The sequence below is a fragment of the Rothia gullae genome, assembly GCF_024294905.1.
GTDB lineage: Bacteria > Actinomycetota > Actinomycetes > Actinomycetales > Micrococcaceae > Rothia.
In genome coordinates, this window is sequence record NZ_JANCOC010000005.1 from 1 (window position 1) to 115,343 (window position 115,343).

At 59.7% G+C, this 115,343-nt stretch carries 82 protein-coding genes, 4 tRNA genes and 1 pseudogene (1 of these 87 running past the window's edge); 16 read left to right on the top strand and 71 right to left on the bottom strand.

Annotated elements, in window-relative coordinates; genetic code table 11:
• Positions 1-440: 440 nt before the first annotated feature.
• The 5 genes from NML54_RS04300 to NML54_RS04320 all read right to left on the bottom strand — a co-directional run bounded on the left by NML54_RS04300 (position 441) and on the right by NML54_RS04320 (position 7,138).
• Entirely contained in the window at positions 441-2,228 is a 1,788-nt protein-coding gene (locus NML54_RS04300; protein WP_254756071.1) for a DEAD/DEAH box helicase, read from the bottom strand.
• 332 nt (positions 2,229-2,560) lie between these two features.
• The gene (locus NML54_RS04305) at positions 2,561-2,860 is read right to left on the bottom strand and encodes a DUF3039 domain-containing protein (protein ID WP_005506434.1); all 300 of its coding nucleotides are present in this window, start codon (positions 2,858-2,860) and stop codon (positions 2,561-2,563) included.
• A gap of 310 nt (positions 2,861-3,170) precedes the next feature.
• Entirely contained in the window at positions 3,171-4,847 is a 1,677-nt protein-coding gene (locus NML54_RS04310) for a transporter (RefSeq protein WP_254756072.1), read from the bottom strand.
• Positions 4,823-5,821 (bottom strand): ABC transporter ATP-binding protein, encoded by a 999-nt coding sequence (locus NML54_RS04315; RefSeq protein WP_254756073.1) that lies wholly within the window; start codon positions 5,819-5,821, stop codon positions 4,823-4,825. Before NML54_RS04315 ends, NML54_RS04310 begins: the two co-directional genes overlap by 25 nt.
• A 318-nt stretch (positions 5,822-6,139) precedes the next feature.
• Complete coding sequence (locus NML54_RS04320) at positions 6,140-7,138, bottom strand: co-chaperone YbbN (protein WP_254756074.1); 999 nt, start codon at positions 7,136-7,138, stop codon at positions 6,140-6,142.
• Positions 7,139-7,430: 292 nt separating this feature from the next.
• Between NML54_RS04320 and NML54_RS04325 the strand changes: the two genes are divergently transcribed.
• A complete protein-coding gene (locus NML54_RS04325; RefSeq protein WP_254756075.1) occupies positions 7,431-8,717 on the top strand; it encodes an AI-2E family transporter in 1,287 nt (428 codons plus the stop codon).
• A 152-nt stretch (positions 8,718-8,869) separates the two neighbouring features.
• Here the strand turns inward: NML54_RS04325 and NML54_RS04330 are convergent, their stop codons facing one another.
• Positions 8,870-9,688, bottom strand: coding sequence for an alpha/beta hydrolase (locus tag NML54_RS04330; RefSeq protein WP_254756076.1), 819 nt, complete (start codon positions 9,686-9,688; stop codon positions 8,870-8,872).
• Between the two features lie 66 nt (positions 9,689-9,754).
• Positions 9,755-10,081 (bottom strand): ATP/GTP-binding protein, encoded by a 327-nt coding sequence (locus tag NML54_RS04335; protein ID WP_254756077.1) that lies wholly within the window; start codon positions 10,079-10,081, stop codon positions 9,755-9,757.
• 230 nt (positions 10,082-10,311) lie between these two features.
• On the opposite strand from NML54_RS04335, the gene nucS reads away from it, so the two are divergent.
• Positions 10,312-11,025, top strand: coding sequence for an endonuclease NucS (gene nucS / locus NML54_RS04340; RefSeq protein ID WP_254756078.1), 714 nt, complete (start codon positions 10,312-10,314; stop codon positions 11,023-11,025).
• A gap of 244 nt (positions 11,026-11,269) precedes the next feature.
• On the opposite strand, the gene NML54_RS04345 is transcribed toward nucS, so the two are convergent.
• The 13 genes from NML54_RS04345 to NML54_RS04405 form a co-directional block, all read right to left on the bottom strand.
• Positions 11,270-11,527 carry a hypothetical protein gene (locus NML54_RS04345; protein ID WP_005506452.1) on the bottom strand — a complete coding sequence of 86 codons (258 nt, stop codon included), beginning with the start codon at positions 11,525-11,527 and terminating at the stop codon, positions 11,270-11,272.
• A 2-nt stretch (positions 11,528-11,529) separates the two neighbouring features.
• Positions 11,530-12,993: a F0F1 ATP synthase subunit beta gene (gene atpD / locus NML54_RS04350; protein ID WP_254756079.1), complete on the bottom strand. Its 1,464-nt coding sequence runs from the start codon at positions 12,991-12,993 to the stop codon at positions 11,530-11,532.
• 56 nt (positions 12,994-13,049) lie between these two features.
• Positions 13,050-13,991: a F0F1 ATP synthase subunit gamma gene (locus NML54_RS04355; protein WP_254756080.1), complete on the bottom strand. Its 942-nt coding sequence runs from the start codon at positions 13,989-13,991 to the stop codon at positions 13,050-13,052.
• 75 nt (positions 13,992-14,066) lie between these two features.
• Complete coding sequence (atpA, locus tag NML54_RS04360; protein ID WP_254756081.1) at positions 14,067-15,692, bottom strand: F0F1 ATP synthase subunit alpha; 1,626 nt, start codon at positions 15,690-15,692, stop codon at positions 14,067-14,069.
• A gap of 187 nt (positions 15,693-15,879) precedes the next feature.
• Positions 15,880-16,692: a F0F1 ATP synthase subunit delta gene (locus tag NML54_RS04365; protein ID WP_254756082.1), complete on the bottom strand. Its 813-nt coding sequence runs from the start codon at positions 16,690-16,692 to the stop codon at positions 15,880-15,882.
• A complete protein-coding gene (locus tag NML54_RS04370; protein WP_005506460.1) occupies positions 16,692-17,249 on the bottom strand; it encodes a F0F1 ATP synthase subunit B in 558 nt (185 codons plus the stop codon). The genes NML54_RS04365 and NML54_RS04370 overlap by 1 nt, the downstream gene beginning before the upstream one ends.
• Before the next feature lie 51 nt (positions 17,250-17,300).
• Positions 17,301-17,504: an ATP synthase F0 subunit C gene (gene atpE / locus NML54_RS04375; RefSeq protein ID WP_005506461.1), complete on the bottom strand. Its 204-nt coding sequence runs from the start codon at positions 17,502-17,504 to the stop codon at positions 17,301-17,303.
• Between the two features lie 143 nt (positions 17,505-17,647).
• On the bottom strand, positions 17,648-18,439 hold the full coding sequence (gene atpB / locus NML54_RS04380) for a F0F1 ATP synthase subunit A (protein ID WP_005507804.1): 792 nt from the start codon (positions 18,437-18,439) through the stop codon (positions 17,648-17,650).
• Positions 18,440-18,551: 112 nt separating this feature from the next.
• On the bottom strand, positions 18,552-18,812 hold the full coding sequence (locus NML54_RS04385; RefSeq protein WP_254756083.1) for a hypothetical protein: 261 nt from the start codon (positions 18,810-18,812) through the stop codon (positions 18,552-18,554).
• A gap of 29 nt (positions 18,813-18,841) precedes the next feature.
• Positions 18,842-19,354: a hypothetical protein gene (locus tag NML54_RS04390; protein ID WP_254756084.1), complete on the bottom strand. Its 513-nt coding sequence runs from the start codon at positions 19,352-19,354 to the stop codon at positions 18,842-18,844.
• 59 nt (positions 19,355-19,413) lie between these two features.
• Positions 19,414-20,700 (bottom strand): MraY family glycosyltransferase, encoded by a 1,287-nt coding sequence (locus tag NML54_RS04395; protein ID WP_254756085.1) that lies wholly within the window; start codon positions 20,698-20,700, stop codon positions 19,414-19,416.
• A gap of 232 nt (positions 20,701-20,932) precedes the next feature.
• Positions 20,933-22,891 carry a polysaccharide biosynthesis protein gene (locus tag NML54_RS04400; RefSeq protein ID WP_254756086.1) on the bottom strand — a complete coding sequence of 653 codons (1,959 nt, stop codon included), beginning with the start codon at positions 22,889-22,891 and terminating at the stop codon, positions 20,933-20,935.
• Positions 22,891-24,858 (bottom strand): glycosyltransferase family 2 protein, encoded by a 1,968-nt coding sequence (locus NML54_RS04405; RefSeq protein ID WP_254756087.1) that lies wholly within the window; start codon positions 24,856-24,858, stop codon positions 22,891-22,893. The genes NML54_RS04400 and NML54_RS04405 overlap by 1 nt, the downstream gene beginning before the upstream one ends.
• A 429-nt stretch (positions 24,859-25,287) precedes the next feature.
• Here NML54_RS04405 and NML54_RS04410 point away from each other — a divergent pair, with 429 nt between their 5' ends.
• Positions 25,288-26,289: an NAD-dependent epimerase/dehydratase family protein gene (locus NML54_RS04410; protein WP_254756088.1), complete on the top strand. Its 1,002-nt coding sequence runs from the start codon at positions 25,288-25,290 to the stop codon at positions 26,287-26,289.
• A gap of 189 nt (positions 26,290-26,478) precedes the next feature.
• Here the strand turns inward: NML54_RS04410 and NML54_RS04415 are convergent, their stop codons facing one another.
• The 9 genes from NML54_RS04415 to argS form a co-directional block, all read right to left on the bottom strand.
• Positions 26,479-27,681 (bottom strand): L-threonylcarbamoyladenylate synthase, encoded by a 1,203-nt coding sequence (locus NML54_RS04415; protein WP_254756089.1) that lies wholly within the window; start codon positions 27,679-27,681, stop codon positions 26,479-26,481.
• A gap of 169 nt (positions 27,682-27,850) precedes the next feature.
• Positions 27,851-28,759, bottom strand: a complete 909-nt coding sequence (prmC, locus tag NML54_RS04420) for a peptide chain release factor N(5)-glutamine methyltransferase (RefSeq protein ID WP_254756090.1) — start codon at positions 28,757-28,759, stop codon at positions 27,851-27,853.
• A 199-nt stretch (positions 28,760-28,958) separates the two neighbouring features.
• Complete coding sequence (gene prfA, locus NML54_RS04425; protein WP_049337341.1) at positions 28,959-30,041, bottom strand: peptide chain release factor 1; 1,083 nt, start codon at positions 30,039-30,041, stop codon at positions 28,959-28,961.
• A 142-nt stretch (positions 30,042-30,183) separates the two neighbouring features.
• On the bottom strand, positions 30,184-32,340 hold the full coding sequence (rho, locus tag NML54_RS04430) for a transcription termination factor Rho (protein WP_254756091.1): 2,157 nt from the start codon (positions 32,338-32,340) through the stop codon (positions 30,184-30,186).
• Positions 32,341-32,851: 511 nt separating this feature from the next.
• A complete protein-coding gene (gene thrB, locus NML54_RS04435; protein ID WP_254756092.1) occupies positions 32,852-33,820 on the bottom strand; it encodes a homoserine kinase in 969 nt (322 codons plus the stop codon).
• A gap of 123 nt (positions 33,821-33,943) precedes the next feature.
• Complete coding sequence (gene thrC / locus NML54_RS04440; protein ID WP_254756093.1) at positions 33,944-35,044, bottom strand: threonine synthase; 1,101 nt, start codon at positions 35,042-35,044, stop codon at positions 33,944-33,946.
• Positions 35,045-35,211: 167 nt separating this feature from the next.
• On the bottom strand, positions 35,212-36,501 hold the full coding sequence (locus NML54_RS04445) for a homoserine dehydrogenase (RefSeq protein ID WP_254756094.1): 1,290 nt from the start codon (positions 36,499-36,501) through the stop codon (positions 35,212-35,214).
• Between the two features lie 302 nt (positions 36,502-36,803).
• Positions 36,804-38,324: a diaminopimelate decarboxylase family protein gene (locus NML54_RS04450; protein ID WP_254756095.1), complete on the bottom strand. Its 1,521-nt coding sequence runs from the start codon at positions 38,322-38,324 to the stop codon at positions 36,804-36,806.
• Positions 38,325-38,407: 83 nt separating this feature from the next.
• The gene (gene argS / locus NML54_RS04455) at positions 38,408-40,072 is read right to left on the bottom strand and encodes an arginine--tRNA ligase (RefSeq protein WP_254756096.1); all 1,665 of its coding nucleotides are present in this window, start codon (positions 40,070-40,072) and stop codon (positions 38,408-38,410) included.
• A 74-nt stretch (positions 40,073-40,146) separates the two neighbouring features.
• Here argS and NML54_RS04460 point away from each other — a divergent pair.
• The 3 genes from NML54_RS04460 to NML54_RS04470 all read left to right on the top strand — a co-directional run bounded on the left by NML54_RS04460 (position 40,147) and on the right by NML54_RS04470 (position 42,701).
• Positions 40,147-40,220 (top strand) — tRNA-Arg (locus tag NML54_RS04460).
• 277 nt (positions 40,221-40,497) lie between these two features.
• On the top strand, positions 40,498-41,445 hold the full coding sequence (locus tag NML54_RS04465; RefSeq protein WP_254756097.1) for an NADP-dependent oxidoreductase: 948 nt from the start codon (positions 40,498-40,500) through the stop codon (positions 41,443-41,445).
• A 14-nt stretch (positions 41,446-41,459) separates the two neighbouring features.
• Entirely contained in the window at positions 41,460-42,701 is a 1,242-nt protein-coding gene (locus tag NML54_RS04470) for an alpha/beta hydrolase (protein ID WP_254756098.1), read from the top strand.
• Between the two features lie 18 nt (positions 42,702-42,719).
• On the opposite strand, the gene NML54_RS04475 is transcribed toward NML54_RS04470, so the two are convergent.
• Positions 42,720-43,181: a helix-turn-helix domain-containing protein gene (locus NML54_RS04475; RefSeq protein ID WP_254756099.1), complete on the bottom strand. Its 462-nt coding sequence runs from the start codon at positions 43,179-43,181 to the stop codon at positions 42,720-42,722.
• Positions 43,182-43,466: 285 nt separating this feature from the next.
• Between NML54_RS04475 and hrpA the strand changes: the two genes are divergently transcribed.
• Positions 43,467-47,969, top strand: coding sequence for an ATP-dependent RNA helicase HrpA (hrpA, locus tag NML54_RS04480; RefSeq protein WP_254756100.1), 4,503 nt, complete (start codon positions 43,467-43,469; stop codon positions 47,967-47,969).
• A 393-nt stretch (positions 47,970-48,362) separates the two neighbouring features.
• Here hrpA and NML54_RS04485 read toward each other — a convergent pair.
• The 5 genes from NML54_RS04485 to NML54_RS04505 all read right to left on the bottom strand — a co-directional run bounded on the left by NML54_RS04485 (position 48,363) and on the right by NML54_RS04505 (position 53,995).
• A tRNA-Val gene (locus NML54_RS04485) sits at positions 48,363-48,434 on the bottom strand.
• 24 nt (positions 48,435-48,458) lie between these two features.
• Positions 48,459-48,529, bottom strand: a tRNA-Cys gene (locus NML54_RS04490).
• Positions 48,530-48,576: 47 nt separating this feature from the next.
• Positions 48,577-48,649: transfer RNA gene (locus NML54_RS04495), tRNA-Gly, on the bottom strand.
• Between the two features lie 414 nt (positions 48,650-49,063).
• Entirely contained in the window at positions 49,064-52,408 is a 3,345-nt protein-coding gene (locus NML54_RS04500) for a bifunctional [glutamine synthetase] adenylyltransferase/[glutamine synthetase]-adenylyl-L-tyrosine phosphorylase (protein WP_254756101.1), read from the bottom strand.
• Between the two features lie 246 nt (positions 52,409-52,654).
• Positions 52,655-53,995, bottom strand: coding sequence for a glutamine synthetase family protein (locus NML54_RS04505; protein ID WP_254756102.1), 1,341 nt, complete (start codon positions 53,993-53,995; stop codon positions 52,655-52,657).
• Between the two features lie 415 nt (positions 53,996-54,410).
• Here NML54_RS04505 and NML54_RS04510 point away from each other — a divergent pair, with 415 nt between their 5' ends.
• A complete protein-coding gene (locus NML54_RS04510; RefSeq protein WP_254756103.1) occupies positions 54,411-56,252 on the top strand; it encodes a geranylgeranyl pyrophosphate synthase in 1,842 nt (613 codons plus the stop codon).
• 72 nt (positions 56,253-56,324) lie between these two features.
• On the top strand, positions 56,325-57,239 hold the full coding sequence (gene panB, locus NML54_RS04515) for a 3-methyl-2-oxobutanoate hydroxymethyltransferase (protein WP_254756104.1): 915 nt from the start codon (positions 56,325-56,327) through the stop codon (positions 57,237-57,239).
• 166 nt (positions 57,240-57,405) lie between these two features.
• Here panB and NML54_RS04520 read toward each other — a convergent pair whose 3' ends face one another.
• Positions 57,406-57,663 carry a hypothetical protein gene (locus tag NML54_RS04520; protein WP_254756123.1) on the bottom strand — a complete coding sequence of 86 codons (258 nt, stop codon included), beginning with the start codon at positions 57,661-57,663 and terminating at the stop codon, positions 57,406-57,408.
• A gap of 255 nt (positions 57,664-57,918) precedes the next feature.
• Between NML54_RS04520 and map the strand changes: the two genes are divergently transcribed.
• Both map and ppgK read left to right on the top strand, forming a co-directional pair.
• Positions 57,919-58,830 (top strand): type I methionyl aminopeptidase, encoded by a 912-nt coding sequence (gene map, locus NML54_RS04525; protein ID WP_254756125.1) that lies wholly within the window; start codon positions 57,919-57,921, stop codon positions 58,828-58,830.
• A 143-nt stretch (positions 58,831-58,973) separates the two neighbouring features.
• Positions 58,974-59,825, top strand: a complete 852-nt coding sequence (gene ppgK / locus NML54_RS04530) for a polyphosphate--glucose phosphotransferase (protein WP_254756127.1) — start codon at positions 58,974-58,976, stop codon at positions 59,823-59,825.
• 118 nt (positions 59,826-59,943) lie between these two features.
• Here ppgK and nrdR read toward each other — a convergent pair whose 3' ends face one another.
• From nrdR to dinB, 24 genes and pseudogenes are all read right to left on the bottom strand, one after another.
• Positions 59,944-60,399 carry a transcriptional regulator NrdR gene (gene nrdR, locus NML54_RS04535; RefSeq protein WP_254756129.1) on the bottom strand — a complete coding sequence of 152 codons (456 nt, stop codon included), beginning with the start codon at positions 60,397-60,399 and terminating at the stop codon, positions 59,944-59,946.
• Between the two features lie 188 nt (positions 60,400-60,587).
• Positions 60,588-64,130 carry a DNA polymerase III subunit alpha gene (gene dnaE, locus NML54_RS04540; RefSeq protein WP_254756131.1) on the bottom strand — a complete coding sequence of 1,181 codons (3,543 nt, stop codon included), beginning with the start codon at positions 64,128-64,130 and terminating at the stop codon, positions 60,588-60,590.
• 90 nt (positions 64,131-64,220) lie between these two features.
• Complete coding sequence (locus NML54_RS04545; protein ID WP_254756133.1) at positions 64,221-65,207, bottom strand: RluA family pseudouridine synthase; 987 nt, start codon at positions 65,205-65,207, stop codon at positions 64,221-64,223.
• A gap of 120 nt (positions 65,208-65,327) precedes the next feature.
• A complete protein-coding gene (gene lspA, locus NML54_RS04550) occupies positions 65,328-65,993 on the bottom strand; it encodes a signal peptidase II (protein ID WP_254756135.1) in 666 nt (221 codons plus the stop codon).
• A 304-nt stretch (positions 65,994-66,297) separates the two neighbouring features.
• Positions 66,298-66,837, bottom strand: coding sequence for a DivIVA domain-containing protein (locus NML54_RS04555; RefSeq protein ID WP_254756137.1), 540 nt, complete (start codon positions 66,835-66,837; stop codon positions 66,298-66,300).
• Between the two features lie 449 nt (positions 66,838-67,286).
• Positions 67,287-67,586, bottom strand: coding sequence for a YggT family protein (locus tag NML54_RS04560; protein ID WP_254756139.1), 300 nt, complete (start codon positions 67,584-67,586; stop codon positions 67,287-67,289).
• Between the two features lie 10 nt (positions 67,587-67,596).
• Positions 67,597-67,908, bottom strand: a pseudogene (locus NML54_RS04565) (cell division protein SepF); the annotation flags it as partial.
• A gap of 787 nt (positions 67,909-68,695) precedes the next feature.
• Positions 68,696-69,532, bottom strand: a complete 837-nt coding sequence (locus NML54_RS04570; protein WP_254756141.1) for a YggS family pyridoxal phosphate-dependent enzyme — start codon at positions 69,530-69,532, stop codon at positions 68,696-68,698.
• A 49-nt stretch (positions 69,533-69,581) separates the two neighbouring features.
• Positions 69,582-70,430, bottom strand: coding sequence for a purine nucleoside phosphorylase YfiH/LACC1 family protein (locus NML54_RS04575; RefSeq protein WP_254756143.1), 849 nt, complete (start codon positions 70,428-70,430; stop codon positions 69,582-69,584).
• 150 nt (positions 70,431-70,580) lie between these two features.
• Complete coding sequence (ftsZ, locus tag NML54_RS04580; protein WP_254756145.1) at positions 70,581-71,762, bottom strand: cell division protein FtsZ; 1,182 nt, start codon at positions 71,760-71,762, stop codon at positions 70,581-70,583.
• Between the two features lie 196 nt (positions 71,763-71,958).
• Positions 71,959-73,623, bottom strand: a complete 1,665-nt coding sequence (locus NML54_RS04585) for a cell division protein FtsQ/DivIB (RefSeq protein WP_254756147.1) — start codon at positions 73,621-73,623, stop codon at positions 71,959-71,961.
• 9 nt (positions 73,624-73,632) lie between these two features.
• Positions 73,633-75,132, bottom strand: a complete 1,500-nt coding sequence (murC, locus tag NML54_RS04590) for a UDP-N-acetylmuramate--L-alanine ligase (RefSeq protein WP_254756149.1) — start codon at positions 75,130-75,132, stop codon at positions 73,633-73,635.
• Positions 75,132-76,232: an undecaprenyldiphospho-muramoylpentapeptide beta-N-acetylglucosaminyltransferase gene (gene murG / locus NML54_RS04595; RefSeq protein ID WP_254756151.1), complete on the bottom strand. Its 1,101-nt coding sequence runs from the start codon at positions 76,230-76,232 to the stop codon at positions 75,132-75,134. The genes murC and murG overlap by 1 nt, the downstream gene beginning before the upstream one ends.
• A 307-nt stretch (positions 76,233-76,539) precedes the next feature.
• On the bottom strand, positions 76,540-78,594 hold the full coding sequence (locus NML54_RS04600) for an FtsW/RodA/SpoVE family cell cycle protein (protein ID WP_254756153.1): 2,055 nt from the start codon (positions 78,592-78,594) through the stop codon (positions 76,540-76,542).
• A gap of 149 nt (positions 78,595-78,743) precedes the next feature.
• On the bottom strand, positions 78,744-80,330 hold the full coding sequence (murD, locus tag NML54_RS04605) for a UDP-N-acetylmuramoyl-L-alanine--D-glutamate ligase (RefSeq protein ID WP_254756155.1): 1,587 nt from the start codon (positions 80,328-80,330) through the stop codon (positions 78,744-78,746).
• Complete coding sequence (gene mraY / locus NML54_RS04610; protein ID WP_254756157.1) at positions 80,330-81,535, bottom strand: phospho-N-acetylmuramoyl-pentapeptide-transferase; 1,206 nt, start codon at positions 81,533-81,535, stop codon at positions 80,330-80,332. Before mraY ends, murD begins: the two co-directional genes overlap by 1 nt.
• Before the next feature lie 6 nt (positions 81,536-81,541).
• Positions 81,542-83,161 (bottom strand): UDP-N-acetylmuramoyl-tripeptide--D-alanyl-D-alanine ligase, encoded by a 1,620-nt coding sequence (locus NML54_RS04615; RefSeq protein WP_254756159.1) that lies wholly within the window; start codon positions 83,159-83,161, stop codon positions 81,542-81,544.
• The gene (locus NML54_RS04620) at positions 83,154-84,899 is read right to left on the bottom strand and encodes a Mur ligase family protein (RefSeq protein WP_254756161.1); all 1,746 of its coding nucleotides are present in this window, start codon (positions 84,897-84,899) and stop codon (positions 83,154-83,156) included. Before NML54_RS04620 ends, NML54_RS04615 begins: the two co-directional genes overlap by 8 nt.
• Before the next feature lie 168 nt (positions 84,900-85,067).
• Positions 85,068-86,933, bottom strand: coding sequence for a peptidoglycan D,D-transpeptidase FtsI family protein (locus NML54_RS04625; RefSeq protein ID WP_049345236.1), 1,866 nt, complete (start codon positions 86,931-86,933; stop codon positions 85,068-85,070).
• Between the two features lie 62 nt (positions 86,934-86,995).
• Positions 86,996-87,970: a cell division protein FtsL gene (ftsL, locus tag NML54_RS04630; RefSeq protein ID WP_254756163.1), complete on the bottom strand. Its 975-nt coding sequence runs from the start codon at positions 87,968-87,970 to the stop codon at positions 86,996-86,998.
• 20 nt (positions 87,971-87,990) lie between these two features.
• Positions 87,991-89,055: a 16S rRNA (cytosine(1402)-N(4))-methyltransferase RsmH gene (gene rsmH / locus NML54_RS04635; protein WP_254756165.1), complete on the bottom strand. Its 1,065-nt coding sequence runs from the start codon at positions 89,053-89,055 to the stop codon at positions 87,991-87,993.
• Positions 89,056-89,156: 101 nt separating this feature from the next.
• Positions 89,157-89,588 (bottom strand): division/cell wall cluster transcriptional repressor MraZ, encoded by a 432-nt coding sequence (gene mraZ / locus NML54_RS04640; RefSeq protein WP_254756167.1) that lies wholly within the window; start codon positions 89,586-89,588, stop codon positions 89,157-89,159.
• 505 nt (positions 89,589-90,093) lie between these two features.
• Positions 90,094-90,495, bottom strand: a complete 402-nt coding sequence (locus NML54_RS04645; RefSeq protein ID WP_254756169.1) for a DUF3040 domain-containing protein — start codon at positions 90,493-90,495, stop codon at positions 90,094-90,096.
• Positions 90,496-90,689: 194 nt separating this feature from the next.
• Positions 90,690-92,084, bottom strand: a complete 1,395-nt coding sequence (dinB, locus tag NML54_RS04650; RefSeq protein ID WP_254756171.1) for a DNA polymerase IV — start codon at positions 92,082-92,084, stop codon at positions 90,690-90,692.
• A 185-nt stretch (positions 92,085-92,269) separates the two neighbouring features.
• Here dinB and NML54_RS04655 point away from each other — a divergent pair, with 185 nt between their 5' ends.
• Positions 92,270-93,496, top strand: coding sequence for a polyprenyl synthetase family protein (locus tag NML54_RS04655; RefSeq protein ID WP_254756173.1), 1,227 nt, complete (start codon positions 92,270-92,272; stop codon positions 93,494-93,496).
• Between the two features lie 127 nt (positions 93,497-93,623).
• Here NML54_RS04655 and NML54_RS04660 read toward each other — a convergent pair whose 3' ends face one another.
• Positions 93,624-93,992: an Rv2175c family DNA-binding protein gene (locus NML54_RS04660; protein WP_005506572.1), complete on the bottom strand. Its 369-nt coding sequence runs from the start codon at positions 93,990-93,992 to the stop codon at positions 93,624-93,626.
• A gap of 248 nt (positions 93,993-94,240) precedes the next feature.
• On the opposite strand from NML54_RS04660, the gene NML54_RS04665 reads away from it, so the two are divergent.
• Positions 94,241-95,923 carry a serine/threonine protein kinase gene (locus tag NML54_RS04665; protein ID WP_254756175.1) on the top strand — a complete coding sequence of 561 codons (1,683 nt, stop codon included), beginning with the start codon at positions 94,241-94,243 and terminating at the stop codon, positions 95,921-95,923.
• A 135-nt stretch (positions 95,924-96,058) separates the two neighbouring features.
• Here NML54_RS04665 and NML54_RS04670 read toward each other — a convergent pair whose 3' ends face one another.
• Together NML54_RS04670 and NML54_RS04675 are read right to left on the bottom strand one after the other, a co-directional pair.
• The gene (locus NML54_RS04670) at positions 96,059-97,423 is read right to left on the bottom strand and encodes a class II 3-deoxy-7-phosphoheptulonate synthase (protein ID WP_254756177.1); all 1,365 of its coding nucleotides are present in this window, start codon (positions 97,421-97,423) and stop codon (positions 96,059-96,061) included.
• Positions 97,424-97,787: 364 nt separating this feature from the next.
• Positions 97,788-98,537 (bottom strand): lysophospholipid acyltransferase family protein, encoded by a 750-nt coding sequence (locus NML54_RS04675; RefSeq protein WP_254756179.1) that lies wholly within the window; start codon positions 98,535-98,537, stop codon positions 97,788-97,790.
• 214 nt (positions 98,538-98,751) lie between these two features.
• Here NML54_RS04675 and NML54_RS04680 point away from each other — a divergent pair, with 214 nt between their 5' ends.
• Positions 98,752-99,618: an alpha/beta hydrolase gene (locus tag NML54_RS04680; RefSeq protein WP_254756181.1), complete on the top strand. Its 867-nt coding sequence runs from the start codon at positions 98,752-98,754 to the stop codon at positions 99,616-99,618.
• A gap of 147 nt (positions 99,619-99,765) precedes the next feature.
• Entirely contained in the window at positions 99,766-101,934 is a 2,169-nt protein-coding gene (locus NML54_RS04685) for an AMP-binding protein (protein ID WP_254756183.1), read from the top strand.
• A 111-nt stretch (positions 101,935-102,045) separates the two neighbouring features.
• Here NML54_RS04685 and NML54_RS04690 read toward each other — a convergent pair whose 3' ends face one another.
• The 6 genes from NML54_RS04690 to NML54_RS04715 form a co-directional block, all read right to left on the bottom strand.
• A complete protein-coding gene (locus NML54_RS04690) occupies positions 102,046-103,503 on the bottom strand; it encodes a mycothione reductase (protein ID WP_254756185.1) in 1,458 nt (485 codons plus the stop codon).
• A 287-nt stretch (positions 103,504-103,790) separates the two neighbouring features.
• Positions 103,791-104,603 (bottom strand): ParA family protein, encoded by an 813-nt coding sequence (locus tag NML54_RS04695; RefSeq protein WP_254756187.1) that lies wholly within the window; start codon positions 104,601-104,603, stop codon positions 103,791-103,793.
• 205 nt (positions 104,604-104,808) lie between these two features.
• On the bottom strand, positions 104,809-105,453 hold the full coding sequence (locus NML54_RS04700; protein WP_254756189.1) for a MerR family transcriptional regulator: 645 nt from the start codon (positions 105,451-105,453) through the stop codon (positions 104,809-104,811).
• Positions 105,454-106,183: 730 nt separating this feature from the next.
• Positions 106,184-106,957, bottom strand: a complete 774-nt coding sequence (gene ftsR, locus NML54_RS04705) for a transcriptional regulator FtsR (protein WP_254756192.1) — start codon at positions 106,955-106,957, stop codon at positions 106,184-106,186.
• Positions 106,958-107,552: 595 nt separating this feature from the next.
• Entirely contained in the window at positions 107,553-107,945 is a 393-nt protein-coding gene (gene gcvH / locus NML54_RS04710; protein WP_254756194.1) for a glycine cleavage system protein GcvH, read from the bottom strand.
• 334 nt (positions 107,946-108,279) lie between these two features.
• Entirely contained in the window at positions 108,280-111,771 is a 3,492-nt protein-coding gene (locus NML54_RS04715) for a bifunctional proline dehydrogenase/L-glutamate gamma-semialdehyde dehydrogenase (protein ID WP_254756196.1), read from the bottom strand.
• A gap of 510 nt (positions 111,772-112,281) precedes the next feature.
• Between NML54_RS04715 and NML54_RS04720 the strand changes: the two genes are divergently transcribed.
• Positions 112,282-113,208, top strand: a complete 927-nt coding sequence (locus NML54_RS04720) for a LysR family transcriptional regulator (RefSeq protein WP_254756198.1) — start codon at positions 112,282-112,284, stop codon at positions 113,206-113,208.
• A gap of 180 nt (positions 113,209-113,388) precedes the next feature.
• Here NML54_RS04720 and NML54_RS04725 read toward each other — a convergent pair whose 3' ends face one another.
• Positions 113,389-114,192: a transcriptional initiation protein Tat gene (locus NML54_RS04725; protein WP_254756200.1), complete on the bottom strand. Its 804-nt coding sequence runs from the start codon at positions 114,190-114,192 to the stop codon at positions 113,389-113,391.
• Between the two features lie 11 nt (positions 114,193-114,203).
• Positions 114,204-115,343 carry the 3' portion of a 6-pyruvoyl tetrahydrobiopterin synthase gene (locus NML54_RS04730; RefSeq protein ID WP_254756202.1) on the bottom strand. 237 nt of this gene lie beyond the right edge of the window, so 1,140 of the gene's 1,377 nt are visible here — the last part of the coding sequence; its start codon lies off the right edge, out of view; its stop codon occupies positions 114,204-114,206.

Sequence of the window (115,343 nt, forward strand, 5' to 3'; positions counted from 1 at the left end):
CCCCCCCCCCCCCCCCCCCGGGGCGGCCGCCCCCCCCCCCCCCCCCCCCCCCCCCCCGCCTCTAGCATGCCCCCCCGTATTAAATTTTCAAGCGAAAAACGCACACACTCTTCCATAAACTCACTTTGACATGCAGTGTTCAACCAGTATTTGAACTTTTATTCGCACACATTTCTCCCCTAAATTCCCCTGATACATCTTCCATCAACAACCTTCAGACGATATTTTTCTCAAATTAGGGAGAAAAAACCAACATTAAGTTTTTAAGAACCACCAATTCCCACTATCTAACCAACGTATTTCTCCACGTACGTGCCTTTAAACACCTAAGAAAACCTTCAGGTAAAAATCACTCAAAGAGGTACAGCTTTCCTCCACACGCCAAAAGCCCCGCAAGCGCATACACACCCGCGGGGCTTTTTCTACATTCTATCCACGTTCTAGCGTCGGCCCACGAACCAATCCGATAGCTTATCGATACGCGCCTGAATCTGCTCAGCAGAAGCCTGCGCAACCGCCGGGCCGCCACAAATCTTACGCAGCTCATTGTGAATTACGCCGTGCGGCTGACCCGAACGAATCGACCACGCCGCCACGTTCTTCGCCAGCTTATTGCGAAGCTCCTTCAATCGGCGGTGATCCACCACCGAAGGTGCCGCAGTCGCTGGGCGGCGCGCCGCATGCTCACGCTGATGCGCTCGCAACAGCGTACCGACCTGTTCAGCATCCAGCAGGCCCGGAATACCCAGGAAGTCCTGCTCCTCCTCACTACCCACGGCAAGGTTGCCGGAGGCGAACTCCGCACCATCAAAAAGCACACCGTGGAAGGACGCTTCGGAGCCGAGTGCCTCGAATTTTCCGCGTGCCAGCTGCTCGGAGGCGCGTTCCTCGCGGTTTGCTTCTTCGAGCAGGTGGTCGTCCAGGCCTTCAACCATGGGGTCGATTTCTACGGGTGCGCCGCGGTCGAGAGCGTGGTCGCGTTCTACTTCCATATCATTGGCGAGCATCATCAGCTGCGGCACCGACGGTAGGAACACGGAGGCGGTTTCGCCGCGCTTGCGGGCACGCACGAAACGGCCAATCGCCTGGGCGAAGAATAGCGGGGTACTGGTGCTGGTGGCGTACACGCCCACGGCGAGACGGGGCACGTCCACACCTTCGGACACCATGCGCACGGCGACCATCCAGCGCTGCATGCCTTCACGGAATTCGTCGATTTTTGCGGAGGCTTCACGGTCGTCAGAGAGGATCACGGCGGGGTATTCGCCAGTGATTTTCTGAAGCTGCTCTGCGTAGGCTTTAGCATCCGCGTGGTCAGTGGCGATGACGAGCGCACCGGCGTCGGGTACGGTGCGGCGCACCTCGGTCAGGCGCTTATCGGCCGCCGCGAGCACGGTCGGGATCCATTCGCCGTTGGGGTCGAGGGCGGTTCGCCACGCCTGGGAGGTGATGTCCTTGGTGAAGCCTTCGCCGAGGTTTGCCGCCATTTCCTCACCGGCGGAGGTGCGCCAACGCATCTGGCCCGAGTACGCCATGAAGATGACCGGGCGCACCACGTGGTCCTTCAGCGCGGGGCCGTAACCGTAGGAGTAGTCTGCTTTGGAACGGCGGATACCGTCGTTGTCGACCTCGTAGGTGACGAACGGAATTGGGGAGGTGTCCGAACGGAACGGGGTACCCGTGAGCGCCACGCGGCGGGTCGCGTCGTCGAACGCTTCACGCAGGCCGTCACCCCAGGAAAGGGAATCACCGGCGTGGTGAATCTCGTCAAAGATTACGAGGGTTTTCGTTTCCTCGGTGTTGCGGGCGTGTAGCTGCGGCTTATTCGCCACCTGCGCGTAGGTCAGCGCCACACCCTTGTAGTGGCGGCTGATGGTCACATCCGCGTTCTTGAAGTTCGGGTCAATGGGAATACCGACTTTCGCGGCGGCGTCAGCCCACTGCTTTTTCAGGTGGTCGGTGGGCGCCACAACGATGAGCTGGCGGACCGTGCCGCGGTTGAATAGTTCCTTGGCGAGGGTCAGCGCAAACGTGGTTTTACCCGCGCCGGGGGTTGCCACAGCCATGAAGTCGCGGGGGTTGGTTTCGAAGTACTTCTGCATAGCTTCTGCCTGCCAGGCACGCAGGCTAACGGAAGTACCCCAGGGGGCCCGGTCGGGATATGCCGGGGAGAGCTTCGGCTTCACCATACTGTCGAATAGTGTGGGTTCCTCTGCGGGTGCGCTCATTCTCTCCTTCTTCCTCGTCTACCTCTACTGATTCCTCTCGCCGACTCAGCGCAGGGGCGCTTCTCCCCCGTGTGGAGGTGGTGGGCGCTCTGGTGTTCCTAGTGCTCCGGTGTTCTTAGCGCTCTGACGGCCTGGGCACAGCGAGGTTAAATTCTAGCACCACATCCGCGGGTTGGGCCGGGCTGTGGTGCAAGAATTTGGTGCTCGTCAGCATAGTCTCATGAGCGGTGTTGGGCCGTTGACTCTTGCTGCTGCGGCGTGTTATTTATTCTCGTATTTATTCAGGCGTATTGTCTGAGATGTGTTGTCTGAGGTGTGTCGCCTGGCGCGTATTATTCGCCGGAGCCGTTGTCGCCGTCGTTGCCGGGTGCGAGGCCTTCGTAGATTTCCTTGCACTGGGGGCAGACGGGGAACTTCTGCGGGTCGCGGCCGGGTACCCACATTTTGCCGCAGAGGGCGCGCACGGGTTCACCGGTCAGCGCCGACTCAAGAATCTTTTCCTTGCGTACGTAGTGGGAGAAGCGCTCGTGGTCGCCGGGCTCAGAAAGCTGGGTTTCTTCGCGTTCGAGCAGTGCGGTGCCGCCTGCGGTTCCGGGGCCAAAGGGGTCTTCGATGCCTTCAATCGAGCTCATGTTTCTCCTTGATGATGAGGTGGGATACATAGGGTGAGGGGTGCCGCTGCATGGTTGGGTGATTGGCGCCTTCTCTATTTTAGTAGCAGTTGGAAGGTACTGAGCCCACGGGCGGTCAATATGGAGGCAGGCCACAGCTCAGCCATAGATTCTTAGGTATTGCGGTGAGCTTCTTTCCGCTAGAAGTTCGGGGCTAGAAAGTTCAGGGCTAGAAATTCGTGCGGCACAGAAAAGGGGTTCCGTGCCAGGCTTAGTACCTAACACGGAACCCTTCTCTTTTATTCCTGATGTGCTGGAGCTTCGACTCTTGTTAGTTCGCCTGGAAGCGTGCCACACGCTCCAGCATCTTGGAGCTGACTTTGTCGTAGCGGTGGCCGCCCCACACCACGCCGCCCACGAGCACTGCGGCACCAATCAGCAGCTGAATCAAGCCACCGTAGACGAGGGTCAGCATATCCTGCGTGCCAAAAATGTACACGACAACAGAGATACCGCCGGGCAGCGCGCTGAGCATCACCAAAACTATAGAGAGCATCAGCAGCAGTTGCTTAGCGAAGCCGTCAGTGTTCTTCGGGTTCTTGAACGGGTTAGCCCCGGGAGGCGCCACGGGCGGACTGATGAAGGTATCCATCACGCATCCCATGCCAGCCGCCGCGGCGAACACGCCCAGCTGGTGCATCAGCACGATGGGGGCGAGTTCCAGGTGTCCGTTTGCTACGCAGGCGACGAACACCATCACCACCACAACCGGAACCGTCAAGATGCTGTAGCCCCAGAGCCTGCCGATGCGGTCGTCAATACCGCGCAGCGGGGAGAGCACGTGCAGGCTGAACGCGGTGTTGTCGTAGGAGACGAGGTAGCACATGTAGTAGCCGGTGAAGATGGTGCAGAAGTACATCCAGAATCCGAAAAGCTGCATGACGCCGCTATTGATAATCTGGTTGGCTTCAGCCGCGTTACCGCCGTTGAAATTGACCCGACTTTCGAAGGAGCCTACAGAGCTCAGGAACAGCGGCATGGCCACTGTCAGAATCAGGTAAAGCATTGCGGTGCTGACGGTCAGCATCTGCAGACGGTTGTCTTTCAGGATTGAGTGCAGGGTTCGTGCCGCTACGGCGCCTCGCGGGGTCGCGGGGAAGCGAGCGAACAGGCCCAAATCACCTGCGGCGACTTCAGCTGCGCTCGCGTGGTGGGCGCTACCGCCCACATTCGCCATGGAGCGTGCGAGGTTCTTACCCCACAGCCACCAGCCGCCAACCAGGTAGACGAGGGTCAGAGCCAGGCAGCCAAGGGCGGCACCCATATTGCCGGTCGCTATAAAGTAGGGCACGGCGAACGCGGACCCGAAGGGGGTCACGCCCAGCCACGGCAGGTAGGGTAGCACTTCTTCCCAATGATTGGTCAGGTAAATCATTGTTCCACCGAAGATGAAGCCTGCGCTCATCATCAGTAGCGCGGCAACGATCATCAGGGTGTTGGCGATGCGCGGGTTATCGTTCAGAACCATGCCCAGGCGGTTGGCGAGACGCGCCCACACCATGAGGTTCGCGAGGCCGAGCACGCAGCAGATGAGGTACACGACCAGCGCGAGCGGCTGCGATATAAACGCGATAGCACCCAGCAGCACGGCAATGATGCTGGCGATGCCGGGAATACCCACGAACCCGCCGAGGAACTGCCCCTTCTGCAGGGTGGAGGGCTTGATGGGGAAGAGCACGAATCGGCTCTCATCCAGGGTGCCGTCCAGTCCGCTGAAGAAGATAGGGACGATAGCCCAGGCGAGCGCCACAACGGTGCCCACAAGAAGGGTTCCGAGCTGACCGTATTCAGGGACCTTCGAATTAGCAATCACGTATGTGGAGCCGAGGCCGAAGAGCATACCGCCCGCGTAGAGCGCCGCAAAAATCAGGCCGATGAGCGCCCAGATACTACGGCGAAAGGAGGCGAGCACATACTGCCACTTTAGTGAGACGAGGTGCCCAACCATGACAATCCTTCCGAGGAGGTGCGGCCGCCGACCAGCTGCACGAATCGTTCTTCAAGGCTCATACCGGCGCGGACTTCGTCGACGGTTCCGGCGGCAAGAATACGGCCGGAGTCCATGACGGCTACGTGGTCGCACAGGCGCTGGACAAGGTCCATCACGTGCGAGGAGATAATGACAGTTCCGCCGGAAGCAACGAAGCCGCGCAGAATGTCCTGAATATTAGCGGCAGAAACCGGGTCGACCGCCTCGAAGGGCTCATCCAGAATCAGCACGGAGGGTGCGTGGACGAGCGCGGCGGCGAGCGCAATCTTCTTGGTCATACCGGCGGAGTAGTCGGCGACGGCACGACCCGCAGCCTCGGTCAGGTCCATTGCGGTGAGCAGGTCCTTGACGCGGGATGCGACGGTTTCCTTATCGATTCCGTGCAGGTAGCCGGAGTAGGTGATGAGCTGCTCGCCGGTGAGCTTGTCGAAGAGGTGCACGCCGTCAGGCAGCACGCCCAAGTGTGCCTTCGCTTTGAGCGGGTCGGTCCACATGTCGATGCCGCGCACGTATGCGGTGCCTTCGCTGGGCATGAGCATGCCGGTGACCATGGAGATGGTGGTGGTTTTACCGGCGCCGTTGCGACCGACCAGTCCGTAGAACGATCCGGAGGGGATATCCAGGTTGATGCGGTCGACGGCGACCTTCTGACCGAATGCCTTAGTGAGGCCGCGGATTTCGATAGCGGGGCGAGCGCCAGCGGTCGGTGCGGCCTGCGGGGTGACGGGTAGCTGCGGTGCTACCGACGCGGGAACTACCGCTTCGGGAGCTGCAGGCTCAGGGTTTACAGCTTCCGGCGCCGCAGATTCGGGGACTATAGCTTGAGGTACTGCCGCGGCGGGTGCTTCCTCTACTGCGGTCTCTTGTACCGGGTTCTGCTCTGAATCTGGCCCATGCGAATCGGGGGTCTGAGAAAAATGACTAGTGTTCATATTTTCACCCTACCACCCCCCCATGAGGTCTAGCAGGTTTGGTGATGAAACCTGCATTATTAAGTACTCACAACGCATATTATGGACATTCCGGAGTGCTATAGATACCATCCAGCCGCACTATCAGACAGGTTGAGTCGATAAGCCCCCCCACCCTCAAAACCGCCAAAGACCGCAAATGCAGAACGGGCTACCGCCTAGCCCACAGCCCGAGTGCAGGGGTAGACGATAGCCCGTCCGTATTCAACGTTTCAGCCGCCTAGATTAGCCAGAGCAAGCTAGACCGGCTCATGACGTTTCCCGGGTGACAGCTATTTTTTAGAACAGCGCCATGGTCAGCGCCGCACGCGCCTTGATGGTGCGCGGGTCAGATGCACCCACCACGTCGAAGAGCTGCACGAGGCGCTCACGCACCCGCACCTTATCGTCGGGACCTACCGCGCTGAACAGGCGCAGCAGACGGTTGTACGCGTCCTCCACGTGGCCGCCCACCAGGTCCAGGTCGGCTACGTTGAACGCAGCGTCAATGTTCATGGGATCTGCCGCAGCCGCCGCACGTTCGGTTGCCAGGTCCAGGTCCTTCACGCGGGCGAGCAGATCAACCTGTTCCAGGCCGAGCTTCGCTTCCTTATCGCCGGGGTTCTCGGTGATTGCCTTGCGGTATGCGGCGCGGGCACCCTCCAGGTCGCCGCGGTCGAGGGCGGCGACGGCTTCTGCGTGCAGGGGCGGCAGGGGCTTTTCGTCGTCGGGAACGACCGGGTCGAAGCCGCCGGGTAGCTGGTACTGTGCCGCGAGCTGCAGAACCTGGGAGAGCACATCGCCGAGGTCTTCTGCGCTGACCGGGCCGGTGTAAATCGGCGCGGGGCGGCCCGCCAGAACGGCAACGCCCGCGGGCACGCCGCTCACGCCGAATGCCTGGGCAGCTTCGGGAAGTTTGGTGACGTCCACGGCGGCGCAAATCATGCTACCTGCAGCGGAGTCGACGAGCTTCTGCACGCCTTCGAGCATCTGCAGGGAGGAGGGCGAGTGCGGCGCGTAGAGCGCAAAAATCACGGCACCCTGACTGGAGAGCTGCACGAACTTCTGGAACTCTTCGGGGGTATTGACCTCGTAGCGCCAGGTGGGAGCGGAGGGGGTCTGTTCGCCACCCTGTTCGCCAGCAGACTGTGCCGCGTTGGGGTTCAGTTCCATGGCGTTGCGTACGGAGGCGGGAATCTCCTGCGCTGCATCGTTCTGCGCTGCCCCACCCTGCGCGACGTTACCCTGTGCCGCGTTCTGGGATGCGCCGCGGTCTGCCGGATCAAAAATAATGCTCATCCTGGGCTCCTTTACGTTCTGTATCTATTGTTGCGTGCGGGCTAGATCCTTCACGCGTTCCTTCCTCTATTATCTCCACAACGCGCCGTTGCGAGCGCCCGTTCTCTGTTGCCTACGCTCTGAGCTCATGCCGGGGTAGCGTTTGGGCTATTGCCCGAAACCACCCCGCAGATGCCTCTCCCACATGAGCTCCCCTGCCCTGAGATTCACCGTTGATGCCGTAACACAGTAAACCAGCCGGTAGAATGGCACAGTAAAGAAAAATACCCGGAATGATCCGGAAAGGAAGAGCATGAGCGAGAAGAAAGCCTCAGCAGCTCCCGCAGAGACGACATCGTCCCCCGAGACGCGCAAGAAGGAATCCCTCACTGACCAGATAACGGAGACTTTCAGCGAGCTGACCGAAAGCATTAGCCAGGTGCGTTCTAACCGCCGCCGCGCTTCCATGCCTCCTACGGATACTATTCCGGTAGCCCCCGCCGCTTCTGAGGATGCGCCTCCCGCGCCGAAGGTGGTCGGTAACGGCAAGACCTCCATGATGCACAACCCGGTTGCTTTTGGTTTCCTCATGACCGTTGGCGTGGGTTTGGCGCTCTTCGCCTACTACATTTTCAATAATGTGGGTGCCCTGGTGGGTTGGGTGACCGGCGCTATTTTCATTGCGCTGGGTTTGGATCCGATTGTGCGTCGTCTGGAATCGTGGGGCATTAAGCGCGGTATCGGTGTGATTGCTGTGCTTGCTGGTTTTGCTGTCGCCGTGACCGGTCTGGTCATGACCATTGGCCCGATTATTAGCGAGCAGGCTTCTAAGTTTGTTCAGTACGCGCCGGGTATTTATCAGAACACGATTAATTCTGATTGGTACCACGAGCTTGATCAGCGCTTTAATATCAGCACCTGGGCGAATGAGAACATCCCGAAGTTCTTGGAGTCTACTTTCTCCTCTTCGCAGGTCAATGGCTTCATGTCGAGCCTGGTTTCTGCGGGTTCTACCCTGGCGCAGAGCGTGACCGGCGTGATTATTGTGCTGTTTTTGTCCCTGTATTTCCTCACTTCGATGGACACTATCAAGGCGTGGGGTGTGCGTCTGGCGCCGGCGTCTAAGCGTGTGCGCGTCAAGTACATTACCGACAAGATTACCGAGTCGGTGGGTAACTACGTGATGGGTCAGGCTCTGGTTGCTGTGCTGAACGCGTTTGTGGCGTTCTTGATTATGGCTTTTGTGGGCTTTAGCTTCCCGCAGTTGATGGCTTTGGTCGTCATGATTCTGGCGTTCATTCCCCTGGTTGGTGGCGTGATTGCGCTGATTTTGACCTCGCTGATTCTGCTGACCCAGGGCTGGAGCCTGGCGCTGTGGTTTGCGGTGGCGTACTTCCTGTACTTGCAGGTGGAGGCGTACCTGGTTTCTCCGCGTATTATGGCTCGTGCGGTGTCGGTCCCTGCCGGTGTTGCGATTATTTCGGTGGCTGCCGGTGGCGCGCTCTGGGGCGTGCTGGGCGCACTGATTGCTATTCCGGTGGCGGCTTCCATGCTGATTCTGGTGCGTGAGGTGTTCATTCCTCGCCAGGACCAACTGTAGTCACCTCCAGCTGTAAACAGTTGTAAGTTCTCTACGCTCTCGCTACTCTTCCCGAGGGGTACGCATCGCGTATAGATACGAAGGCGGCGGCTTTGGATGTTCTATCCAAAGCCGCCGCCTTTATGTTTTATGCTGTGTTTTGTGCCGAGCCTTTAGAGCTCAGTAATTTCTTCTGCCACCGGGCCGCTGTACTCGGTGGGCAGTTCGGTGGGTGCGCCGGTTACGATGCTGACCACGGTGTTGAGGACCTGCTGCACGGACTTCTCGCCCACCCACAGGTGCTTGCACCCCTCAAAGGGAATCACCCGAGTACGCGGTACAGCCGCGAAACGCTCACGCGCTGCCGGAGGCTGCAGGTAGTCGTCGTGCTCGGGCACCAGCGCGTACAGCGGGTTCGAGATCTTGTTCCACTCGTCCAGCTCAGCCGGGTGCACGCGGTGCAGCGGCGGGGAGAGCAGAATAGCGCCGGTGAACTCGTTCGCGTATTCGGGCGCGTACTTGAGCACCAGCTCGGTGCCGAAGGACCAGCCGACCAGCCAGGGGTTCGGCAGGGCGCGCTCGCGTACAAACTTCAGGATTGCGTCGAAGTCCTTCTTCTCGGCAAAGCCGCCGTCAAAGACGCCTTCGCTGGTGCCTCGAATCGAGGAGGTGCCGCGAGTGTTGAAACGTAGCACCGCGATGTTCGACAGCGCCGGCAGGCGGAAGGACGCTTTCTTGTACACGTGCGAGTCCATATAGCCACCGTGGGTGGGCAGCGGGTGGAAGGTCACCAGGGTTGCCTTGACTTCACCTTCGGGCAGGGCAAGTTCACCGACGAGGCGCTTGCCGTCCGCGGTGGTGACGGTGAAGTTCTCGCGGCGTGCCGGAAGCACAGTACGTGCCTTAATGGGGGTGGGCTCAGCGGCGGTGCTGAAGACGTAGCGGGCGGGATCGAATTCCTGCTCGCGCGTGATATCGGCGGTGTTGCTCATTGCGTTCCTTCAAGAAATGGATTCGAGAATATGGTCTTGGGCTGCACCTCAAATGCAGTGTTCAGCCTACTTGCGGCGGGTGCGCCAGCAGTGCTGATGCCAATGCCTGCGCTCGTCAATGGCGCGGCTACGGCCCATCGTGTGGCTTTCTTGCCACACCACCAGGTGTGCTGTTCGGGGCGGAATCGGGCGGTAGCATTCGGGGCAGGTGTAGGTTTTTTGGGCGTTGACGGCGGGAATGTATTGCACCAGCCAGTCACCGTATCGGTCACGTTCCAATCGGGGGGCAGGGTCGAGGATCCTGCTGATATCACGCCCTGCGTGTGCTTGACGGTACCACTTATCGCTGGTGGTACCGGATGCTCGCCTGCCGGGATGATTCTTACGTGCCATGAGCCCTATTCTACCGCGCCGCTCAGCTATCTCTATCTACCAGCCCTGCCGCTGTTCGCTCTGCGCTCTTCCTCATACTGGCGTGGTACTCCCCCCGCTCTGTGCCGTACTTCCCTGCTGTGCAGCACCTCCTTACTGTGCCCCGTACCGTGACCTGTACCAGGCTCAGGTTCCCTAGCTCATACCCTCACCTGCTAGAGCCAAACACTCGTACCTGCTAGAGTGGACGGATGCGTATTGTCATTGCTGAATGCTCCGTAGATTATGAGGGCCGCCTCCGCGCCCACCTGCCCCGCGCTACCCGCCTGCTGATGGTCAAGAATGACGGCTCCGTCCTCATTCACTCCGACGGCGGTTCCTACAAGCCTCTGAACTGGATGAGCCCTCCCTGCTCCCTGCTGGTGGCTGAGCGTGAGGACGTTCCGCAGAGCATCCGTGAGGACCTGGAGTCTGATGTTCAGCAGCTGTGGACCGTTCAGGCAGCCAAGAGCGATGACCGCCTGATGATTCGCATCTACAAGATTGAGCACGAGCACGCCACCGACCTGGGTGTTGATCCCGGCCTCATCAAGGACGGTGTGGAGGCTGACCTGCAGCGTCTGCTCGCCGAGCAGATCCACACTCTCGGTGAGGGCTATTCGCTGGTACGCCGCGAGTACCCGACCGCTATCGGTCCGGTCGACATCATGGCGAAGGATGCGCACGGCGTCTCCGTGGCGATTGAGCTCAAACGTGTGGGCGATATTGACGGTGTGGAGCAGCTGACCCGTTACCTGGAGCTGCTCAACCGTGACCCGCTGCTGGCACCGGTGCGCGGCGTGTTTGCGGCGCAGACGATTAAGCCGCAGGCTCGTACCCTGGCTGAGGACCGCGGTATCCGCTGCGTGAGCCTGGACTACGACGCGATGCGCGGCGTGGACGATTCGGCTGACCGCCTGTTCTAAACGGCTCTAGGCTAAGCAGCTCTAGATTAGGCGGCTACACATAGCTTGAGGGGCGCCTCCCAACCATGGGAGGCGCCCCTTTTCTGCGCATCATCTTTCTATGCACGCTGTCGTTCTGCACGTGCGCTCTTTCTGCGCACACGACCTACCCTCGGATAAACCAATCGCCGGTGCCCCTCCCCTTTCAGGGTGGAACACCGGCGAGGTGTACACAGTGGTCAAATCCCTCTGTAGAGAACCGACTTTAGATCTGTGCGTGCTTTGCAGCGATGGTCACGTGATCGTTCGAGACGGTCAAGAAACCGGAGTTCAGGGTGGTCTTAATGACCTCACCCTCAACAGGTTCAATGAGCAGCTCGCCGTCCTGTGCCAGCAGCGTGCAGGTGGGGATCATACCCGGCAGGATGCCGAGGTCACCGCTGACGGAGCGTGCACGAACGTACTTCGCTTCACCAGTCCACACGACGCGTTCGCGGGAAACAACTTCAACTTTCAGAGCCATGATTACTTAGCTCCAGTCTGTGCCTTGATTTCCTCGTAGCGGCGCATAACGTCGTCCATACCACCAATGTTGTAGAACGCCTGCTCGGGGATGTGGTCGACATCGCCGTTGCAGATCATCTGGAAGGACTCGATGGTGTCCTTCAGCGGAACGGTCGAACCCTCGACACCGGTGAACTGCTTTGCAGTGTAGGTGTTCTGGGAGAGGAACTGCTCGATACGACGTGCACGTGCCACGACGATCTTCTGCTCCTCGGAGAGCTCGTCCACACCCAGAATCGCGATGATGTCCTGCAGTTCCTTGTTTTCCTGCAGAATAGCCTTCACGCGAATTGCGGTGTCGTAGTGCTCCTGACCGATGTACTGTGCGTCCAGAATTCGGGAGGTGGAGGACAGCGGGTCAATTGCCGGGTACAGACCGCGCGACGCAATTTCACGAGAGAGCTCGGTGGTCGCATCCAGGTGCGCGAAGGTGGTTGCCGGCGCCGGGTCGGTGTAGTCATCCGCAGGCACGTAAATTGCCTGCATGGAGGTGATGGAGTGACCGCGGGTGGAGGTAATACGCTCCTGCAGCAGACCCATTTCGTCCGCCAGGTTCGGCTGGTAACCCACTGCGGAGGGCATGCGGCCCAGCAGGGTGGAAACCTCAGAACCTGCCTGAGTGAAACGGAAGATGTTGTCGATGAACAGCAGCACGTCCTGGTTCTGAACATCGCGGAAGTACTCCGCCATGGTCAGACCGGTCAGTGCCACGCGCAGACGGGTTCCCGGGGGCTCATCCATCTGGCCGAACACAAGAGCGGTGTCCTTCAGAACGCCTGCTTCTTCCATTTCGACCCACAGGTCGTTACCCTCACGGGTACGCTCGCCAACACCGGTGAACACGGAGGTACCACCGAAGTTACGAGCCACACGGGTAATCATTTCCTGGATTAGCACGGTCTTACCCACGCCTGCACCACCGAACAGACCGATCTTACCGCCCTTGATGTAGGGGGTCAGAAGGTCGATGGACTTAATACCGGTCTCCAGCATTTCGGTGGAGCCTTCCAGCTCTGCGAAGCCGGGAGCGGCACGGTGGATCGGCCAGTAGGTTTCAGCCTTAATCTCGGAGTTCGGCACGTCGAGTGCGTCACCGAGAACGTTGAAGATGTGGCCCTTCACGCCGTCACCAACGGGGACGGAGATCGGTGCGCCGGTGTCGACTACAGCCTGACCGCGGACCAGGCCGTCAGTCTGCTGCAGGGAGATAGCGCGAACGATCGAGTCGCCCAGGTGCTGTGCGGTCTCGAAGGTGATGGTGCGGGTGCGACCGTCGAGGGTCAGCTCGGTGGTCAGAGCGTTGTAAATCTCGGGGACCTGACCGGCGGGGAACTCGACGTCGACCACGGGGCCGATGACGCGGGCAATACGACCCGTTGCGCCCTGAGTCGGTGCGGAGACCGATTCGTTGTAGGTGGCAGTCATATTTCTCACTTACTTAGAAAGTTTGGACAGTTGATGGCTTCGTTGGCGTACAAGTACTAGGAGCCGAGGGCGTCTGCGCCGCCCACGATTTCGGAGAGCTCCTGAGTAATTTCCGCCTGACGTGCGTTGTTCATCAAACGGGTGTACTTGGTAATCAGCGTCTCAGCGTTGTCACCTGCGGTCTTCATTGCGCGCTGGCGGGATGCCAGCTCACTTGCTGCTGCCTGCAGGAGGCAGGAGAAGATACGGGATGCAACGTAGCGCGGCAGCAGCTCGTTGAGCACTTCCTCAGCGGAGGGCTCGAACTCGAAGGATGCCGCCTGCTCGTACTCAGCCTTGGTCAGTTCCTGGTCGGGAACGATTTCCTCGCCCATAGCCTTTGCCTCACCCACGTGGATGGGCAGCAGGCGCAGGATCTTGGGTTCCTGCACAACCATCGACTTGAACTCGGTGTACACGATGTGCAGTTCGTCTACGCCGCCCTCTTCGAAGGGCAGGTCGTAGGCTTCGAGCAGTGCGTCACGAATTTCGACGGCGGTTTCGACGCGAGGTGCATCGGTGTGGCCCTCCCACGCACGGGCGTAGGGGCGCTCACGGAACTCGAAGTAAGCCTTTGCCTTACGGCCAACCAGGTACAGCTGTACCTCCTGGCCGTTAGAGCGCAGCCTCTCAATCAGAGATTCGGTACGACGCAGGATAGCGGAGGAGTACGAACCTGCCAGACCGCGGTCACTGGTAACAACCAGGATTGCGGAGCGGCGGTGTTCGTAGGTTCCGAACTCGTGCGGCTTGTGAATCAGCGGGTGCTTGATGCCCTGCTGGGTCGCAACCGCAGTCACCACGCGGGTCAGAGCGTTTGCGTAAGGGCCGGCTGCCTGAGCAGCGTTACGAGCCTTGTTAATGCGGGAGGTCGCGATCATCTCCATCGCCTTGAAGATCTTCTTCATAGACGACGTCGAAGCAATCTTCTGTCGGTAAACCCTAATCTGGGCTCCCATAGAGCTTCCTTTCTCCTTGCTTTCTGCCCCGCCCCAGCCTCATAGCTGAGGCGGGGAGAAGGCGAGGACTAATCGCTAACCGATGGTTTCCTGAGTGATGTCGCTATCGCGAGCTGCCTTGTGCTCCTCGTGACCTGCGTCGACGAGGTGGCTGCTGCCCTCAGACTTAAAACCCTGCTTGAAGTCAGCAACTGCGGACTTCAGAGCTGCAACGGTGTCATCCTCAAGCTTGCCGGAGGAAGCGATATCGGTCAGTACCGAGGTCTTGTGACGCAGGTACTCGATGAAGCCTTCCTCGAAGCGCAGCACATCGGAAATCTCGATGTCGTCGAGGTGGCCGGAGGTACCAGCCCAAATGGAGACAACCTGCTCTTCAACTGCGTACGGGGTGTACTGCGGCTGACGTAGCAGCTCGGTCAGGCGAGAACCGCGGGTCAGCTGTGCCTTGGTAGCGTCGTCCAGGTCGGATGCGAACATTGCGAACGCTTCCATCGAACGGTACTGTGCCAGCTCCAGCTTCAGGGTGCCGGAGACCTTCTTCATAGCCTTGGTCTGTGCGGCACCACCAACACGGGAGACGGAGATACCGACGTCGACTGCCGGACGCTGGTTAGCGTTGAACAGGTCGGACTGCAGGAAGATCTGGCCGTCAGTAATGGAGATGACGTTGGTCGGAATGAAGGCGGAAACGTCGTTTGCCTTGGTCTCAATGATCGGGAAGCCGGTCATCGAGCCTGCACCCAGGTCGTCAGAGAGCTTAGCGCAACGCTCCAGCAGGCGGGAGTGCAGGTAGAAGACGTCACCGGGGTATGCTTCACGTCCCGGCGGGCGGCGCAGCAGCAGGGACACAGCGCGGTATGCTTCTGCTTGCTTCGACAGGTCATCGAAGATGATGAGGACGTGCTTGCCACCGTACATCCAGTGCTGGCCGATAGCCGAACCGGTGTAGGGTGCCAGGTACTTGAAGCCTGCTGCGTCGGATGCGGGAGATGCCACGATGGTGGTGTACTCCAGCGCGCCGCGAGTCTCAAGGGTGTGGCGGACAGCTGCGATGGTGGATGCCTTCTGGCCAACAGCCACGTAGATGCATCGAACCTGCTTGTCCGGGTCACCGGAAGCCCAGTTGTCCTTCTGGTTCAGAATGGTGTCAATCGCGATAGCGGTCTTACCAGTCTGGCGGTCACCAATGATCAGCTGACGCTGACCGCGGCCAATCGGAATCATCGAGTCGATTGCCTTCAGACCGGTCTGCAGCGGCTCATGAACCGACTTACGCTGGGTCACGCCGGGAGCCTGCAGCTCCAGTGCGCGGCGACCTTCGGACTCAATGGGGCCCAAATCATCGATCGGGTTACCGAGGGGGTCAACAACGCGACCGAGGTACGCGTCGCCAACGGGCACCGAGAGGACCTCACCGGTGCGGTGTACGACCTGGCCCTCTTCAATACCGGTGAAGTCACCCAGGACAATCACACCAATATTGCGGGTATCCAGGTTCTGTGCGAGGCCGAGGGTGCCGTCTTCGAAACGAAGCAGCTCATTCGCCATAACCGAGGGAAGGCCCTCGACACGAGCGATACCGTCGGAGGCCGATACAACTCGACCCACCTCAACACGTTCTGCATTGCCGGGTTCGTAAGACGCTGCAAACTCGTTCAGCGCATTACGGACATCGTCGGCATTGATGGTCAGTTCGGCCATCTTGTGTCCCTGCTCTCTCATTGTGGTTGCGTTCCGTCAACGGAACCAACCGAAACTTGCAATTCGGGTTGAACGGGCGGGCAATGCCGCCGCTTCTGCGAAGGAGGCATCAGCCACGCACCCGCTACCCGAGGTATCTTCTAAATCACCGTTGCGACGAACGGTTCAGCGTCGCTAGCTTGAGCCGCTAGCCGATGGAACGAGTCAAGTCGGACATGCGGGTCTCGACGGTACCGTCGATCACCTCGTCGCCCACCTGAACACGCAGACCGCCCAGAACGGCGGGGTCCACCGAAACGTCGAGCTTCAGCTCACGGCCGTACACGGCGTTGAGCGCGCGACCGAGACGTTCAAGCTGTGCCTGCGACAGTGCAATCGCGCTAGTTACTCGCGCAATGTAACGGTTCTGTCGCGTGACGATGATTTCTGCGAACTCATCGGCTACCCGTGCAGCGTGACGGCCGCGGGGGTTGGAGCCAACTCGTTCGAGCAGAAGCACACCTTCGGCGGTGGTGGCGGGGCCACCGAGCGCCACGGCGAGCTTCTTCTTTGCTTCTTTGCTTGCCTGATGGTCGGACAGCGCTTCCTGCGCCTGAGCATTGGAATCAACGGTACGCACAAAGGTGAGTAGTTCGTTGAGCACCTCGTCCAGGGCGTCCACGCCACCGCGAGACTGAGCCGATGCGGTCACGGCGAGCACTGCTGCACGCTCCAGGGCATTCGCCAGATCAACATCATCGGACCAGCGCTGAGCCACCGCATTGGTGAGCACAGCCATAGCCTGCGAAGAGATCTTGCCGCCGAAGACGGTGTTAGCGATACCCTGACGTGCTGCTACATCACGCGAAGAATCGGTGACAGCACGGCGCAGGGTGCCGTTGTGGTCGAGAACATCAACCACAGCGAAAAGCTCGCTCGCCAGGTTCAGAGGCTGCAGGGAAGCGTGAGCTTCCAGCACCTCTTCCACTTTGCTCAGTGATTCAGTAGATACTCCTGCCATTACCGAGCCGCACCTGCGTTCTGCTTCTCGGTTTCAAGGTCAGCAAGAAAACGATCTACCACACGGGCCGATCGCTCATCATCGTTGAGGGCTTCGCCCACAATCTTGCCGGCAAGGGTCGTAGCAAGAGTGCCAACCTCGGAACGGAGGGACACTGCTGCTGCCGCACGCTCTGCCTCGATAGCCTTTGCTGCATTATCGCTAATGCGCTGAGCCTCAGCGGTTGCACGCTCACGAGCATCAGCAATGATTGCCTCGCCCTCTGCGCGTGCCTCTTCACGAATCTTCTGAGCCTCCAGTCGAGCGCTTTCGAGCTGCTGGGTGTACTCATCGCGAGCCGCTGCAGCCTCTGCCTGTGCCTTCTCGGCCTTGGCAAGGCCACCTTCGATTGCTTCCTTACGGTCCTGGTAGATCTTCTCGAACGCCGGGACAACGTACTTAGCAACGATGTAGTAGAGGATCAGGAATCCGATGAGGGTAATGACAATTTCCCCGACGTCGGGAATCAGGGGGTTCGAAGTTGCCTCCGCTCCCCCGTCGCTTGCCAGATAAATCATGGAGGGAATCCTGTTCTATGGGATGGGTCGTTTAGGATGTGGCAGAGCCGGTTACTTGATGAAGACGAGAACCAGGCCCAGAATTGCCAGTGCCTCGACCAGTGCGAAGCCCAGGAACAGCATGGGCTGCAGGGTCTTCTGAGACTCGGGCTGACGAGCAACGCTGGTCATGTATGCCGCGAAGATCAGACCCACGCCGATGCCGCCGCCAATAGCTGCCAGACCGTAGCCAACCGCAGTGATGGAACCAACCATTATTTTTCCTTTCAACAGTGTTCGAGTGGGAACATACCCGGACCGAACAGAGTTTGATTTGAGTTAATAGCCCGCACGGTGAACGTGTGGGTTGCTTTATTCACGCCCAATGACGAACGCGAAAACCTAAAAAACTAGAGAGTTTAGTGTCCCTCGGAAACCGAGCCCTGCAGGTACACAGCCAGCAGCAGAGCGAACACATAAGCCTGGATGCACTGAATCATGAATTCCAGGAAGTACAGGAACATGCCCAGAGCACCGGGAGCAATAGCAGCCAGGTAGCCGATGCCGCCCAGAGTCTCAACCATGTAGGTCACCATGCTGGATGCAACCATCAGCGCCAGGTGACCACCGAACATGGTTGCGAAGAGACGCAGTGCGTGAGTTGCGGGACGAATCAGCAGGTTCGAGAAGAACTCGATCGGGATCAGGATGGGGTAAATCCACACCGGCAGACCCGAAGGCATGGTGATGTCCTTGAAGAAGCCGCCCAGACCCTTGCGCTTGATACCAACACCAACCCAGGTCAGGTATGCCACGCCAGCCAGTGCGTAGGCGCTACCGGGGTGGGAGAAGGAGGGCAGCTGAACAAACGGAATCGAACCGAAGAGGTTGTTCACCAGAACGAAGAAGAAGGAGGCGAATAGAATCGGCACGAAAGGCTTGTAGTGCTGAACGCCCAGGGTTTCCTTGCCGAGGGAGTTACGAGCAAACATGTAGCCGGATTCAGCAATGAACTGAGTCTTGCCGGGAACCATGGCACGCTTACGTGCTGCGGTGAGGAAGAAGACCGCAATAATCACCACGGACAGCAGAATCAGTACGTTCTGCTTACCGAAAGCGAAATCACCAATGGTGAAGAAGGGGGGCAGATGCATGTCTTCAGGGGTCGGCGGCACATAGGCTTCCGCGAGGATCAACCCGTTCTCGATCAAAGCAAGTCCTTTCTTGCTACTAGTGGCTATCAAGAGCCCATGTCTGCCTATAAACGACTGACATGCTAACTACATGGATGAATGTGTGACCTAGCGGTCCGCGTTCAATGACCTAACGGTCTTTATTCTGCCTGGTCATGTGGGTAAAGACGAGGGTCAAACCTCCAACAGCGCCAATCAAGACGCCAACCCACACCAGCCAGGTGGTGGAGAAGATCAGGTCACCGAGGTAACCGATGCCTCCCCACACCGCTACACCGATGATCAGATAGAGAATCGACATGACTGCGCCGGAGAGACCTCCGTCAGATACCAATTCTCCGGTGGTACGGAGCTTTTTATCTCCGTCCCACCACTTCTTCTCTTCGGCCAAACGTTTTTTCCTTTCAAACACCAATCGTGTTACCGACCGTGGTCTTCCGAGTCGGTGTCGAAGTACAAAATTCTTAGTCGTGCGATGCTGACTGTTTCAATAACAATCCACAGAATCACGCCGGTACATGCGCCTGCGAGAGTCCAACCGTGCCTCAGATTCTCGGGGAATGGCACAAACATCAATACCAGACCGAGCAGAGCAATCTTCACAAGGTAGCTCACCACCAGCGATTTGGGTACACCCCAGTCGAAAATGGGAGCAACCAACATAACTAATACGCCCAGAGTGAAGCATATATAGATTATCAGAAAGCCCAATGTTATTCCTAGCGCGCCCACAGGGCCCGCAAACAGGTACGCACTCATCATACCGCCCAGCCAAGCCAGCAGAGAGTAAGCCGATACTCTGTAGAACAAAAATTTCCAGGAAAGCTCTTGACTCTCGAAAGAAGAGGCCTTCAAACCTGCTTGAGCACGCTCTCGGCGGCGTTTCTGCTGCTTCTTGCGCTCCGCCGGCGGGTACCACAGAACGTCCACCACGCGCCTCCAGAGAGGCTCTGCAGGAGCCTCAGCCGAAGGATTAGAGTGTTCAGAAACCACTAGTGTTTCTCCCCACGATTCTGATTAGACTGCGTCGAAGAAGAGGAAGCAGAAGAAGGCTGACCCGCACGATCCTTCACCGAATCCGGCATAATCGGCTCCGGATGCAGCGAGGTCGGCTCCACATTCTCAGGAGTCGCAGGAACGCCAGTTGCCGAGGTCAAAGAGCCGGTAGCAGGCTCCGCAGTTGCCGACTTCGCCTTCGACGCCGAACCCTTCAAATCCGCTGCAAAACGCTTCGACAGAACAATCGTAGAAGTAGGAGCCTCACCGCCAAAGAGCTGCGGCATACGCAGATACACCACCAGCACGGCAAGAGCCACAAGAACCACACCCACGGTCGCCACCACAGATCCCGCAACATACAAATCAGACGCAAACGCCAACAGTACCCACACCAGCATGGTCGTACCCGTCACCACGGCGGTTGAACCAAGGTGGCTGAAACCAACATCCGTCAGACGCTGATAAGTGTGAGTACGGTGCGGCTTGTACCACTGCTCCCCCGCCATAAAACGACGGAACAGAGTCGTACCCGCGTCCGCCAGGTACGTCATCAGCGGAGCAAAAGCCAACAGGAACTGAACATCCGCAAGCCAAGCACCCACAGCCAACGCGCCCAGCGCTGCACCCAAAACATAAGAACCCGCATCGCCCAAAAACACGTTCTTACCAGGGCGCACATTCCATGGCAGGAACGCCGCAAAAGCACCGGCAACCGCCACACCAGCCAAAGCCAACCACGGCAAGTTCACCATCCAACCGGTCAGCGCATACGCCAAACCAGCCACCAGACCGTGAGCACCAGAAATACCGTTAATGCCGTCCATAAAGTTCGCCACGTTAATGTAGCCGGCAATAAAAATCGCGCCAAGGATTAGCAGCAGAATGCTCGTGCCCTGCACCGTCGCAAAGCTCACGCTCACCAGTACACCAATCACCAGCTGCAGGCCCGCACGACGCACAATGCTCACGCCGCGAATATCCTCAAGCCATCCCAAGGCGAGAGCGCACAAAATCGCCAAGGCGATTGTCACCGCCAGTTGCAAAGACTCAGAAGAATGGTACGTCCAGCCGAACAAAGTAGCCACCACAAACGCCACAAGAGTCGCCACAGCAGTTGCCAAACCCATACCGCGGTACGTCGGAGCAGTATGCGAAGAACGCTCATTAGGGACATCCACCATGTTGTAGCGGTGCAAAATCGGGCGCACCGCAAACGGCAAAAGGGCACCCAAAACAAAAGCAAGAGCAAAAATACTCAACAGCTCAGAAAAGGAGGTCATACCAGCTCCAAGGCATTACGCCGTCGAAGCTGGAACCAAGGTCCAAAATCGCGGCTAAGGGACGATGTGTGTAGTGTGTGTTTACTTCGTATTCTATAAAACTATTCACCGACGCGGGGCTAACCTTCACAGAATCCAGTACCGCACACAGAATCTAGTGCCGTGCAAAGAGAAAAACACCGGATACCGCACCCGCCATGCAAGTACAGCATCCGGTGTCATTCCGTAAAGATTAGAACGTCTGTGCATCCGCCAGAGTACGCGGATCCGGGGCACGCTCCAGGCCATGACGCTCATAGCCACTGTGCTCTCGATAGTTCTGAATCCACCACTCATAATCGAGCTCATCAGGGTTAAGTGCCGGGGCACTCGACCGGGAAATATACCGGTTCTCCTCACTGGGTACCAGTTTCTCGGTACCACCGAAGAGAGTCTCATCCAGCTTCTCACCCTTGCGAAGACCAATCTCCTTGATCTCCACGTCATATCGCTCATACGCCTGGCGCATCGCCTTCGCAACGTCCAGAATCTTGACCGGCTGACCCATATCCAGCACCATGACCTCGCCCGGGCGACCAATCGCACCGGCAAGCATCACTAGCAGGCAGGCATCGGTAATCAGCATGAAGTAACGGGTCGCGCGCTTATCCGTCAGAGTGATCGGACCGCCCGAAAGGATCTGCTTCGTAAAGAGCGGCTTAATCGAACCGCGCGAACCAAACACGTTACCGAAACGAACCGACACGTAGGTGTTACCGGTCTTCTCGCCAAAGTACGCGGTCAGACGCTCCGCCACGCGCTTGGACTGACCCAGCGCAGTCTTCGGATCCGCAGCCTTATCGGTCGAAACATTCACGAAGGTCTTCACGCCCACCGCCTCCGCGGCACGTAGCACGTTCAGAGTACCCAAGGAGTTCGTCTTCCACGCCTCCTGGGGGTACGCCTCCAGCGCCGACACATGCTTCAAAGCCGCAGCATGGAACACCACCTCGGGGCGACGGTCACGGAAAATCTCCAGCATATTATCTCCCTCACGAATATCAGCCAGAATAATGCGATCATCATCCAGGCTCGACTCGTGAGTAATCGAAACCTTCGTCTCCATCAGCAGAGTCTCATCATGATCAAGCATCATGAGGGTCTCCGGCTCAAACTCGCTAATCTGACGGCACAGCTCAGAACCAATCGAACCGCCCGCACCCGTAACCAGCACACGCTTACCGTGCAGGTACGAACGCAGAATATCGCCGTCAATATCGTAGTTAATCTCGCCACGAATCACGCGCATCAGGTCGTTATCGCTCGCGGTAATCAGACGCTCACCCATCAGTCGAGCATTCGCACTACTAATACGCTGAACCTCAACCTTAAGCTTACGCATGCGGTTGCAGAAGGACTCAAAGTAATCCTCCGACATATCCGAAATCGTCACCAGAATCTTACGGGTACCCGACTCACGAATCGCCTGCTCCAGCTCACGGTAAGTCGTAATCACCGAAATGCCGTGGAACTTCGTACCAGCCTTCAGCTGGTCATCATCGAAGACCGCAACCGGGCGAAGCTTCGCAGCCTCATCGTGCAGCATCGAATCCATGACCATACCGCCGATAAAACCAGCACCATACACAATCACCGGCTCGCCGGTCAGCTCACGCACAGCACCGCGCTCAGTGTACACACGTTTCGCCATGCGAGTGCCCGCCATCATAATGAGGCTAAACGCACCCGCAATCGCAGGCACACTATGCGGAATATGCGGCAGACCCAGCAGCTCATCCACAAAGGAGAACGCAGTCAACGCCGCGCCCGCGCTCAAAGCAGCCGCGCCAGCACGCCACGACTCGTCAAACGAACCGTACGAATACACGCCGTTATAAATCTTTACGCCCGCCAAACCGACAGCCAGGTGCAGCACCACAGCCAACGTAGCGGTCATCGTCAACGACGCCGGGTGAATAATATCGAACACCGAGCCGTTACTGAGCAGCACACTATAGCGGAGCATGTACGCGAACAAAACCGACAGAACCCAGGCACTCGAATCAATCAGCGCCTGCGCAATCAGCCACCACGGCTTACGCTCATACAGACGGTTCACCAGCATCGTGCCAGAGTCACCCTCCGTCACCATCGTGCCGCGATGAGCAGCCTTCCGCATCACCACACGAGCGTGAGGTTTCAACTGAGCCACTACATGCCTCCTTCAGATGCGGTACCAGAAGAACGAGAAGAAACACGAGCCGTCAAAGACGACAACGCACGAAACGCCGAACGGCGTGCCTGCTCAGGAACAAAACGGTACACACTACGCACCGCCATATTCTGAGCCCACTGAAGCTTAGAAATACCGTGACCGGTGTACAGCCGACGCTGAATCGCCACATCCTGCAACCAGGCATCCACTCCCCCGCGCTTCGTGTACGCGCCCGCACCCACGCGGTAACGCACCAGAGCCTCGGGGATATTACCCAGATGATAGCCGGCATCACGCAGACGCATCCACAGCCACCAATCCTCAGCGCCGGGCACGAACTCGTAACCGCCCAGCTGCTGCACAGCACTTTTCACGAACGCCACGGATGGGTGATAAATCGGGTTGCGCGAATCCATCGCGCTGAGCAAACGCGCAGAATCAATAATCGCCTCGCGAGTCGACTCCACCGCAGTATTGCTCTCATTCACCTCAAACATGGCAGAGCCCAGCACCGTATAGCCGCCCTGCACCAGGGCAGGAATCAGACGCGCAAAACGAGTCGGCTCAGACAAATCATCAGAATCAGCACGAGCAACCAGCTCATACGAACACGCCTGCAGACCGGCGTTCAGCGCCTCCGCCAAACCAACATTCTGAGCCAGCTCCACCACCTGAATCGGCGGGCAATCCAGATTCTCGGCGCGTTGAGCCCAGCGGTCCACCACTGCATCCAGCTCGGGGGTCAGCGGGCCGTCCTTCACCAAAACCAGCTCAGAAGGACGCACCGTCTGGTTCAGAAGATTCGACTCCAACGCATGATCCAAGTAGGCGGGGTTCTCCTTCGCGTACACGCTCATCAGCACCGAAAAATCGGGTATAGAGCTCACGCAACCGCGCGCCTTCTCAGAATCAGCGAAGCTTTCAGCGGATGCAGGCACTCCGTAGCGGCCCGGGAAAGTCAGCGGGTAAATACCCTCAAGCACCTGAGCATTCGGGCGAGGCGCACGCAAACCATCACGCACACCATCGAGGAAGTACCCCAGGTAGGTCCGGCGGTCATCGGTACGCAGAACAGTAGAAATCCACAGGCGCGCCGACGAACCACCATAGAGTAGCTTCTCCAGCGGGTTCAGGGTACGCGAACGGGTAAAGACCCACAGCTTATTACGCACATCGTTATAGAAACGCGGACCCGGGTCAGCGTTCGTCGTACCAAAAGTCTTCGTGTGGTGCTTAGCCACCGAAGAAGGCACCGCAATACCGTCACGGTGATGAATCAGACGAGTCGAAAACTCGAAGTCATCATTCCAAATGAAGAACTCAGCAATCGGCAAACCACCATTACGGCGAATAGCCTGTGCGTCCATCAGAATCGACACGAACGAGGCGCTACGAATCGGACGGGCACCCACCGCCTGCGCACGAGCATGACGCTGCTGACCCGCCGCAAACATGGTACGCGGAGTATTCATCGGGTGGTCCTCGCCGTTCGTCCAAACCACACGAGAGGCCACCACCGCGGGGCGCTGCGAAGGCACCGGCGAATAGTTCAGCCAAGCGGCAACCGCCTCCGACAGGGTGTTCTCGGTCGGCTCGGTGTCATCATCCATAACCCACACCAAATCCGGGTTATGGCATTCCAAGGCGCGATCAATACCCACCGCGAAACCGCCAGCACCACCCATATTGCTCTCCAAGCGGATGCAATCCACCGGCAGCTCATAGTCCAGAGTGCGCAAATACTCGGCAGTACCGTCCGTGGAGGCGTTATCAACGATCACCACCGCTGCGGGCACACGCTCACCAGAAGCGATACCAGCGAGGGTCTTCGGCAGCAGGTCCTCACGGTTATAGGTCACCACCACGGCGACGGTGCGGGGATACTCGTTCAAAGAATCATGAGAGGAAGACTGATTGGAAGAAGGCTGGGCAAAAGCGGTCACGTCGCTGTACTTTTCTGCCATAAGTTCTCCCTCCGCGGCGCGATGCGCCTGAATCAGCCGGTACTCGATATACCCATATCGTACTGGGCGCTTCTGGTGTTTCTCGCGCCCGCGGTATTCAACCGTGTGGATATATCACTCAAAGAAAATATTTTACCTGCGGTCTCCACTAGAGAGTGAATTATCACCCCAAAAGACACCCTATATGACAAAATAAACAACTGAATTCAGTTGATTTATCCGCATAGCGGACGTACCCGCACACCCAGTTTTGGGTATCCATCAAGCTATCAGTTTCACAGCCTGTGTTTGCGCTGTGCACCCCGTGCGAAAAACGACCAGAGACCGAATAAAACCCCACAAATTCCCCATAAACTGTTCAAATATGGGAAAGTTGAAATGACCCCATTTTTCCCCGCAACGTACGCGGGCTCGTGAGAGGTAAAAGAGATGTCCGAATCCAAGTGGAAAGTCATTGGCGCCAGCGGCTTCGTTGGTTCCTCCATCGTCGCGCGTCTGAACGCAGAAGATATCAGCGTCGACCCCATTGAGGCACCTCGACTCGCAACCCGAGCCCTCGACGTAGACAGCATCATCAACGAAGCAGACCAGCTTGAAGGCATCATCGACTCCCTCGCAGAAGCCTTCGCTGGCGCGCAGGTCGTCGTCAACGCAGCAGGCCTCGCAGCACCCAACATGCAGGATTTACCCCCGCTCGTCGGCGCAAACGCCCTGCTTCCCGCCGTGATTGCCATCGCCGCCCAGCGCACCGGCGTGCGCCGAGTCATCCACCTCTCCTCCGCAGCGGTACAGGGCCCGCGCCTCGTGCTGGATGATTCCGAAGAGACTAACCCGTTCAGCGCCTACTCCTTCTCCAAGGCACTCGGCGAAGAAGCGCTGCTCGACCTGCAGGACTACTTCCTCGAAGAGCACCCCGACTGCGTACCCGAACTGTGCATCCTTCGCGCAACCAGCGTGCAGGGCCGAGGCCGACGCACCACCGAGCTCTTCGCCAAGATAGCATCCTCCCCCTTCGCATCCGTTGCGGGTGCAGGCACCGGCAAGTCCCCGGTCTCCAGCGTGCAAGCCCTCGCAGAATTCGTGGTCATGCTCGGCACCTTCCCCGGCGAGCTACCCACCATCGTGCTGCAGCCCTGGGAAGGCGCAACCGTCGCCTCCGCATCCGTGGATGCTGGTCGCCGCCACCCGCACCGCCTGCCCGAATGGCTCTGCCGCGCAGCCATCAAGGCAGGCTACACCGTCTCCGAGCTGATGAACGACAAGTTCGCAGGCTCCGTGCGTAAGGTTGAGGTCATGTGGTTCGGCCAGGGCATCGACGACTCCTGGGCACGCGAAAACAACCTTCTGCCTACCCCGCGCGTGCGTGAAGTACTGCGCACCGCCCACACCGCGCTGGGCAAGAAGAAGGACCGCCGCTTCGACAAGAACTAGGTAGCGCGCGTGCTCTCCTAAAGGTGCACGACCTGAGGCAGGCAGCCTGATGTATGCGTCCTAGGGGCGCATAACCTAGAGGACTCATAACGAAAGGGAACCCCCGATATATCTGAACGATATATCGGGGGTTCCCTATATGTTTTTATGCTCCGAGATTTATACCCGAGCGCTATAACCCGCTGAGGTTTAGAGCTGATCCTCCGGGGCATCGTTCTGCTCGGTCTTTGCCTCAGATTCAGTCTTAGCGTCTTCAGCCTTAGCATCTGTCGGTTTAGCCTCGCTCTGAGCCGGGGTGCTCTGAGCGGCAGTCTCAATCTTCGACTCACCAAAGACCAGCGCGCGAGCAGTATCAGCAGGAACCGGGTGAGTCTGCGGCTCATCCGCACGAACCGGCTTCGGAGTGTTGTCACGGTAGCCGCGCGAACGCTCCTGATCCACGCCGGCGCTGAAAGCAGAAGACAGAGCCGAAGTAGCGCCCAGCAGTGACGCAGCGACGGAACCGGCAACCGGTGCCGAAGCGCGACGAGCAGGCTCACCGCTCACAGTGTGGGTGCTGTCCCATTGCTCGTACGCCTCATCCAGGTCAGCCTGCTCATCCAGAGCACGCTCAGAAGGAGTCGACTCAGACGATGCGGAAGAAGCAGCCTCAGCTTCCTCAACCTTACGAGCCGCCTGTTCATCAGCCTCCGCACGAGTCAGGATAGTCGGAACGACCTCGCGCAGCTCCTCCACCGAAATTGCACCCTCACGAACCACCACGTAGGGGAAGGAGGTGCAATCCAGAATCGTCGACGGTGCCGGGTCACGCTCAGTCACCACGACCACGCCGTCCTCATTCGGTTCAGACTCAAGCGGCTTAGGACGAGCGCCACCGTCAATCACCACGGCAACATCCTCGCCCAGGGAATCCATAGCGGTCTGCGCGTCCAGTGCGGCTTCCTGACCGGTCTTGTTCGCGCTCGACACCGCCAGCGGACCGTGCTCAGTCAGCAACTTCAGGGCGAACTCATCATCGGGAACACGTACGGCAACAGTACCGCGGGTCTCACCCAAATCCCAGCTCAGCGACGGGTACGCGTGAAGAATAATAGTCAGAGCGCCGGGCCAGAAGCGACCACCCAAATCGTAAATATCGTTCGGAACGTCGTCGACCACGCCAGCGAGCGCAGCAAGATCAAAAATCAGCACGGGCGGCGGCATGGTGCGGTCGCGGCCCTTATCTGCCAGCAGCTTGGCAACACCCTGATGCGAGAAAGCATCGGCGGCAATACCGTAGACGGTATCGGTGGGCATCACAATCGTGTCGTGCGCCTTCAACGCCTCGCGGGCAGCTTCGATGGCCTCGCGGGTCTCAGTTTCAGTCGTTACGGGGTACAGCTTTGCAGTCACGGGTCTTATTCTCTCATGTTTTTCTGGATGCGGCGAGACACCGGCACCCACAACGCGCCATGTGGAAGCACTCTTCCGGAGGTTCACCATATTTCACCGGCCCTGAGCTGGCTGAGGAGGCGGACGCATTGCCTTCACGCAGCCCGGCACGGGCTAGGTGGTGCATCTACTAGTCTAAAGGCTCTAGTGGGCGCGGTTTATAACCGACGCTATGACGCGGACGATTATTCAGGTCACGCACCGGGTAGCAGCCTTCAAAGCCGACACGCGCCAACAGCTCGGCGACGGCGTCTTCCTGGGTGTCGTCGTGCTCCATGATGAACAGGCCGCCGGGGGTAAGAAGCTCGAAGGTGCGGGCGGCAATCGCGGAGGGCATCTGCATGCCGTCCTCTCCCCCGCCGTACAGTGCCATGTCCGGGTCGTGCAGGGCGGCTTCCGGGCCGGCGGGTACGTTCGCCGGCGGAATGTACGGAGGGTTCGAGAGCACCGCGTCGAAGGTTCCGGCAAGTTCGGGCAGGGCGGTGAGGGCGTCCCCCTGAACCAGGTGTACGCCGAGCGGCTCGAGGTTCTTGCGGGTGTAGGGGATGGCGTCTTCGGAGAGCTCTACCGCGAACACCTGGGCGTTCGGCAGTTCGCTCTTGATTGCCGCGGCGATAGCGCCGGAGCCGGTGCACAGGTCGACGATGCGCAACTGACCGGTTGCCGGATCGGTGCGTGGGGCCAGCACTTTGAGGGCTTCTTCGACGAGTAGCTCGGTCTCGGGGCGGGGTACGAACACGCCCGGTCCGACTGCCAGTTCTAGGCGGTAGAAGGGAGCGGAGCCGGTGATGTGTTGCAGCGGTTCACGGCAGGCGCGGCGGGCAACCAGCGCCTCGTATTCTGCGACCTGTTCGGGGGTGAGCCGCTCCCCCATGAGCGCGGCGTGCTGTAGGCGTGAGCGTGAGCCATCGTAGAGCAGGTGCGCTGCGAGTAGCTCGGCGTCGACGCGGGGGCTGGGCACCTGCGCCAGTACCGCGGTGGCGCGCGTGAGTACCTGCGCGAGTTCTTCCCCGCGCGGGTCGTACACATTCACCTTCATGAGCTCTCCTTACGCTCTCTCAACAGCTACGCTCTCTCAACAGCTCAAAACCTGTCACAGTATATGGCTAAGGGGCTCCACCGCCGTAGCGGCGAGCCCCTCACCAACATCTCACATCGATTCAGCGAATCGACAAGAGCCTATACAGAACCTATGTCTGCACGGAACTACTTCTGTACAGGGTTACTTCTGTACAGGGTTACTTCTGTTCCTGGCCCACCTGAGCGAGGCGGTGCGCCTCATCCATCTCAATAGCGGACTGAACCACAGGCTCCAGGTCACCATTCAGTACGGCATCCAGGTTGTACGCCTTGTAGCCGGTACGGTGATCCGCAATACGGTTCTCCGGGAAGTTGTATGTACGGATACGCTCCGAACGGTCCATGGTACGCACCTGCGAAGCACGGTGTGCCGCGTTCTCAGCGTCAATCTGCTCCTGCTGGTGAGCCAGCAGGCGCGCACGCAGAACGCGCATCGCAGCTTCACGGTTCTGCAGCTGAGACTTCTCATTCTGCATCGCCACCACAATACCGGTCGGAAGGTGAGTAATACGCACCGCCGAGTCAGTAGTGTTCACCGACTGACCACCGGGGCCCGAAGAACGGTACACGTCAATCTTCAGGTCGTTCTGGTTAATCTCGATTTCCTCGGGCTCATCCACCTCGGGGAACACCAGAACACCAGCAGCAGAAGTGTGGATACGACCCTGAGACTCAGTCGCCGGAACACGCTGCACACGGTGTACACCACCCTCATACTTCAGGTGCGCCCACACGCCCTCAGCCGGCTCATTCGAGGAGCCCTTAATAGCAATCTGGGCATCCTTGTAACCGCCAACATCGGTGCTGGTCGAAGAAATAATCTCAGTCTTCCAGCCCTTGTTCTCGGCATAACGCATGTACATGCGCAGCAGGTCACCAGCAAATAGAGCCGCCTCGTCACCACCGGCACCAGCCTTCACCTCAAGAATGACGTTACGGCCATCATCCGGGTCACGCGGAATCAGCAGGCGGCGCAGCTTCTCCTGAGCAACCTCCAGCTCCTCCTCCAGACCGGGAATCTCCGCCGCAAAATCCGGATCCTCATCAGCCATCTCGCGAGCAGCCTCAAGGTCATCCTTCAGCGAAGTGTACTTGTTGTACGCAGTCACAATACCGGTCAGCTCCGCATAACGGCGGCCCACGCGGCGTGCCTTACCCTGATTCGCCTGCACGGCGGGGTCAGCCAGCTGATTCTGCAGGTCAGCGTGCTCATCCAGCAGAACCTGAATAGATTCAAACATTCTGTTCTCTCTTCCATCTCCCGCACTTTACGCCGCACGGGCAGGCACTAGACATCTCGCACCCCACACAACAGGGATGCGCAAAACGAACGTCTCACGCGCCCCACCCACATGAGGAGGTGGGGCGCGTGAGATACGAGCCTTAGTCGACCAGACGCAGACCGTTCTTCTGAACCGTCAGAAGGAACTCCACGTTGCTTTCAGTCTTACGCAGCTGGTTGGTCAGAACGCCCAGAGCCTGCTCAGGCTCCATACCCGCCAGGGCACGGCGCAGACCCCACATAATCTTGATCTCATCCGGGGAAAGCAGGTTCTCCTCGCGGCGAGTACCAGAAGCGTTAATATCAACCGCCGGGAAGATACGCTTATCCGCCAGCTGACGGGACAGGCGCAGCTCCATGTTACCGGTGCCCTTGAACTCTTCGAAGATCACTTCATCCATTTTCGAACCGGTCTCAACCAGGGCGGTAGCCAGGATAGTCAGCGAGCCGCCCTCTTCAATGTTGCGGGCAGCACCGAAGAACTTCTTCGGCGGGTACAGTGCGGCAGAATCCACACCACCGGAGAGGATACGACCGGATGCGGGAGCCGCCAGGTTGTATGCGCGGCCCAGTCGGGTCATGGAGTCCAGCAGCACGACCACATCGTAGCCGAGCTCCACCATACGCTTCGCACGCTCAATAGCCAGCTCAGCCACAGTGGTGTGATCCTCAGCCGGGCGATCGAAGGTCGAGGCGATAACCTCACCCTTAACGGTGCGCTGCATATCGGTCACTTCTTCAGGACGCTCATCCACCAGGACCATCATCAGGTACACGTCAGGGTTGTTCACGGTAATCGCGTTCGCAATGGACTGCAGCATGAGGGTCTTACCCGCCTTCGGCGGGGACACAATCAGACCACGCTGACCCTTACCAATCGGAGACACCAAATCAACCACTCGGGTACCCAGCTTCTTCGGGGTGGTCTCCAGGCGCAGACGCTCCTTGGGGTACAGCGGAGTCAGCTTCGAGAAGACGCGGCGGTTCGCTGCTTCCTCAACGCTCTGACCGTTAATCGCCTCAACCTGAACCAGCGCGTTGAAACGCTGGCGGTTGTTCGACTCACCCTCGCGCGGCACGCGAATCGCACCGAGCACGTGGTCGCCCTTACGCAGGTTGTACTTCTTCACCTGAGCCAGGGAGACGTACACGTCGTTGGTGCCGGGCAGGTAGCCGGTGGTACGCACGAAAGCGTAGTTGTCGAGAATGTCCAGAACACCCGAAATCGGTGCCAACACATCGTCTTCGCTCAGGCGAGGCTCGTTCTCCTCGCGGCGGCGAGCCTGCTTCTCAGCACGCTCAGCCTGACGGTCACGCTTAGAACGGCGCTCAGCACGCTCTGCGCGTTCTGCACGCTCGGCACGTTCACTACGATCAGTGTTACGCTCCGCACGCTCCGCATTACGCTCACGCTTAGTGCGACGTTCGGTGCGCTCACCATCCTGATCGCGGCGACGCTCACGGGTGCGGGTACGCTTCGAGCTCTTCTCACCGTCGGGGGTGCCAAAAGTCATGTCCAGGGCAGCGTTCAGGCTGTCCAGGCTCGCGGTCCCATCAGCGGTAGTAGCCTTCAGCTCAGCAGAGTTACCGGGCAGGTCAACCTGCTCCGCACGCTCGCCAATACGCTCAGCAGCCAGCTCAGCGCGCACATCCAGCGGAGGAAGCTCAGCGGGCTTCTCGTCCTTACGGGTGCGGGTGCGGCGGGTACGCTTCTCCGGCTTCTCGTTATTCTCAGTCTTCTCGGATTTCTCAGCCGATGCGTCCTCACCCTCAGCGGCACGGCGAGCGCGTGCACGCTTCTGAGCGGGAGTCTCGTAACGGGAAGAGCGGGTACGCTTCTCAGACTTTTCAGCCTTCTCAGCGCCCTCAGCAGGGGCTTCAGCAGCCTCAGCGTTTTCGGTCTTCTCAGCCTTGGCAGCAGTCTTCTCTGCCTTTGCCTCGGCGTCCTTCTGGGCGCGAGTACGGCGAGGCTTAGGCTCTTCAGTCGTCTCAGCAGCGGGAGTCTGGGCAGATTCAGCAGCCTCAGCGGACGCTTCAGACTTAGGCGCCTCAGACTTGGGCGTAGCAGGAGCGGCTACGGCGCCACCACGCTGATGCTCTTCAAGAGCCTGAACCAGCTCAGCCTTCTTCAACTTCAGATAGCCGCGGATACCAAGCTGCTGGGCGAGGACACGCAACTGCGCGACCTTCAAGTTTGCAAGTTCCGGTGCGGCAGCTGCCGTACCGTACTCATCGGTGACAACAATATTCTTTGCCAACTACAATTCCTTTGGTTATAAGCCCTGAAAATCTTCAGGATAAAGATCGGGCGGGCGCTATAGCGCGGTCAAAGGTTTAGACACTGCCGAAAGAAAACAGCAGTCTGCACCTTCGACTCCCTCGAACCGCGCTGGAGGCGGTTCGCGTCTCTTACCGTACCCGCTGATTCAGACACAGCGAGCACACACGGAAGATAAGGCGCTCTATCACAAATGTGGGCAAGCCCAAACCATCATCTATAGAACCATCTACGCGAGATGAAGAGGACGGATTGGTCACTTTGAAAGGGCACCCGCCGCGAAACCGAACCCTCAGAAAAGTCTTCCCCTATGCGTCAGAAATAAAGAAAGACATGAATCCCAAAGGCACTCCCCCGAACCTTGCCGGCTCCCGCCCAGATACAAAAGCATCTGAGGCATAAGGGGAAACGGAAGTACGTTACGAAGGATAGTATCGACGGTCTACGTTGAACGACGGGCGAACCTCAACATAGGACGAACTAATAACGTCCTACTGAGTAACTATAACACCTTCAGTGTCAATTTCAAGGGGAAGCACCCGCCAGTTCAAGCGGCGATCCGCAATAGCGCTACCAGGGTGAGTCACCTCAAACTCGGCAATCGCCTCCTGAACCTGTCGCACCTGCTCGTCACCGTGCGCAAAGGTCAAAACGGTCGGGCCAGCGCCAGAAATCACCGCAGCAAAACCCTGACTGCGCAGGTACGCAACCAGCACAGCGGACGGCTCCATCGCGGTCACGCGGTACCCCTGATGCAGGTAATCCACGGTCGCATCCATCAGGTACTCGGGAGCATCAGAGAGAGTGCGCACCAGCAAGGCCGCACGAGCCGAGTTCGCCACCGCCTCAACGTGGGGCATCTGCTCAGGAATCAGCGAACGAGCAAGCTTTGTCGACACCTCATAATCGGGCACAGCCACCACAGGGTGAACCTCAGGATGCACCGGAATAATCAAGGTCTTCCAGTTGCCCATCTCACCCCAGGATACCGACAGGTTGCCGTAAATCGCCGGAGCCACGTTATCCGGGTGGCCCTCCATATCGGAGGCTACCTGCAGCATCTGCTCACGGCTCAGACGGTGCGCCTCCGGCAGCAGACCGCTCGCCGCAGCCACGCCCGCTACAATAGCCGACGCCGAAGAACCCATACCGCGAGAATGCGGAATCTTATTATCAGCAATCAGCTTCACCGGCGGCAGTTCACCCAAACCAGCCGCCGCAAAACCAGCCTTCATCGCCCGCAAAACCAAGTGGCTCTCGTCGCGAGGAACATCCGCGCTACCCTCACCACTGAGCTCAAACTCCAGGCCGGATTCAATACGCTCAACAACCAGCTCATCATAGAAGCCAAGACCCAAACCCATGCTGTCATAGCCGGGACCCAAGTTAGCGCTCGTAGCGGGAACGCGAACCTTAACGGACGCGCCCACCGGAATATCAGAAATATGCAGGGAAGACATGAGAAGAACCTCGCGATTGGTGACGTAATGAGTGAATAAGTGAAAGATACAAAAAGGGGCTGTCATGCAGGTGCACCCCGCCCCGCAAACACGGGACGGAGTGCACATCGCAGTATGAACAGACTAGTTCAAATCAAGAATATCTGCCACAGCAACCACGTCGAAGGGAGCCTTAGTCGGCTCAACCTTCACACCATTAACAGCCTCTAGAGCCCACTGCGGGTCTTTCAGACCGTGACCGGTCACAGTAATCACGATGGTCTTACCCACGGGGGCTTCACCGGCGCGGTGCTTCTTCAGCAGACCCGCAACGCCAGCAGCCGAAGCCGGCTCCACGAACACGCCCTCGCGGGCAGACAGCCAGCGGTGCGCCTCCAGAATCTCCTCATCGGTGACAGCCTCAATCACGCCGCCAGATTCATCACGAGCAGCTTCAGCCTTCTCCCACGACGCGGGGTTACCGATACGGATCGCGGTCGCAATGGTCTCAGGAGCCTCAATCGGATGACCAGCAACGATCGGTGCAGCACCAGCCGCCTGGAAGCCCCACATGATCGGGCGCTTGGTCGCAACCGGCTCCAGAACCTTACCGTCACGGTTGGTGTAAGGCTCCGAGTACTCCTTGTAGCCCTTCCAGTACGCGGTAATGTTACCCGCGTTGCCAACCGGCAGCAGGTGGTAATCGGGAGCGTCACCCAGGGTGTCAACAACCTCAAACGAACCGGTCTTCTGGCCCTCAATACGGTAAGGGTTGACCGAGTTCACTAGGAACACCGGGTAGTTCTCGCTGAGCTTGCGAGCAATCTCCAGGCAGTTATCGAAGTTGCCGTCAATCTGAATGATGTCAGCACCGTGAGCGATAGCCTGAGACAGCTTACCCATAGAAATCTTGCCGTCCGGAACCAGCACCGCACAGCGCATACCAGCCTGCAGAGCGTACGCAGCAGCCGAAGCGGAAGTGTTACCGGTCGAAGCACACACAACAGCCTTCGCACCGTCACGCTTAGCGGCGGTCATCGCGCTGGTCATACCACGGTCCTTGAACGAACCGGTCGGGTTCATCCCCTCAAACTTCAGGTAAACGGTGTTGCCGGTCTCAGCAGACAGCGCCGGCGCGTGAATCAGCGGGGTACCACCCTCGCCCAGGGTCACAGCCTTCACATCGTCTGCGAAAGGCAGACGGTCACGGTACTCATTGATAACGCCCTGCCACACGTGTGCCATTGGCTTCTCCTTCAATCTTGGCGCCCCGCCCGCCGAACCTCCCATAGGTTCGGCGCGGTAGCGGGTACGCGGGTTCGTTCGTGAGCGATGCCCCCACAAGCGAACATCGCACGTTTAGTGAGCGGCACAAGCCGCATGACGCTTTCGCGCCCAGTAATTCTCAGTGCCTAGTGCTTCTCGGACTCCACGCGGATGACCGAGTTCACCTCACGCACAGTGTCCAGAGCGTCAATCACAGCAATCGCACGGCGCAGATCGGAATCCTTCGCCGAATGGGTCACCATACGAATCTGAGCCGCACCCTCCTTCGGGGTGGACTGACGCAGAGAATCAACAGAAATACCGTGCTCAGTCAGGATGCGGGTAATGTTCGCGAGAACACCCAGGCGGTCCTCAACCAGAACACCCACCGAGTAGCGAGACACCACGTTATCCAGGCTGGTTGCGCGCAGCTGCGCGTGAGAAGTCTCCGGAACACCGGGACCACCCAGCACCAGACGACGAGCCAGGGACACGAAGTCACCCAGAACAGCCGAAGCAGTCGGTGCGCCACCCGCACCGGGACCGTAGAACATCAGCTCGCCAGCGTTCTCCGCCTCAACAAACACAGCGTTGAACGCACCGTGCACGCCCGCCAGCGGGTGCTGACGAGGAATCAGGGTCGGGTTCACGCGAATGTTCGCGCCGCTCTCACCCTCACGCTCACAAATAGCCAGCAGCTTGATGACGTAACCATCAGCATCCGCGGCAGCAACATCATCAGCGGTGATGGAAGTAATACCCTCGGTGTGCACATCATCAATAGTGAACGTCGAGTGGAACGCCAAAGAAGCAACAATCGCAGCCTTCGACGCGGCGTCGTGGCCCTCAACGTCAGCGGTCGGGTCAGCCTCGGCGTAGCCGAGCTTCTGAGCCTCAGCCAGCGCGTCCGCGAAGGATGCGCCGGTGGTGTCCATCTGGTCAAGAATGTAGTTGGTGGTGCCGTTCATGATGCCCAGAACACGGGTCACACGGTCACCAGCCAGGGAGTCACGCAGGGGGCGCAGAATCGGGATAGCACCCGCAACAGCAGCCTCGTAAGAAAGCTGAGCGCCAGACTCATCAGCGGCAGCCTGCAGCTCCACACCGTGCTTAGCCAGCAGAGCCTTGTTACCGGAGACCACAGACTTACCCGCCTTCAGAGCACGCAGAATGCGAGTGCGAGCCGGCTCAATACCGCCGGTCAGCTCGATGACCACATCCGCCGCATCAATCAGGGATTCAGCGTCAGTGGTGTACAGCGAGGGGTCCGCATTCCAGTGGCGGGATGCATTAGTATCGCGCACAGCAATACCGATCAACTCCACGGGCGCGCCAATGCGCTTTTCAAGGATGGCGTTATCCTCGACCAGGATGCGAGCCGCCTGGGAACCGACATTACCGGCACCAAGCAGTGCTACTTTGATCTTTTCAGCCACGATAGTCTCTTTCTACGGTCTGTTCCGGGTTCGCCCCGGTATCTCTTCGGGCTACGGCGTGGATGCGGCGCAGAGCACGCACCCAACAACCACTTTATCAAGAGGCAGGGACGGCTCAGCAGCCTCGAGCTGCGACTTTTACTCTCTGAGATGAGGTATCCCTCACAGTTATGAGGTGAACCTTATCTTCTGTGATGTTGTGAACGCACAAAACCGTGAAGACCCCGCCCGCAACCGCCACCTCACGGCGCGCATTGCAGAGACGGGAACTTCACGGCTTTTCATGATGTCTGAAAGGGTTCTTAGATATCCGAACCCATATCCAGGGCCAACATATCCTCCTCACGCTGACGACGAATCATCACGCGAGAAGGCTTGCCATCAGCAGTGGCAATCACCGGCGGGCGAGTCAAGAAATTATAGTTCGAACCCAGCACATAGCAGTACGCGCCGGTCGCCGGAACCGCCAGAGTATCGCCAGCCTGCAGGTCAGCCGGCAAGTAGCAGTAACGAACCACCACATCGCCAGACTCGCAGTGCTTACCCACCACGCGAGAGAGCACCTGCTCCCCCGCCGGGGCACGATTCGCCAGGGTCACCGAATAATCCGATTCGTACAGCACCGGGCGGGCGTTATCGCTCATACCGCCGTCCACCGAAACGTAGCGGCGCACGCGAATCTCGCCGTTCTCATCCTCAATGCTCACGTTCTTAATGGTGCCCACCGTGTACAGGGTCGCCCCCGAAGGACCAGAAATAGAACGGCCCGGCTCGAATGACATGTGCGGAATCGCCATGCCCAGGCGCTCGCAGGTTGCCGCGACGGAAGCGGCAATCGACTCGGTCACCTCGGTAATGGAGCGGGGGTGATCCGCCTCGGTGTAGCCGATGCCGTAGCCACCACCCAGGTCCAGTTCCGGCAGGGTCACGCCCAGGTCACGGTTGAGGCGGTTCATGAACTCCAGGGCGGTAGTAGCCGCCTGCTCGAAGCCTTCCGCCTCAAAAATCTGCGAACCAATATGGCAGTGAATACCGCGGAAATCCAGGGAATCGGTCGCATTCAGAATCGCGGCAGCCAGAGCCGCGTAAGAATCGGTAGACTCAACACCCCAGTACTCCAGCTCCTCCTCATCCAAACCGGCGAGCGCGGCGGTGCCCGGCTGCAAGGACATGCCGAACTTCTGGTCCTCGTGCGCAGTCGCAATGGACTCATGGGTCGAGGCATGCACACCGGGGGTGATACGAATCAGCACCGGAACCGGGGCATACGGCTCCTCGCCCTCAGCCACACGCTCGGCGGCAAGCTCAGCGTACACGCGCTCAATGAGCTTGAGCTCGTCCACCGAGTCAGCCACCACACGGCCCAGGCCGTTACGGATTGCGCGGGCAATCTCGGCCTCCGCCTTGTTGTTACCGTGCAGGGCGATATTCGCACCGGGCACCTGCGCGCGCAGAGCCAACGCCAACTCACCGCCGGAGGCGGTATCCAGGCACAGACCTTCCTCGGTCGCCCAGCGTGCCACAGCGGTGGACAGGAACGACTTGCCGGCGTAGTAGACGCTCACCTTCGCACCGTGCGCGGCGAAAGCCTGCTCAAAAGCGGTGCGGTAGGCGCGGGCACGGGCGCGGAAGGTCGTCTCGGAGAAGACGTACTGCGGGGTTTCGTGCTCAGCAACCAAATCGCTGACAGTCACGCCGTCGATGCAGAGCTCGCCCTGCTCATTGCGGGTGAAGGAATCCGTCCAGATGGTGCGGGACAGTGCTTCGGGGCGCTCGGGGTAGGTAAGCCATTCGGGGGCGTAGAGGGAGCGGGATTCGCTCATCGTATCTCTTTCTTAGCTATCTTTGTGGGCATGCGTTCAACCCCCGCCCCGGTAGCACCGGGTCGGGGGTTGAAACGAGAGTATTACATGCGCTCGGGTGCGCTCACACCCAGCAGGTTCAGGCCGTTAGCCAGCACCTGCTGCGCTGCGTTGTTCAACAGCAGGCGGGTACGGTGCAGATCGGTGACCTCTTCATCCGCCTTGGGGGCTACACGGGAGACGCCGTACCAGCTGTGGTACGCCGAAGCGAGCTGCTCCAGGTAGCGATTCACACGGTGCGGCTCGTAGAACTTCGCGGCATCACGCACAGCGGCGGGGAACTGGCCGAGTACAGCCAGCAGCTCGCCGTCAGCACCCGAGTCGAGCAGGGCGGTGTCCACGCCGTCCTCAACCTTCACGCCAGCCTCCGCGGCGTTACGTGCCACAGCGGCGGTACGTGCATGAGCGTACTGCACGTAGTAGACCGGGTTCTCGTTGCTCTTGGAAGTCAGCAGACCCAGGTCAATGTCGATGGGGGTATCTACCGAGTAGCGGGTCAGCTCGTAGCGAGCCGCGTCAACGCCCACAGCCTCGACCAGGTCCTCAAGGGTGACCACGGTACCGGCACGCTTGGACATGCGGACGGGCTTGCCGTCCTTGACCAGGTTCACCAGCTGACCGATCATGACCTCAATCTGGTCGGGGCGGTAGCCAAGAATCTGGGCGATAGCCTTCAGACGGCCCACGTAGCCGTTGTGGTCAGCACCGAGCATGTAGATTGCCACGTCGGCGGGGTTTTCTACACGGGTCATCTTGTCCTGGTAGTAGGCGATATCGCCCGCCACGTAGGCGTGGTTGCCGTCAGACTTGATGACCACGCGGTCCTTATCGTCGCCGTAGTCGGTGGTGCGCATCCACCATGCGCCGTCAGCCTCGAAGAGCTGACCGTTCTCGCGCATGGTCTCAAGCAGGGCGTCCACCTTGCCGCCTTCAAACACGGAGTTCTCGTGGAAGAACACGTCGAAGTGAGTGCCGAATGCCGCCAGGGACTCCTTGATCTGATCGAACATCAGGTGAGTTCCGATTTCGCGGAAAATCTCTTCGGGGTTCTCAGCCTCAAGCGCGTCAGGGCGCTGAGCCAGGATTTGGTCCTTAATGTCAACAATGTACGCGCCAGCGTAGCCGTCCTCGGGGGTCTCCTCGCCGCGGGCAGCGGCAATCAGGGAGCGCACGAAACGGTCAATCTGGGTGCCATGGTCGTTGAAGTAGTATTCACGCACGACATTAGCGCCCTCAGCCTCAAGGACGCGGGCGAGCGCATCGCCGACAGCAGCCCAGCGGGTACCACCCAGGTGGATGGGGCCGGTGGGGTTCGCGGAGACGAACTCAAGGTTGATGGTCTTGCCGGCGAACTTGTCGCTGCGGCCGTATGCTTCGCCAGCTTCAACGATGGTGGCGGCAAGCTCACCAGCAGCTGCGGCGTCCAGGGTGATGTTCAGGAAGCCGGGGCCAGCAATATCTACGGATGCAACACCGGCGATGGCGCCGATCTTCTCTGCCAGAAGAGCTGCTGCCTCACGCGGGTTCTTGCCCACCTTCTTGGCGAGCTGCAGAGCGACGTTGGTTGCCCAGTCGCCGTGTTCGCGGGACTTGGGGCGCTCCACTCGGACGGCGGGCAGTTCAGCGCCCTCCACGAGGGTCAGCTGGCCGGAGGAAATGGTTTCTTCAAGGGCAAGCGCAATGGCTTCGGAGAGTTCTTCGGGAGTCATAACAAACTATTCTAGCAAGCTTTGGCAAGTGCCTGACCGTTTATCTAGTGCTTATCTGATATCATGGGTGGGTTGCCTCTGTAGCTCAGCGGATTAGAGCACCAGTTTCCGGTACTGGGGGTCGAAGGTTCGAATCCTTTCAGGGGCACGATGTTCTTATTCGAGAGGGAACACGGGAGCCGATATCCGAGGCGTATTGTTCGGGTATCGGCTCCTTTTTTATTTATCCACTCAACCTGTTATGCATAAAGCCTGCGCCGGGTGGCCGTTCCTACCAGCTCCATCTTCAACCTCAGACTTCAACCTCAGAGGGTGGACACTACCCGCCTGCCTGTTGTGTCAACGCTAACAGCCTTGAGAGAATGGGAAAACGCGCACACCCGTCACATCAGCACGGCTCAAGTCACAACAGCGGAGGTAACCCGATGACCACCATGCGCCAGATTCAGCTCACCGAATGGGGCAACGAAAGCGTTCTGCACGAAGCAAACGTGCCTATCCCCTCGCCGGTGCGCGGTCACGTGCTCATCAAGACGGTTGCCGCCGGTGTCAACCCAATTGATGTGACCACTCGCAAGGGCCTGGGTCCCGCCGCTCAGCTGGCAGATCCGTCGTACAAGCCCTTCGTGCCCGGCTGGGATATTGCCGGCACCGTGGTTGCTACCGCCGGCGACTACACGGGTTTTAAAGCGGGCGACGGCGTATTTGGTCTTGTTTCTTTTCCATACCCCGCCGGTGCGTACGCCGAGTATGTTCTCGCGCCGGCGCATCAGCTGGTGAAGGTACCCGCCGATGTTCCCTGCGCGCAATTGGGCGGCGCTCCCCTGGCGGCGCTGACCGCATACCAGGCACTCTTCGAAGTGGCGCGATTGAAGGAAGGTGAGCGCGTTCTCATTCACGCCGGTGCCGGAGGGGTCGGTCACCTCGCCGTTCAGTTGGCGGCGCAAGCTGGCGCTCAGGTTTTTGCGACCGCCTCCGCCGCGAACCACGAGTTTGTGCGCTCGCTGGGGGCCCAGCCTATTGATTACCGCGCCGAGGATTTCCGCGCTGTACTGGGTCAGACCATGGACGTGGTACTCAATTCCACCGGTCAGCAGACTTTCCTCGATTCGCTGGAGGTGCTGATTCCCAGCGGCCGCATTGTCACCCTGACCAGCCCCGACCCACTGGATGTTGCGCGTGAGCGCGGCTTCGAGGCGCAGTGGCTGACGGTTCACCCGGACCGCACGCAGATGCAGGAAATTGCCCGCCTCATGTCCGTGGGCCTGTTGAAGGTACACGTGGATCAGGTGCTTGAGTTTTCGCAGGCTGCGCAGGCTCACGCCCTGGTGGCGACGGGTCGCACCCGCGGCAAGATCGTACTGGTTCCCTAACGCGGCGCTGATTCATGCAGACTTCTGAGAACGCACCGAAGGTTGAGGGCGCGCTGAACGCTGAGGACTCGCCGAATGTAGAGAGCGCGGCAACCGTTGAGAGTACCGATTACCGCTCCGGTTTTTACCGCGAGGCGGGCTTTTACGATGCCCACTCGCTACCCGACTACGGCGCACAGTCGCCGGTAACTCGCGAAGCATTCGCCTACGATTTCTTCCCCGCGACCGGGGATATCTCTTCCCCCGTGCCGCTACTGGTGTGGGTTCACGGTGGCGCCTGGCGCTTCGGCACCAACCAGGCCCTACGCGGCACTATCCTGCGCACCCCTGGCGGGGAGCAGCCTAATGCCCAGGCGCTCATGCGCGCCGTTTTTCAGAAGGCAGGCTGGGCGGTCGCATCCATCAACTACCGGTATTCGCATCAGGCACTCTTCCCGGGGGCCCTGCACGATGTGAAGGAGGCCGTGCGTTTCTTCCGCGCCAACGCGCACGAATTCGGCATTGACCCGCAACGCATTGCGGTAGCGGGCGGAAGCGCCGGCGGGCATCTGAGCATGCTGGTTGCGCATACAGGAGATTCCGCCGCCGGTGCCTCTGCATCTGAGGATTCTGCATCTGAGGATTCTGTATCTGAAGATTCTGCATTTGGGGATTCTGCGAGCGCACCCGAGCACGACGAATACTTTGAAGGTAGGGCGGCGAGCGCCTACCCGTCCCACAGCTCGCAGGTGGCGGCCGCGGCTTCATTTTACGGGGTCAGCGATTTGAGGACTATCTTCACCGACCGTCCCCTGGCTGGCTACGCCCTCGACCACCCCGAGGATGACGGCGCCGAATGGCGGCTACTGGGAAGCACCCACCCCGTACCCGCAGACGTGTCGACTATCGACGCTTCCAAGGGTGAGCGAGCGGTTCCGGGTATCTGCATCGAGCGCGCCCAAAAGAACTGGGAGCGTGCGCATCCCATTGATGCGGTACAGCCCCAGAAACGAGTAAATAAGGTCGAAAGTGCCTCTGCGCAGGGAACGAGCGGCGGGGGCACTGCCCTGATGCTCGTGCACGGTATTAGCGATTCGTGTGTTCCGTACCAGCAATCGGTGCGGGTGTATCAGGCGCTGCGCACGCGGCAGGTGCCTACCGATTTGGTGCTGGTTCCCGATGCAGAACACGGGGATTCGCGCTGTTTTAGCCCCGATATTGTTCAGCAGATGCTGCTATTTCTCAACCGCGCTGTTCAGTTCAACCGTAGCGTGTAGCTTGAGCGGTTCGACAGGTTAGCGAACGCGGTGGTTCACGTATTCGTGCTCAAGGCGGTAGCGTTCGAGGTCATCAAAAGCAACGCGACGGTGCGTGTTAATGCGCTCGAACGGAATATCTCCGCGCTCCAGCAGGCGAACAACGGTCGGGCGGGATACGCCCAGGTAGTCTGCCGCCTCCTGCGTGGTCATGAGGCGGTCCTGGCGTACCACGCAGACTTCCTTACGGTCAGCGAATGCGCGCGCTACGGAGGTGAGGGGTCCGTACATTTCGGGGGAAATCTGTACGCGCTCACCGTCGCCGGTGACCAGGTAGAGGGTTTCTTCGGCGCTGAGGCGGTCGAAGTGGGTGTGCAGACTCGCGTGGACGAGGGCTTGGAAGAGCTCTTCGCAGCGGTGGTGAATTTCTTCCTGCTGTCCATCTTCGCAGCAATCCAACACTGCAACACGTGTTGCCGGGTACGTCTTTGGTGATGGCATAGTCACTCCTTCGTTACTGTGTTATTCACCACTGTAGCAGTTGAATGAAACTATCGAAAGAAAGTTAAGAAGCGCAGTTAATTCGTATCTACGGTGCATAAAATTCAGATGAATAATTATTAATTCAATAGATAGCATTTGATGTCATTTATTGTACATTAACTGCTTGCCTGGAGTCAGTATTTCGCCGCCGCCCACCCCGGGGTTCCCGCGAACAAACCCAAATATGACAAACAAAGCACACCCCAAGCCCACCGTGGGCAGGGCGAGTACACTGGAGAGGATATGTCTGAGCAGAAATCCACGAAAAAACACGCAGATACTTCTAAGGCCCCCCGCACCGCCCCCACTATGGCGAGCATGGCCGCCGCAATCCACGCGGCAAAGGTACGATCCTCCGAAAAGACCGGCGAAAAAACCGCAGATAAAACTACTGAGAACAACGCGGTAAAAAAGGGCGCCCAGAAGAATAGCACCCAGAAGAATAACGCAGACCGCAAGAACTCCTCCCGCGGCACCTCAGAACGCAACTCCAACGCCTCCCGCGCTAACCGACGCGGAGGCGGCACCAACCGCACCCGCAAGCAGGGCAACCAGCAGGACGACAATAAGAGCAACCAGCAAAACCGCCCGGCACCGCGCCGCTACGAGCCGCTCATCCCCGAGGTCATCACTTACCCCGAAGAGCTGCCCGTCAGCGAACGCCGCGAAGATATCATGAACGCGATCCGCGACAACCAGGTCGTCATCATCGCGGGTGAAACCGGCTCCGGTAAAACCACCCAGATTCCCAAAATGTGCCTCGACCTGGGTCTGGGAGAGAAGGGCCTCATCGGCCACACCCAGCCACGCCGACTCGCCGCACGCTCCGTCGCCGAACGCATCGCCGAAGAACTCGGACAGAAAATCGGCGAAACCGTCGGCTACCAGGTGCGATTCACCTCCGAAGTCGGCGAACACAGCGCTATCAAGCTCATGACCGACGGCATTCTGCTCGCCGAAATTCAAAACGACAAGCTGCTGCGCCGCTACTCCACCCTCATCATTGACGAAGCGCACGAACGCAGCCTGAACATTGACTTCATCCTCGGCTACCTCAAGCGAATCCTGCCGCAGCGCCCGGATCTGAAGGTCATCATCACCTCCGCGACCATCGACCCGGAGCGTTTCGCACGCCACTTCTCCCCCAGCTACGTGCCGGGCAAGGGCATCGTCGACGAAAACCTCAGCGCCGAAGAACGCGAAATCGCCGAAGCGATCCTGCCCGACGACGCGCCGCCCATCATTGAGGTGTCCGGCCGAACCTACCCCGTGGAAATCCGCTACCGCCCGCTCGACGAGGAAGACTACCTCAGCGACGACGAAATCGAAGACGACCACGACCCCACCGACGGCATCCTCGACGCTATCAAGGAACTCTCCAAGGAAGCGCCCGGTGACATCCTCATCTTCTTCTCCGGCGAACGCGAAATCCGCGACGCCAAGGACGCCATCGAAGCAATGGTTCTCAAGTCGCCGCGCCTGAACTACGAAGTGCTACCCCTGTACGCGCGCCTCTCGCTCGCCGAACAGCACCGCGTGTTCTCCCCCGGATCGCGCCCGCGCATCGTGCTCGCCACGAACGTTGCCGAAACCTCGCTGACCGTGCCCGGCATCAAGTACGTCATCGATACCGGCACCGCACGCATCTCCCGCTACTCGGCGCGCACCAAGGTTCAGCGCCTGCCCATTGAACGCATCTCGCAGGCAAGCGCCAACCAACGCTCCGGTCGATGCGGCCGCGTCAGCGACGGCATCGCAATCCGCCTCTACTCCGAGGAAGACTTCAACTCGCGCCCCGAGTTCACCGACCCCGAAATTCTGCGCACCAACCTAGCAGCCGTCATCCTGCAGATGATCGCAATCGGCGTGGTCCGCGAACCCGGCGATATCTCCCGCTTCCCGTTTGTGCAGCCGCCCGCATCCCGCGCCATCAATGACGGCGTGAACCTGCTACGCGAACTCGGCGCGCTCACCGAACGCCCCCGTCAGCCCCGCAAGGGCCGCGGCAATAGCGCAACCCTCACCGCCATCGGCCGAGCCATGGCGGCATTCCCCGTGGACCCGCGCCTCGCCCGCATGATTATCGAAGGCGGCCGCCGCAACTGCGCCAAGGAAATGATGGCGCTCGCCGCCGCCCTGACCATCCAGGACCCGCGCGAACGCCCCGCCGACGTGCGAGCCGAAGCCGACGCGATGCACGCCCGCTTCGTCGACGACACCTCCGACTTCTACTCCTTCCTGCTGCTCTGGGACTACATCAACGAGCAGCAGGCGGCGCTGTCCTCCTCGCAGCTACGCAAAATGTGCCACCGCGAATACATCAACTACCTGCGCATCCGCGAATGGCAGGACCTCTTCGCCCAGCTACGCGAAATGGGACGCACCGCCAACATTCACGCCAGCGGCGGCAGGGATATCAACGCCTCCGCCCACGAAATCGACATCCACAAGAGCCTGCTCTCCGGCCTGCTCTCGCACGTAGGTGTCAAAGAAGAACGCGAAAAGGACTCCAAGGGACGCAACCGCGGCCCCCGCGAATACCTCGGCGCACGCGGCACCAAGTTCGCAATCTTCCCCGGCTCCGGTCTGTTCAAAAAGAGCCCCGACTGGGTACTCTCCGCCGAACTCGTCGAAACCTCCCGCCTGTGGGCGCGCACCAACGCCTCCATCGACCCGCAGTGGATCGAAGAAATCGGCAAACACCTCATCAGCGTGCAATACTCCGAACCGCACTGGTCCCTCAACTCCGGCGCGGCAGTCGCCTACGCCAAGGGCACCCTCTTCGGCCTGACCATCTACGCCGACCGCCCGGTACAGTACGCCCGCGTAAACGCCGCCGCAGCCCGCGAACTGTTCATCCAGTCCGCCCTCGTCGAAGGCCAATGGCACACCCAGCACAAGTTCTACCTACGCAACCAGCGCGCCCTCGCCGAAGTCGAAGAACTCGAAGCACGCTTGCGCCGCCGCGACCTGCGCGTAGACGACTCCGTACTCTTTGCCTTCTACGACGCGCGCATCCCCGCCCACGTCACCGATGTGCGCGCCTTCGATAAATGGTGGAAACAGGCACGTCTCGAAGACGACAACTACCTGGACTTCAACCCCGAAAAGCTCATCAACGAGGAAGCCGCCGACTACGACGACTCTCAGTTCCCCCGCCAGTGGGTGCAGCGCACCGACAGCGGCGAACTGACCCTCGACCTGCGCTACGAATACGCCCCCACCGCCGGCATCGGAGGCGCCCGCACCGACGCCGCCAAGCGCGACGGCGTAGCAGTCCAGGTACCCATCCTGTTCCTCAACCAGCTGAACCCCGAACCGTTCTGCTGGCAAATCCCCGGCCTGCGCCACGAACTCGTCACCGCGCTCATCAAATCGCTCCCCAAGGCGATTCGACGCAACTTCGTACCCGCACCCGACGTAGCACGCGCCGCCTGCGCCGCCCTCGAAGAGGACTACTCCCCCGCAACCGACGCGCTCATCCCCTCCCTGGCACTCGTACTACGCCGCCTGCGCGGCGTTGTTATCGAGCCCGAAGCCTTCAACTGGGACGCCGTGCCCGAACACCTGAAAATGGGATTCCAGGTGCGCAACGCACGCAACAAAATCCTGGGCGAAGGCAAGGATCTGCGCGCCCTGCAACAGCAGCTCCACAAGGAGATTCGCGGCGCCCTCGCCGACTCCCTCGGCGCATCCGACGACACCATGGCAAAAATGGTGGCACTCGCGCAGGGTGGATCAGGTAACTCAGGCGGCTCGGGCAACTCGGGTAGCTCCGCGGCTTCTGCCCAGAAGAGCGCGAAGAACGCTCAGAGCGGCACCGCTCAGGTAGCTAATGCGCACGGTTCGCAGGTACGCGAAATTAGCGGCCTCACCGAATTCCCCGCCGATCTCTTTCCCAACGGAGAAATCCCCCGCAAGGTACAGCGCATTATCGCCACCCAGGCAGTCAACGGATACCCAGCCCTCGTCGACGAAGAAACCAGCGTAGGACTGCGCATCTTCCCCACCGAAGCCGAACAGCTCCACGCACAGCGCCGCGGCATCATCCGCCTGCTCCAACTGCAGGTGCCCTCGCCCGTACGCTACGTGAGCGAACACCTCTCCCACAAGGAGAAAATCGTCTTCACACAGAACCCGCACGGCTCCATCGACGAACTCATCCGCGACTGTACCGTCGCGGCACTCGACCACCTCGTGCCGCACACCCCCATCTTCACGCACACCGAATACAGCGAACTCTACGAGCACGTGCGTGCCGAACTCATCGAGACGGTCTTTAACGTCACCAAGCTCGTCGCCGAAATCCTCTCCGAAGCAACCGCGCTGAAGAAGGCAATCAAGAAGGCAACCTCGCTGACGACCATGCACGCCGTCTCCGACGTGAAGGCACAGATGGAGAACCTCGTCTACCCCGGATTCGTGGCGAAAACCGGCTACGACCAGCTGGTTCACATCCCGCGCTACCTCAAGGCCGCCCAGGTGCGCCTGACGAAGCTCGGCCCAAACCTGCACCGCGACAACCAGCTCATGCTCACCGTGCAGGACCTGGAAGACTCCTACGATAACGCGCTCAAGTCGCTACCGGCAGGCACCATCGTGCCGGATGCGCTCCGCCGCGTGAACTGGATGATTGAGGAGCTGCGCGTCAGCTTCTTCGCCCAGGAGCTTGGTACCGCTTACACGGTGTCTGAAAAGCGCATTGCAAAGGCTCAGCGTGAGGCGCTGGACGCTGTCAAGCGCTAAGTAGTACAAAGAGTCCCCCGCACGATTACCTCGTGTGGGGGACTCTTCTATCTCTATGGTTTTCTGCACCTGGTGGGCCGGCAAGCTATGCACTTCCTCCGCTCCTGCAGGGGAACCCGCCGCGCCCGGACGCTCCGCTCTTCCTTGCTTCGCTGCGGAGAGCGCCCGGAACGGCACCCTGATGTCGCTTCCGGAAGGCATAGCCGCCTCCACTCGCGAATTGGCAAGAACGTACCGAGGGGCAGGCGTCCTCCGTAGTGACATCAGGGTGCCCGAAGCGAAGCGAGGGCGGGTCCCCTGTAGGAACAAGGAGGAACATCGTCCCTCCGCAAACAAAGAAACTAAAAAGTTAAACACAAAAACCCTTAGCTCGAAAGCTAAGGGCTTTATCTGTGCGCGATACTGGGATCGAACCAGTGACCTCTTCCGTGTCAGGGAAGCGCGCTACCGCTGCGCCAATCGCGCTCACAAAACAGTTGTTTTGTTGCGAGGTGAGGACGGGATTCGAACCCGCGTACACGGCTTTGCAGGCCGCTGCCTAACCACTCGACCACCTCACCGCATACGCTCCACAAGGGAACGCGTTCGAACTCTTGGAGTCCTTACGAGCGGTTGACGAGACTTGAACTCGCGACATCCACCTTGGCAAGGTGGTGCTCTACCAACTGAGCTACAACCGCATATCAGCGTATTCAATTTGAATCATTCCGTTGGAGTTTTTCGCTCCGTCGTGCTGACAGGTAAATACTATACGGGGTTTTTGAGTGTTTGCCAAATCCTTTGCAGATCACCATGTGTTCCGCGTGTTTCCGGGGCAGACCGGGGTATTTGGGCTCGTTTTTGGGGCGTGTAAGCAAAATTTATTTTCATGGTGCCAGTCACATTTTCGGGATTTTGGGGTGGCTACTGTTCCCGTGAGGGTAACGGCGGGCGCACGATGTCCGCCACGATGTCTGCAGAACATCCACAAAATTTTTCACAAGGACACGAAAAGGAGGGGCGGGGAACCAGGTTCCCTGCCCCTCCCCTATGAAATTCGCACCGACAAAATGCCAGGCTACAAAATGCCAGGCTCATGTTTTTCTGGATTCTTTTTAGAGCTCTTCGAAGAAGAGGCGTTCGTAGACCTTACGGGCGTTGCGGGTTTGGCGCAGGTAGTCCTCTTCGAGGGCGCGTGCACTGCCGGCGGGGTATCCGCACCAGCGGGCGATTGCTTCCAGGTCGGCACGTCCCGAGGGTAGGGTGTCGGATTGGCGCACGCCGCGCAGTACATTGCCGCCGCGAATCTTCGTAGCGAGTAGCCAGGCGCCGCTGAGGATTTCAGCGTCCGCGGCCTCGACCAGCCCCGTCTCAACCGCGGCGTTTAGCGCCTTCAGGGTGGAGGTGGTGCGCAACCCGGGCACAGCGTGCGCATGGCACAACTGTATGAGCTGGACTAGCCATTCCACGTCGGAGAGTCCGCCGCGACCGAGCTTGAGCTGGCGGGTGCGGTCGGCACCGTGTGGCATGCGTTCGTTTTCAACGCGCGCTTTCATACGGCGAATCTGCTGCACCTGTTCGGGTGTGAAAGTTGCCGGGTAGCGGTACGGGTCGATGAGCTCCACGAAAGCGCGTCCGAGCGCCTCGTCACCAGCGATGGGGCGGGAGCGGGTGAGCGCCTGGAACTCCCAGGTTTCCGCCCAGCGTTCGTAGTAGGAGCGGTAGGAGTCCAGCGAGCGCACGATAGCGCCCTGCTTGCCTTCGGGGCGCAGGTCGGCGTCCACTTCGAGGGGCCGTTCGGCGCGAATGGCGGGTTTGACGGGCTGTTTGAGGAGCATCAGGGTGCGGTTGACGATGCGTGCCGCCTGTTCCTGCGCGGCGTCTTCGTCGGCCCCGTCGAGGGGTTCGTGGACGAACATGACGTCCGCGTCGGAGCCGAAGCCGTTCTCGGCGCCGCCGAGGCGACCCATGCCGATGACGGCGATTCGGGTGAGCAGCTTCTCCCCCGCTACCTCCTCAGCTTCGGTGTCTTCCGGTGCCGTTTGGAATTCACGCAGGGCAATCTGCAACGCCGCACCGATTGTGTACTCGTCGATGGCGGCAAGATCGGCGCAGGTGTCCTCAACGTCGACGATGCCCAGGGTCCAGCCCATGGCGGTGCGCAGGGTTTCGCGGCGGCGCAGGTAGCGCACGGCGCGCATCGCCTCGGCGGGGTCCTCATGTCGTGCCAGCAGGGAGGAAATCTCGGAGGCGAGCGCTTCCTCCCCCAGCGGTTTGAGGTCGGCGACCTTGTCCAGCCAGGCGATGGAGGCGGAGGCGTCCTCGAGCAGGTCGGTCATGGGGCGCGAGCTGGAGAGTAGCTGGCTGAGGCGTTCGGCAGCTGCGGGTGAGTCGCGGAGCATGCGCAGGTACCAGCTGGTGCTGCCGAGCGATTCGGAGACGATGCGGAATCCGAGCAGGCCGGCGTCCGCGTCCACACCGCGAGCGAACCAGCCCAGCAGCACGGGCATGAGGTGCCGCTGAATATCTGCACTGCGGGAAAGTCCCGTGGTGAGTGCCTTGATGTGGCGCATGGCGCCGCGCGGGTCGCGGTAGCCGAGGGCTGCGAGGCGGTCCTGGGCCGCCTGCTCGCTGAGTATCACTTCGTCGCGGCTGAGCGTGGAGACGGCGGCAAGTAGCGGGCGGAAGAAGATCCGTTCGTGCAGTAAACGGACGTTTCGTTTAATTTTCTGCCATGCCTTGAGCATCTGCTCGGCGGAGAGCGTGCCATTGCGTTCCGGGGAGAGGATCGAGCGGGCGAGGGCGCGCTGTTCGGCGTCTTTCTCGGGCATCAGGTGGGTGCGACGCAGCTGCTGCAACTGGATGCGGTGCTCGAGCACCCGCAGCTTCTTATAGTCGCGGCTGAATGCTTCGGCATCGGTGCGGCTAATGTAGCTGACGGCGGTCAGCGCCGCGAGCGAATCCACGGTGGACTTGGTGCGCACTGCGGGGTCGGTTCGACCGTGTACGAGCTGCAACAGCTGCACGGTAAACTCAATATCGCGCAAGCCGCCCGGGCCCAGCTTAATCTGGCGGTCTACCTGGTGTGAGGGAATGTTGTCGGTCACGCGGGCGCGCATCGCCTGCACGGATTCCACGAAGGATTCACGGGCGGCGGACTCCCACACGAAGGGGTCGATTGCACGGGCGTAGCGGGCACCCAACTGCGCCGAACCGGCGATAGGACGCGCCTTGAGCAGCGCCTGGAACTCCCAGTTTTCTGCCCAGCGCTTGTAGTACTGAACGTAGGATTCGACGGTGCGAACGAGCGGGCCGTCCTTACCCTCGGGGCGCAGGTTCGCGTCGACCTCCCAGAGGGCAGGTTCGGGTGCGGGGCCCATGATGGCGCGGGTGAGGGCGTGTACGAGCTCCGTGCCGATGGTGGAACATTCGTTCTCGGTGAGCTTGAGCGGGGTGCTCTCCCCCTCCGCCCCGGCATTGGGCGCAGCGCCAGCGGCGGCGGGTTCCACGGGCGCAACCACGTACACTACGTCAACGTCAGAGATGTAGTTCAGCTCGCGGGCACCGCACTTACCCATGCCGATAATCGCCAAGTCCAGGGCGTCTACGGCTTCGCCTCGGCGAGGAGCCGCCAGGCCGGGCCCCAGACCCTCCGCCACTTCAGTGCGCGCAATGGCGAGCGCACCCTCCAGCGCGGCGGCAGCCAAATCGGCGAGGTGACGACCGATGGTGGGCATCATTTCGACCGGGTCTTCGCAACACACGTCGAGCAGGGCGATGCGCGCCAGGGCGGCGCGGTAGGCGACGCGCAGGGTCACATAGCCCTCTTTGCCGGTCTGCTCTGCGGCAGCGCGCGGACGCTCCGCGTGGGGGTCGGCACCGAGAGCGGTAAGGATGTCACGGCGGTAGGGGGTGTCCAGCGGTGCGATGGGTGTCAGGAATTCCCCGTCGGTTTCCGGCAGAATCGACGCCGGGTGCTGGGAGCGAATCAGCACGCTCTCAGCCGGGTACACCTGCGTGTCGAAGAGCGGATCAATGTGTTCGGCACGGCGGTAGAGAAAATCGCCAATCGCCTGGGATGCGCCGAGCAGGCGGTACATGCCGAATTCTTTGTCGCCACGGTTGGCGCGTTCGGCGACCGCCGGGTGCTTCTCGATGAGGCGCACGAGGGCGGGCAGGGCAATATCCGGTGAGGGTGCGAGGCGCAACCCGGAAAAGAGCGCGTCCTGCGAGACGTGCTTCAGCTCGGGTGCGTTGAGCCAGCGTTCTGCTTTGGACGGGTCGTGGAAGCCGGTGGAAATCATGCGGGTGCGCAGGCGTAGCTGGGCTTTGCGTTCGGCTTCGGCGCGTTGCTCGTCGTCGAGTGCGTCGGGGGCGATGTCGGTGAGCGGTTTGGGTTCTTTAGCGGGGTCGATAATGCGGATGAGCCCGGTTGCCGGGTAGTGGGAGCTGTCAGTCATAGCGTGAGAACCGTAGGTAGAGAACTGGGGTTAGAGAACTATGGGAGGAGAGTAGATTCGGGGTGGAGAGTATATATTTCGGCGGCAAAAATCGGCAGCAAAAATCAGCGGTGAACGGTGCAGCCAATAGGTGTATTTGATAGGCCTGTGGGCGGTACCCGCCGGCGTATTACCGGTAGCGGGCACCGCCCGCCCTGATGCTGTCAGCGCTCACTCATCCTATGAGGAGGTGAGAGGGTCGAGCCGTCAGAGGATTCCGAGGTTGTGCTTGAGCTCGTACGGGGTTACCTGAGCCTGGTACTGATCCCAGTCGGCGCGCTTATTGCGCAGAAACTGCTCGAAGACCTGCTCGCCCAGAACCTCCGCCATGAACTCGGATTCTTCGGTGAGGTTAATGGCTTCACGCAGGGACGCGGGCAGCGGGTTGTAGCCCATGGCGCGGCGTTCGGCGTTGGTCATGGCAGCGAGGTCTTCGGTTACGGCGGGCATGAGCGGGTACTCGTTTTCGATGCCCTTCAGACCTGCTGCGAGAATCACCGCGTAGGCGAGGTACGGGTTTGATGCCGAGTCCAGGCCGCGGTACTCGATGCGGGCGGACTGCATCTTGTTCGGCTTGTACAGTGGCACACGCACGAGGGCGGAGCGGTTGTTGTGGCCCCAGGAGACATAGGACGGTGCCTCGCCGCCGCCCCAGAGGCGCTTGTAGGAGTTGATGAACTGGTTGGTGACCGCGGTGAATTCGGGGGCGTGCTTGAGCACACCAGCGATGAAGTGGCGTGCGGTCTTGGACAGCTGGTATTCGGCACCGGCTTCGAAGAATGCGTTAGTGTCGCCTTCGAAGAGGGAGAAGTGGGTGTGCATGCCGCTGCCGGCGTACTTGGTGAAGGGCTTGGGCATGAAGGTTGCGTACATGCCGAGCGAGTAGGCGACTTCCTTGATGACGGTGCGGAAGGTCATGACGTTGTCGGCGGTCTGCAGGGCGTCGGCGTGGCGCAGGTCGATTTCGTTCTGGCCGGGGCCGGTTTCGTGGTGGCTGAATTCGACGGAGATGCCGACTTCTTCGAGCATGGTCACTGCCTTGCGGCGGAAGTCCTGCACGATGCCGCCGGGGGTGTGGTCGAAGTAGGATTCGTAGTCCACGGGCACGGGGAATCCGTCAACGCCAAGTTTGGAGGATTCGAGCAGGTAGAACTCAATTTCGGGCGAAGTGTAGCAGGTGAAGCCCATCTCCGCAGCCTTGTTGAGCACGCGCTTGAGCACGCCGCGGGTGTCGGAGGCGCTGATCTCACCGTCGGGGGTGAGCACGTCACAGAACATGCGGGAGGTGTAGTCTTCCTCGCCGCGCCAGGGCAGGATCTGGAAGGTGGAGGGGTCCGGCTGCAGCAGCATGTCAGATTCGTAGATGCGGGAGAAACCCTCAATCGAGGAGCCGTCAAAGCCCAGGCCCTCGTCGAAGGCGCTTTCTACTTCAGCCGGTGCGAGCGCAACGGATTTGAGGGTGCCGACCACGTCGGTGAACCAGAGGCGGATGAAGCGGATGTCGCGCTCTTCGATGGTGCGCAGTACGAATTCCTGTTGGCGGTCCATGAGTTGCCCTCTCGGTGCGGGCGCGCATCCGCGTGGTACCCGTCTGTGGGTGGCGGAGGCGCGCTAAATTTGATGCCGAGGTGAAGAAGACCCTGTTGCGGAATGTCCTGCATGTCCCTTGGGTTTCCAAGGGGTTGCGGCGGGTTGTGTACCAGCGGTGCTGGTGCCTCCTTGCCCCGGCGTGTGTCCTGTTGTTATCTAGCCTATCGGGTTCTGCTGTGTGGCGGGTGGGTGGGAGGTTTCGTTTGTGTAAATTCTCTTTTCGTGTGCTGCGGTAGCTCAGATTCTGGGCGATACCGGGGCCTCTCCCCCACTTTCTGCGGTGCGGGTTATGTTCAGATGCCTAGCGGATTCAGATATCTGGCAGATGGCGGTTCGCGGGGCGTGGTCGGGGTCGCCTTGCGATAATGGGCGTATGCTACATTCCGTTCTTTTCTCATCAGCTTCGCAGGCGCTGCCCGCACAGGTGGCGCCCGCACAGATTCCTCTAGCGGCAAGCACGCTGGTTGTTGCTGACCCCACCGGGCTTGAGTGGCTGCTACTTATTGCCGCCCCCATTGTTTTCTTGGTGTTGTATCTGGTCTGCCTTTTTGCGGTTGCGGTCTTCGGTCCAACAGTCATGAAGAATAACAAGACCGGTGGTGCGACCTACCTGCTGGACCGCCCCTCCCGTGTAGCGTTTAGGATTCGCACCCTGGCGTTTTGGGTGCTGGTTGGTGCGTTTGTGGAGTTCATTTGGACCGGTTACACGGGCCGTTTGGGTTCGAACGCGGCTATTCCGGTCATTATTTTTAGTTGGTCGTGGAAGTACACTTTCTTCTTCTTGCCGCTTCAGGTAATTCGTTCCTGGTATGTTCACGCAAGCCGCGGCAAGTATGATGCGCTGTCGGCTGAGGGTGCTCAGCGCCGTGAGAAGCTGAACCGTAAGAGCGCTTACGAGGTGTCGAAGATGATGCAGCGTAACCCGCAGCAGTTCGCCATGAATAAGGAGTTGCATACGCTAGCGCGCGGTCAGAAGATTGCGGGTGTGCGTCCGTTCCAGCACCTTGATGAGGCGGGTAAGAAGCGCCGCACGAACTATACGGTGGAGCTGGCTGTGGCGCTCATGCAGGCGCGTGCCATGAACCCCGGCAAACTTCCTTCGGAGGCGTTCGGTGAGAGCATCCTGGGTATGGGTGTTGGCATTACGTCTGATCGGGCGGTGGAGCAGACCTGGTTGACTCTGTGCACGGAGCGTGTCAACGCGCCGGATGCGCCGAACTACCCGGATTCGCTGTACCCGGTGGCTGCTCGTTTTTCGCTGTTTACCACGATATCGCTATTGCAGCCGGTGATGGGTCGCCCCTATTCGCCGTTTACTGCGCCGGATGCTCGTCGTTTTGTGCCGCGTGATTTCTCGGCGGATACTGCGCTGTTGAAGACTGAGGAGCTGGGCAAGAAGGCTTTGGCGCAGAGCGCTATTTTCCGTCAGATTCATGAGCGTCTTTTGCCGTTGCATCAGCAGCAGCCTCAGCTGGTGGATGGCCGCGCGCTGGCGTATTGCGGTGCCCTGCTGGTAAGCGTGGCGAAGGCGGAGGCGGAGAGCCAGCGGTTGGCGAACCAGATTCTGACGACGGCTGCTTCTGAGCGTGGCATCCTGTCCTTTGGTGTGTTCTCGCAGATTTCTGAGGATTATCAGTGTGTTCAGCGTCTGCTGAATCTGATGGTGAAGGCGACCGCCGACGTTGAGCGTTTCATCAACGCTGTGGAGGCGCTGGTGCAGATGCATTCTGGTCCGGTTCAGCCTTCCGGTATCGCGTACGAGAAGGTGCAGATGGAGTACATTGCTGCTCTTCTTGACGTTATTGTCTTCTCCTCGCACGCCCCGCTCGCCGGTTCTATTCAGGCGTCTTACGCCCTGCTGAAGGCAGACTATGAGGCGTTTACTTTCAACACCACCGATGAGCTGAGCCGTAGCTACTGGCTGCAGTACGCGAAGAACGCGGTGAACGCCTGCGATACGGGTCTGTCTCAGGGCTATGAGGGTTTCTTCGATAACGATGCGGCGCTCCCGGCGTGGGAATCCTACGCGGAGGACGTCGTGAAGGAAGTCTGCACCTATTCGATCATGCAGCTGTACTGGGATGCTCTGGTGCAGCAGGCGCTCATTCAGCGCGATTTGCCGCGTGAGTTTAGTGATGCTTCTTCCGCTATTCCGGAGCTGATGAATAAGAACGCCGCTGCGTCGTTCCCGACCTACTACATTAACCTCATCTAGAACTAGGCATAGTTGTTCCCTCATGGTGAGCGGTACGCCAGGTTGGAGCCGTGCAGGGTTAGAATAGTCAGCATGACTACTGAGCGTTCTTCCGAGATCTCTTCGCCCTACGCGGCACAGCCTGCCGCTACCCCCGCGGCTGCTCCCGCAATTGCTTCTGCATCGAAGCCTTTTGACCTGGACACCGTCAAGAAGGTTCGTACCGTTCACCTGGCTCAGGCTAAGGCGACCGGTCAGAAGTTCTCCATGCTGACCTGTTATGACGCTCTGACGGCGCAGATTTTTGATCGCGCCGGCATCGACATGCTCCTGGTGGGCGATTCTGCGGCGAATGTGGTGCTCGGTTACGAGTCGACCCTGACCATTTCTCTGGATGAGATGATTCCTCTAGTTGCGGCGGTTTCTCGCGGTGCATCCCGCGCCATGGTGGTTGCTGATCTGCCGTTTGGCTCCTATGAGCAGTCCCCGCAGCAGGCGGTGGCGAGCGCTGTTCGCCTGATGAAGGAGGGCGGCGCGCACGCGGTCAAGATTGAGGCTGATGCGTCGATGGCTGAGTGGGTTCGTGCCCTGGTGCGTACCGGTATTCCGGTGGTGGTGCATGTTGGTTTCACCCCGCAGTCGGAGCATGCGCTGGGCGGTTTCCGTGTGCAGGGCCGCGGCAATGCGTCTGAGCGTGTTCGTGAGGATGCGGTAGCGCTGGCTGAGGCTGGCGCGTTCTGCGTGCTGATGGAGATGGTGACTGCCCAGACTGCGCAGCTGGTGGATGAGGCTGTGGGCGCTGTGCCGACGATTGGTATTGGTGCCTCGAATGTGACCACCGGTCAGGTGCTGGTGTGGCAGGACATGATGGGTGTTCGTTCCGGTCGCGTGCCGCGTTTTGTGAAGCAGTTTGCGCAGGTCGGTCAGGTCATGGAGGACGCTGCGCGTGCTTATCGTGAGCAGGTTCGTTCGGGTGAGTTCCCGGCGGCTGAGCACACTTTTGAGTAGGCTTTAGGCTGAAACAAAAGCTCGAGAAGAAAAGCTTGAAAAGAAAGACCCCCGTATCCGGTGCTCCGGGTGCGGGGGTCTTTTCGTCTCAGACTGTATGCCTGTTGAGCGGCGTGCGCCTTGAGTGTGGCTGAGGGCGTTGGGCAAGGCTGAGGATGCTCGTTCTTTAAAGCCAGCCGCCGTCCTTTTCCCAGGTGTCGTTGCGTTCGCGGGCGCGGTCCATGGCGTGTGCCGCCTCCTCGTAGGTTTTGAAGGGGCCCCACAGGGAGGTGACGGCGCTCTGCTGGCCGCGTTCAACCTCGCCGGTAGACAGGTTGTACCAGTACTCTTCAGGTTGCGGGCTGGTGGCTTCGGTCGCGGAGTTCAGGGTCTTTTCGACCGCCGATTCGATGGCTTCGCTCAGGCGGTGCTTGTGGTGGCTCATGGTTCTCCTTCGACGGTGAGGGGTTGGTGTTTCTAGCTTCTCACGCGCGTAGGTTCGTGGCAATGAGGCGGGTGGAGCTTCTCACGGCATTCCCCCTCCACGGTCTTCTACCCCTGCCTTCCGCCCGCACAGTTTTGCCTCTAGCGTGCATGAAATTTTATTCACAATCTGGGAAAAAGGTACGGCTTATGTATCCGCCGCTTTTTAGCGCCCCCGCAAGGGACACAACCCGCCCACGCCCGGTAAGATGAAACTATGTCTTCAACCAAAACGAATACTTCACACAATCTTCCCGCAGAGCCCGGTCGAGCACCCGTCGGTTGCCTGGCCCCCGGACGCATCACCCCCATGCGCCCGGTCCCCTCGCATATTGTTCGCCCCGAGTACGTGGGTAAGCCCACCGCCAACGAGGGTAACGACTCGAACATGTACACCCCCGAGGAAGTTGAGCGGGTTCGCGCAGCCGGCAAGATTGCGGCAGGCGCCATCGTTGAAGCATCCAAGATTTGCGTACCCGGCACCACCACCGACGAGATTGACGTGCTGGTTCACGAGTACATTTGCGACCACGGCGCGTACCCCTCCACCGTGGATTACCGCGGCTACCCCAAGTCCGTGTGCACCTCCCTGAACGAGGTCATCTGCCACGGCATCCCGGACTCCACCGTGCTGGAGGACGGCGACATCCTCAACCTGGACGTCACCGCATACCTGGACGGCATGCACGGCGACACCAACAAGACCCTGCTCGTCGGCAACGTAGACGAAGAGTCCCGCCTGCTGGTTGAGCGCACCGAAGAGTCCCTGAACCGTGCGATTAAGGCTGTGAAGCCGGGCCGCCAGATCAACGTGATTGGTCGCGTCATTGAGAAGTATGCGGCACGTTTCGGTTACGGTGTGGTTCGCGACTACACCGGTCACGGTGTGGGTCGTGAGTTCCACTCGGGCCTCATCATCCCCCACTACGATGCGGCACCCGCCTACGACACCGAGATCCGCGAGGGCATGATTTTCACGATCGAGCCCATGCTGACCCTCGGCACCATCGAATGGGACCTGTGGGACGACGACTGGACCGTGGTCACCCGTGACCGCAAGCGCACCGCGCAGTTTGAGCACACCCTCGTGGTGACCGCTGACGGCGCGGACATCCTGACCCTGCCCTAAGCGCAGCCCTCTGGGTTTCCTACTTGTGCAGGTATGGTGCAGGTACGAGCCCAACACCTCACTTTTATATCAATTCCCCCACTGACAAGCCCGCCCACTCCCCTAGGTTACACGGCAGTAGGCGGGGCGAAAGAGAGAAAACCATGAGCGAATACGCAGAACCCGGCGTCATCAACGAGCTGCCCGCCCCCACCTCCAAGGACCTGCAGATCGGTGTGGACATTGGAGGCACCGGCATTAAGGGCGGCATCGTTGACCTGCGCACCGGTAACCTCGTGTCCGACCGCTTCCGCATCGACACCCCCAAGCCCGCAACCCCCGCCGCTGTGGCTGAGGTTGTACGCCGCGTAGTCGACGAGCTGCAGGGCCGCGACCTGGCGCCGGACCCCGAGTCGGCTGTCGGCATCGACTTCCCCGCAGTGGTGAAGAACGGCATGGTTTTCTCTGCCGCGAACGTGGACGACTCCTGGATTAACACCGACCTGGAGCAGGTCATGAGCGAGGCGCTGGGCGGCCGCGCCGTCTACGGCCTCAACGACGCTGACGCAGCCGGTCTGGCTGAGGCAACCTACGGTCAGGGCCGTAACCGTGACGGCCTAATCGCTGTCATCACCCTGGGCACCGGTATCGGTTCCGCCCTCATCAACGACGGCGTGCTGATCCCGAACACTGAGCTGGGCCATCTGGAGATTGACGGCCACAACGCCGAGTCTCAGGCTTCTGCTCGTGCCCGCGAGGTACACGAGCTGTCCTGGAAGAAATACGGCAAGCGCCTGTACCGCTACTTCGAGCACGTTCAGATGCTCTTCTCCCCCGACCTGTTCATCATTGGCGGCGGCATCTCCAAGAACCCGGAGAAGTTCATGCCCTACTTTGAGGATCAGATTCGTACCCCCATGGTCATGGCTGCCCTGCGTAACAACGCCGGTATTGTGGGCGCGGCGCTGTGGGCTGGCGGCATGCTGCAGGAACGCAAGCGCCGCGGCGAAGTGTAAAGTGTAGCTACAGCTAAAGGGGCTGTTCCTGAGATAGATATCTCGGGAACAGCCCCTTTCTGTATGCCACCACTCATCTATAGCGGCTACCGGCTGAGTTAGCTACTGGGCTAGCTAGTTACTGGGCGATGCGGTGTTCACGCAGACGCGCAATCGCCTCCTCAAAGTCTTCAAGGTTCTCAAACGCCTGGTACACGCTCGCAAAACGCAGGTAGGCGACCGCGTCCAGCTTTGACAGCGGCTCCAGGATGGTCAGACCCACCTCGTGCGCGTTAATCTCCGCCAGACCGCGGGCACGAATCAGCTCCTCAACCTCCTGGGCGAGCTTCGCCAAATCATCCTCACCCACGGGGCGGCCCTGGCAGGCTTTACGCACGCCGGCGGCAATCTTCGAACGGTCGAAGGGCTCGGTCACGCCGGAACGCTTAATCACCGAAATTGTGGTGGTTTCAACGGTCGTGAAGCGGCGAGCGCAGGAGGTACACTGGCGGCGGCGGCGAATTGCGGCGCCGTCATCGGTGGTGCGGGAATCCACCACGCGCGAGTCGGTGTGCTTGCAATAGGGGCAGTACATTCGTTTCTCCTTGGCTGGGCGCTAGCGCCCATGTATACAGCGCTGAAGAATATTTATACCTATTCTACCGTGATATAGAACGGATACACCGTATGTTGGGAGTGAATATACGCTCAGGGTGGACTCTGCTATGCAGAATCCCCCTGTCATTCCCCTTAGCGGGGGTTGTGCGTTGTTAGCGTGCGTTGTTAGCGTCGAATGCAGCTCGGCCCGAAAATCGTCTTGATTTCGCCGAAGAGGCTCGGGTTCGGTTCCACGCGCACGCTCGCATCCAGAAGCACCAGCTGCTCCTTATCGCGGGTGCGCACTAGCATGCGCACATCCGCGGTGCCCTTGTGGTCGCGCAGGGTCTCCTTCAGCTCCTTCAGGTTCGCCTCGGTCACCAGGTACTCCGGTACCACGATGGTAATGGGTGCGGCGCGGCCGTCATCGCTGATTTCCAGGATCTGCAGTTCCTGCGCGCTCATGTTCACGCTACCGTCGTCGCGGCGCTGCACGCGGCCACGAATCGAGCAGATGAGGTCGTCCGCCAGGGCGGCGCCCGTCGTCTCGTAGGCGCGGGAGAAGAACATGACCGTAATGGTTGCGCCCGAGGGGTCTTCCAGCTCCACGGAGGCGTACTGGTTACCGCTGGACTTGGCGATACGGCGCGAAACGCCGGTGAGCATGCCCGCAATGGTGACGGTTTCGCCGTCGCGCACGTGCGAGTCTTCACCGATAATGTCGTGCACCGAATGGCTTGCGGCATCCGAAAGCGCACGCTCCAGGCCGCGCAGCGGGTGGTCCGAAACGTACAGGCCCAGCATGTCACGCTCAAAGTTCAGCTTCTCGCGGCGCTCCCAATCCGGAACATCCGGAATGGTCACAGTCAGTTCATCACCCAGGGCGTCATCCATGCCGAAGGAGCCGAAGAGGTCGAACTGACCCGCCGCTTCCTTACGCTTGACCGCCACGGCTGCGTCCACTGCCGCCTCGTGAATGAGGGACAGCGAACGGCGGGTGTGGCCCAGGTCGTCGAAAGCGCCCGCCTTAATGAGCGACTCGATGGTGCGCTTATTGCACACCTGCAACGGCACCTTCTTCAGGAAGTCGTTGAAGGACTCATAGCGGCCCTTCTCGTCGCGGGCGGCAATCATGCCTTCGACCACGTTCGCGCCCACGTTACGAATCGCGCCCATACCGAAGCGGATATCGTCACCGACAGGGGCGAAGGTCAGGGTGGACTCGTTCACATCCGGCGCGAGCACGGTAATGCCCATGGCGCGGCACTCGTTCAGGTACAGCGCGAGCTTGTCCTTGTTATCGCCCACACTGGTCAGCAGCGCAGCCATGTACTCCTGCGGGTAATGCGCCTTCAGGTACGCCGTCCAGTACGACACCAGACCGTACGCAGCCGTGTGCGCCTTGTTGAACGCGTAGTCAGAGAACGGCAGCAGAATATCCCAGAGCGCCTTAATAGCGCCCTCAGAGTAGCCGTTAGAAATCATGCCGTCGTGGAAGGTCGCGTACTGCTTATCCAGCTCCGCCTTCTTCTTCTTACCCATCGCACGGCGCAGCAGGTCTGCCTCGCCCAGAGTGTAGTTCGCGACCTTCTGAGCAATCGCCATAACCTGCTCCTGATACACAATCAGGCCGTAGGTGGTATCCAGAATATCCTTCAGCGGCTCTTCCAGCTCAGGGTGGATCGGCTCGATCTCCTGCTTACCGTTCTTACGCAGAGCGTAGTTGGTGTGCGAGTTCGCACCCATCGGGCCAGGACGGTACAGCGCCAACACAGCCGAAATGTGCTCGAACTCCTCGGGCTCCATGAGCTTGAGAAGCGATCGCATCGGGCCGCCGTCGAGCTGGAACACGCCGAGGGTGTCGCCGCGCGCCAGCAACCGGTACGATTCCGGGTCGTCCAGTGAGAGGGATTCAAGGTCTAGGTCGATGCCTCGGTTAGCCTTAATGTTCTCCACCGCATCAGAGATGATGGTGAGGTTACGCAGACCCAAGAAGTCCATCTTAATCAGGCCCAGGCCCTCACAGGTGGGGTAATCGAACTGGGTAATGACCTGGCCGTCGGCCTCGCGGCGCATCACGGGGATCACATCCACGAGGTCCTTGCTGGACATAATCACGCCCGCAGCATGCACGCCCCACTGACGCTTCAGACCCTCCAGGCCCTTCGCGGTTTCGAACACCTGGCCGTAGATCTTATCGACCGGGTCCTCAATGAGGGCACGCAAATCTGCCGCCTCGGCGTAACGCTTATCCTCTTCGTTGTACACGTTCGCCAGGGCGATGTTCTTACCCATGACGTCCGGCGGCATCGCCTTGGTGAGGCGCTCGCCGACCGAGTACGGCTGGTCCATCACGCGGGAGGCGTCCTTGAGCGCCTGCTTCGCCTTAATGGTGCCGAAGGTGACGATCTGTGCAACCTTCTCTTCACCGTACTTTTCGGTCACGTAGTCGATAACCTCGCCGCGGCGACGATCGTCAAAGTCCACATCGAAGTCGGGCATGGAGACGCGATCGGGGTTGAGGAATCGCTCGAAGATCAGATCGTGGTCGAGCGGGTTCAGGTCGGTAATACGCATCGCATACGCGACCATGGAGCCCGCACCGGAGCCACGGCCGGGGCCCACGCGAATACCGTTGCGCTTAGCCCAGTTGATAAAGTCAGCGACCACGAGGAAGTAGCCGGGGAAACCCATGGAGGTAATAACCCCCACCTCGTACTCTGCCTGCTTGCGCACAGTGTCGGGAACACCCTGCGGGAAGCGGTAGTGCAGGCCCTTCTCAACCTCCTTCACGAACCACGATTCCTCGTTTTCGCCCTCGGGCACGGGGAAGTTCGGCATGTAGTTCGCCTTGGTGTTGAACTCCACGTTGCAGCGTTCAGCGATTTCGAGGGTGTTCTCGCACGCGCCGGGAATGTCACCGAACAGGGCGTACATTTCTTCTGCCGAGCGCAGGTAGAAGTTATCTGCGTCGAACTTGAAGCGCTTGGGGTCGGTGAGGGTCGAGCCAGACTGCACGCACAGCAGCGCGGCGTGGGCGGTGTGGTCTTCCTGGCGGGTGTAGTGCAGGTCGTTGGTGGCAACGAAGGGCAGGTTCAGCTTCTTGGCGAGGCGGTGCAGATCCTCCTGGACGTTGCGCTCAATGTCCAGGCCGTGGTCCATGACCTCGCAGTAGAAGTTATCTTTGCCGAAAATATCGCGGAATTCGCTCGCCGCTTGGACCGCCTCGTCGAACTGCCCCAGGCGCAGGCGTGTCTGAACCTCACCGGAGGGGCAGCCGGTGGTCGCAATCAGGCCCTTCGAGTAGGTCTGCAGCACCTCGCGGTCCATACGCGGCTTGTACAGCTGACCTTCCAGCGAGGCAATCGAGGAGGCACGGAACAGGTTGTGCATACCCTCAGTGGTTTCAGCCCACATGGTCATGTGGGTGTACGCGCCACCACCGGAGACGTCGTCGCGGGATCCGTCGCCCCAGCGCACACGTGAACGGTCGGTGCGGTGCGTGCCGGGGGTCAGGTACGCCTCCACACCAATAATGGGCTTGATGTCGTGCGCTTTAGCCTGGCGCCAGAAGTCGAAGGCACCAAAGAGGAAGCCGTGGTCACTGGTCGCCATGGACTTCATGCCGAGTTCTTTAGCGTGGGTGAACAAGTCACCCAGGCGCGCGGCACCGTCGAGCATGGAGTACTCGGTGTGCACGTGCAGGTGCGTAAATTCTTTGGTTGCCACGGGAATCTCCTGGAGGTGTGGGCTGGAGGATGGGCGGTGAATGTGAAGCTGTGTGCGGCGGCGTGCGGGCGGCTATAGCTAGCCGACTGTCTAGCCGAGCTGAACCTTACCCTCGCGCAGAGCGGTCAGCGCGTAGGACAGGTCGAGCGGGTACTCGCTGTTGAAGGTTACGCGCTCGCCGGTGCCGGGGTGATCGAAGCCTAGGCGGTGCGCGTGTAGCCACTGGCGGGTCAGGCCCAGTTCGGCGCTAAAGCGCGGGTCGGCGCCGTAGGTGAGGTCGCCGCAGCAGGGGTGGCGCAACGCAGAGAAGTGGACACGAATCTGGTGAGTGCGTCCGGTTTCCAGGTGTACCTCGACCAGCGATGCGGGGCCGAAGGCTTCGAGCACATCGTAGTGGGTAATGGAGTTGCGTCCGTCTTCGACCACGGCGAACTTCCATTCGTTGCCGGGGTGGCGGCCAATGGGTGCGTCAATGGTGCCGTGCAGCGGGTCGGGCAGGCCCTGCACGAGGGTGTGGTAGACCTTGTCCACGGTGCGTTCCTTGAAGGCTCGCTTGAGTGCGGTGTAGGCGCGTTCGCTGCGGGCTACGACCATCAGGCCGCTGGTGCCCACGTCCAGACGATGCACGATGCCCTGGCGTTCTGCCGCGCCGGAAGTAGCAACCGAAATGCCCTCGCCCATGAGCGCGGAGATGACGGTGGGGCCGTGCCAGCCCGGTGAGGGATGTGCCGCCACGCCTGCAGGTTTATCCACCACGACGATGTCGTCGTCCAGGTGCACGATGCGAAAGCCGTCCACCTTTTCGGGGCGGATGTCCGCCAGATCGCGCGGTGCGGGTGCATCCACGACGACTTCGTCCCCTACGGACAGCTTGTAGGACTTGCCGATTTTCACGGCCTTGCCATTGTTGGTCACGGTCACGTGGCCGTCACGAATCCACCCGGAGGTGCGGGTGCGCGGCGCGTCGAGGGCACCGGCGAGCGCGGCGTCCAGGCGCATACCGGAAAGCGCGCCTTCAACGGTGAATTCGGCGCGGATACGTGCCGATTCTTCGGTGGCGTTGGTAGTTTCGCTCATGCGGCTCTCCTTCGGGTGGTGCTTGCTTTAGTTGTCTGTGTGGGAGGGGCTGTGTGAAAACGTCTCTGTGTGAAAACGTCTGTAGGCGCATGTGGCTATGATGTAGCGGAGGAGGGAAAGCTACTTGGCGCTCTTCGCTGCCCTGTTCTTCTCAGCCGCGTTCTTGTCACCAGCCAGAGCCTCGTCAGCCGAGGTTTCTTCAGCGGGCGCCTGCACGCGGGTGCCGTTGAGGTTCAGACCTTTGAAGTTCAGCAGCACGATGAACACCATGCACACGCAGATTGCGGAGTCTGCAATATTGAAAATCGCGAAGTTCGGTACGGAAATAAAATCGACCACGTGGCCGGAGCCGAAGCCGGGCTCACGGAAGAGACGGTCGAAAAGGTTGCCGCAGATTCCGCCGAGCAGGCCACCTAATGCGAGCGTCCAGGACAGGGCGCGGGTGCGGCGTAGCAGGTACAGTACCACGGATGCGGCGGCGATCATGACGAGGGTGAAGGCCCAGGTGACGTTCTCGCCCATGCTGAATGCGGCGCCAGAGTTACGAATCGAGTACCACCACAGCAACCCGTCAATGACGGTAACGCGTTCTCCCAACTGCATCTGAGTAACGACTAGGTATTTCGTGCCCTGATCGATAGCGAACACGACGGCGGCAAGCACGAGCGCGAGAATACCCGCGGAGCGTCCAGAAAGGATGCGCACGCGGTGACCAGTAGCTTCTTCGGCGGCGTTATCGGCTACCTGTGAGACTGAGGATTCAGCAGTCTTGGGGATGTTGGTCATAGCTCTCCTCTAGTCTGTGCCGGTTGCTGCGCCTACGGTGTGGCGGCCCTGCGGTGCGGAGGCGGGATGCGCTCGCGTTCGATAGTGCCCCTCTAGCTTAGCAAATCGGGGTAGTGCATCGAGTATTCGGTGGTGATTTTGCGGGTACTCTCCCGCGCTTCGCACGCTGGGTTCTTGAGTCGTGCCGGGCGGACATGAGAATACCGCCCGGTTCTCTCGATCTCCCCAGTGAATAGCGGTGGAAGAGAAAGAATCCGAGCGGCATACGCTTCAAAGCGTCGTTAGCTTATTCAGACACGCTGTTTTATGCGGAAGCCTCGATAGATTTGAGGTTCTTGAGCTCCTGAACCTGTGCGTCCAGGTGCTGCAGCAGCTTGGAGCGGTAGCGGCTCTCGAAGCCGCGCAGAGCCTCAACAGCGACCTCCAGCTCTTCCTTCTCGTCGGTGAGGCGAGAGAGAATCTCTTCGCGCTGCTGCTGAGCTTCACTCACCATAGCGTCTGCCTTCTTCTCTGCTTCTTCGAGCAGTTCCGCCTTAGCCTTTTCGCCCTGTGCCACGTAGTCGTCGTGAACCTTCTGTGCCATGGCGAGCAGTGCCGCCGCATCCTGAGGCCCAGACGGTGCCGCGGAAGACTGTGCGGGTGCTACAGCCGCTGCGGGGGAATCGGGTGCGTTTGCAGAGAGCTGCTCAACCTGGCGTTCGAGGGTATCACGCTCGGAGTAGAGTGCACGCAGTTCGACAACGAGCTCGTCCAGGAAATCGTCGACCTCGTTGCGGTCGTAACCGGACTCTTCGGTCACGACCTTGAAGCTCTTAGTGATCAGGTCTTCGGGGGTGATTGCCATGGGCTTCTCCTCTAAGTATCTCTACGGGGTTGGTGATGAAGTTAAGTGCAGCGAATTCGTCACCCCCAATAGTTCAGGGGTATGGCTATACCGCGATGCAGTCATTGGCACCAATTCTACTATTCTTTGGTTTCTGTGCCCGGTTATATATCGGCTGAATAACAAAATATGTACTCGGCACAAGGGTGGGATTCACCACGTGACGCATCCTCCCTTATCCCCCGCCATATCAGGCTCAGTATCTGCTGACAGGTGCATTTCTCATCATCTGATGTAGCTCGCGAACCCAGCTTGTAACCTGTCACGGAAAGCTACCTCAGCCACGGAGCGGGACACCGCAATCAATCCAGCAATCAGGCACAGAAAACCCCGCCAGCATTCCAACCCACAGGGTTTAGAGCGCAGGCGGGGCTCTACAACATTGTTCTCTAACCTCTCAACGGAGCGGTTTAGGAGAATGCCGCGGTCATCCGCATCATAATGCTCAGCAGCAGAGACAACACAACAATCAAAATCAGGAAGCCGGTATCCAGCGCAACGTTACCCACACGAACCGGCGGGATCAGGCGGCGCAGCTGGTTCATCGGCCAGTCCGTCACCGCGTACACGCCGCTGGCGAAGAGTAGCACAAAGCCCTTGGGTCGCCACTCCGGAGCGAACATGCGCACCCAGTCAAAGAGCATGCGCAACAGCATCGCAATGTAGAGAACGTAGACAACGATTGTAATGAGGGCGAAAATATAACCCATCTATCAGTCCTTAGCCCTGGTCGAAGGGGAATTCGCCGTCGGTCTCAAAGCCGGCGGGAACCTCGGAATTAGCCACGCCCAGAACCTCCAGGTTGGAGGGGGTCAGCAGGAACACCTTAGCGGTGACTCGCTCAATGCGGCCTTCCAGCGCGAATGCCAGACCGGATGCAAAGTCCACCAGGCGCTTTGCGTCTGCGTCAGGCATTTCTTCCACGTTCATAATCACGGGGATGTTCTCGCGGAATGCCTCACCAATGATCTTTGCGTCATTGTAGGAGCGGGGGTGGATAGTGGTGATACGACGCAATTCGTCCTCTTCTTCCTCGTAACCGTAGGTGTATCCGTTGGTTTCTTCGGGCTCGTAGCCCTGGTCGTAGTAGCCGTCGTTGGAGTACGTCTCGGCGTACTGCTCGGTGTATTCGGTATTCGGCACCGGGGTGTCCTCCCAATTGTCTGCGCTGACGTCGTCCCAAGTCTGCTCGGTTTCCGCCAGATCAGCTGTGGTTTCAGGTGTATGAGCGGTGGCGTATGCCGCTGCATCTACGGTTGCTCGTCCGTCGGCAGTTTCTTCTGCGTCCAGATACTCGGTTTCTGTACCGTCATCGTAGCTATTAGCTTGCTGGTACACTTCTTGTTCAGTATAGGGGGGTTCGTCCTGCAGGTGGTAGGTTTCGCTCTGCGACTCGGCAACGCTGTACTGTGCTGAGCCGGGCAGTGCTGAGAGCCTGTTAGAGCTGTCGGTCTTCTGTGCTATAGCAGCCTGCCCTGCGGAGGCGTTTGCCTCCCGGCGGGAGTCAGCCTGCACAGCCTGCGGGGATTCTTCCGGCGTCGTCTCAGCGTTCTGGTATCGTTCCAGGCCGAGGAAACCCGCCAGACGGCTTTGTTTCGCCATAATTCTCTCGCTGTTCTTTCACGTTGGTGGTGTACAGGTTCTGCCGTAGTGCGTCATCAGAAGGTGTGTGCGTAACGGTACGCCATGCACCGGCATGTATATATTACCAGCGCACACCCCGCGCAGGCGGTCAAGGGCACCGATGATTATGCCGCAGTTTGTACCGAAAGCAGTCCAAAGTGCGATAGGCAACGCACGGCGCGTAGCTTGGGCGAGGCTAGAGCGCCGGGCGCTTACCCATGATGTCGCTACCCACGCGCACGCAGGTCGAGCCCCAACGCACCGCAGCCTCCAAATCCCCGCTCATACCGGCAGAAATCTCGGTCGCATGCGGCACCTGCTCACGCACCAGCAACGCCAGCCCGTAGAGCTTCTCAAATGCCTCATCCGGGTTCATTCCCAGCGGCGCCACCGCCATCACGCCACCACAGCGCAAATGCTCGTGGTTCTCGATGCGCTCCACCAACTCCAGCAGCTCAGAGGCGCTCGTACCACCGCGCGCACCCTCAGCTGCGTGGCCAGCCGTCGCAACCTCCGCCAGGGACACCTGCACCAGGCAGGTCAGCGCGCCCTGCTCCACCGCTGCGGGTGCGGGCGCCTCCCCCGCCTCGAAGCGGGAGAGCTGGTTTGTGTACGCCTTCGCCAGCGCGTCCGCCAGGGAGGGGCGGTCCACCGAATGCACGCTGGAGGCGTACTTGACCACAGACTTCGCCTTGTTTGTCTGCAGCTGGCCAATAAACGCCCAGTGCGGGGGCTGCACCTCACGCTGGGCGCAGTATGCGGCGAGCTCGCGAGCCTTCGCGCTTGCCTCCTGGTCGCGGTTCTCACCGAAGAGGATCGCTCCCCCATCCAGCAGCGCCGCCGCGTCGGAGGCGGGGAAGAACTTCGTGACCGTCACCAGCTGTACCGGGGCGCTCTCCTCGGTACGCACTGCGCTGTGATCCTGCTCCGCGGTGCGGATACGCTCAAGCACGCGGCGGTAGTTCTGCAGCAGCTGCTCGGCGCGTTCGGGAGTGTAGCGCAGGTTCTGTTCTTCTACGTTCATTTCAGACATCTTCTCTCCTTCAGCGGCTTTATCTTTAGCGACCCTATCTTTAGCGGCTCTAGGCTGCAGGCTCTGCTGTTTTCTCGATCCACACCAGACCCGCAATACGGCCCGGCTTCTCACCGCGGTTCGTAAATCCGCGATGCGAATACACCTCGGACTCCTCAAACGTACACTGCGCACAGTCCATGCTCACCTGCACGCCTGCCTCTTCCAGCACGGCGCGGGCACCTGCGGGCAGGTCCAAGCCGGGGGTCTGCTGGCTGGTCACCGAATGCACCTGCGGAATCAGTTCGGTGGACTGGGTGCGCATCGCCTCGGGCACCTCGTAGCAGCTACCGCAAATGCTCGGACCCAGCCAGGCGGTAATTTTTTCCGCACCGAGCTGACGCATCCGCTGCACGGTCTGCTGGAGCACGCCATCGAGGAGGCCGCGGCGGCCAGCGTGAGCGACCGCCAGGATTGGTTGCCAGTTCGTGCTCCGCTCCCCCACCAGCACCACGGGGATGCAATCCGCAACCATAATCGCCAGGGGCACGCCCTCACTGCTAATCGCCGCATCGGCGACCGGGGAGTTCTCCAGCACCGCGCGGGCACGCTCAACCGTACGCTCCTCGGGTGTACCGGGCGCGTAGGATTCCACTTCGTAGTCTTCCGGGTAGGCGACCTGCACGCCATGCACCTGGTTCAGGTAGAAGAACGGCTCGGTACCCAGCGTCTCCTCCAGAGCGGCACGGTGATTGAGGGTGCGCACCAGGGAGGCATCCATACCGCCGCCAAGCTCATCGTCCACGTGCAAGCCCAGGTTGCCCGCCGCGCGGGAGGTGAAACCCACCCGCACACGCCAGGGGCCCAGGGTGCGGGTATCGGCAGAGGTAAGCAGCGAAGTTTTGGGGTTATCGCGCATCTTCTATTCCTTCATCAGATATCAGCGGGTATAACGGCGGGTATAGCAAAGGGGAGCCGAGAACAGCACAAATGTGCGTGTTTCTCAGCTCCCCTATAGGTTCATAAGACTCTCAGCCGTGCAACGCTTAGGCGTTCACAGCCGGGCAGACTACTTCAGGAAGTCAGGGACGTCCAGGGTGTCGCGGCGAGCCGGAGCTTCCTCCACAACCGGGGGAAGGTCAACATCGAAGCCAGCAGCGCCGGTGGAAGCCGGGGCAGCAGCGGGTGCGTTGTAGCCGTAGCCACTAGTAGCCGGAGCGGTGGAACCGCCGAAGGATGCCTGAGTGCGCTGAGCCTGAGTAGCCGCAGCAGTGGAAGCGTTGGAGTTGGTCTCCGGGTTCACTGCGTCGAAGCCAGCAGCAATCACGGTCACGCGAGCCTCATCGCCCAGTGCGTCGTCAATAACAGCGCCGAAGATGATGTTTGCGTCGGGGTGAGCAACTTCCTGAACCAGGCGTGCAGCCTCGTTAATCTCGAACAGACCCAGGTCGGAGCCACCCTGAATGGACAGCAGAACGCCGTGTGCACCGTCGATGGATGCTTCCAGCAGCGGCGAAGCGATAGCCAGCTCAGCTGCCTTCACTGCGCGGTCCTCACCGGATGCTGAGCCGATACCCATCAGAGCCGAACCTGCACCCTGCATGACGGACTTAACGTCAGCGAAGTCAAGGTTGATCAGGCCGGGGGTGGTGATCAGGTCGGTAATGCCCTGCACACCGGAGAGCAGAACCTGGTCAGCGGACTTGAATGCGTCCAGCATGGAGACGTTGCGATCCGAAATCGACAGCAGTCGGTCGTTCGGAATAACGATCAGGGTATCAACCTCATCGCGCAGAGCAGCGATACCGGTCTCAGCCTGGTTGGAGCGGCGACGGCCTTCGAAGGTGAAGGGGCGGGTCACCACACCAATGGTCAGAGCGCCGAGGGAGCGGGCAATACGTGCCACGACGGGTGCGCCACCGGTACCGGTGCCACCGCCCTCACCTGCGGTCACAAAGACCATGTCTGCGCCCTTGAGGACTTCCTCAATTTCCTGCGCGTGATCCTCGGCTGCCTGACGGCCAACCTCGGGGTTTGCGCCTGCGCCAAGACCGCGGGTCAGTTCACGACCAACGTCCAGCTTAACGTCTGCATCGGACATCAGCAGAGCCTGAGCGTCAGTGTTGATAGCAATGAACTCAACGCCGCGCAGACCAACCTCAATCATACGGTTGACTGCGTTGACGCCACCGCCGCCGATACCAACGACCTTGATGACTGCCAAGTAGTTCTGGGGAGTTCCAGCGTCCATGTATTCCTCGATTGTTCCGTGTTCCAGCTTCGGAAGACCCGCAGCTTATTCTAAGCCTGAAGGTTTCCTCTAAAGAATGACTTTATCTGCTAGGATACCAAACTGTTTTTGTTGGTTCCTAGTCACACAGCGCAATTACCCCCTCTTTTTGTAGATTTCATACAAAAAGGGAGGATATAGCGCCTCAATGGTTCCCCTATCGGGTCACCGGTACGCGCGGGGCAGACACATCGTAGACGGTCACCTTCTGCGTCTGGGCTTCGGAAGATTTCTCCTCCTTGGCACGCTTGGCAATAGCCTGGCGCAGGGAGAACAGGACCTTCGCCTTCAACTCGCTCTCTTCAGCAGTTCCCCACTGCACCGTAGTATTATCCCTCAAGGTTAGAGTGATATTTGATGTTGAGGTAGCGCTGGCTTCCTTAACCTGAGCTAGAAGCTCAGAGGGCATCGCCGAAAGCGCCGTAGAGATGGTGCGGAATTCGTCCGAAGTCTGCGGATCATCACCACTGAAACGAACCAGCGGCACCGAAGTATCAGGCTGAGTAGCCGACTCCAGCAGACTCACACCATCGCTATCAACAGTATGGTACGTATCGCCCTGCTTCACAACCGCAACAGCGGTACGTTCCTTCAGGGTCACCACCAGCTCATGCGGCGGACGGCTCTCCACATGCACACTATGAAGCACGTTATCCTGGCCGATCAGCTCACGCACCTTCTTCTCGTCGATACGGGTGAGCGGAACCCCGCGCAGAGGCTCCAGCTTCTGCTCCACCTGAGTGGTTTCCAGCAGGGATGCGCCGCGCACCGTAATCTTCTGAGTCGCCAACAGGGGCGAGAAGAAGACCAGCACCACGTACAGCACCGCAATAATAGCCAGCACCAAGGCGGTGTACAGCAGCTTACGGGCGCGACTCAAAGGCGCACGTTCCTTACGGGGGCGCTCCTCAGCACGCAGGCCGTCCAGACCCGGATCCTGACGCAGACGCTCACGGTGAGCCTGACGGCTCGCACGCTCGCGTTCCTTCTCAATCTCCGCTGCACGCTGCTGCTCACGCTCGGCACGCCAACGACCAAAACGGCTCGCGGAGCGAGGCTCTTCAGCGGCCTTCTCCCCCGCCTTATCGGCGCTCTTATCGGCGCGTTCCTGAGCCTTCTGAGCGGCAGACTCTTCGCGAGATTCAGCAGAACCGGCAGAAGACTTCTTAGCAGCACTCTTCTGGGTAGCCTTCTGATTGGCTACTTCCTTTTCTGTGCTCTTCACCGACTGCGAAGATGCAGTCTGCACAGAGCCCCCCTGAGACGAAGAATCCTCAAACGCCTCAACATTAAACAGCTCAGGCGCGTGCTCAACCTCAGACACGGTACGACCGGTCATCAGCGCAGAACGCACCGAATCCTTCAAAGACTGTGCCGAAGCATGAACCGCCGCAGCGCTCTTGGACGCCGAAGAAACAGCACCGTTCTGACTGTGCGATTTATGCACCACCGGCTTACGCGGCATGTGTCGAGCGGAGCTCGAAGGCTGGGTAACGGCAGAGTGCGCAACAGCAGGCTGAGCAACGACAGCCTGGGCAGAAGCCTCGGAGGTTGCAGACACAGCAGACTTCGCGGCATTAGTCTGAGTAGCACCAGTCGGCTGGGCTTCAGCCTGAGGCGCTTTAGTCTGGGGCGCTTCAACCTTTGTTGCCGAAGCCTTCACCGCCTGAGACTGCGCGGACTGAGACTGTACCGCCTCAGCCGGTGCCGCCTCAGTCTGCGCATTCTCAGCTACCTGCTGAACACGCAGACGAGCACGCGAACGCGGAGCCTTCGGCGCGCGCGAGGAGGAATGTCCCTCCGAAGAGAGACCAGAGCTCATCGGCACAGCCTAAGCCTCCGACTTCTTCGACTCGCCACCGTGACGGATCTCCAAGGACTCCAGCAGACGCGCACCCAAAGCGGTCACATCGCCAGCGCCAACGACCATCACAATATCGCCATCCTGAGCACAGGTCACAATATCCTCAATAGCGCCCTCAGCGGTAGCGTAACTAACCTCAGAGAAACCAGCACCGGTAATTAGCTCACTGGTCACGCCCTCAATCGGCAGCTCACGAGCAGGGTAAATATCCAGCACATGAGCGCGGTCAGCCATCGACAGGGCCTTCGCAAACTCCTTCGCGAACTCACGAGTACGAGAGAACAGGTGCGGCTGGAAAATCACGTACAGGCTGTGGCCATCAGCCACGGTACGGCCGGTCTCCAGGGCGCGGAAAACCTCGGTCGGGTGGTGCGCGTAATCATCGAAAACCTTCACGCCGGCAACCTCACCACGCAGGGTGAAGCGGCGGTCAGCACCCACAAACTCAGCCAGTGCACGAGCAATATCGGCAGCCTCGTAACCAGAGATTAGCGCCGACGCAAAAGCAGCCGAAGCGTTCAGCTGGTTATGAATACCGGGCACCTTCAGCGCAAGATTCTGCTCACCCTCATAATGCACGCCGCGGCATTCAAAAGACCAGGATAGGTGCGAAGAGGAGGAAGAACCCGCGCTGGTAATCTCGCTAATGCGCAGGTCAGCATCCTCAGACTCGCCGTAGGTCACCACGGCCACCCCCGCCGCACGAGAACGAGCCGCCAAAGCCGCCGCGCCCGCATCATCAGCACAGGTCACCACAACACCGTTAGGTGCCATCGAACCCACAAAACGGTTGAACGCCTCAAAGAGACGCTCGTCCGTCTCATAGAAATCCAGGTGATCCGGCTCAACATTCGTCACCACAGCAATAGCCGGGCGGTAACGCACAAACGAGCCGTCCGATTCATCAGCCTCAGCCACAAAAATCGACTCCGGGCCCTGAACACCCAGGTGAGCGTTTGTACCGCAACCAGCAATCACAGTACCCACCGCGAACGACGGCTCAGCACCCAGCTGATCAAACATCACAGAAATCATGGAGCTCGTCGTGCTCTTACCGTGAGTACCGGCAACAGCAACCACCTGAGACTCACCTATCACAGCGGCAAGCGCCTCAGAACGATGCAGCACACGCAGACCCTGCGCACGAGCGGCAACAAGCTCCGGGTTATCCTCACGAATCGCAGTAGAAATCACCACGGTATCAACGTCCACAATGTTCTCAGCCTGCTGAGGAACACCCACACGAGCCCCCGCAGCACGCAAAGACTCAACAGTAGCCGACTCCGCACGATCAGAACCACTCACCGTCACACCAGCCTGCAGCATCAAAACGGCAATAGCGCTCATACCCGCGCCACCAATACCGATGAAGTGCACACGACCCAGCTCGCTCATCTTCGCACGCTCAGGGAACGGCGGGTTCAGCGGTGCCGGCAGCACCATCTCAAGATTCATCAATTCAGTCATTACTTCTCAGCTGCCTTCAATACTGCTTCAGCCATAACGCGTGCCGCGTTACGGATACCAAGTTTATACGCCGCAGCGCCCATGCGCTCCAGCTTCTCCGGGTTCGCCATAAGAGCCGGAATCTCACGGGCGAACCACTCACCGGTGACCTCTGCATCCTTCACCAGCAGAGCCGCAGATGCCTCCACCAGAGAACGAGCATTCAGAGCCTGCTCACCATTACCAATGGGAAGCGGCACAAAAATCGCGGGAACACCCACCGCAGCAACCTCACTGACGGTCGCCGCACCCGAACGCACCAGCAGAAGATCAGCGGCAGCGTATACATCCTGCATGCCGTTACTGAACTCAATCTGACGGTAATTCGGCGCGCTCAGCGGCTCACCGCTCTCGTCCAGAACAGTCTTGCCCTTACCGGTAATATGCAGAATCTGGAAGTCCCACTCCGCAAAGTGGTCACGGCACGCCACCACCGCATTATTCAGGCTCTGAGCACCCAGCGAACCACCGGACACAATCACGGTCGGCTTCTGCGGGTCCAGGCCCAGGTTACGGCGAGCCTTCGAACGGTGCGCCTCACGGTTCAGGTAGGCAATCTCATCCTTCATTGGCATACCCACCAGGGTCGCGCGCGGGAAAGGAGTATTAGGGAACGCAACACCGGTGAACCGAGCAAACGTACCGCCCAGGCGGTTCGCCAAACCGGGCTTCGCGTTCGCCTCATGAATCACCACGGGAATCTTAGCATTCAACGCCGACAAATACGCAGGCGGGCACACATAGCCGCCCACGCCAACGACCACATCCGCATCTACATCCTTGAGGATGCGGCGGGTCTTCGACAGGGCACCAAAAAACTTAGCGGGGAAAGCGAAAGCGGCACGGTTAATGCTACGGGGGAAGGCCGCACGAGGGATGAACTCAATATCGAAACCAGCTGCCGGAACCAGCTCGGCTTCCATCTTGTCGGCGGTGCCCAGCATCAGAATCTTAGCGTTCGACTCAAGGCCACGAATCGCACGCGCAATCGCGAGCATCGGATTAATATGACCGGCGGTGCCACCACCGGCGAAGACTATAGAGGGCGCCTTCTTCGTCATAGGTCTTTCTCCCAACACATCGGTACAGCATCATTTTACGCTATAGCACCTGTTCAACAGAGCGCCCCCGCCATTAAGATAGGACTCAACGGCGAGGGCGTCATCTGTTATTCAGTGCAAGTGGAGGCTCGAATAGTAACCCGAACAGCTGTGCTCCAGCCGCGAGCATTTCACCCTGCAGAGGCTAACTCTGCTTGCAGGTGCCGCACTGAGCAGAGTTCCGAGCCGCGCCCGGAGCCGGACGCTGCGCCTGCTGAGCGCCGTTCTTCGGAGCGCCCTTTGCTTAGGCACCCTGTCGCGGCACTACCTAACGTTGAGCGCCCTGTCGAGGAGTACCCTGTCGAAGAGTACCCTGTCGCTCGGCACGACGCTGACGATCCTCAGGATGCAACGGTTGCAGACCCGCAGGTAGCGAGCCCGACGGACGGGGCTGCGCGCTACGGGGCTGAGCACCACGAGGCTGCTGCACTCGTTTCTGACCAGCAGGCTGCTGAACGGTACGAGACTGATCACTACGAGTCTGAGCGGGGCGCTGCTGTACAGCCTGCTTCTGAGCGGTCTGCTTCTGAGCAGTCGCCTTCTGAGCAGGGCGACCCTGAGCGGGCTTGCGCTGTGACGCTCGAGTAGAGGCAGTACTCTTCTGAGCAACACGAGCTTGCTGACCGGTACGAGGCTGAGCGGGAGCCTTCTGCGGTGCAGGCTTCTGCGAGGCCTTCTGCTTCTGAGCTTCAGCCTTCTGCTCCGCCTTCACACGGGCAGTTTCCTCACGAGCCAGACGCGCCTCTTCTCGAGCCAGACGCGCCTCCTCGCGAGCACGACGCGCCTCTTCTCGAGCCTGCTCCGGAACCTGGCGCTCCTGCTCCTTCTGCTGCTCACGAGCCATATGAACCAGCTCACGCTGCTGATCCGGCGCAAAGCCCAACCAGCGACGCAACGGGCTCTCCGGACCAAACATCAGCACAAACGGGTTATGTTCATTCAACAGGTGACCACCAGCAGCCGCACGAGCAGCCTCTTCCTGATTCAGCACATCCTGCAACGGCGTACGACGCTGCCATTCAGCATTCGCACGACGAACCTCACGCACGCTCTGGGTCTCAATATTCGACGGTGCCGTCGCGCCACGCAACGGAGTCTGCCGCGCAAACGCCAGCAACAAGCCCGCCGCCAACAACGAGGACAACAGCGACGAACCGCCATAGGATACAAACGGCAGAGGCACACCAATCACCGGCAAAATACGGGACACCATGCCCATATTGATAATCGCCTGAGAGGTCAACCAAATCATGATGCCGCCCGTAGCCAAACGCACCAGCGGATCCGTAGTGCGCAACATAATACGCACCGCGCAATACACCAGGCCCACATACAGTAGCAGAACCGCCAAAGTACCTAGCAGACCCAGCTCCTCACCAATAATGGCGAAAATATAGTCGTTATGCGCCTCAGCCAGGTAGTTATACTTCTGACGCGACTGGCCCAGACCAACACCGAGGAAACCACCGGTCGCCAGCGCCACCTCACCAGAATTCGCCTGGTCACAGTTAGCGTTCGTACACGAACCCCAAATGCCGAAAATACGAGCCACACGGTTCGTGCTACTGAGCACACCCACCAGCGCCAACGCCGCAAGCGCGGCGCCAATCTTCAGCAGCGAGCCGCGAGAAGCACCCGCCAGCCACATCATGCCCACAAAGATGAAGCCATACACCATGGCGGTACCCATATCGCCACCGAGCATAATCAGCAGAACCAGGACACCCACACCATAAATTGAGGGGAACAGCGTGCGCCAAATACTACGAGAAATATCGCCGTGGCGGTTATACACCCACGCCAGCCACATAATAATCGCAAGCTTCGAAAACTCCGAGGGCTGAATCTGCGGACCGCCGGGGATTTTCAGCCAGTTACGGTTACCGTTAACCTCAACGCCAACGACCACCACAGCAAGCTGCATGACCAATGCAATAATCAGCATCGCGTACACCACAGACTTCTTGTGGTAATACTCAACAGGGATATGCGTAATACCCGCCATCGCAATCACGCCAATAATCAAGAACATGATCTGCGAGGAAACCTGCGAAAACGGCGACTGCCCCTGCGAGATCATGGTGACGCTCGAAGCCGACAGCACCATAATGCAACCGAAAAATGCCAACCCCAGGGTGGTGACCAGTAGCATCACCGGAACATCCCACAGGTCAGCCTTCAAACCAAGACGGTACAGCCTATTGGCACGAGTACGGAACGGTGCAGAGAAATCCTCCAAACCGGCTCGCAAAGACACCCAACGACCACTCGCGGTTGAACGCGCCGAAGAAGCCGAATGCTCCGAAGATGCGCTGGTACTCACATGCCCTCCTATAGGCCTCAACTGCCACGGATCCGTCGTGGCGAATACACGAAAAAGGTTCAGGGGTGGGACACCGTTACCATCCCACCCCCGAGAAGAACCCGCAGAAAGCACCCCGGTCACCCGAGATGTCCCCTGCAGGCAACGTCCTAAGAGTCAGCCAGCTGGGCGGCAACAGCGTTCGCAAACGCATCACCGCGCACCGCATAATTCTTGAACTGGTCCATCGACGCAGACGCGGGAGCCATCAGCACGGTATCCCCCGGATGCGCCAGGTCAGCAGCCTTCGCAACGGCCGCGTTCATCACGGCAACACCGTCCGAAGAATCAGCCACAGCGGCGGTCATATTGTAGGTCGGAACCTGCGAAGCATGAGTCGCCAACGCCGACTTCAACGCCGCAGTATCGGTACCGATAATCAGCACAGCCTTCAGACGCTGCGCGTGGGCAGCAATCAACTCATTGTACTCAACGCCCTTCGATAGGCCGCCGGCAATCCACACCAGCGAGGGGTAGCCGCTCATCGACGCGTTCGCGGCGTGAGGATTCGTAGCCTTCGAATCGTTCACCCACATGATGTCGTTCGCGTAGCCCACCAGCTGGTTGCGGTGCGCACCGGTCTTGAAAGAACGCAGGCCAGCCCCCACAGCCTTCGGGTCAATATCAGCCGCACGGCACAGCGCCGCAGCCGCCAGAGCGTTCTCCACGGTGTGCTTCGCGGGCATCTTACCGGGTGCCGGAGCCAGATCCTCCAGAACCGCCAGCTCGTACGCCTCGTTGTAGCGGTTCTTCAAGAAAGCGCGGTCCACCATGATGTCCTCAGCCAGACCGAGCATCGACACGGCGGGCATCTCAGTGGAGCTGAAGCCAATCGCGCGAGCGCCCTCAATAACGTCCGCGTTCTCGACCATGCGCAGGGTGTCTGCGTGGTCGGTGTTGAAGATGCAGGCGACCTGAGTGTGCTCGTACACGCGAGCCTTATCAGCCTTGTAGCCGTCGAAGGAGCCGTGCCAGTCCACGTGATCCTCAGCGATGTTCAGAACCACCGAAGCATACGGGGACATCGAGTAGGTCCAGTGCAGCTGGAAGCTGGACAGCTCCACCGCGAAGAACTCATAGGGCTCATCGTCGGCAATAGCGTACACGATGGGCATACCCACGTTACCCACCTGAATAGACTTCTTACCGGCAGCCTTCAGGATGGAATCGACCATGCCCACGGTGGTGGTCTTACCGTTCGTACCGGTCAGGCACAGCCACTTGGGAGTCGGGCGGTCGTTGCGCTCGTTCAGGCGCCACGCCAGCTCCACATCGCCCCAAATCTGGATGCGACGCTCATACGCATCCAGCATGACCGGGTGGTCGGGACGCATGCCCGGGGAGGTCACCACAAGCTCGGGTTCCTGACCGTCCACCAAGGGCAGTGCATGCATGTGCTCGGGACCGAACAGGCCCTCAACGTTGCCGTAAGCGTTAGCGTACAGGTCAATACGTTCACACTTCTCGGGAGTATCTGCCCCGTCGATGACAACAATCTTCGCACCCAGCTGGGCGAGCACATCGGTCACAGCGTCGCCGCTGGTGCCCATGCCCACCACGACCACACGCAGGTTAGCCCAGGAGGCACCCCAGTGAGTCAGCTCCGCTAGGCGCTCGTTCTCATACACCGGGTTCACCGCAATAGCGGCGGCATTCGCTTCAATGCGAGCTGTATCCGGCTTTTCATTAGTTGACATTAGTGAATCACTCCAGAAGTCTGCGAGAACCAGTCACCGAAGAACAGCGCCAGCGCAACTAGCACGCAGAGGGCGTTAACAACCCAGAGGCGGAACACGGAGTTCACTTCGCCGCTACTGACGGTACCGGGGGCAATGCCTCGCTTATCAATTGAGTATTTGCCGTTGACGCCGACCTTCTCCATGTGGTGGTGGAAGGGGGTCATACGGAAGTAACGGTGTGCGTGCAGGGGCTTCTCCCCTGCTGCAACCGAACGCTTACGGCTGGTCTTGAACACGAACTTCTGCACGATCACAGAGAACACTTCCAGCACGGGAATCAGAGCGATGACCAGCAGAAGCAGCTCAGTGCGGGTGAACAGCGCGAAAGCAACCATTGCGCCACCGAGCGCCAGGGAACCGGAGTCGCCCATGAAGATCTGTGCCTTCGACACATTCCACCAGAGGAAGCCAGCCAGCGAACCCACCAGGGATGCGGCAATCAGCGCCAGCGAACCGGGGTCGCGCACATCGTAGCAGGCGGTGCCAGCGCCAGTGGAGCAGGCGTGTACGTACTGCCAGATGCTGATGGTCAGGTAGCCGGAGAAGATGGTCATCATGATGCCGCCAGCCAGGCCGTCCAGACCATCGGTGAAGTTCACCGCGTTCGTACCGGACAGAGAGATGAGGGTAATCCAACCAACCAGCAGGATGGAGCCGAAAACCGCACCCGCCGCGAACAGGTCAATGGGCAGGTCACGTACGAAAGAGATAGCGGTCGACGCCGGACGAGCACCCGACTCATTCGGGAACTGGAACGCCAGATACGCAAAGGGCAAGGTCACGCCCAGAAGACCAATGGTCTTCTGCTTCTCGGTCAGGCCCTCGTTGCCCTTATTGCGGAACTTCATGATGTCGTCCGCCGCGCCCACACCGAGCATGCCCAGGGTGAAGGCGATGGTCAGCCACGCGGTAGCGGTCGGTACCGGCGCGGTACCGAAGAACAGGGCGCTCACCGTCAGGGTCAAGAAGTAGGCAAGAATCGCCGCGGGGATGAAAATCAGACCCGCCATGGTGGGGGTGCCCGCCTTATGCTGGTGGGCTGCCGGGCCTTCCTCACGGATGAGCTGGCCAAGCTTCAGAGACTTCATCTTCTTGATGAACACCGGCAGCGCGGTGAAGGAGATGAGGAATCCGAAGATTCCAGCAATCAGCACGGTAATCATAAAGCGCTACCCTTCGTTCGCGGTCTGTTCGGTCGAAGTACGGTCGGCGCTAGCTGCGCCGTCAAGGTGAGCGGCAAGGTGGTCGCTCAAATCGGTGGTTTCAACAAAGTCACCGGCAGAAAGCCAGGTCGGTGCCTGCTCTTCCTCAGCACCGAAGGTGCACTTGGCGAAAGCAACCTGGTCACCCAGAATGCCCAGCTTCGCACCATTCGAGGACTTGAAGAGCACAATGTCACCGGGGCGAACCTCAGCGCGCAGAATCTGCTCTGCCTCTTCCGGAGTCTTCACCCAGGTCGCTTCATTACCCCAGGAGCCTTCCAGATGAGCCGCATTGTAGGTGGGCTTCGTCTCGTCGCCCACAGCAATCAGTTTGGAAATGTTCATGCGCACCACGAGGCGACCGATGCGGTCGTGCTCCTCCACGGAGGCGTCACCGAGCTCCAGCATGGCACCCAGAACAGCCCAGGTGCGGTGCGGCTGACCGGTCGCCGGGTCGACGGTGCGACCCAGCTGCGCCAGGGTGCGCAGTGCCGCAGCCATCGACTCGGGGTTCGCGTTGTAGGCGTCGTTAATGACGGTCACGCCGTCAGCGCGGTCGGTGCGCGCCATACGCCACTTCGAAGCCGCCGCCGCCTTGTTGAGCGCGCGAGCAATCTTCTCACCCGAAATACCGCTGTTGTAGGCGATTGTCGCAGCAGCCAGCAGGTTGTGCACGTGGTGCTCACCGATCAGCTGCGAGGAAATCTCGTACTCGCTACCGTCGGGCAGGCGCATAGTGAACTCGGGGCAGCCAGCGTCGGTGGTGCGCAGGTTCAGCGCCGCCACGTAGCGTTCGTAGAGCTGGCCGTTCGCGTCGGTCTTCTCGCCCACGCCAAAGTAGGTAATGGGTGCAACCGAACGCGACGCCATGCGCAGCACGCGCTCATCGTCAGCGTTCAGAGCCAGGGAGCCGGTCGGCTGAACGCCCTCAGCCAGCTCACCCTTAGTACGCTCAATATTGTCCACGCCGCCGAACTCGCCAGCGTGCGCGGTACCAACCTTCAGGATTGCGCCGTGATCAGGGTGCGCAATATTCGCCAGGTACTCGATGTTGCCCACGTGGTCGGCACCCATCTCAATGACCAGGTAGCGGGTAGACTCATCCGCACGGAAAACGGTCAGGGGCACGCCCACCTCACTGTTATAGGAACCAACCGGCGCAACGGTCGGGCCCTCCGGAGTGAAAATGGCGGCAAGCAGGTCCTTCGTCGTGGTCTTACCGGCAGAACCGGTAATACCGACAACGGTCAGCTCACCCTGAGCACGCATCTGCTCAATCGAGTAGCGCGCCAAATCACCCATAGCCAGCACCACATCGGGCACCTGGATGCTCGGGTAGGGCACGCCCTGCTCGTCGAGTACTTCACGCTCGACCAGCGCCAGGGTCGCGCCCCGCTCAAACGCCATGGGGATGAACCTGTGACCGTCAGTGACCGCACCGGGCTTCGCCACGAACAGGGTACCGGTCTGCACCTCGCGGGAGTCGGTGGTGGCGAAGTCTGCGTACACCTGCTCCTCACGGCCCTCCAGGCCGATAGCGGTGCCGCCGGTTGCCTCAATAATCTGGGCGGCGCTGAGCTTAATCATTCTTCACCATACCTTCAGCGGTCTTAGAGTCACTTTCATCGAGCATGCGCTGGTAGTCAGGCAGGATCTCGAAACCGTGCGCACGCAGGGCACGGGCGGTTTCAACGCGGTCGTCCAGGGCGATATCCACGCCGTCAACATCCTGTTCGGTTTCGTGGCCGCGGCCAGCAATCAGGATGGCGTCATGCTCGCCCGCCAGGGCAATTGCCGCATCAATAGCGGCGGCACGCGGAGAAATATTCAGGATCTGGGTGGCTCGGCGGTTCTCAGCCTTCTGCGCGCCCTCCTCAACGGCGGCACGAATCGGCTCGGGCGCCTCACCGTGCGGATCGTCATCAGTCACAACCACAATATCTGCGTACTGTGCCGCAATCGCACCCATAATCGGGCGCTTGAGCTGGTCACGCTCACCGGTCGCACCGAAAACAATCATGACCTTGCCGTCGCCGGGGCGGTCCATTGCCTCCAGGGCGCGGGTCAGACCGTCCGGGTTGTGTGCAAAGTCCACAATCGCGTGCGGAGCCAAGGAAATCAGCTGCATACGGCCCGGAACCACCGGAGTCAGAGCCGAACCGGACGCCAGCTCGGGCAGCAGGCGCTCACGCTCAGCGGAGTCAGTGTCCAGGTACGCCATGAGCGCCGCCAGCGCGGCATTCGAAACGTTAAAGTCAGCGGGTAGACCGGTGTAGCATTCAACGCTCTCACCGGCACCATTAGCCACGTGGAAGCGGTGGCCCAGGCCCTCACGCTGAACCTTCACCACAGCCCAGTCGCGGGCACCAAACTCTGCGGGCACCTCAGCCAGACCGGCACCGCGAGCAGTCACCAGACGGTGAACCTGCTGCGCACCCATCTGCTCGCAAGCAGCGGAGAACATCTTCTCGCCCCACTCGTCATCAGCAGTAATCACCGCAAGCTCAGCACGCTCAGGAGTGAACAGCTGAGCCTTCGACTCAAAGTAATGCTCCATAGTGCCGTGCAAATCCAGGTGATCCTGAGTCAGGTTCGTAAAGCCAGCAACCGCGTACTTCACGCCGTCCACACGGTGGTAATCAATCGCGTGCGAAGACACCTCCATTGCGGCGCAACGCACCTGATGCTGACCCATAATCGTCAGCAGAGAATGCACGTGAGGAGACTCCGGGGTGGTCATCTTCGAAGGAACCGACACACCATCAATCAGAATCTGAATAGTGCCAATCAGACCGGTCTTCACACCCAGGCCGGTGCGGAACACCGACTCCAACATGTAGGTGGAGGTGGTCTTACCGTTCGTACCGGTCACCGCGTAACGGTGAGTAGCGGGGAACGACGCCGAACCATAAATCAGCGCAGCCAACGGACCGACATACTCGCGCAGGTTCTCAGCCACCAGGACAGGCACCGGCGCCTCACCCAGCAGCTGCGCACCGGCAGCATCCGTCAAAATAGCGGAAGCACCAAGCTTCAACGCAGCCTCAGCAAACTGCGCACCGTGCACCTTCGCACCGGGCAGAGCCACGTACAGGTCCTGCAGGCGAACGCCTCGGGAGTCCATGCTGATACCGGTGACCTCAACAGAATCACCGGATTCAGAACCCTGAACGCCGCTAGCCGGCTGGGAACTCACCTGAGCACCCAAGCCCTGCAGATGTTCGCGAAGGTGCGCCAAACTCACCGGGCGCACAGAATTCGGGCGCAGAGTCTGAGCGTCGCCGCCCAGCAGGTTCTGGCCGGGTGCGTGAGATGCGGTATCCATCGTCCTTCTTTCCTCACCACTGTCCGAAGCGGTGAGCTCTGTATGGTCAATGCGCTCAAGGCACACAGGGTCATTCAATATTCTACGGGCTTTAGGCTTCGACAGGTGTTCAGTATCGGAGCTTCTTCATCACGAATCAGCTACCGGGTACCTCTCCCCCGTCTGCCCTTAGCTCGTCTTATTGGGGCTATCCTCAGCAAAAAGCGGAATCAACTCCGGTTCACCGGTAGAACGCGGCACATTATAGGTGTGCAGGGTCTTCTCCATAATCTTGGAGAACTCAGCCGTCGTACCGTTCGCACCCACGCTACCCTCAGGACGCTGCATGGTCACCGCCACCAAGAACTGCGGGTTCTCAATCGGCGCCACACCAATAAAGGACGTCGTGTTGCCGTCGTAGCCGCCCTTCTCACTCGGAGTTTCCGCAGTACCGGTCTTACCGCCCACGCGGTAGCCGGTCACCTTCGCCGGACGGGCGTGGCCTTGCTCCACCACATTCTCCATGAGAGTCAGGCAGGAAGCGGCAGTCTCCTCGCTGACCATGCGTTCGCCAGGCTCTACGGCACGCTTATGTTCGGTACCGTCGGCGTCAATGATCGCGTCCACAATGCGCGGCTTCAGACGAACGCCCTTATTGCCCAGCGCCTGGAAAATCATGGCGGTCTGCAGCGGAGTCTGCGCAACACCCTGACCGAACAGCACAGTGTACTGCTGACGGCCATCCCAATCACGCCAATCAGCGATTATACCCTGCTCCTCACCGGTCAGCTCAATGCCGGTAAACTCGCCGACGCCGTACTTCTTCAACCAGTTGTAGCGCTCTTCCTTGCTGAGCTTCTGACCGACCAGCACCGTACCGGTGTTCATCGAGTCATGAATAATGCCCGAGAAAGTACGCCGCTGCGCCCCGTGCTCAAACGCATCCTTGAAAGTCTGGCCGTCAATCGTGAGGGTCGCGGGCACATCATACACACTAGTCGGAGTCGTCAGGCCCTGCTCAATCAGCGCCGAAGCAGTTAGCATCTTCTCGGTCGAACCGGGCTCCACGCTCTGCGAAATAGCGCGCGGGGTCATGTCCGCCGCGTCCTCAATGGTTGCCGCGCCCGGGTCCATCGTGGAGGAATCAGCAAGAGCCAAAATGGAGCCGTCACGCACATCCATAACAATGGCGGTACACCATTCAGCTTTCAGCTCCTCGGCGCGGGCACGCACCACCTGCTGCGCAAAATACTGCACATCACGGTTAATGGTTAGGCGAATATTCTTACCGTCCACCGCCAGGCGCTGCTCTTCCTTCGCTACGGGGATACGCACGCCATCAGCGCTAATCTCGTAGGTGCGCTCACCGGGGGTACCGGCAAGCTCCTTCTCAAAGACACGCTCAATGCCCACGGAGTAGTTACGGGACACCGTACCGCCCGTACCGTTGCCGTCTGCCTCTTCAACAATGTTGTACTTACCGACCACGGAACCGCCCACACTACCGTTGGGGTACAGGCGCTGGGAGAACGCCTCACCGTAGATGAAGGGCGCACCCAGGGCATCAATCTTATTGAAAATTTCCGGGGTGATATTTGCTTTGATCACCGAGTACTTTGAGGTGCCGTCCAGCTTGGACTTGATGAACTCGTCGGTAATGCCCGGGTCAACGGTCTTGAGAATATCAACCATCTCGTACACCAGCTGGTTGGGGGTGACCTCAACCTTCTGAGTGCGATCCTCGTTGTAACGCTTAAAGGTCGCCACGGCGCTCTGATCTGCGGTCAGGTTATAACGCTGCACGGTACGCGCCATAACGTTACCGTTGATATCGAGAATCTGGCCACGCACAGCAGGTAGCACCTGCGAGCGCAGACGCTTCTGACGGGACGCATTCGCCACCGCACCGGGGTCAAAGCCCTGGCGGATAAACAGGTTCGCACCGATAACGCCCAGAGCGCAGGTGGCTGCGGCGCCTGCGACGAAGCCACGGCGGGTCAGATCCGGCTGACCGGATGCCGATTCGTTCGCGTTCTTACGCGCGTCAGAGCTCATGCGGTGGTCCTTTCGCTGGTCTGGTCTATCGGTGATGCTACGCATCCTGTGGTCAATGTTGTTTATCGTGCGGGCTGGCTTGCCGCGGGCTGCTGAGCGGCGCTCGGTGCGGTAGCAGAGCTAGCCGAGGCACTCGGTGCAGGCTGGGTCGGGTTAGCCTGCTGAGCTGAGTTAGTTTGCTGAGCAGGGCTCGCCGAGGCGCTTGCAGATGCCTTAGCCGCCGCGCTCGCCTGGCCGTGGCGCTGCTGAACGGACTTGTCCGCATCCACGATGCCCTTGGCGTAGCTTTCGTTCGAGCCAGCCGCCGGAGGCGAAATCAGGTTCTCCTGCTTGTTTCCCTCAGCACCGGTCGGGCTTGCCACCGGGGCGGGGGTGCCCTCAATCGTGGAGGACTGCAGGTTCAGGGTCGCCTGCGAAGAGCTCACAAACATGCCCAGGGTACTGGCGCGTATCGCCAAATCCTGCGGGGCTTCCTTGAAGCCAATCTCCTGTTGCAGCGCCTGGTTTTCCTGCACAAGCTGCTGCTCCTGCGCGCGCAAATCCACCATGTCGTACTGGCGGGTCACAATCAGCACATTGAGCAGCAGAATAAAGACCAGGGTCAGCGGAATTGCCGCAAAAACAGCGAGCATGGTGGGCGGACTGAGCTTACGGGCTCGGCGGCGCACGGTCGAGAGCGGGTGACGCGACTTCGGCTTCTCCTCGCGGGGCTCTTCGGTGCGGGCTGCCGCACGAACGCTCGAAGGCACACGGCTCGCATTCGTCGAGGTGCGCTTACCGCCGTGCGATGCTGCGGTGCTGACGGGGCGGACCACCGGCTGAGATGCAGTGACCGGCTCAAGACGCGCGGTACGGGTGCGACCGGAGTGAGCTCGGGTGGAGGCGCGGCTTGCCCCGGTGGAGCCGCCTGTAGAGGATGCGCGGGTAGAGCCAACGGCGCCGGGGGTGCCGGCGGCAGGGCGCGAGGAACCGGCGCGTCGACTCCGCGGGGCGCCCTGGGTGCGGGTGGGGCGCGGGGATGCGTGCTGGGTGCTCACTCTTCTTCGCTTTCTGTCTTCTACTTGGCGGGGATGCGGATCTTCTCGGCGGCGCGCAGCTTGGCGCTGGCGGCGCGAGAGTTCTGTTCGATTTCCTCGTCGGTAGGCGGTTCGGCGCCGCGGGTAATGATTTTGACGGTGGGCTTGTGCTCTTCAAGCTCTACCGGGAAGCCCTTGGGCACCTTGGAGATTGCCTCTGCGGTCAGTGCCCTCTTGACGATTTTGTCTTCGAGGCTGTGGTAGCTCATGGCGACGAATCGGCCGCCGAGGTTGAGCGCCTCCAGGGCCGCCGGTACGGCGCGTTCGAGGGCTTCCAGTTCGTGGTTCACTTCGATACGCAACGCCTGGAAGGTGCGCTTGGCGGGGTGACCGCCGGTACGCTGCGCGGCGACGGGCACAGCCTTCTGGATAATGCGCACGAGCTCACCGGTAGTTTCCAGAGGTGCGTTGGCGCGGGCGGTGCAGATGGCGCGGGCGATACGCGATGCGAACTTCTCTTCGCCCCAGTTGCGGATAATGCGGCGCAGCTGATCTTCGCTGTATTCGTTGACGACGATGCGGGCGGTGAGCTCGTCTTCGGAGTTCATGCGCATGTCCAGGGGTGCGTCGTAGGAGTATGCGAAGCCGCGGGTGCGTTCGTCCAGCTGCATGGAGGAGACGCCCAGGTCCATCAGGATGCCGTCGATGCCCTGCACGCCGGCGGTTTCCATGGCGCGGTCAATTTCGTCGTAGACGGCGTGCACGGGTACGAAGCGGTCACCGAAGCGCGCCAGGCGTTCACCGGCGATGGCGTGCGCCTGCAGATCGCGGTCAATGCCGATGAGCACAAGGTTCTCGAAGCGTTCAAGCAACGCCTCGGAGTGGCCACCCATACCGAGGGTGCCATCAATAACGTAGGCGGTGCCGCGCTCCTCAACGGCGCGTTCAATGCCGGGTGCCAGCAGGTTAATGCAGCGGTCCAGCATCACGGGCACGTGACGTTCGCTGGCTTCACGCTGGGAGAGGTTCTCAATGGATGCGCCGGTGACCTTGGCGGCAGCGCCGGATGCGGTCGTACCGGTTTCGGGGGCGTGGTCTACGCTCATGGGTGCTCCTGTGAGAGTTTGTCCTGCGGGAAAGCTTACGGAAGAGTGGTGCGGGTGCTAGAGATGCCGGGGCGGTAGCCGTCGCGTCGGCGGGATGCCGGTTAGAGTAGCGGACTGAACGGGTCCTCGTCGAGGGAGGCAAATTCAGCTTCGGTGCGGGCGAGGTATTCTTCCCAGGCTGCGGCATCCCAGATTTCTGCGCGGGTACCGGATCCGATGACGACGAGGTTGTCGGTCAGTCCTGCGTATTGGCGCAGTATCGGCGGGATGGTGATGCGTCCATGCTTGTCGGGCAGTTCGTCTGAGGCTCCTGAGAGGAAGACTCGCAGGAAGTCTCGGGCGGCTCGTCCGGGCAGGGGCGCGGTGCGCATCCGTTCGTGGATGCGTTCAAATTCTGCGGCGGGGAAAACATACAGGCATCGTTCTTGACCGCGGGTCAGAACGAGGCCTGCTGAGAGTTCCTCACGGAATTTGGCGGGAAGGATGATGCGTCCTTTGGCGTCCATTCGTGGTGAGTAGGTACCTAGGAACATTCACTTCACCTCCCCGATGTGTGCCCCTGATGTGTGCCGTTGCACTGAAGTCTGCGGGAGCGGGGGTGCTCCACAATCCCATGGAGGTGCGGGGGCGGGTATGCCGGGCCCTGCGCCTTCGTCGGTTGCTTGAGGGCACGACGATAGGACTGACTTTTCAGCTTTCCCCTCCACTTTACCCCACTTTCCACCACCTACCCCACCCAGCAGAGTATCTTTTAGTGTTTTTATGCTCTCTTCTGCATTTTTAACGCTTACGCATATCTTCTTCACAGCTTCGGGTGTGCTCCTGCTCAGTGCGCCGCCCTCAGTTTGCCTGCTTCAAGGGGACTCAGAGATGTTCGCTGTTCGGGGCGTAACGCGCGGCACCCGGAACTTGGGGCAGAAAATGGGCACGAGAAAGCGGAGGTAAGAGAATTCTTACCTCCGCTTGATCAGTCTTGAGTTTTGAGATAGGGGGGTAGCCCTATAAGCTAGGCCGCAAAACTTCTGCGTCCTGAATGCTCTAGAACTGGCCGTGATTACGCTCGTCCCAGCGGTTCTCCAGGCGGTTCATGAAGGAAGACTGTTCCTTCTGCTCACGCTGACGCACACGGGCTGCACCTTCTGCCTTACCGCCGAGGAAGGAATCCACCGGGGTCTTCTTGCTGGTGGTCGCAAAGTACACGCCACCCGCTGCGAATAGGAAGCCGAATACGCCCAGCCAGATCATATTAGATGCGACCGCACCGATAATGATGCCCAGACCGATAAGAACGAAGAGAATACCGAGAGCCAGGTGGCGGGCACTAAAAACGGGTGCGGTGTTGCCGGTAGAAGACAAGGAGGAGGCAAAGTTCGGGTCCTCGCTGCTCATAAGCTCTTCGAGCTGGTCCAGAACTTTCTGTTCACGCTCGGACAGTGCCATTGTTTTCTCCTTTGAGGTGTCTCTGCTCAAGATGAAGGTCAGTATCAGTCGCTGCGGTGTTTCAGCTGGCGCGGTGCGCGCTTGACTCCCATCGTACCCCGCCGGGTGGGGTTAGCGCATTCTTTTTCAGGCAGAAGTACTTGAAGGTCTTCCGCGGAGGGGGCGCAGCCCTTTCTGCGGCGATTTCCCTCGACCTAGTTCCTTTCCTCTACCTTTTGCTCAGCCTTTTGCTCGGCCCTTTCCTCGACCTTCTGTTCCGGCGCAACCACCCCGGAGGCTGGCTTGAGGCTTTCGCTGCTGTACCTGCGGTGAATCGCGTCCATGACGTGCTCCACCTCCGACCATCTGCCGCTTTTCACGAGGCGAGCACCAGAACCCGAGCGAACACCATTCCCGAAGCTTTTGCCCGCTCCCCCGCCCCCTCGTTGTGCGGAGGCGGTTTGTGCGGGGCGCGGGTTTACCCCGCTCTGGATGGAGTCGAAGAGGGTTTGTTGCACCCCGTCTTCCGCTCGGGCGAGCTTTTCGGCGCGCACTCCGATGAGTCGCAGGGCGCGGGGTGCCGTCTGCCCTACTACGATTTCATCTGCTCGCAGGGCTTCCAACGCCAGGGAGGCGATCTGCATACCGGAGTCCACGGGCACGTTTAGTGCTATAGCGCGGGTGTGCGTTTCGAAGGTGCTGTAGCGGATTTTGAGGCTAAGCCCTCCGGCGAGTTTCCCTACCGATCGCAGGCGCTTTCCCAGCTTGAGACTCAGCTCCCGAATGGCAGCACTCACCTCCTGGGCATCGGTCGTATCCGTCTCAAAGGTGTGCTCGCCACCCATGCTTTTCTCTTCACGTTCGGTGATCACGGGGCGTTCATCAATGCCGCGCGCCATGGCCCAGAGGTGCTCACCCTGGGCAGCGCCGAAGCGTTCTTTGAGCCAGTCCAGGCTCATGGACCTCATCTGGGCGATGGTGTGAATACCGTATCGAGAGAGCTGCTCGGTGCTTTTCGCACCCACTCCCCACAGGTCGCTGACTTTTCTCGGGTCAAGAAATTCTTGAACACGCTCGGGCGGAATGACCCACAGCCCGTTCGGTTTACTACCTGTAGACGCCATTTTGGCGAGCAGTTTATTAGGCGCCACCCCCGCGGAGGAGGGCAGGGAGAGTTCCTGCGCGATGCGGTCGCGAGCGCGCTGCGCCAGGGCTACGGGATCTTGGCCGTGAAGATAGGCGCCGGTGAGGTCCACGAAAGCTTCATCCACGCTGACTTGCTCCACGTATGGGCTCAGATCGTTCAGGATAGCCATGACGGCGCGGGAGTAGTGCCGGTAGTCGCCGCGCAGCGGCAGGACGGTAGCGTTGGGGCTGAGGTTCCGGGCGCGGCTGAGCGGCATGCCGGAGCGCACTCCGTGGGCACGTGCCTCATAGGAAGCGGAGCAGACGACCGAGCGGGGGCCCAGGGGTGCCACGATAATGGGCTCACCGCGCAGAGCGGGGTTTTCGAGGAGTTCGACGTTGACGAAGAAGGCGTCCATGTCCAGGTGCATAATGACGCGGCCGTTCCCTGCGCCGCTAGCCTTACCGGTTCGCGTCTGTTCCATGTCGCCTCCTCTCATAGTTTCTACGCCTACCTACCGAAAATATAGCACATTTCTACGAAAAACGGAGGCAATATATCGTAAATATATTCGTAAATGCGCTCTCTTGGGCTTTTCTCCACTAAGCTAGAAGAAGTGCACACCGCACGGCATCAGGACCGTACATAGCGACCATCAGCGAGGATAGTATGACTCCCCCTTCTCCTTCCGGAGCACCCACTCCCCAGGCGACCGAGAGCCTCACCGTAGCGGCACCGAATATCCCGGCAGCTTCTGCGCACCTCGCCGAGCGTATTGCTGAAGAGCAGCGAGCCTACCTGCACGCTTTTGACACTCTCATGGCGGAGTTTTTTACCCGCCAGCGTGAGCTACTTGAGGGCATTTCCTCGGAGACCCTACCCCTACTTGAGGCTATTGAATCTCTCTCCACCGGCGGCAAGCGCCTGCGTGCCCTGCTGAGCTACTGGGGTTGGCGCGGTGCCGGCGGCGCAGCCGTAACCGAGAACCGCGCGTCCTGGTCTATTGTGAAGGCCGGCATGGCGGTGGAGCTGTTTCAGACCTCAGCACTGATTCACGACGACATTATCGACCGCTCCGATACCCGCCGCGGCGCTCCCTCCGTGCACAAGCGTTTTGAGGCGGCGCACGAGCAGAATAGTTGGCGCGGTGATGCTTTCAACTACGGTCTGACCGGCGGTATTCTTGCCGGCGACCTGACCCTGGCGTGGTCTGCCGAGGTTTTCGCGTCTCTGGGCGAGGGAGCGATTTATGGGGCCCCTGCGCGCACTATTTTTGACCGGATGCGCACCGAGGTTCTGGCGGGCCAGTACCTGGATGTCTACTCCGAGGTTCTCGAAACCGAGGACGCTCAGGCGGCTCTGCAGCGTGCCCTGAACGTGATTCGTTTCAAGTCCGCCAAGTACTCATGCGAGCACCCCTTCACGATTGGTGGTGCTCTGGCTCTGCAGGCTGCCGCGCTGGAGAGCGGTGCCGTGAGCGAGCAGCACCCGGTACTTGCCGGCTACCGTGCGTTCGGCCTGCCGCTGGGTGAGGGTTTCCAGCTACGTGATGACGAGCTGGGCGTCTTCGGCCAGCCCGAGGTGACCGGCAAGCCCGCTGGCGATGACCTGCGTGAGGGTAAGCGTACCGTGCTGGTGGCGTTCACCTCCGCCGTCCTCGACGAGAAGGACGCGGCGCTTCTGCACAATAGCTTGGGCAACCCCGAGCTGAGCGATGAGCAGGTGGAGAGCATCCGTGAGCTGATGGTTTCTTCGGGCGCTTTTGCCAAGCATGAGCAGCTGATTGAGCAGAAGTCTCAGGCTGTGTTTGAGGCGCTGGAGGCGATGAACCTGGACGAGCTGACGCATGCGGCGCTGACCGATATCGTGGGTCGTGCTCTGCGCCGCAAGGCATAGATGCGCTACGTCGCAAGGCGTAGAGGTTCAACACAGTTAGAACGTTAAATAGGTTGAGGCGGCATACCGAAGTATGCCGCCTCAACCTATTTAGCTATAGTACTGAGCCGCTATTACCAAGCTGGTATTACCAAGCCAGTGCCTGCGCACGGCGACGGATTTCAGTCTTACGACCGTCAATCAGCGCGTCGATGGGACGGCCGGGCAGGGACTCGTCGCTGGTGTACAGCCACACGATAGCTTCTTCATCGCTAAAGCCGGAATCCTTCAGGACAGCGAGGGTACCCTTGAGGGATTCGAGTACTCGCGAACCGTTCATGAACAGTGCGGGTACCTTGCGCACGTTGGTTTCCGGGTCGCGCAGCGCGATGAGCGTACCGTCAGAAATCAGGTTGTGGACGCGGGTCACCTTAAGGTCGAGGGCCTGCGCAATTTCGGGGATGGTTACCCAATCGCCGACGAGGGCGAAGGTCTGAGCAATATTTTCGTTAGTCACCTTTTAAGAGTGCCAGAGCTGACACGTATTTACCACTTTTGACCCGCATCTGGAGCGGGAGCTCTCCTGCGTGCCTTTCCTTTTGCGCGTTGCCGGCGGTTCTTAGGTTGGGTTCGGACCCGTCGGTGCTTCTTAAGAATTCGCTGAGTGTTCACCTGCCCGGTGCCCTTTGGCATCGCTTCTGCCCAGGTGGGCGGGCTAAAATGTTGAGACGTATGAATACTCCCAGCCCACGCCGGATTTCTCCTGTGAACCCTCGTTCTTCTGCAAATACTCCTGTTCCTCCCGCCACTCGTCCCGCTGCCCCGGATACCGCTATTGGTTCTTCGCAGTGGCTCAGTGGCGCCATTATTGAGGGTCACTACCAGGTGGGTTCGCTTATTGGCCGCGGCGGCATGAGCGAGGTGTATTATGCGCTGGACCTGTGGTCGAATAACCCGGTTGCGCTCAAGGTTCTCTCCCCCGCTCTGGCTGAGGATGCAGCGAACCGTCAGAAGTTCCACCGTGAGGAGCGCTCGATGCGCCAGGTGGGTGGCGGCGGGCATACGGTGGGCGTGATTTCGTCGGGTACCGAATATTTTTCGGGTCAGATAGTCATGTATATCGTGCTCGAGTACGTGCACGGTTGTACGCTAAGCCAGCTGCTACGTGTGCGTAATGCACTGTCCCTGGGTGAGGCTCTGGATATCCTCATTCCGGTGGTGGAGGCACTTTCGGAGGTTCATGCGAACCGTTACCTGCACGGCGATATTAAGCCGGGCAATATCCTGTTGGATGCTAACGGTCAGGTGAAGCTCACGGACTTTGGTCTTTCCCGCCGTGATGATCAGGTGGATGCGGGTGCGCCCATGGGCACCCCCGCATACGTTGCACCGGAGGTCCTTGATCCGAAGGTGAAGGTCGGCGCGCAGGCAGATATTTTTGCGCTCGGCGTGATGATGTACCGTATGCTTTCAGGTCGTCTGCCCTTTGTTGCTCTGGAGAATGACCAGCAAGTGCTCTATCACAACGCCAACATTGAGATGCCTGCGCTGACCGATGTTGCGCCGGGTGCGGACCGCGATATTGCGGGGCTGATTTCGTGGTGTACCCGCAAGCAGCCTCACGCCCGCCCGGAGGATGCGACCGAGCTGTTTACGGCCCTGCTGGAGATTTCTGAGTCGTTGGGTGAGCACGAGCGTGCTTGGCGTGCCCCCTCGTGCCCGGAGCCGGAGCTTCCTCTTTGGGAGGCTATTGCCGATATCGCGGAGCGTAGCGGTGCCGCGCAGATGGTGCGTAACACCCCGATTAGTGCTTTTAGCGATGCCCGCGATCTGCTGGTCTACGACGTGTACTCCCCCGACAGCCTCGTGTACGATGCATCGGCGACTGGTCAGGGTGTACACCTTGCCGACGTCGATGCTGAGGACTCGGTGCTGAACCGCCAGGGTATTCCGCCGCTGGTAAGTTCCGCTCCCTATGACGAGGATTCTGAGGGCGAGCCGGAGAAGGGCAAAAAGTCTGCTAAGCGCGATTTGGGTTCTTTCCTTGACCGTCGTGCGGGTGCGAAGGGCCCTCAGACTCAGTCCGTTGGTATTGGTCCGCAGACGGAGCAGGAGTTCATCTCAGCTAACGGCGAGTATGCCCCGATTCAGGCGGAACGTTCGTTGAGTCCCGCGGGTTCGCACCGTTCGAAGGCTAAGGGGGCGGCGAGCGCTTCTGAGGCTGAGGAGCCTACGGGTACTTCTGATGATTCGGCTCAGTCTTCGAAGAAGGATCCTCGCATGCCGACTAAGCAGTTTAGGACTCCGCCCTCGGGTATGGCAGTGGGCGGTTGGGCTCTGGCGTTGATTCTGATGGGTATGGGTGCGAGCTTTACCGGCTGGTGGCTTGCTACTTCGCTGGTGCAGTCGGAGTGGTGGCGTAATTTTGAGGCGTTCCTGACTTTCTAGCACCTGCCGCGCCGCTCTTGCGCCGCACTCAGGTTAAACGCATGTGCCCGGGTCTTCATCCTTGTCAGGTGAAGACCCGGGCATTGTCGTGTCGGCTGCTTCCCGCCAACTATCGCGGCGAAAAGCATGAACGTTTTATGCGCGGTTCTTGAGGTACTCGGAGACCAGGAACGCGATTTCCAGGGACTGCGAGTGGTTCAGACGCGGGTCGCACAGGGACTCGTAGCGATCAGCCAGTGCTGCCTCGTCGATAGCGTCGGAGCCGCCCAGGCATTCGGTAACGTCGTCGCCGGTCATTTCCACGTGGATACCGCCAGGGAACGAACCTAGCGCTTCGTGTACCTCGAAGAAGCCGCGAACCTCGTCGAGCACGTCGTCGAAGCGGCGGGTCTTGTAGCCGGAGGGCACGGAGATGGTGTTGCCGTGCATCGGGTCGGTGACCCAGACGACCTTCGCGCCTTCAGCCTGCACACCCTCAACGATTGCGGGTAGCTTCTCGCGGATGTTCTTCGCACCCATGCGGGTGATGAAGGTCAGGCGGCCGGGCTCGCGGTTCGGGTCGAGCTTGTCAATCAGTGCGAGTGCATCCTCAGCGGTGGTGGTCGGGCCCAGCTTTACGCCGATGGGGTTGCGGACCTTGGAGAGGAAGTCTACGTGTGCATCGTCGATGCCGCGGGTGCGCTCGCCTATCCACAGGAAGTGTGCGGAGGTGTCGTAGGGCAGCTGGGTGCGCGAGTCGATGCGGGTAAGGGCACGCTCGTAGTCCAGCACGAGTGCCTCGTGGCCGACGTACATGTCGGTGGTCTTGAGGGCTTCGAAGTTCACGCCGCATGCTTCCATGAACTTGAGGGCGCGGCCGATTTCGTTGGCGGTCTTGTCGTAGCGCTCATGCGCGGGGTTGGAGGTAAAGCCGCGGTTCCACTGGTGTACGGCGCGCAGGTCTGCGAAGCCGCCCTTGGTGAAGGCACGCACCAAGTTCAGGGTGGATGCGCTGGTGTGGTAGCCGCGCAGCATGCGCTTGGGGTCGTGTACGCGGGCTTCGGGGGTGAAGTCGATACCGTTGACGGTCTCGCCGCGGAAGGAGGGCAGGGTGACGTCGCCGCGGGTTTCCATGTCTGCGGAGCGCGGCTTGGAGAACTGGCCCGCCATACGGCCCATCTTCACCACGGGCATGGAGGCGCCGTAGGTGAGCACTGCAGACATCTGCAGGATGGTCTTGATGCGGCCGGAGATCTTCTGGGCGGTTGCACCAGCGAAGGTTTCTGCGCAGTCGCCGCCCTGCAGGAGGAATGCGCGGCCTTCAGCAACCTGACCGAGCGCCTGGCGCATGGCATCAACTTCACCGGCGAAGACGAGCGGGGGTACCGAGTTCAGCTCGGCGATGGTGCTCTCAAAATCTTCGTGCTCGCTCCATGTGGGCTGCTGGTCAATGTGCAGCTGACGCCAGGTGTCCAGGCCGTGGTCGGTAGCCTGCGAGGTGCTGAGGTTTTGATTGCTCATCTTCACTCCATCGGATGGTCTTGTGTGTTTTCTGATTCAGCCGCGTTTCGGGTGCTCGGCGCGCCGTGTGCGGCGTGCTGGCTTGCGATTCTTCAAGCTGAACAGACCTAATTGTACTCTTGCTTGTTTCAACACCTAACCCTGCAGTCAGGTACATCTCACATGTTTAGATAGCGCCACCAGGTGTCGGGAATACGCGGGTTGATACGCAGGGGTTTTATGCGTAGCGGGTTGATGTACACCGTTGCAGAGCCGCATACGAAGGGGCGGGATGCGGCACGTACCGCATCCCGCCCTCTGACGTATGTATGCATCTGGCGTATGTGTGCACCCGGGGTGCTGTCTCAGGGTGCTGTCTCAACGTTTAGTGCTGCAGGTGTGCGACTGCCGCATCAGCGCTCATGTTTTTATCAGCCATGAGCTTCTTGACGCGGTCGGCGTACACGTCCACGTATTCCTGGCCGCTGAGGGCACGGATCTCAGAGCCAATACGGTCGGCGATTTCACGCTGAACGCGGTGGCTCAGATCTGAACCGTCGGTGTATTCCTCGAAGGTGAGGGGCTTGCCGATAATGGTACGCACCTGGATGGGCTTGCCGTCGTGGCGCAGACGGATACGGTTCGAGCCGGAGGGCTGAATCAGGTCGGTACCGATCTGTCCGACGGGCACTACGGGCACGCCTGCTTCAACTGCGAGGCGGGCGACACCGACCTTGGGGCGGTAGCCGCGTCCGTCGGGGCTACGGGTGCCTTCGGGGTAGATGCCGATGATGCCGCCGTCACTGAGGACCTGCGCGCCGGCGTTGAGGGATTCCTGGCTCTTCTGGCCGCCGGAGCGGTCCATGGGAAGCTGGCCAACGCCGCTGAAGAATGCCGCCATGGCGCGACCCTTCACGCCGGGGGTGGTGAAGTAGTCGCTCTTGGCGAGGAAGTTCACGGTGCGCGGCATAGCGAGAGGAATAAAAATGGAGTCGCAGAATGCCAAGTGGTTGCTGGCTACGATGTAGGGTCCCTCGGGCAGGTTTTCCAGGCCAACCACGTCGTGGTGGTAGAGTCCCTGCAGCAGGGGCGAGCCAAGAACCTTGAGCGTTGAATAGAGGGCGGTGTTAGGCATTGGGGTCTCCTCTCTAAATATTCCCGGGTCAATTCTATCTTGTCTGGAGCGTAGCGAGATAATAAAAGAAAGGGAACGATTTTTCTGCACACCGGTGTATCGGTGCGTTTGAGGCAATGAGCCCGCCGGATTGTTGCACCTCAGGTGTTCCGAGCTGGTACGCAATAGAGCCTGCACCTGCGCTAATAGTGCCGCAGGTAGGCGAAGGAGGAGCATGAGCATTTTCGATAATTCACTGGAACCGGTCAAGAGGATTGGGCGTAAGGCTCGCGAGTGCAGGCTTCTTGCGACCCAAAATGTTAAGGAATCTTTGGCGCGTCACCTCGGGGAAGAGCAGGATGCGTTCGACCACTCCCCTGTTTCTTTTGCCCCTGATTCGGGGCAGCATTCCGTGGGTATTTTGCTGGTGCATGGTTTTACAGGTTCGCCGCACAGTATGCGCCCGGTGGCTCGGCGTTTTATGGAGCTCGGTTATGCGGTGGAGATGCCTGTACTGACTGGTCACGCGACCCGTTGGCAAGATTTGCGTGATAGTACGTACCAGCAGTGGCTGGCTTCTGCCGAGCAGGGGTACCGCCGCCTGACTAATCAGGGTCTGCAGGTGATGGTCATTGGTATGTCGATGGGTGGCACGGTGGCAACTCATCTATCGGCGCGTCTGCCGGTGGTGGGCACGGTGCTGATTAACCCCTACATGGTAGATGTGAACCCGATGATGCGCCATACGGGCAAAATGGCTAAGGTTCTGCCGATACTCAAGGCAATCGGTTCCGATATTGCGGTTCCAGGCGTGAGTGAGGGCGCGTATTCTATCGTTCCGACGGCGGCGGTGTATCAGTTGCATCTTTTGGGTGCAGAGACTCGTGCTCTGATTCCGCAATTGAAGTCACCGGTTCTATATTTGCGTTCACTGGGTGATCATACTGTGTCAGATAGCTCTCACAAATATTTTCTCGAACATTGTTCAGCTCCTGTAGAATTTAGGTGGCTGACCCGCAGCTACCATGTGGCAACGCTCGACTATGACGCCGAGTATCTTCTCTCCACTGTTCAAGCTTTTGTCGCATCCCTAAACCATTAAATTCTGAAGGTTCCACCCGTTGGCGAATGCATCACCCGCCGCGGTGGGCAGAACATTCAGAAAGCCATCACGGCACCTCGAGCCATCGAGGACAGCCCGCGGCACCGAATCCGCCACGGGCTCACGCCCTGATTTGAAAGGCGCATTATGAAAGTCTTCTCCACTCCCGCTGAGGTTATTGTCGACCCCTCACTGAATCTGACAAGCATTGTTGAGCGCCACCGTGCCGATAGCTCCAATCCGGTGCTGTACCGCCGTCAGATGTCTCCAGGTAACTGGCAGCCGGTTCGAGCCCAACAGTTCCACCAGATGGTGACCGACCTGGCTAAGGGTATGATTGCCGCTGGTATCCGCCCGGGTGACCGTGTGGGTATTATGAGCCGTACCCGTTTTGAGTGGACTGTCATTGACTTTGCGATTTGGTATGCCGGCGCTGTCTCCGTGCCGGTGTATGAAACGAACGCTGCCGCCCAGGCGGCGTGGGCACTGTCCCATTCTGAGGCTGTCGCCATCTTCGTCGAGGATGAGAAGCTCCTGAATCGTGTGGCTGAGGCTGAAGAATACGCCGTTTCTACTACTGAGCCGTGCCAGCTCGAGCACCGCTGGGTCATTGAGAACGGCGACCTCGATGCCCTGAGCACTCGCGCGTCCGAGGTGAGCGATGACCAGCTGGAGCAGGTACGTTCCGCAGCCGGTTGTGATGACATCGCGACCATTGTGTACACCTCCGGTACGACCGGTCGCCCTAAGGGTTGCGCGCTGACTCACGGTCATTTCCTGAACCTGAGCGCGAACACCAGGCTGGTCGAGCCGGAGATTGCGAACTCCCGCAACTCCTCCATTCTTTTCTTGCCGCTGGCGCACGTTCTGGCGCGCCTGATTCAGGTTCTGGCGCTGGACGCTGGCCTGGTTATTGGTCACTCCCCCAACATCAAGAACCTGGCGTCTGACCTGGACAGCTTCAAGCCGACCATGCTGCTGGTGGTGCCCCGCGTCTTTGAGAAGGTGTACGAAGGTGCCATGGCAAAGGCGGCTAAGGGCGGCAAGTTTAATAAGTCTCTGTTTGAGCGTTCCACCGATATCGCGGTGCGCTGGTCGCAGGCGAAGGTTGAGGGTCGTGTGCCCCTCAAGCTGGCGGCGCAGTACGCTCTCTACGACAAGCTGGTCTACTCGAAGCTGCGTGCGGCTCTCGGCGGCGAGCTGCGTTACGCGGTCTCCGGCGGCGGTCCCCTCGGCGAGCGCCTGGCTCACTTCTTCCACGCGGTGGGTGTGCAGGTGGTTGAGGGTTACGGTCTGACCGAGACCTGCGCCCCGATTGCGGTTGGCCGCATCAACCCGTACCAGATTGGTATGCTTGGTCCGCTCATCCCCGGTTCCGAAGGCTACATTGCTGAGGACGGCGAGCTTCTGGTTCGTGGCGTGGGCGTGATTAGCAGCTACTACAAGAACCCCGAGGAGGACGCTCATGCGTTCACCGAAGACGGCTGGTTCCGCACCGGTGACCTGGCTCGTTTCGATGAGCGAGGCTACCTGAAGATTGTGGGCCGTAAGAAGGAAATCATTGTCACCGCCGGGGGTAAGAACGTGATTCCGGGTATTGCGGAGACTCATCTGCGTACCTCTCCCCTGGTTTCTCAGGCGATGCTGGTTGGCGATGAGAAGCCGTTCATTGCGGCTCTGGTGACCCTGGATCCTGATACTCTACCCGAGCAGTTGGAGCATCTGGGCCTGCCGCGTTCGCTCTCCATCCCGGAGGCGGCTGTTCATCCGGCGGTTCGTGCCGCGATTCAGAAGCTCGTGGACGAGGCGAACCAGTTGGTTTCCCGCGCCGAGGGTATTCGCGAGTTCCGTATTATGAACCGCGATCTGACCGAGGAGGACGGCTACCTGACTCCTTCGCAGAAGCTGCGCCGCGCGAAGATTCTGCAGGACTTCTCTTCCTACGTGGATGAGATGTACGGCAAGGTTTCCGATAGCACGTCGGATTCTTTGGCTCGTCTGCAGGAGTACGCGGCGGAGCAGTCTGAGAAGTTCGCTGAGCTGCGTGAGCAGGCTGCTGAGCGTCTGCACGAGTACGCGGATCATCAGGCGGAGCGTCTTGCCGAGCTGCGTGAGCAGGCAGCTGAGAAGTTTGAGGAGCTACGTGAGCAGACCGCTGAAATGATGCAGAAGCCCCAGGAAGAGAAGGCAGCGGCTAAGGATAACGCCAAGAAGTCTGAGAAGGCAGAAAAGACTGAGGATTCTTCCGCTGAAGCTCCTGCTGAGAAAGCAGAAGCAAAGAAGGCTGAGAAGAAGGCTGACGGCGACAACGCCTAAATAGCTCTGGTTACCATCAACGAGAGGAGGGGGTCGTACCGCTTAGGTACAACCCCCTCCTCTCTGTTTGTTCGCTAGATACCTCGGCTTCCGGGTGTTATCTAGCCGTTGTTAGTTGGCGGGCTCGTCGAATTCCAGGCCGAGCAGCGCGTTCTCAACGATTTCAGTCAGTGCCGGGTGAATCCAGTACTGGCCGCGTGCGAGGGTGCGCGCATCCATGCCGAAGCTCATTGCCTGCAGTAGCGGCTGGATGAGCACGGAGGACTCTTCACCAACCAGGTGCGCACCGAGCAGCTCGCCGTTGTCCTTGCGGGCAATCAGCTTGCACAGGCCAATCTTGTCTTCCATTGCCCAGCCGTAGGCGGTGTCACCAAAGTTCTGTGCCTTGACGGTGATCTCAAAGCCTCCACGCTCAGCGGCCTGGCGCGCCTGCTCTTCGGACATGCCGGCCACGGCAATCTGAGGGTTGGTGAAGACCGCGCCGGGTACGTAGCGGTGGTCGCTGGCGCGCAGGTCCTCGGGGTGGCTGAGGTTGTGCTGCACAACGCGGGCCTCGTGGTTTGCCACGTGCTTGAGCTGGTAGCGGCTGGACACGTCCCCGAGGGCGAAGACGCCGGGTACGGGTGCGCCGTTGTAGAGCACGCGCTGGTACTTATCGACGCTAAGCTGACCGCCGTCCTGCACATCGAAGTAGTTCTTTGCGTTGAGGGTGTCGGTGTTGGGGCGGCGACCGGTTGCTACGAGCACAGCGTCTGCCGGGATTTCGAGCAGTTCTTCACCGTTCTCGGTGGTGTGCTTCGCTACGACGGTTACGCTGCCGTCGGCGTTTTCACGGATTTCGGAGAGGGACGCATCCTTGACGATGTTCCACTGCTTGCTTGCGGCTTCTTCGAAGCGTTCCACGACCTCTTCATCCATGCCGCGCAGCAGGCGGGAGGAGCGGTTCAGCTGGGTTACTTCGGTGCCGAATGCGGAGAAAACGTGGGAGAATTCTGCCGCAATCACGCCGCCGCCGATGACGACCATGCGGGCGGGCAGTTCGTCCAGGCGCATGACGTTGTCGTTGGTGTAGACCTTGGAGGAGTCGATACCGGGCACGGGAGGCAGCACGGCGCGCGAACCTGCCGCAACGACGATCTGGCGGCCCTGCAGGCGGGTGCCGTCGGTCAGCTCAACGGTGTGGGAGCCTACGAAGCGTGCGTACTGGTCGTAGAAGTCGACGTTGGGCAGGCCGGCACGCCAGTCACGGCCGCCCGCAGAAATCTGGTCGATGCGGGAGGCAAAGATGCGGTCACGAATCTGTGCCCAGTGCACGGCGTCTACGTGTGCGTCGACGCCCAGGTGCTTGACCTCGCGGGTCTTCTGCGCGATAGTCGCCGGGTAGACGTACATCTTGGTGGGGATGCAGCCAACGTTCAGGCAGGTACCACCGAAGATACCGCCGTCGATGAGGGCTACCTTCTTATCGTCCCATTCGGGGCCGATGAGGCTATTGCCGGATCCGGAGCCGATGACGATTAGGTCGTATTGTGCTACGCCGTCAATGCGTTCTACGTTCTCGATGCTCATGTGGTCCTCTCGTGGTTAGTGTTGAGGCTGGTCTCGTTCCCAGCGTGCCCCTCAATCGCGGGGATATTTCTGTTACTGCCACTATAACGTGTACGGGCGGCACGCTATTCCCGCTATCTGGCATCAATGTTGACAGATAAGCGAAAGTGCGCCGTCCCAAAGAACCACAGCACTGAGAACACAGCACTGAGAACACAGCGGTTCTTTGAGAAGACGCACTTAATCGTTGAAACCTCAAGCGTTGAAACTATGTGAGCCCGCGGATTAGTGACGCGTAGAGTCTGCGCTTAGAGGTCTGCCATAAGCCCAGCCAGCAGGCGGGTGAAGTCAATGGCGGGATCAACCGATTCTTCGTCGGGCCAAAAATGAATCGGGTACGCGGCACCCTGGGCGCGCTGCAGCACGGGGCTTTCAGCGAGCACGGGTTCTGCCATGAGCTCGCCGAAGAGGGAACGCATTTCGTCGCATCGGTAGCGGTGTTCGCTGTCGTTGGGGCGCATCTTGTTGATAACTACTCCCGTGCCGTCAATACTGATGCCGCTTTCCTGCTGAAAGCGCACGATGGCGCGCAGGGTTCGTTCGGTGCCCGCCACGGAGAAGATGGAGGGCTCTGCGACCGAGAGGATGCGTTCGCTAACCGCCCAGCCCATCGAAGACAGGGTTCCGAGGAACGGTGGGCAGTCGATCAGGATGACGTCGTAGGCGTCCGCTGCCGTCTCCACCATGCGCTTGAATCGGCGGATGAACGGCGCGGCTTCCTGCCGGTCCACGAGGGTGGAACGAGCCGAACCGCGTGCCACCTTCACGCTACCGGTGGTCGCGGGGTTATTGGTCAGCAGGGTGGGCTTGCCGACGAGCGAGTTCCAGGAGGAATTACCGGCTTCCTCCACGAAGGCGCGCTTATTGGAGCTGGCAATTAGGGAGGCGACGTCGGGGATGGTTTCATCCACTGCCAGGCCGGTGCTGGCATCGCCGTGGGGGTCGAGGTCAATAACGAGTGTGGAGAATCCGCTGTGCAATGCCGCGGAGGTGAGCCCCAAAGTGATGGACGTTTTGCCGACGCCACCTTTAAGACTGCTGATACTGACGATGCGGGGCATGCAGGTCCCTTTTTTGAGTGAGGTGTAATGCCACTTTATTTTAGCGAATCTTCGCTTTTCTTCTGGCTCTGACAGGGGTGTATCTTGAATTTTTTTCTCAAGTGAGCATTGAACGTTCCCTCGGGTTTAAAACTTCTGCCCGTGCTCGCCACCCGATAGGTAGTGAGCACGGGCAGATTCAAGATACGTGGTTTAGGCCTGTGCTTTATGCTTGTGCACGGCGGGCACGGCGGGCGGCGAGTTCGTCACCTTCGAAGTTTTCGTGCATTTCTTCGCCGGGCTGACCGTTGAGGTTCATTTCGATTTCGCGCCAGACGCGGCCAATCGCGATACCGAAGACGCCCTGACCTGCCTGAACCAGGTCGATGACCTCGCTCGGGGAGGTGCATTCGTAGACGGTGGTGCCGTCACTCATCAGGGTGATGTTCGCGAGGTCATCAATGCCGCGAGTACGCAGATGCTCAATGGAGGTGCGAATCTGCTGCAGGGATACGCCGGTGTCAAGCAGTCGCTTCACAATCTTGAGTACGAGCACGTCGCGAAAGCTGTAGAGGCGCTGGGTACCGGATCCGGAGGCGCCACGCACGGTGGGTACGACCAGGTCGGTGCGTGCCCAGTAGTCGAGCTGGCGGTAGGTAATGCCGGCTGCCTTGCAGGCGACGGCGCCGCGGTAGCCGAGGTTTTCCTCGACGACAGAGACAGGGTCGGTGAAGAGTACGCCCTGTTCACCACGCGGAGGCGGTGCAACAGGGAAGAGGGTGTCGAAGCCTTCCAGAGGCTGGTCAAAGCCCTGGGGTGCGTGCGTGGTTGCGGCTTCGCCTGCATATTCGACTACCTGCTGCTCTAGCACGGTCCCTCCTTTTCGTTAAACCCTTTTAAGTGCTTCACCGCGCCCCATCAAATGCGGTCGATATCGTTCCGGTGTAGACCCGATTCTCGGGGTGAGATTCTCAGCGGGAGATTCTAGGGATACGCCGTAGAATCTACATCTATGATTCGCGCGGCTTCCCTCTGCGAGATTGGCTACGCGGTTTTCAATACTACACATTGGTTCGACTATTCGATTCGTAGAACACGACTCGATGTGCGACCGATGCGCGATAGGCGCGGTTGTTCAATCTATTTTAACTGATAGAAGGCTCTACTTAAAATTGAACCCACCGAAGCGAATGATCTTTTCAGATTCGTTTTTGCCTCATTAACGCCCTGTAGGGGTGCTCCTCCCCCGGTATTCATTCGCTTTTTCTGCGTATCCACCCCGCAAGAGTTTAAAAAGTAAATGCGTACAGATAGGTAGTCCGTACGCATTTACAGCTGATTTGAGTGAACAGCCTTGGCAGGCCGGGAGCCCCCTGGTGAGAAAGCTCTTCGTGTTGGACGAAGGGGTAGAAATTCCGAGCGTGCCAGCATCGGCTTCGTCCAAATCTAGAGGCCGCTACCCGTTGGTAAGGGGGTAGGGACTATAGAGGGAATCACCGTGGTCAGCAGTGTTTCCCGAGGGAAAACCCCGTTCGAGGTGCGGTAGAACCGCTGAGATTTTACGAACGGCAGGCTGTCCGGTAGCCTGCGTCTTCGTTCTCCTACTCGTAGGTAGGCATCGCCGATTCGACGAGAGTTGCGTGCAGTTGCAGGCACAACTTGCGAATCTTGTTGGCTCGTTCCTGCGCTTGAGCCTGGGAGGCTGCGTCGCGGCGCGAGGCCAACGGAGCCACCGCAATTTCAACGAGGGAAATTTCGCGGTCTGCCGCAGACTTAAATGCACGCAGGTGGCGGGGCTGGATGCCGTGCTGGGTCAGTTCTGCACTAACGCGGGCAATCAGCACATCGTAATCGGTGTACTCCACATCCGAACCGTCTTCGAGCAACCCAAAGTCAATCAGCTCGCGAATCAGTTCAGAGGTGGCGTTAGCGTATTCTGCCAGCTCGCGGAGAGTGTAGGTGCGACCTTCCTGCTCGTTCGGGCCGAGTACGGTGTCTAGCACGTCTTCGCTTACGGTGGCAGGCATGGAGTTCAGTACGCGACCGGTTTCCAGATCCTCCAGGTGCTGACGGATTACCTTCAGCGGCATGTAGTGGTCGCGCTGCATGGTGAGGATGTAGCGCAAGCGCTCAATATCCCTCTGGGAGTACTTGCGGTAACCGGTTTCGGTACGGCTGGGGTGTACGAGACCGCGCTCTTCCAGGAAGCGAATCTTGGAGGCGCTAATTCCGGGGAACTCCAGGTCAAGCTGGCTAAGAACCTGACCAATGGTCCGGCTCTTAACGTCACGCGGGTTACGGTCAGAGCCGCCGTTCTCCACGTCCTCTAGTTGAACCTCAACGTTAGTGAGGTTCTCATCGATGCGTGAGGTCATCTATGTCTTTCGGGTACTTGTTCGGTCGATGACGATACTCGCCGTAGTTGAGTGAATGGCTCGTTCCCCCTGGCAGGGGTTATCGCAGCACACCGAACATCTTTGCTTAGTGTTGAGAGTATGATAGATAAGTTTAGTTGTTTATCACGAAATGATAAACCGCAAACCTTCGAGACAATCTTATAGCCTCACAAGGCATTTTGCTATTCAGTTCATCCTTTTCAGGACTGTTTCAAACCCAAAAATAACCACATATTCAGTCACTTTGAAGTAGAAACAATACCAATTCTAGCAAATTTTCAGCTCAGTGAACAAAGTTTTCCAGCATTGGACTGTTTTACAGGTCAAATTTTGACTTCTCGCAATAGTTGAAGTTTTCATCACATTTAACTTAAAAGAGGCTCCCACTTGGGGTTTAGTCATCCTTTAAGCCCTCTTAGTGAATTCCTTCGCCTTCAAGGCGAACCTTAAATCCGCCCAGCTATTTGCGTTTGTGTGCGTTTTAAAAGAAAAACGGCGAGACCAATCGGTCTCGCCGTCTCACCACTACATACCTCTTATCCGAGGGCTATAGAAGGTTTTAGAGTCTATCGACTTAGAGCTTGTCCAGCTCAGCCTTGTACGCCTCTGCATCCAGCAGGTTCGCCAGGTCATCAGCGTTCTCGGGACGAATCTCCACAATCCAGCCCTCGCCGTAGGGGTCAGAGTTAACCAGGGCGGGATCATCTTCCAGGCCCTCATTCACTGCAACAATCTCGCCCGTAATGGGAGCGAAAAGATCAGAGACAGACTTGGTGGACTCAATCTCACCGAAGCTATCCTCAGCAGCTACAGAGTCGCCGACAGAGGGAAGGTCGACGTAGACGACGTCACCCAGTGCGTCCTGAGCGTGATCGGTAATACCAACACGTACGGTGCCCTCAGCGGTGAGAGCGGAAACCCACTCGTGCTCAGAAGTGTAAGAGAGTTCTGCGGGAACGTTGCTCATAGCAGCGGTGTCCTTTCAGTGTGTTCTTGCGTAGCGCGGACCGTCCCGCGCACGGTGTCGTTCCGTATGTGGGATGACGGAACGTCCTACACCAATTATCACATAAGAAGTAACGCGGGGCACGTCCAAACACCCCCGTACCATTTCTATGACACTATATTTTCCTTGTCCTATCTAATCGCTCAACAATCACCCCCTTCCCAAGACCCTAGAAGCACCCCTATTACTCGCCTCCAGCAGACAGCCATCAGACACACCAAAAGGCTCAGGGCCCCGCACCATGAAGGTGCAGGACCCTGAGCCTTAGGCTAGAGAGCTAAACTCTCACAGCGCCTTAGCGGGAAGAAATGACGCGCTCGGAGAAGCGGTTCGGGTTACCGAAACGGTGTGCGGTAATCGAAACAGCCTGCTCGCGGAGGAAGGGCAGCATCTCGATACGGCCAGCCTCGGTGACCGGTGCGAAGTACACTGCAACATCCGGGCGACCGCCCAGTGCCGAGTAGATGGACTTCTCATCGTTACCGATGTAGCGGATACGGGTGCCTTCCAGCGGGGTACCAGCCAGTGCGCGAACCGGGGTCTTAGCGTTCGAAGCCAGGTACTCGCGGAACTGAGCGTCCGACTTGACTTCGTACTTGATGCCCTTGTTCTCGAGGACACCACGGACGTCGACCGGCAGATCCTTACCGACGGACAGAGCAACCGGTGCGTTAGCTGCCAGACCGGCAAGCACAACGCGCAGGGTCTCTGCTGCGGATGCGGACTCGTCTGCACGAACCAGAACCTGGGTGGGTACGTAGCGCAGGATGTTGCGCTCCACGCCCAGCTTCGAGGGATCGTGGCCGAAGCCGAACTCGGTGTCCCAAGCGTGTGCGTCAGAGGAGACACCGCGCTTGATGAATGCGAAGTCCTCACGCTTGCCCAGCTCGGAGTTCTCGATGGTAGCCAGGGTCTCGCGGACGGTCACGGACTGGGTGACAGCGGTTGCGGTTGCCTGTGCGGGCTCCCAATCGGACAGAGCGATCAGGTAGCTGGGGCCACCAGCCTTGGTACCGGAGCCAACGGTGGACTTCTTCCAACCACCGAAGGGCTGACGCTGAACGATTGCACCGGTAATTGCACGGTTGACGTACAGGTTACCTGCCTGGACCTTGGAGAGCCACAGCTCGAGCTCGTCAGCATCCAGCGAGTGCAGACCTGCGGTCAGGCCGTAATCGGGTGCGTTCTGCAACTCGATTGCCTCTTCCAGGGTGTCAGCGGTCATGACGCCCAGGATGGGGCCGAAGTACTCGGTCATGTGGTACTCGGAACCGGGCTTGACGCCTTCGCGAACACCGGGGCTCCAGAGGCGACCGGTCTCGTCCAGTTCCTTGGGCTGAACGAGCCAACGCTCACCCGGGCCGAGGGTGGTCAGACCGCGCAGCAGCTTCTCTTCCGGCTTCTGAACAACGGGGCCCATCTCGGACTCGATGTCCTGCGGGTGCGCCACGTGCAGGGAGTTGACGGAGTCAAGCAGCTGACGGCGGAAACGCTCGGACTGTGCCACGGAGCCAACCAGGATGACGGTGGAGCCAGCGGAGCACTTCTGACCTGCGTGACCGAATGCGGAGTAGACGACGTCCTTGACGGCGAGGTCAATGTCAGCGTTCGGGGTGACGATGATTGAGTTCTTACCCGAGGTCTCACCGAACAGGGGCAGGTCATCACGCCAGGAGCGGAAGAGCTCAGCGGTCTCGTAACCACCGGTCAGGATCAGGCGGTCAACCTCGGGGTGCGAGATGAGCAGCTTGCCTGCAGCGCGGTCAACAACCTTGACGAGCTTCAGAACTTCCTTGGGAACGCCTGCATCCCACATGATCTCTGCGATGAGGGCACCGGTGCGAGCGGTGATGGTTGCGGGCTTGAAGATGACAGCAGAACCTGCAGCCAGACCTGCCAGAACACCACCGGCGGGGATAGCGGTCGGGAAGTTCCACGGGGGAACAACCAGGGTCAGGTCAACGGACTTGGGCTTTGCGCCGTCGATCTTCTCGAGGTCCTCAGCCAGCATTGCGTAGTAGTATGCGAAGTCGATTGCCTCGGAGACCTCGGTGTCGCCCTGCTCCAGGGTCTTGCCAGCCTCAGCTGCCATAACCTCCAGCAGGTCACCGCGGCGCAGTGCGATAGCCTTACCGACCTTGCGCAGAATCTCTGCACGCTCGTGGCCGGAGAGCTTGCCCCATGCCTTGCCAGCCTCTTCGGTTTCCTTGATCAGCTTCTCAGCCTCAGCCTCGCTGGTCAGCTCGTTAGCCTTGAGGGTGTCGATGCCCAGCTTGGTGGTCTTGGAACGCTCGAGGATTGCGCGGCCCCACTCACGGTTACCTGCCAGTGCGGGGTCGGTGTCGGGGGTGTTCTCGAAGCGGCCTGCCGGTACGAAAACGTTGTCCTCGTTCTCGGTCAGACGGTTCTGAGTGCGCTTGGATGCGGGAACCTCGTCGGTGACGGAGTTCAGCGCACGCATGAAGCGGTCCTCTTCGCGCTTGAAGATGGACTCGTCGGTTGCCAGGTCGAAGATACCGGACATGAAGTTCTCGGAGGAAGCGTTCTCCTCGAGACGACGGATCAGGTATGCGATAGCAACGTCGAATTCCTTGGGGTTCACGACGGGCACGTACAGCAGCAGGTGACCAACGCGGCGGCGAATAATCTCTGCCTGCTGCTCAGCCATACCAATCAGCATCTCGAACTCGACGCGGTCCTTCACGCCGCGGTCCTCGGAGAGCAGCAGTGCGAAAGCAACGTCGAAGAGGTTGTGGCCTGCAATACCGAGGCGAATGTTCTTCACGTGCTCGGGGCGCAGTGCGTAGTCCAGAACGCGCTTGTAGTTGGTGTCAGCAGCCTGCTTGGTGTCCCAGGTGGTCAGCGGCCAGCCGTGCATAACAGCTTCCACGATTTCCATGGAGAGGTTTGCACCCTTAACCAGGCGGACCTTGATACCTGCGCCGCCAGCAGCAACGCGCTTTGCGGACCACTCCTGCAGGTGCTGCATTGCAGCCAGGGTGTCGGGCAGGTATGCCTGGAGCACGATACCGGCTTCCAGGTCCTTCAGGTGGGGCTGGTCAAGGATCTTGGTGAACACCTCAATGGTGAGGTCGAGGTCCTTGTACTCCTCCATGTCCAGGTTGATGAACTTCTTGGGGGAGGTGGATGCAGCCAGCTCGTACAGCGGGGTCAGGCGGCGAACAGCGGTCTCAACGACCTCGTCGAATGCCCAGTGCTGGTGGGGGCCAGAAACAGCGGACACCTTGATGGAGACGTAGTCAACATCGTCACGTGCCAGCAGGCGCTTAGTCTCAGCCAGGCGGTGCTCTGCTTCCTTGTCACCCAGAACTGCCTCACCGAGCAGGTTGACGTTCAGGCGGTTACCGGTCTTAGTCAGCTCTGCAATTGCGTCGCCCAGCTTCTCCTCGGAAGCGTCGACGATGAGGTGACCAACCATCTCGCGCAGCACGCGGCGTGCAACGGGAACGGTGGGCCATGCAACCTTGCCAGCCAGCTTGCCACCGAAGCCAACAGCGGACTTCATGTACCAGGGCAGGAAGGAAGGTGCCAGGCCGGAAATACGGGAAAGGTTGCGGCCGGAGACATTGTCGTCTTCGGGGCGAATAACGCCATCAACAAAGCCGACGGTGAAGGGAAGACCATTGGGGTCCTTCAGAACACCGGCGAGCTGCTCAGCCGCGAAGGTGGGCTTGATCGACTGGGACTCGTTTACCCACTGGCGAACAAGCTGACGAGCTTCCAGAGCCATCTTCTGGTAGTGCTCAGATGCGAAAGGATGGGTCATCCTTGACTCCTAACTATCTTACTGTGTGCGGTGCACACCACGTTTGGCGATGTCTCTATTTCACCACAAAAAGGTAATAAATACCTCATTAGAAAAACTGAATGTTTTTTCCAAAATCCATTTAGTTTCTCTAAATGATTATGTGCCGCGGTTCCCGCCCAGCAACCCTCTGAACACCGAGCCCAAAGAGAAGAAACGAAGACCATAGCAACATCGCTATCCATCCCTCTCAGGCTAGCACTTTCAGAAAGCAAATACCGAACCCACTTCGTAACAATCGAACACTTCAAAACCATTCCTAAAGCATCTTCGACTCTAAGAATCATCACATTCACACAAAATACCAGCCACACAAGCCAACATGCCTACCCGAGGTTCCCGCCGTCTCAAAAAGAGGTGCAACAAAGCCCACGCGGTACCATAGACAAGAGTCCACGATGAGAGACGCACCACGGAAGAGCTCAGCGGCATAATCTGCAGAACAACCGGGCGCACCAGGGAGGAAATAACGTGTCAATCTACGACATTCGACGCATGCAAATGCTCCTCGAAATCCAAGAACGAGGCACCGTCATCGCTGCCGCAGAAGCCCTCAGCCTCACCCCCTCCGCCGTCTCCCAGCAGATTGCCACCCTCGAAAAAGAAACCGGCACCCCCTTGTTGCAGCGCATCGGCAGGCGCGTACAGCTCACCAGTGCCGGACTCATCATCGTCGACAGCGCCCGCAGTATCCTGCGCGAGCTCGACCGCATGCAAACCTCCGTCGCCAACCTCACCGGCGAACCGGCAGGCATGGTCCGCCTCGCCATCTTCCAGTCCGCGGCCTTCGCCCTGCTACCGGAAACCCTCAGCTACCTTGCCGAACACGCCCCCTCGCTCACGCTGCAGGTACTGCAAATCGACCCCGAAACCGGAACCTCCCTGACCCGAAGCCGCGAATACGACATGGTGCTCTCCGAAGCCTACCCGCACCATCACATCCCCGAATACCCCGAACTACATTCCGAGCTACTCACCGAAGACCCGCTCAGCCTCATCGTGCCAAGCACCTCCACCATCACCTCAATCGAGGAGGCACACGCACTGCCCTGGGTCCTGGAAATGGAGCAGAACACCTCCCGCAGCTGGGCACTCAACCAGTGCCGCACCGCGGGATTCGAGCCGGTCATCCGCTACAGCGCCAATGACATGATCACGAACTCCAACCTCGTCAAGGCAGGATTCGCCGTCACCATCGTGCCCGGCTTCATCCTCTCCTCCCTCTCCACCACCGAGGGGCTACGCATCGTAGAGCTACCCGGCAAGCCCTCCCGCAAAATCTTTACCGCCGTACGCCAAGAGTCCGCCGCCAACCCCGCCATCGCCATGGTGCGCGAAGCACTGCACCACGCGGTGCAGGTGGCATTTGGCGAACACGACAGGACCGAAACCGCATAAGAAAAAATAACTGCCGCCCACGCCGGCAGACTGGACAAGGCAAAGGTCGGGGCCGTTCCCACGAACGACCCCGACCTTTCAATATATCTTTTTGAACAGGCGCCTATATATAGAGGTATAAAAACACACAACGGAGCCGCTCCCCCGCCGTGCCCATCCTTCACAGGGTCAGCTCAACTGCTAGTTCAGCGAAGCAACCACAGCCGAGCTCTGCACCTCGTAGAACGAAGAAGACGAACCAGCCGCCGCCATATCCAGCGCAGCGCTCACATGAACCTGCTTCAACGCTGAACCGGCAACACCCGAAGCCACCTGATAATTCAGCTGAACGTCCAAGCGGTGACCGCGAGGAATAGCAGTGCGCAACTCCAGAACGTTCTCGCTGCCAGCACCAGCCTGACCGGTCTGCTCGCTACGGCGCACCGCATCAAGATTCAGAGCATCCACAGGAGCCACCAGAGCCGAAGCACCCAGGCTACCCGAAGGCAGCACCGCCTGACCCGAGGTAACACGAAAAGTCACCGCAGGGTTCAACAGCAAACCAGTCTTCGGGTCCTGCGCGCGAGCACGCACCATCAGGCGTGTACCCACCGGTAGCGTCGAATTACCCTCATTAATAATGCTCAGGCGAGTCGGCAGATTCCGGAAAGCAACAGTACGTGCCGGCTGACTCAGCAAAGACACAGCCTGTACCCCGTTAGCAGCCTTCAACTCCAGGCGGATGCACGACTCGTTATAGCGCATCGGAACCTGCACCAGCGCAGAACTCGCCGCGCCGCCGTGCTGTCTACCGCCGTGCAGACCGCGCTGCCCGCCGCGCTGCCCGCCAGGACGCTGGGTCACAGGGTTCACGCGAGCGCGCTTACCGCCCGAACGAGTTGCCGCCTCCGCAGCACTCACGCCGCCAGCTACCAGGGCAGCCGAAGCGCCCACAACCTTCAACGCGGTACGGCGAGAAGCCTTCATCAGATTATTCTTAGTCATTTTCTACTCCCCTAAGCCTTCGCGATACGGTACACGCCGCTAATCGTACCCTGCCACCAGGTGCCGTAACGGTCAATCGTGCCCACCATCTGCAGGGTGTCACCACCGCCAAGCAGCAGGCTCACATGCTGAGGCAGGCGCTGCTCGTGCATCGTCTTACCGGTTTCCATGTCCAGCGCGACAGCCCAAGCGTAAGCACCATTCGCCAAACCAGCCGGACCGCGGCGACGCTCACAGGTGTAAATCAGACCGTCAGCGGTGGAATAGCGAGGAACAGCCGAAGAGTACACATCCTTACGGTCCCAAATCTTACGCAGACCGCGGTCGGTAATATCCCAACGCTCCATACCGGGAGCAAAAAGTGCATTCGCAGGAACCGACGGGCCGGCACCCTCCGGGTACTTCGGGTAGGGGTAGCCGTAGGTGCTTGCACCGACCATCGTGTTACCCACGCCGATCATAGAATTCTCAGTGCCAGAGGTACCGGCAGTAAACAGGCCGGCGCTACCGACCTTCGCACCGTTATCGGTGCGGTACACAATTACCGATTCCTGAGTATCAGAGTTATCGGTCAGCATCACGTAATCCGAACCGTTCGGACCAAAGAACGTCGGGGAGGCGCCGGATCCCCACGCGAGCTTACCGGGCTTGCGGGCGCTACCTCGATCGTACGCATGCCACCACTTGAGAGTGGGCGCGCCGGTTGCGGTAGCATTCAGCATATAAATAGCGTGGGAAGTCACCACACTCACACCCTGCGGGCACGCCGAAATCGAGTTATCGATACGTTCACCCGCAATCGACGCCTTATTCAGGCGCATTGAACGAATCGTGCCGCGGGCAGAATCGATCACCGCAATGTAGCCGTTCTTCGTCGCAACCCAAATGCGGCCGGACCAGTCGGGCACCAGACCAACCACAGCGTCATTGGCACTCTGCGCGAGCATGCGGCTCAGGTCAATACGCTCATCAACCCGGATACTGTGTCCGTCAGCAGAGTGGGAGAGGCGCAGCAGGCACTGAGAGCCATCCACCAGAACCATGCGGTCCTCCGCGTCAAGGTAGGCATACACGCCACCGAGCAGTGCCCCCTTCGGGATGTCCAAGTGAGAGAGCTCGCGGCCGGTATGCGGGTCAAGGATAGAGAGCTT

What these genes read in the sequence shown, in the direction of transcription:
- murC (WP_254756149.1), bottom strand. Translation starts at nt 75,132, where the DNA reads ATGACTGAATTGATGAATCTTGAGATGGTGCTGCCGGCACCGCTGAAC.
- prmC (WP_254756090.1), bottom strand. Translation starts at nt 28,759, where the DNA reads ATGAAGGTGAATGTGTACGACCCGCGCGGGGAAGAACTCGCGCAGGTA.
- mraZ (WP_254756167.1), bottom strand. Translation starts at nt 89,588, where the DNA reads ATGTTCCTAGGTACCTACTCACCACGAATGGACGCCAAAGGACGCATC.
- atpA (WP_254756081.1), bottom strand. Translation starts at nt 15,692, where the DNA reads ATGGCCGAACTGACCATCAATGCCGACGATGTCCGTAATGCGCTGAAC.
- NML54_RS04680 (WP_254756181.1), top strand. Translation starts at nt 98,752, where the DNA reads ATGAGCATTTTCGATAATTCACTGGAACCGGTCAAGAGGATTGGGCGT.
- NML54_RS04465 (WP_254756097.1), top strand. Translation starts at nt 40,498, where the DNA reads ATGACCACCATGCGCCAGATTCAGCTCACCGAATGGGGCAACGAAAGC.
- NML54_RS04585 (WP_254756147.1), bottom strand. Translation starts at nt 73,623, where the DNA reads ATGAGCTCTGGTCTCTCTTCGGAGGGACATTCCTCCTCGCGCGCGCCG.
- NML54_RS04695 (WP_254756187.1), bottom strand. Translation starts at nt 104,603, where the DNA reads ATGCCCCGCATCGTCAGTATCAGCAGTCTTAAAGGTGGCGTCGGCAAA.
- NML54_RS04330 (WP_254756076.1), bottom strand. Translation starts at nt 9,688, where the DNA reads ATGAGCAACACCGCCGATATCACGCGCGAGCAGGAATTCGATCCCGCC.
- mraY (WP_254756157.1), bottom strand. Translation starts at nt 81,535, where the DNA reads ATGATTACCGTGCTGATTGCTGGAATCTTCGGATTCCTCATCTCCTTC.
- dinB (WP_254756171.1), bottom strand. Translation starts at nt 92,084, where the DNA reads ATGGAACAGACGCGAACCGGTAAGGCTAGCGGCGCAGGGAACGGCCGC.
- NML54_RS04320 (WP_254756074.1), bottom strand. Translation starts at nt 7,138, where the DNA reads ATGAGCATTATTTTTGATCCGGCAGACCGCGGCGCATCCCAGAACGCG.
- ftsZ (WP_254756145.1), bottom strand. Translation starts at nt 71,762, where the DNA reads ATGGACGCTGGAACTCCCCAGAACTACTTGGCAGTCATCAAGGTCGTT.
- NML54_RS04505 (WP_254756102.1), bottom strand. Translation starts at nt 53,995, where the DNA reads ATGGACCGCCAACAGGAATTCGTACTGCGCACCATCGAAGAGCGCGAC.
- NML54_RS04450 (WP_254756095.1), bottom strand. Translation starts at nt 38,324, where the DNA reads ATGAGCGAATCCCGCTCCCTCTACGCCCCCGAATGGCTTACCTACCCC.
- murG (WP_254756151.1), bottom strand. Translation starts at nt 76,232, where the DNA reads ATGACGAAGAAGGCGCCCTCTATAGTCTTCGCCGGTGGTGGCACCGCC.
- NML54_RS04725 (WP_254756200.1), bottom strand. Translation starts at nt 114,192, where the DNA reads ATGACTAAGAATAATCTGATGAAGGCTTCTCGCCGTACCGCGTTGAAG.
- NML54_RS04365 (WP_254756082.1), bottom strand. Translation starts at nt 16,692, where the DNA reads ATGGCAGGAGTATCTACTGAATCACTGAGCAAAGTGGAAGAGGTGCTG.
- prfA (WP_049337341.1), bottom strand. Translation starts at nt 30,041, where the DNA reads ATGTTTGAATCTATTCAGGTTCTGCTGGATGAGCACGCTGACCTGCAG.
- NML54_RS04410 (WP_254756088.1), top strand. Translation starts at nt 25,288, where the DNA reads ATGTCCGAATCCAAGTGGAAAGTCATTGGCGCCAGCGGCTTCGTTGGT.
- NML54_RS04355 (WP_254756080.1), bottom strand. Translation starts at nt 13,991, where the DNA reads ATGGGAGCCCAGATTAGGGTTTACCGACAGAAGATTGCTTCGACGTCG.
- nucS (WP_254756078.1), top strand. Translation starts at nt 10,312, where the DNA reads ATGCGTATTGTCATTGCTGAATGCTCCGTAGATTATGAGGGCCGCCTC.
- hrpA (WP_254756100.1), top strand. Translation starts at nt 43,467, where the DNA reads ATGTCTGAGCAGAAATCCACGAAAAAACACGCAGATACTTCTAAGGCC.
- NML54_RS04370 (WP_005506460.1), bottom strand. Translation starts at nt 17,249, where the DNA reads ATGATTTATCTGGCAAGCGACGGGGGAGCGGAGGCAACTTCGAACCCC.
- NML54_RS04625 (WP_049345236.1), bottom strand. Translation starts at nt 86,933, where the DNA reads ATGAGCTCTGACGCGCGTAAGAACGCGAACGAATCGGCATCCGGTCAG.
- map (WP_254756125.1), top strand. Translation starts at nt 57,919, where the DNA reads ATGTCTTCAACCAAAACGAATACTTCACACAATCTTCCCGCAGAGCCC.
- NML54_RS04615 (WP_254756159.1), bottom strand. Translation starts at nt 83,161, where the DNA reads ATGATTAAGCTCAGCGCCGCCCAGATTATTGAGGCAACCGGCGGCACC.
- NML54_RS04395 (WP_254756085.1), bottom strand. Translation starts at nt 20,700, where the DNA reads ATGACCTCCTTTTCTGAGCTGTTGAGTATTTTTGCTCTTGCTTTTGTT.
- NML54_RS04520 (WP_254756123.1), bottom strand. Translation starts at nt 57,663, where the DNA reads ATGAGCCACCACAAGCACCGCCTGAGCGAAGCCATCGAATCGGCGGTC.
- NML54_RS04645 (WP_254756169.1), bottom strand. Translation starts at nt 90,495, where the DNA reads ATGGCACTGTCCGAGCGTGAACAGAAAGTTCTGGACCAGCTCGAAGAG.
- NML54_RS04675 (WP_254756179.1), bottom strand. Translation starts at nt 98,537, where the DNA reads ATGCCTAACACCGCCCTCTATTCAACGCTCAAGGTTCTTGGCTCGCCC.
- NML54_RS04670 (WP_254756177.1), bottom strand. Translation starts at nt 97,423, where the DNA reads ATGAGCAATCAAAACCTCAGCACCTCGCAGGCTACCGACCACGGCCTG.
- atpD (WP_254756079.1), bottom strand. Translation starts at nt 12,993, where the DNA reads ATGACTGCCACCTACAACGAATCGGTCTCCGCACCGACTCAGGGCGCA.
- NML54_RS04470 (WP_254756098.1), top strand. Translation starts at nt 41,460, where the DNA reads ATGCAGACTTCTGAGAACGCACCGAAGGTTGAGGGCGCGCTGAACGCT.
- NML54_RS04510 (WP_254756103.1), top strand. Translation starts at nt 54,411, where the DNA reads ATGCTACATTCCGTTCTTTTCTCATCAGCTTCGCAGGCGCTGCCCGCA.
- atpE (WP_005506461.1), bottom strand. Translation starts at nt 17,504, where the DNA reads ATGGTTGGTTCCATCACTGCGGTTGGCTACGGTCTGGCAGCTATTGGC.
- NML54_RS04305 (WP_005506434.1), bottom strand. Translation starts at nt 2,860, where the DNA reads ATGAGCTCGATTGAAGGCATCGAAGACCCCTTTGGCCCCGGAACCGCA.
- NML54_RS04555 (WP_254756137.1), bottom strand. Translation starts at nt 66,837, where the DNA reads ATGGCAATCACCCCCGAAGACCTGATCACTAAGAGCTTCAAGGTCGTG.
- NML54_RS04500 (WP_254756101.1), bottom strand. Translation starts at nt 52,408, where the DNA reads ATGACTGACAGCTCCCACTACCCGGCAACCGGGCTCATCCGCATTATC.
- NML54_RS04315 (WP_254756073.1), bottom strand. Translation starts at nt 5,821, where the DNA reads ATGAACACTAGTCATTTTTCTCAGACCCCCGATTCGCATGGGCCAGAT.
- NML54_RS04545 (WP_254756133.1), bottom strand. Translation starts at nt 65,207, where the DNA reads ATGAGCGAAACTACCAACGCCACCGAAGAATCGGCACGTATCCGCGCC.
- thrB (WP_254756092.1), bottom strand. Translation starts at nt 33,820, where the DNA reads ATGTCTTCCCTGCATATTTCTGATATTCCGGTGGGCGCGTCCGTTAAG.
- gcvH (WP_254756194.1), bottom strand. Translation starts at nt 107,945, where the DNA reads ATGAGCAACGTTCCCGCAGAACTCTCTTACACTTCTGAGCACGAGTGG.
- NML54_RS04345 (WP_005506452.1), bottom strand. Translation starts at nt 11,527, where the DNA reads ATGGCTCTGAAAGTTGAAGTTGTTTCCCGCGAACGCGTCGTGTGGACT.
- NML54_RS04715 (WP_254756196.1), bottom strand. Translation starts at nt 111,771, where the DNA reads ATGACCCATCCTTTCGCATCTGAGCACTACCAGAAGATGGCTCTGGAA.
- NML54_RS04655 (WP_254756173.1), top strand. Translation starts at nt 92,270, where the DNA reads ATGACTCCCCCTTCTCCTTCCGGAGCACCCACTCCCCAGGCGACCGAG.
- panB (WP_254756104.1), top strand. Translation starts at nt 56,325, where the DNA reads ATGACTACTGAGCGTTCTTCCGAGATCTCTTCGCCCTACGCGGCACAG.
- NML54_RS04620 (WP_254756161.1), bottom strand. Translation starts at nt 84,899, where the DNA reads ATGGATACCGCATCTCACGCACCCGGCCAGAACCTGCTGGGCGGCGAC.
- NML54_RS04560 (WP_254756139.1), bottom strand. Translation starts at nt 67,586, where the DNA reads ATGGGTTATATTTTCGCCCTCATTACAATCGTTGTCTACGTTCTCTAC.
- NML54_RS04300 (WP_254756071.1), bottom strand. Translation starts at nt 2,228, where the DNA reads ATGAGCGCACCCGCAGAGGAACCCACACTATTCGACAGTATGGTGAAG.
- NML54_RS04575 (WP_254756143.1), bottom strand. Translation starts at nt 70,430, where the DNA reads ATGCGCGATAACCCCAAAACTTCGCTGCTTACCTCTGCCGATACCCGC.
- ppgK (WP_254756127.1), top strand. Translation starts at nt 58,974, where the DNA reads ATGAGCGAATACGCAGAACCCGGCGTCATCAACGAGCTGCCCGCCCCC.
- NML54_RS04335 (WP_254756077.1), bottom strand. Translation starts at nt 10,081, where the DNA reads ATGGCACGTAAGAATCATCCCGGCAGGCGAGCATCCGGTACCACCAGC.
- murD (WP_254756155.1), bottom strand. Translation starts at nt 80,330, where the DNA reads ATGTCAACTAATGAAAAGCCGGATACAGCTCGCATTGAAGCGAATGCC.
- NML54_RS04570 (WP_254756141.1), bottom strand. Translation starts at nt 69,532, where the DNA reads ATGTCTGAAATGAACGTAGAAGAACAGAACCTGCGCTACACTCCCGAA.
- argS (WP_254756096.1), bottom strand. Translation starts at nt 40,072, where the DNA reads ATGACTCCCGAAGAACTCTCCGAAGCCATTGCGCTTGCCCTTGAAGAA.
- nrdR (WP_254756129.1), bottom strand. Translation starts at nt 60,399, where the DNA reads ATGTACTGCCCCTATTGCAAGCACACCGACTCGCGCGTGGTGGATTCC.
- lspA (WP_254756135.1), bottom strand. Translation starts at nt 65,993, where the DNA reads ATGACCAACATCCCCAAGACTGCTGAATCCTCAGTCTCACAGGTAGCC.
- rsmH (WP_254756165.1), bottom strand. Translation starts at nt 89,055, where the DNA reads ATGAGCGTAGACCACGCCCCCGAAACCGGTACGACCGCATCCGGCGCT.
- NML54_RS04325 (WP_254756075.1), top strand. Translation starts at nt 7,431, where the DNA reads ATGAGCGAGAAGAAAGCCTCAGCAGCTCCCGCAGAGACGACATCGTCC.
- NML54_RS04690 (WP_254756185.1), bottom strand. Translation starts at nt 103,503, where the DNA reads ATGAGCATCGAGAACGTAGAACGCATTGACGGCGTAGCACAATACGAC.
- NML54_RS04405 (WP_254756087.1), bottom strand. Translation starts at nt 24,858, where the DNA reads ATGGCAGAAAAGTACAGCGACGTGACCGCTTTTGCCCAGCCTTCTTCC.
- ftsR (WP_254756192.1), bottom strand. Translation starts at nt 106,957, where the DNA reads ATGACCTCACGCATCGATGAGAACCTCACTAACGTTGAGGTTCAACTA.
- thrC (WP_254756093.1), bottom strand. Translation starts at nt 35,044, where the DNA reads ATGGCACACGTGTGGCAGGGCGTTATCAATGAGTACCGTGACCGTCTG.
- NML54_RS04475 (WP_254756099.1), bottom strand. Translation starts at nt 43,181, where the DNA reads ATGCCATCACCAAAGACGTACCCGGCAACACGTGTTGCAGTGTTGGAT.
- NML54_RS04685 (WP_254756183.1), top strand. Translation starts at nt 99,766, where the DNA reads ATGAAAGTCTTCTCCACTCCCGCTGAGGTTATTGTCGACCCCTCACTG.
- NML54_RS04310 (WP_254756072.1), bottom strand. Translation starts at nt 4,847, where the DNA reads ATGGTTGGGCACCTCGTCTCACTAAAGTGGCAGTATGTGCTCGCCTCC.